Here is a 113,017-nt window from a genome sequence, read left to right as displayed (position 1 = left end):
CCCCGAGGGTGTGCAGGAAGCAGGCGGAGACCAGGTCGAACTCCCCGGCGGGGAAGGACTCGGCCAGGTCGTGCCGCTCCCACCGCACCCGGTCGGCGACCCCGGCCCCGGCGGCGTGTTCGGCCGCCCGCTCCAGGGCCACGCCGGAGATGTCGGTCCCGGTCACCCGCCAGCCGCGCCGGGCCAGCCAGATCGCGTCGCCGCCCTCGCCGCAGCCCAGGTCCAGGGCCCGGCCGGCGGCCAGGTCCGCGGCCTCCCGGACCAGGACGGCGTTGGCGGCGCCGCTCCAGACCCGCTCGCGTTCGCGGTAGCGGCCGTCCCAGTACGCCCGGCCGGAGCCGCTCTCGGGGGTGTGCTGACGGTCGTGCGGCTGGTGGTCGGCCACGGGGCCTCCTCGGTGGTGCCGGCAGGGACACCGGCGATGCTGCGCCCGGCGGGGCGCAACGGCAAACATCGTTGCCGTTCCGGCAAAACCCCGCCGCCCCGCCGCCCGGCCGCTCAGGCGTCCTGCGCCGCGGGCTCCGCGATCAGGGCCGTCCCCACGCGACGGAAGCCGACGCGGCCGTAGATCCGGGCCACGTCCTCGTCGCCGGCCGACAGGAACACGGTCTCGGCGCCCCGTTCCAGCGCGTGCGCGACCAGGGCCGCCGTCACCGCGAGGGCCAGCCCCTGGCGGCGGGCGGCGGGCAGCGTGCCGACCGCGACGACCTCGGCGACCTCGCCGACCGGGTTGTACTGGCCGGAGCAGAGCACCACCCCGTCGCGTACCGCCGCCGCCATGCCGGTGCGGCCGTCCGCGAGCATGCCCGAGACGCGGGCCCGGCGGGCCTCGGTCCCCGGGTCCTCCAGCGCCACCGCCAGCTCGGCGGTCCCGGCCTCGCCCGTGGCCGTCCCCGGTGCGGCGAAGGCCAGCGCCGGCACGGTCACCGCGGCCCTCAGCAGCGGGTCGTCGGCGTCCAGCAGCCGTACCTCCGGGTGTGGGGGCAGGGGCCGCGCACCCGCGTCCAGCACCATCAGCGGGTGCGCCTGGACGTGCAGCCCGGCCGCCTCCACGGCGGCCCGCAAAGAGGGACTGGTTTCGGCCACCCATTCGAATGCCTCGGGCACCCCCAGCTCCCGCTGCCTCTCCAGCACCTTCCGTACGTCCCCGGCGTGCACGTCGGCGGGGCCGCCGAGTGCGGGCCGCGCGTAGTAGGGCCAGCCCTCGCCCTCCTGGACGAAGAGGGTCAGCGGACCGAAGTCCTCACCGCGCGCGCCGCCCACGCGGGGGACGGTGTCGTAGTACCGCTCCAGGGCAGCCAAGATCATTTCGCTCATCCGGCCATCCAAGCAAAGCCGCCCCGCCCGGTCACCCGCTTTCCGGAGCCCCGCTCAGGCGCCCTCCTTCAGCAGCCGCGAGATCAGGCTCCGCTGGGCGTCCGAGAGGTGCGGGTCCTGACAGGACACCGTCCGTCCGTCCACCGTGATCCGGTACGAGAACCCGTCCCGCACCCCTCCCGCACCCCGGCCGGCCGCCGGGTCGGGCCGCAGCGCCAGCAGGGCCAGTGCCCGCAGCTCGTCCTCGTCGGGCCGGCCCGAGGTGTCCACCTCGGCCCGGCGCTCGATCCCCGCGAAACCGCCCGTCCGCACCACTTCGATCCGCATGCGGCCCTTCATACCCCAGGAGTGCCCGCTACCCCAGACCGACGGACGCCCACGCCTTCTGCAGGGCCTGGTGCTCGGCGCCGCCCTCCCCGTAGCGGGCGACGGCCGACGCCGTGGACAGCCGGGCGAAGGCCGCGAAGTCCGCCCGCGCCTCCAGCTGCCCGCCCGTGAGCGCGTCGTACCAGATCTGCCCGGCTCGCTCCCAGGCCTTGCCGCCGAGCTCGCTCGCCACGATGTAGAAGGCGTGGTTGGGGATGCCGGAGTTGATGTGGACCCCGCCGTTGTCGCGCGAGGTGGTGACGTAGCCGTCCATCGCAGCCGGCTGCGGGTCCTTGCCGAGCTCGTCGTCGTCGTACGCCGTGCCGGGCGCCTTCATCGAGCGCAGCGCGACCCCGGTCACGTTCGGGCCGAGCAGCCCGGCGCCGATCAGCCAGTCCGCCTCGTCGGCGTTCTGGCCGAGGGAGTACTGCTTGATCAGGGAGCCGAACACGTCGGACATCGACTCGTTGAGGGCCCCGGACTGGCCGTGGTAGTCGAGGTTGGCCGTGTACTGGGTGACCCCGTGGGTCAGCTCGTGCCCGATGACGTCCACGGACACGGTGAAGTCCAGGAACAGGTCGCCGTCACCGTCGCCGAAGACCATCTGCTGCCCGTCCCAGAAGGCGTTGTTGTAGTCCTGGCCGTAGTGCACGCTCGCGTCCAGGGGGAGCCCCGAGCCGTCGATCGAGCGCCGCCCGAAGCCCTTGAGGAACAGGTCGTACGTCGCCCCCAGGCCGGCGTACGCGCGGTTCACGGTGGCGTCCTTGCTCGGTTCGGCCCCCTCCCCGCGGACCTTCTTCCCGGGCAGCCGGGTGCGGTGCTGGGAGTCGTAGATCGTCCGCCGGGGCCCGTCCGCCGCGGGTGCTTCCGGCGCGGGCGGGGCGATCCCCCGGACGGCGCTGATCCGGCGCCGGGTCCGCAGGGAGGCGTCCAGCTCCAGGGTGCGCTGCGCGGCGTCGGCGCGCGCGGAGTCCGCGGACCGGGCGGCCCGGTCGAGCAGGTGCGGCGGCACGACGGTGCAGAAGACGGGGTGGAGGCGGGCGTGGTCAGGGGTGTGGGAGGCGTCCATGCCGGAAATGTGGCAGTGGGTCACCCCGATGTCACTAGCAGCGACCATGATTCATTCGACTGTCTGAAAGCCGTCATGCCGCGTTGACGGATCTGCCGGACCTCACCGGAGAGACCGAGACGTAACCCACAAAGGGTGCAAAACGGACGTGGGGGTCTTGCATACTGAAACAGGTCCTCGCGATACGGCGCGGCTCGGCTAGGCTCGGCCCATCATGCGTTTCGGGCTGCTTCTCCTTAGCTGCCGCGGCGAGGGTCTGTAGTCGTAGGCCGACCCCCTCCCCGCGGAGTTTGGTGTTGCGGTTTTCACTACCGCCGTCGGCCGTCCCAGCGAACTACACGCGGACACGCGAGGAGCCCAACGCCATGAGCCAGCAGCCTTTTGTCGGTCGCCCCACGCCCATCACCAACGCGACCCACTCCCAGAAGCCCTCCGGGATGCCGATCCACAAGTACGGCCGGTACGAGCAGGTGGACATCCCCGACCGCACCTGGCCGGACGCCCGCGTCACCAAGGCCCCCCGCTGGCTCTCCACCGACCTGCGCGACGGCAACCAGTCGCTGATCGACCCGATGACCCCCGCCCGCAAGCGCGAGATGTTCGACCTGCTGGTGCGCATGGGCTACAAGGAGATCGAGGTTGGCTTCCCCTCCTCCGGCGAGACCGACTTCGCCTTCGTCCGCTCCATCATCGAAGAGGGCGCGATCCCGGACGACGTCACCATCTCCGTACTGACCCAGGCCCGCGAGGACCTGATCGAGCGGACCGTGGAGTCCCTGGTCGGCGCCAGGCGCGCCACCGTCCACCTGTACAACGCCACCGCCCCCACCTTCCGCCGCGTGGTCTTCCGCGGCTCGAAGGAGCAGATCAGGCAGATCGCCGTCGACGGCACCCGCCTGGTCATGGAGTACGCCGGGAAGCTGCTGGGCCCGGAGACGACCTTCGGCTACCAGTACAGCCCGGAGATCTTCACCGACACCGAGCTGGACTTCGCCCTGGAGGTCTGCGAGGCCGTCTGTGACGTCTGGCAGCCGGCCGAGGGCCGCGAGATCATCCTGAACCTGCCCGCCACCGTGGAGCGCTCGACGCCCTCCACCCACGCGGACCGCTTCGAGTGGATGGCCCGCAACCTGACCCGCCGCGAGCACGTCTGCATCTCCGTGCACCCGCACAACGACCGCGGCACCGCCGTGGCCGCCGCCGAGCTGGCCCTGATGGCCGGCGCCGACCGCATCGAGGGCTGCCTGTTCGGGCAGGGCGAGCGCACCGGCAACGTCGACCTGATCACGCTGGGCATGAACCTGTTCTCCCAGGGCATCGACCCGCAGATCGACTTCTCGCAGATCGACGAGATCCGTCGCACCAGCGAGTACTGCAACCAGATGGAGGTCCACCCGCGCCACCCCTACGCGGGCGACCTGGTCTACACCGCCTTCTCCGGCTCCCACCAGGACGCCATCAAGAAGGGCTTCGACGCCATGGAGGCCGACGCGGCGGCCCAGGGCAAGACCGTCGACGACATCGAGTGGGCGGTCCCGTACCTGCCGATCGACCCGAAGGACGTCGGCCGCTCCTACGAGGCGGTCATCCGCGTCAACTCGCAGTCCGGCAAGGGCGGCATCGCCTACGTCCTGAAGAACGACCACAAGCTGGACCTGCCGCGCCGCATGCAGATCGAGTTCTCGCGGATCATCCAGGCCAAGACCGACGCCGAGGGCGGCGAGGTCACGCCGAAGGCGATCTGGGACGTCTTCTCCGACGAGTACCTGCCCAACCCCGAGAACCCGTGGGGGCGCATCCAGCTGCGCTCCGGTTCGACCGCCACCGACAAGGACGGCACGGACACGCTGACCGTCGAGGCGGTCGTGGACGGCGTGGAGACGGTCCTGAACGGCACCGGCAACGGTCCGATCTCGGCCTTCTTCGACGCGCTGGCCGGCATCGGCGTCGACGCCCGCCTGCTGGACTACACCGAGCACACGATGAGCGAGGGCGCCTCCGCCGTGGCCGCCTCGTACATCGAGTGCGCGATCGACGGCCGCGTCCTGTGGGGCATCGGCATCGACGCCAACACCACCCGCGCCTCCCTGAAGGCGGTCATCTCCGCCGTCAACCGCGCGGGCCGCTGACGCCCCGTACGAGCCCCGTACGAGAACCCCGCCCCCCGCCGCACGGCAGGGGCGGGGTTCCGCCGTTCCGGGGAGCGGTACGGGCCCCTCAGCGGGCCAGGTAGCCGCCGTCGACCGGGAGCACCGCGCCCGTCACGAAGGACGCCGCGTCCGAGGCGAGGAACGCGATGACCCGGGCCACCTCCTCCGGCTCGCCGAGCCGCCCCATCGGATGGGCGGCGGTCACCTCGGCCAGGTACTCCGGCCCGCCAGGCTCGTCCTCCAGCGCCAGCACCCGCTCCGTGCGGATGGTTCCGGGTGCCACCGCGTTGACGCGGATCCCGTGCGCGGCCCACTCCACCGCCAGGTGCTTGGTCAGCCCGGAGGCCACGAACTTCGCGGGCCCGTACGCCGCCTGGCGCGCCTGCCCGGCCACTCCCGAGATCGAGGACACGCACACCAGCGCTCCGCCGGGACGGGGCTGCGCGGTCATCGCCTCGATCGCGTACTTGCAGGTCAGGAACATTCCCCGGCCGTCGACGGCCATCACGTGGTCCCAGTCCTCCGGACTGGTCTCCCGTACGTCCGAAAGGGGGAGCACCCCGGCGTTCGCCACGGCGACGTCGAGGCGGCCGTAGGCGCCGACCGCCGCCGCGACCATCGCGCGGTTGGCCCCGGGATCGGACACGTCGCCGGTGACGACGGTGATGCTCCGGCCCTCACCGGCCAGTTCCGTGCGCAGTGCCTCCAGGCCCGGGGCGTTGACGTCGGCGGCGGTCAGCCGGGCCCCCGAGCGGGCCAGCAGCAGGGACGTGGCCCGGCCGATGCCGCTCGCGGCACCGGTGACCAGACAGGACTTCTCGTTCATGGCGCCGAGGGTAGGGACTGCGGGAAGGCCCCGGGGGGCGCACACGGCGGCGGGGGCGCAACTCGGCCAACTGCGCGCCCCCGCCCGATGTTGTCTTGTCACACGGCTGACGCATCCTCACCGATGTGGCTAACATCACGCCAACCCGGCGATGTTGCCGGAAGGTGACGGAGGTGCGACGTGCTGCCAGTTCGGGGTGGGGACGGCCGGAAGCTGACGGCCTGGGGCATCCGTACCACCTGGAGCACCGTGGGCGACGGGGAGTTCTTCTGCCCCGGCTGCGGCGGTGACCGCAACTACCGTCGGCGCACCGGGCGCCGCCGCTTCACCGTGCTCGGAGTGCCGCTGCTGCCGCGCGGGGACGCGGGCCCCGTCGTCGAGTGCCAGGCCTGCCGGGACCGCTTCGACACCGAGGTGCTCGACCACCTCACCACAACCCGCTTCTCCGCGTTGCTGCGCGACGCCGCGCACACGGTGGCCCTCGCCGTCCTGGCGGCCGGCGGCACCTCCTCGCGCAGCGCGCTGGAGGCCGCCGTGACGGCAGTACGGGCCGCCGGGTTCCAGGACTGCACGGAGGAGCAGCTGGAGTCCATGGTGGAGGCCCTGGCCACCGACGAGGGCCGGCTCGGGCTCTACGACGGGCCCGAGTGCTGCGGGGCCGCCCTGTCGATAGAGCTCCACGAGGCGCTGGAACCGCTGGCTCCGCACCTGGCCGGACCGGGCCGCGAATCGATCCTGCTCCAGGGTGCCCGGATCGCCCTCGCGGACGGGCCGTACATCCCCGCCGAGCGCGAGGTGCTGGCCACCGTCGGTGCCGCGCTGCGCATGGACGCGCAGGAGGTGGCCCGGCTGCTGTCGGCGGTGCGGGCGCCGTAGGGGACGCACGCGGGTGGATCGGGGCCCGGCGGGGCGGCCACCCGCCGGGCCCCGGCGCGTTCCGGGGCCCGGCCGGGACCCCGCGGCTGGGCCCCGGAGGCCCGGAACGAGGTAACGATCCGGCCTCACGGCGGTGAACCGGGGTCCCGCGGGATCCGTGCAACGGGGTGGAAGTGCCCCCTCCTCATCCGGCCATCCAGCATGCGGACGGCCGAAATCATGCGCTCCCTTTGCCGGGCCGAAGCCCCTCGTGGAACGTCCGGGCACGTCAGAGCCATGGCGCTTCGCTGCCGCGCAGCCGGAGCGGGCGTTTTCGGGGCCCGGAGCCATACCCCCCTCGCCGTGCTCGCGCCACTGGCGGAACCTCCAGATCGGAGGTTCCTGGACATCAACACTTTGTGGAAGTCGACGATTTCTGTGAGCGCGCCCACAGGCGTTCAATTCCGGTCACACGACGAGACACCGCCGGAAACACAGCGGGGCTTCGATCTCCGTGTTCCCCCCTGAAACCCCGGCGGACCAACGGGTTAGCGACCCACTCCGACCAGGGACAACCAGCTTCCTCTCAATTACCTACCTCATTGAAGGGCAAGGCAGAGATGGCACGTGTCGCCGCCCGGCTTTCCGCCAACGGAGAGCAGAGCTCGCACCCGGTCGACGAGGTGCTCCCCCTCCCCAAGCTCGCGCTGTACGGCTTCCAGCACGTACTCGCCTTCTACGCCGGTGCGGTGATCGTCCCGATCATCGTCGGCAGCGCACTCAAGCTGAGCCCGGAACAGCTCGTCTACCTGATCAACGCGGACCTCTTCACCTGCGGTATCGCCTCGATCATCCAGGCCTGGGGCATCGGCCGGGTCGGCGCACGGCTCCCGCTGATCCAGGGCGTGACCTTCACGGCGGTCTCGCCGATGATCGCCATCGGTCTCGGCGCCGGCGGCGGGACCGCGGCCCTGCTGGTCATCTACGGCGCGGTCATCACGGCCGGTCTGGCCACCTTCGCCTTCGCCTGGCTGCCCGCCAAGGCGTTCCGCACGGTCATGCGGCTCTTCCCGCCGGTGGTCACCGGCACGGTCATCACGGTCCTCGGCATCGTCCTGATCCCGGTCGGTCTCAAGGACGCGGCCGGCGGCGCCCCGACGATCGCCGACGGCGGCGTCCCGACGCAGCTGGCCTACGCCGGCGGCACCATGCTCTTCATCCTCGTCCTGATGAAGTTCGGCGGACCGTTCCTGCGCAGCATCAGCATCCTGCTCGGCCTGGTCGGCGGTACCGTGGCGGCCTTCCTGCTCGGCGACGCGAAGTTCGGCAACGTCGGCCAGTCCGACTGGATCGGCGTCACCACGCCCTTCCACTTCGGCGCCCCGAAGTTCGAATGGTTCCCGATCCTCCTCATGCTGATCGTCATGCTGATCACCATGGTCGAGACCACCGGTGACACGTACGCGGTCGGCGACATCGTCGGCAAGGAGGTCGACAGCGAGACCGTGGCCCGCGCCCTGCGCGCCGACGGCGCCGCCACCGCCCTCGGCGGCATCCTGAACTCCTTCCCGTACGTGGCCTTCGCCGAGAACGTCGGCCTGGTGCGGATGACCAAGGTCAAGAGCCGCTTCGTGGTCGTGGCCGCCGGCGCCTTCATGATCGTGCTCGGCCTGATCCCCAAGGCCGCCGCGATCGTCGCCTCCGTCCCGCCGGGCGTCCTCGGCGGCGCCGCCACCGTGATGTTCGGCATGGTCGCCCTGGCCGGTATCCAGACCCTCGCCAAGGTGGACCTGAAGGAGGAGAAGAACGCCCTGATCGTCGGCGTCTCGCTGGCCTTCGCGCTCTTCCCCGCCACGGTTCCGGCCTACTTCGACAAGCACGTCAGCCCGGACGTCTCCTCGCTCCTCAACAGCGGTGTCACCCTCGGCGCCACGGCCGCGATCCTCCTCAACCTGGTCTTCAACGGCCTGGCCAAGGAAGACGCCCGGTCCTCCCCGCGGACCGAGCCGGCCGCCGAACAGGCCGAGCCGGCCTCCCCGCCCGTCGAGCTGCCCGCCCAGCCGGTGGCGGCGCCGGCCGGGGCCGAGAAGGCCGTGAAGGCCGACGAGGCCGGGACCACCGCCCCCTGATCCTCCCAAGGGGTGCCGCCCCCGCCCGGACCACGGTCCCGGCGGGGGCGAGCGCTGTCCCCGTACGGGGTCCCGCACAGGTGACAATGGGCGCATGAGCCTGTTCCGCGACGACGGCATCGTGCTGCGCACCCAGAAGCTGGGTGAGGCGGACCGCATCATCACGCTGCTCACCCGCGGTCACGGCCGCGTACGGGCCGTCGCCCGCGGGGTGCGCCGTACGAAGTCCAAGTTCGGCGCCGGGCTGGAACCTTTCTCCCACGCCGACGTGCAGTTCTTCGCCCGCGGCAGCGAGCTGATCGGCCGCAGCCTGCCGCTGTGCACCCAGACCGAGATCATCGCCCCCTACGGCAACGGCATCGTCACCGACTACGCCCGCTACACCGCCGGCACCGCGATGCTGGAGACCGCCGAACGCTTCACCGAGAACGAGGGCGAACCCTCCGTCCAGCAGTACCTGCTGCTGGTCGGCGCCCTGCGCACACTCGCGCGCGGCGAACACGAACCCCACCTCATCCTCGACGCCTTCCTGCTGCGCTCCCTCGCCGTCAACGGCTACGCGCCCAGCTTCGAGGACTGCGCGAAGTGCGGGATCCACGGCCCCAACCGGCACTTCTCCGTCGCCGCGGGCGGGGTCGTATGCGCAGACTGCCGCGTCCCCGGCTCCGTCGTACCCTCGTCGGAGGCCATCGCACTGCTCAGCGCGCTGCTGACGGGCGACTGGAAACACGCGGACGCCTGCGAGGCGCGCCACGTGCGGGAGGGCAGCGGGCTGGTCTCGGCCTATTTGCACTGGCATCTGGAACGCGGGCTACGCTCCCTGCGTTACGTCGAGAAATAGGAGCTGGGCACATGGCACGACGCGGGATTCTGGGACGCTCTCGCCGCGAGTACAAGGTTCCCGAGCCGCACCCGTCCGGTGCGCGCCCGCCGAAGATCCCCGGTGAGCTGGTCCCGAACCACGTCGCCGTCGTCATGGACGGCAACGGCCGCTGGGCCAAGGAGCGCGGACTGCCGCGCACCGAGGGCCACAAGGTGGGCGAGGGCGTCGTGCTCGACGTGCTCAAGGGCTGCCTGGAGATGGGCGTCAAGAACCTGTCCCTGTACGCCTTCTCGACGGAGAACTGGAAGCGCTCGCCCGACGAGGTCCGCTTCCTGATGAACTTCAACCGCGACGTCATCCGCCGCCGCCGCGACGAGATGAACGAGCTCGGCATCCGGATCCGCTGGGTCGGCCGCATGCCGAAGATGTGGAAGTCCGTCGTCCAGGAGCTCCAGATCGCCCAGGAGCAGACCGTCGACAACGACGCGATGACCCTGTACTTCTGCGTGAACTACGGCGGCCGCGCGGAGATCGCCGACGCGGCGCAGGCGATCGCCCGTGACGTGGCCGCCGGCCGGCTGGATCCGTCGAAGGTCAACGAGAAGACCTTCGCGAAGTACATCTACTACCCGGACATGCCGGACGTGGACCTGTTCCTGCGTCCCAGCGGCGAGCAGCGCACCTCCAACTACCTGCTCTGGCAGAGCGCGTACGCCGAGATGGTCTTCCAGGACGTGCTGTGGCCGGACTTCGACCGCCGCAACCTCTGGGCGGCCTGCCTGGAGTACGCCCAGCGCGACCGCCGCTTCGGTGGCGCCGTCCCGAACCAGGGCGAGGGCCTCACGAGCTGATCGGTCCGCCGGGCTCCGCCGCCACGGACACGCCCCGACCGGGCGGTGGAGCCGCGTCACCGCGCCCGCCGTCCGGCGGGCGCGCAGGCGGGCGGCAGGGGCGGCCGACGGGGTTCGTCTTTCGGATCCGGCCGATGTCGACCGGATCGGATCGGTCTTCGGCCGGATCCTGACCAGGATCGGTCAGCCGGCCGCCGCGCAGTCGGCGCAGGTGCCGAAGATCTCGACGGTGTGGGCCACGTTCACGTAGCCGTGTTCGGCCGCGATGGCGTCCGCCCACTTCTCCACTGCGGGGCCCTCGACCTCCACCGCCTTGCCGCACTTGCGGCAGACCAGGTGGTGGTGGTGCTCCCCGGTGGAGCAGCGCCGGTACACGGACTCGCCGTCGCTGGTGCGCAGCACGTCGACCTCACCCGCGTCGGCCAGGGACTGCAGGGTGCGGTACACGGTGGTCAGGCCCACGGAGTCGCCGCGGTGCTTGAGCATGTCGTGCAGTTCCTGGGCGCTGCGGAACTCGTCCACCTCGTCCAGCGCCGCCGCCACTGCGGCCCGCTGCCGGGTGGACCGTCCTCGTACTGGCGCGGTATTCGTCTCGCCAGGCGCAGTCGCCACCGGTTCCTCCTCGTTTCGGCCTCGGCCCATTGTGCCAGGCGGCCGTCCCTCTCAGACTGTCACGTCATTCCGTGTACAGTCCTCCTCCGCTGCGCGGGCGGACGCCGCGCGGCGCCGGGCCAGGGGCGCCGAGACGGCCGTCAGGGCCATGAACACCGCGATGGCGAGCAGCACGATCGCGGCGCCGGACGGCGCGTTGAGGTAGTACGTGGCGGTCGTGCCGACCAGGGACACGGTGAGGCTGATGCCGATGGCCAGCCCCAGCGTGGCGGCGAAGCCCCGGGTGATCCGCTGTGCGGCCGCGACCGGGATCACCATCATGGCGCTGACCAGCAGCAGTCCCACGATGCGCATGGCGACGGTGACGGTGACGGCGGCGGTGACCGCGATCAGCAGGTTCAGCAGGCGCACCGGCAGGCCGGTGACCTTGGCGAACTCCTCGTCCTGGCAGACGGCGAAGAGCTGTCGGCGCAGGCCGAGGGCCACGGCGAGGACGAAGGCGGCGAGCAGCGCCATCGCGGTGACGTCCTCGGGTGCGACGGCGGTGATCGAGCCGAACATGGGACCCAGGAGCTTGGAGGTGGAGCTGCCGCCGAGGTTCACGATCATCACGCCGCCCGCGAGGCCGCCGTAGAACAGCAGCGACAGGGCGACGTCCCCGCTGGTCCTGCCGCGGGAGCGGATCATCTCCATCGTGACGGCGCCGACGACCGCCACGAGGGTGGCCATCCACACCGGGCTGGTGTTGGTGACCAGGCCGAGCGCGACACCGGTCATCGCGACGTGGCCGAGGCCGTCGCCCATGATCGCCTGGCGGCGCTGGACCAGGTACGTGCCGATCGCGGGCGCCGTCACGCCGACCAGCGCGGCGGCGATCAGCGCGCGCACCATGAAGGGGTCGTTGAGGAAGCCCATCAGCTCAGCAGTCCCGTCCGCAGGGGTTCGGCGTCGTGCGCCGAGTGGGGGTGTACGTGGTCGTGGCCCGGCAGGGCGTGCTGCCCCACGGCCTCGGGGGGCGGGCCGTCGTGCGTGACGCAGCCGTCGCGCAGGACGACCGCCCGGTCGATCAGGGGTTCCAGGGGGCCCAGCTCGTGCAGGACCAGCAGGACGGTGGTCCCGGCCTCGACCTGTCGGCGTACGGCGTTGGCCAGGACCTCCTGGTTGCCCAGGTCCACGCCGGCCATCGGCTCGTCCATGATCAGGAGTTCGGGTTCGGCGGCGAGCGCCCGGGCTATGAGCACGCGCTGGTGCTGGCCGCCGGAGAGGGCGTTGACCGAGGCGTCGGCGTGGCCCTCCATGTCCACCAGGGCCAGGGCGTGCTCGACGGCGGCCTTGTCGGCCTTGCGTAGGATCCCGAAGCGGGTGCGGTTCAGCCGGCCGGAGGTGACGACCTCGCGGACGGTGGCGGGCACGCCTCCGGCGGCGGTGGTGCGCTGGGGGACGTAGCCGATCCGCGACCACTGGCGGAAGCGCTTGAAATCGGTGCCGAAGAGGGACAGCTCGCCGGTGGCCAGGGGGACCTGGCCGACGACGGCGCGGACGGCCGTGGACTTGCCGGAGCCGTTGGCGCCGAGCAGGGCGACGACCTCACCGCGGCGAACGGTGAGGTCGACCCCGCGCAGCACGGGGCGCGAGCCGAGCGAGGCCGTGGCCCCGAGCAGGGATATGACGGTCCGGTCCTGGCCCTCTTGCGGGGTGGACTGCATGGTGCGCGCCTCCGTTACTGCCATTACTTGCTCCCGAGTGCCTTCTGGAGGTTCTTCAGGTTGGAGCGCATGACCTCGAAGTAGTCGGCGCCCTGGGACGAGTCGGTGATGCCTTCGAGGGGGTCCAGGACGTCGGTCTTGAGGCCGGTGTCCCGGGCGAGGGACTTGGCCGTCTTGTCGCTGGCCAGGGCCTCGAAGAACACGGTCGTCACATTGTCCTTCTTCGCGACGTCCTGGAGTTCCTTCATCCGGGCCGGGCTGGGCTCGGCCTCGGGGTCGACGCCGGCGATGCCCTCCTGGTCCAGGCCGTAGCGCTCGGCGAGGTAGCCGAAGGCGGAGTGCGTGGTGATGAAGGTCTTGGTGGCCGTGTTCTGCAGGCCGTCCTTGAACTCGGTGTCCAGGGCGCCCAACTTGGCGACGAGTTCGCCGGCGTTCTTGCGGTAGTCGGCCGCGTGGGAGGGGTCGGCCTTCTCCAGCGCCGCGCCGACGCCCTGGGCGATCTCCGCGTACTTGACGGGGTCGAGCCACACGTGGGGGTCGGTGCCGGCCTCGCCGTGGTCATGTCCGTCGCCCTCGGCCGCGTGGTCGTGGTCGTGGTCCTCGTGCCCGGCGGCGGAGTGGGTCTCCAGCTTGGTGAGGGTGGCGGCGTCGACGACGTTCTTCACGCCGGACAGCTCGATGGCCTTGTCCACGGCGGGCTGGAGGGTCTTGAGGTAGAGCACCACATCGGCGTCGCCCAGCTGCGAGGTCTGCCGGGGGGTGATCTCCAGGTCGTGCGGTTCGACGCCCGGCTTGGTGAGGCCGGTGACCTTCACGTGGTCCTTGCCGATCTGCTCGGCGAGGAACTGCAGCGGGTAGAACGACGCCGTCACACCCAGTCTGCCGCCCTTGTCGTCACCGGCCTCGGCCCCGGCTCCGGAGCAGGCGGTGAGGGTCGTCGCGGCCAGGGCGACGGCACCGGTGAGGGCGGCGGTGGGTATGAGGCGTCGTACGTTCATGACATCCATTTTCATCAAAGATGGAAACGATTGTCAAAATCCCAGGTGAGCGGACTGTCGTCGTCCGCAGAAGGGGTCCCCGATTTGATAGGCGGGGTGCGGGCGCCGGTAACCTAAAGACTTCGCCGTTCGTCCTCGTAATGAAGAGAGCACCGTGGCCGCCGACAAGATCGAAACCATCGTCAGCCTGAGCAAGCGCCGTGGCTTCGTTTTCCCGTGCAGTGACATCTACGGCGGCTCCAGGGCTGCCTGGGACTACGGCCCGCTCGGTGTCGAGCTCAAGGAGAACATCAAGCGCCAGTGGTGGAAGGCGATGGTCACCGGGCGTGAGGACGTTGTCGGCCTCGACTCTTCCGTGATCCTGGCTCCCGAGGTGTGGGTGGCCTCCGGCCACGTCGCCACCTTCTCCGACCCGCTCACCGAGTGCACCTCCTGCCACAAGCGCCAGCGTGCCGACCACCTGGAAGAGGCGTACGAGGCCAAGCACGGCCGCCTGCCCGCCAACGGCCTTGCCGACATCAACTGCCCCAACTGCGGTGTGAAGGGCCAGTTCACCGAGCCCAAGCAGTTCTCCGGCATGCTGGAGACCCACCTCGGTCCGACCCAGGACACCGGCTCCAAGGCGTACCTGCGCCCGGAGACCGCCCAGGGCATCTTCACCAACTTCGCCCACGTGCAGACGACTTCGCGCAAGAAGCCCCCGTTCGGCATCGCGCAGATGGGCAAGTCCTTCCGCAACGAGATCACGCCGGGCAACTTCATCTTCCGCACGCGCGAGTTCGAGCAGATGGAGATGGAGTTCTTCGTCAAGCCGGGCGAGGACGAGCAGTGGCAGGAATACTGGATGGCCGAGCGGTGGAACTGGTACCGCGGCCTCGGTATCCGCGAGGAGAACATCCGCTGGTACGACCACCCGAAGGAGAAGCTGTCCCACTACTCGAAGCGCACCGCCGACATCGAGTACCGCTTCAACTTCGGTGGCAACGAGTTCTCCGAGCTGGAGGGCGTGGCCAACCGCACCGACTTCGACCTCAAGGCGCACTCCGCCGCCTCCGGCCAGGACCTGACGTACTTCGACCAGGAGGCCGGCGAGCGTTACACGCCGTACGTCATCGAGCCGGCGGCCGGCGTGAACCGCGCCATGCTCGCCTTCATGCTCGACGCGTACAACGAGGACGAGGCCCCCAACGCCAAGGGCGTCATGGAGAAGCGCACCGTCATGCGCCTCGACCCGCGCCTGGCGCCCATCAAGGTCGCCGTCCTGCCGCTGTCCCGCAACCCGCAGCTGTCGCCGAAGGCCAAGGGCCTGGCCGCCGACCTGCGCAAGAACTGGAACATCGAGTTCGACGACGCCGGTGCCATCGGCCGCCGCTACCGTCGCCAGGACGAGATCGGTACGCCGTTCTGCGTCACCGTCGACTTCGACACCCTGGACGACAACGCGGTGACCGTGCGCGAGCGCGACACCATGAAGCAGGAGCGCGTCTCCCTGGACCAGATCCAGAGCTACCTGGGCAGCCGTCTGCTCGGCTGCTAGGTCCCGACGCGAGAAAGCCGGTGGCCCGGTGCGCGATCCGCGCACCGGGCCACCGGCTTTGGTGTGCTCCCGTGCGGCGGGTCAGGCCGCGGGGCTTCCTCCGGACGTCCGCGCGGCCACCTGCGCGACCGTCGCCTCGGCCTCGGCCTCGGCCGCCGCCTCGGCGGCGCGGCGCTCGCCCTCGGCCTGGGAGCGCTTGGCGTAGCGGGCCGTCCACAGCGCCAGGCCGCCCATCGTCCCGTAGATCATGAACGGGCTGATCGTCACCATGGTCGAGGTGCTCAGGACGAAGGCCAGGGCGATCCGGACCAGGGCCTCGATGACGTAGGCCACGCCCCAGACCAGGGTCATGCGGCGCATCGTGGTGCGGAAACCCTCGTACTGCCACAGGCCGTTCCACCAGGCGGTGCTCTCCGGAGTGCCGTCCGTGGCGAACTTGCGGCCGAAGTAGAACATCAGCGGGCGGGCCGTGGCCAGGGTCACCAGGCAGAGCAGCCCGAACAGGCCCGTCACGCCCGAGTCCTTGATCAGCAGCGCCCGCGCCGAGTGGGCGCCGGCGAGCGAGACGATGGCCGTGATCACCAGGAACACGAGGGTGACCAGGGCGAATTCGTCGAACTTGCGCCGCCAGGCCACGACGATGGCGGTGTCGAGAACCGGCCAGGCGCCACTGACGAGCAGAGCCGCGAATTCGCTCCAGCCGTGGTCCTCGGTGAGCGTGTTGTAGGTGAGGATCGGCGCGACCACGTTGAGACCGATCGTCAGGATCCAGCTGACGGCGGCGGCCGCGCCGGAGCGCGCGGGAGGTGCGGGGCGTGAGACGTCGGTGGACAAGGTTCCCCCTGGAACGTACCTGGTGAAGTGTGCGGTAAGGGGACCGTAAAGACATGGCAGGGGCATGTACAAGCGGGCTGACGCCAAATGATCGCCAAGCTGTCCGGAGGGTCTCATTCCGGATACTGGGTCTCATTCCGGATGGTGCAGTCCCAGGTCAGGCGCGCAGACCCCGGATGATGAGCGAGGTGACGGCCTCGAACTCGGGCACGATCGTCGGCGAGATCCAGTCGGCCGCGTACTGCGGATCGTGGAAGCGCCCGGTGGCGTCGAAGACGGCGCGGGCGGCCGCGGGGACATCGGGCGCGGCCAGGGTGCCGGCCGCGACGCCCTCGGCGATGATCCGTGCCAGCTGGTCGATGAGCTGGGTCAGGTGGGAGTCGACCACCCCGCTGTTCTCGGCGAGCAGCACGGAGTAGGTGGCGAACAGCTCGGGATCCGCCCCGGCCTTCTGCCGCTTGGCCTCGAAGAGCGCTTCGAGCCACGCCTCCAGCTTGGAGGGGGCCGCCTCGGCCGGAGCAGAGGCGATGCGCTCCAGTACGGCCACGCTCTTGGCGAGCCAGCGGTCCGTGACGGCTTCGCGCAGTGCCGCCTTCGAAGGGAAGTGCCGGTACACGCTGCCGTGGCTGACGCCCAGGGCGCGCGCCACGTCCACCACGGTCGCCTTGCCCGGGCCGAAGCGCCGCAGCACCTCCTCGGTCGTTTCGAGGATGCGCTCGGGGGTCAGGGGCTCGGCGGCAGCGGAGGGCATGGGTACGACCGTACCGCCCGCTCAGTGCTCGCTGTCCAGGTGGGCCATCTGGGCCGCCGGGTAGCGGTCGCCGGCCGCCGCTCCCGCCGGGACCGCGGCTTCGATGGCGGCCAGGTCCGCCGGGGTCAGCTCCACCCGCATGGCACCGAGTGCCTCGGCCAGCCGGTCCCGGCGCCGGGCCCCGATCAGCGGCACGATGTCGACGCCCCGGCGCGGGCCCTGGGCGAGCACCCAGGCGATGGCGGTCTGGGCGACGCTCACGCCCTTCTCCGCGGCCACCTTGCGCAGCGCCTCGACCAGGTCGAGGTTGCGCCGGAGGTTCTCGCCCTGGAAGCGGGGGCTCATCCCGCGGAAGTCGCCCGGGGCCAGCTCGCGGTCGCGGGAGAAGTGGCCGCTGATCAGGCCGCGGGAGAGCACCCCGTACGCCGTGACCCCGATGCCGAGCTCTCTGGCGGTCGGCAGGATCTCGTCCTCGATGCCGCGGGAGATCAGGGAGTACTCGATCTGCAGGTCGGAGATCGGGGCCACGGCGGCGGCCCGGCGCAGGGTGTCGGCGCCGACCTCGGAGAGGCCGATGTGCCGGACGTGCCCCGCCTGCACGGCCTCGGCGATGGCCCCGACGGTCTCCTCGATCGGGACGTCCGGGTCCACGCGGGCGATCCGGTAGATGTCGATGTGGTCCCGGCCGAGCCGCTGCAGGGAGTAGGCCAGGAAGTTCTTCACGGCCGCGGGACGGCCGTCGTACCCGGCGAAGCCGCCCTCGACGGTGCGCAGGGCTCCGAACTTGACGCTGGTCAGCGCCGCCTCGCGGGCGGCCGCGGGGGCGGTGCGCAGGGCTTCGTTGATCAGCAGCTCGTTGTGGCCCATGCCGTAGAAGTCGCCGGTGTCGAGCAGCGTGTTCATCCCGGCGGGGGCCGCCTCCAGGAAGGCGTGGACGGTCGCGAGGGACTCGGAGCGGTCGGCCTCGCCGTAGAGCGCGGACATGCCCATGCAGCCCAGTCCCAGGGGGAAGACGGTGGGGCCCGTGGCGCCGAGCGTGCGGGGCGTGGCGGTGGTGTTCTCGTGTGAGGTCATGGAACAACAATGGCATGACGGGTGACAGATTTCAATATCTGTCACCCGTGGGTGTGAAGCGGCCGCGGTCCCGCCGTGGACCGGTGGCCCGTCAGGCCACGGGGGGAGCGGCGGCCGCCTTGGGGCTGAGGGCCGGTTCGAGCTCGCGGGCCGTACGCCGGGCCGTGGCGTCGGCCCAGGCGCCGGTCGTCGCCGCGCCCACCAGCAGGACCAGCAGCCCGCAGGCCGTGATGATCCACCAGGCGGGCCGGGTGGCCGCCGCGAAGTCCCCGCCGCCCGCCGTTCCGGCGGCCAGCACCGCGCCGATCACCGCGACGCCCAGCGCCCCGCCGGTCTGCCGGCTGGTGGAGGCCACGGCGGCCGCGACCCCCGCCTGGGCGCGCGGCATCCCGGAGATCGCCGTATTGGTGATCGGGGCGTTGACCAGGCCGAAGCCGATGCCGAAGAGCACGTACCCGGCGAACATCAGGGGGGTGGAGCCCTCCGCCGAGAACATCGCGAACAGCAGCCCGCTCGCCCCCATCGCCACCCCCGCGATCAGCAGCGGGAGCCGCGGCCCCCGGGTGGCGACCAGCCGGCCGGCCAGCGGCGCGCACAGGAACGCCGGCACGGCCATCGGCAGCATGTAGAGCCCGGCGTCGAGGGCGCCCAGCCCCCGTACGTCCTGGAGGTAGAGGGTGTTCAGGAAGAGGAACCCGGACAGCGCGGCGAAGGCGCCCACCGCCATCACCGTCGCCCCGCTGAACGGAGCGCTCCGGAAGAACCGGGGGTCGATCAGCGGCTCCGCGCGCCGGGGCTCGTAGACGATCAGCGCGATCAGCGCGGCCACGGTGGCCAGGGCGCAGCCGACGATGACCGGGGAGGTCCAGCCCGCCGCCGGGCCCTCGATGATCCCGTACGTCATCGCGCCGAGCAGGACCATGACCAGCAGCTGGCCCACCGGATCGGACCGGCGGGGGTGCTCGGCCCGGGACTCGGGGAGGTAGCGCAGGGTCAGGGCGAGGGCGAAGAGGCCGACGGGCAGGTTCACCCAGAAGATCGACCGCCAGCCGACGGAGTCCACCAGCAGGCCGCCGATCAGGGGCCCGGCGGCCATGGAGATGCCCACCACCGCGCCCCAGACGCCGATGGCGCGGGCGCGTTCCTTCGGGTCCGTGAACGTGTTGGTGATGATCGACATGGCGACCGGATTGAGCATCGAGCCGCCGACGGCCTGGACCATCCGGAAGGCGATCAGCCATTCGAGGGTGGGGGCGAGCGAGCAGAGCGCCGAGCCCGCGGTGAAGAGGACCAGGCCCGCCGCGAAGACCTTGCGGCGCCCGATCCGGTCGGCCGTGGACCCGGCCAGTATCAGCAGCGAGGCCAGGACCAGGGTGTACGCGTCGATCGTCCACTGCATGCCCGAGACCGAGGCGTGCAGTTCGTGGCGCATCGAAGGGAGCGCGACGTTCAGGATGGTGTTGTCGAGACTGACGATGAGCAGGCTCATGCAGCAGATCGCCAGGACGAGCACGCGCCGCCGGTGACTCATGTGATGCATGCCGCCGATAGTACGTCTAACTAACAACAGGGGCATGCGCGACAATGGGGGGATGACCACGCTCCCCCCGCCGCTCGCGATCGGCCCGCACACCGTGCAGCCCCCGGTGGTGCTCGCGCCGATGGCCGGCATCACCAATGCCCCGTTCCGCACCCTCTGCCGCGAGTTCTCGGGCGGCAAGGGGCTGTTCGTGAGCGAGATGATCACGACCCGCGCCCTGGTCGAGCGCAACGACAAGACCATGCAGCTGATCCACTTCGACGCGACGGAAAAGCCCCGCTCGATTCAGCTGTACGGGGTGGACCCGGTGACGGTCGGCAAGGCCGTCCGGATGATCGTCGAAGAGGACCGCGCCGACCACATCGACCTCAACTTCGGCTGCCCGGTCCCCAAGGTCACCCGCAAGGGCGGCGGCTCGGCCCTGCCCTACAAGCGCAACCTGCTGCGGGCGATCCTGCGCGAGGCCGTCGCGGGCGCGGGCGACCTGCCGGTGACGATGAAGATGCGCAAGGGCATCAACGACGAACACCTCACCTACCTCGACGCCGGCCGGATCGCCGTCGAGGAGGGGGTCACCGCCATCGCCCTGCACGGCCGCACCACCGCCCAGCACTACGGCGGCACGGCCGACTGGGAGGCCATCGCGCGCCTCAAGGAGCACGTGCCGGAGATCCCGGTGCTCGGCAACGGCGACATCTGGTGTGCGGAGGACGCCCTGCGCATGGTCCGCGAGACCGGCTGCGACGGCGTCGTGGTCGGGCGCGGCTGCCTCGGGCGGCCGTGGCTGTTCAACGACCTGGTGGCGGCCTTCGAGGGCAGGCCCGAGGACTTCCACAAGCCCACGCTGCGCGAGGTCGCGGCCACGATGGTCCGGCACGCGCAGCTGCTGGGGGAGTGGATCGGCGACGAGGCGCGCGGGGTGATCGACTTCCGTAAGCACGTGGCCTGGTACCTCAAGGGCTTCGCGGTGGGGTCAGAGATGCGGGGGAAGCTGGCGGTCACGTCCTCCCTGGCCGAACTGGACGCTCATCTGAGCGAGCTCGATCTGGATCAGCCGTGGCCCGAGAGCGCGGACGGTCCGCGCGGCCGGACGTCCGGAAACAACCGGGTTGTCCTGCCCGAGGGCTGGTTGAACGATCCGTACGACTGCGCCGGCGTGAGCGAAGACGCCGAGCTGGACACCTCCGGAGGCTGACAAATCGCCCTCCGTGCGGCGTGATATACGCCACGCATGGGAGGGGTTTCGCTCAGATGAGCACATAAGTCACGGGTAAGACTTTCAAAGGGTGGCACTGGGTGCCACCCTTTGTGTGTTCAAGTCTTGAACGCAAATATATCGATGATCGCTCATCCGAGCGTGATCAGGCCTCAAAGCCCCCCTCCCCCTTCGGGTTCTGAACGCGGCGAGGGGGTTTTCCTTACCCGTGAGTTACTTTCGATCTGGTGGCGCACGGGTGGTTACAGCCGCATGACGGCCAAGTGGACGTACCCAGAAGCCTTCGATCTGGGTATGTTCCTGGCCGTCAGGGCAGCCACCCGAGTCCTCGAGGAGTCGAGACCCGTGTCGGAAAACAAAGATCAGAAGTTCGTCTACGACTTCACCGAGGGCAACCGGGACCTCAAGGACCTTCTCGGCGGCAAGGGAGCCAACCTCGCCGAGATGACCAACCTTGGTCTCCCCGTGCCCCCCGGCTTCACCATCACCACCGAGGCCTGCAAGGTCTACCTGGAGAGCGGCTCGGCCCCGGCCGAGCTGCGCGACGAGGTCGGCGCGCACCTCGCCGCCCTCGAAGCGAAGATGGGCAAGAAGCTCGGTCAGTCGGACGACCCGCTGCTGGTCTCCGTCCGCTCCGGAGCCAAGTTCTCCATGCCGGGCATGATGGACACGGTCCTCAACATCGGCCTCTCCGACGAGTCCGTGGTCGGCCTCGCCGCCCAGGCCGGCAACGAGCGCTTCGCGTGGGACTCGTACCGCCGTCTCATCCAGATGTTCGGCAAGACCGTCCTCGGCGTCGAGGGCGAGCTCTTCGAGGACGCCCTCGACGAGGCCAAGGCCGCCAAGAAGGTCACCGTCGACACCGACCTCGACGCCGCCGACCTCAAGAAGCTGGTCAAGGCCTTCAAGAAGATCGTCTCGAAGGAGGCCGGCCGAGAGTTCCCGCAGGACGCCCGCGAGCAGCTCGACCTCGCCGTCGAGGCCGTCTTCAACTCCTGGAACACCGACCGCGCCAAGCTCTACCGCCGCCAGGAGCGCATCCCGAGCGACCTGGGCACCGCGGTCAACATCTGCTCGATGGTCTTCGGCAACCTCGGCCCCGACTCCGGCACCGGCGTCGCCTTCACCCGTGACCCGGCCAGCGGCCACGCGGGCGTCTACGGCGACTACCTGCAGAACGCCCAGGGCGAGGACGTCGTCGCGGGCATCCGCAACACCGTCCCGCTCGCGGACCTGGAGGCCATCGACAAGGCCTCGTACGACCAGCTCATGGCGATCATGACGAAGCTGGAGACCCACTACAAGGACCTCTGCGACATCGAGTTCACCATCGAGCGCGGTCAGCTGTGGATGCTCCAGACCCGTGTCGGCAAGCGCACCGCCGGCGCCGCCTTCCGCATCGCCACCCAGCTCGTGGACCAGGGCCTCATCGACGAGGCCGAGGCGCTGCAGCGCGTCACCGGCCACCAGCTGGCCCAGCTGATGTTCCCGCGGTTCGACGAGGACGCGAAGACCACCCTGCTGGGCCGCGGCATCGCCGCCTCCCCGGGCGCGGCGGTCGGCAAGGCCGTCTTCGACTCGTACACGGCCGTCAAGTGGTCGCGTTCCGGCGAGAAGGTCATCCTGATCCGCCGCGAGACCAACCCCGACGACCTCGACGGCATGATCGCCTCCGAGGGCATCCTGACCTCGCGCGGCGGCAAGACCTCGCACGCCGCCGTCGTCGCCCGCGGCATGGGCAAGACCTGCGTCTGCGGCGCCGAGGAGCTCGACGTCGACACCAAGCGCCGCCGGATGACGGTCGGCGAGACGGTCATCGAAGAGGGCGACGTCGTCTCCATCGACGGCTCCACCGGCAAGGTCTACCTCGGTGAGGTACCCGTCGTACCGTCCCCGGTCGTCGAGTACTTCGAGGGCCGCATGCACGCCGGCGCCGACGACGCCGACGAGCTGGTCGCCGCCGTGCACCGGGTCATGGCCTACGCGGACCGCGTGCGCCGCCTGCGGGTGCGCGCCAACGCCGACAACGCCGAGGACGCGCTGCGCGCCCGCCGCTTCGGCGCCCAGGGCATCGGCCTGTGCCGCACCGAGCACATGTTCCTCGGCGAGCGCCGCGAGATGGTCGAGCGCCTGATCCTCGCGGACACCGACGAGGAGCGCGAGGGCGCCCTGTCGGCCCTGCTGCCGCTGCAGAAGAAGGACTTCATCGAGCTGTTCGAGGCGATGGACGGCCTGCCCGTCACCGTCCGGCTGCTCGACCCGCCGCTGCACGAGTTCCTGCCCGACATCACCGAGCTGTCGGTGCGCGTCGCCCTCGCCGAGTCCCGCAAGGACGCCAACGAGAACGACCTGCGCCTGCTCCAGGCCGTGCACAAGCTGCACGAGCAGAACCCGATGCTGGGTCTGCGCGGCGTCCGCCTCGGCCTGGTCATCCCCGGTCTGTTCGCCATGCAGGTCCGGGCGATCGCCGAGGCCGCGGCCGAGCGCAAGAACGCCAAGGGCGACCCGCGCGTCGAGATCATGATCCCGCTCGTGGGCACCGTCCAGGAGCTGGAGATCGTCCGCGACGAGGCCGACGGGGTCATCGCCGAGGTCGAGGCCGCCACCGGCACCAGCCTCAAGCTGTCGATCGGCACGATGATCGAGCTGCCGCGCGCCGCCCTGACCGCCGGCCAGATCGCCGAGGCCGCGCAGTTCTTCTCCTTCGGCACGAACGACCTGACCCAGACGGTGTGGGGCTTCTCCCGCGACGACGTCGAGGCCAGCTTCTTCACCGCGTACCTGGAGAAGGGCATCTTCGGGGTCTCGCCCTTCGAGACCATCGACAAGGACGGCGTCGGCTCGCTCGTCCGCTACGCGGTCCAGCAGGGCCGTGCCACCCGCCCCGACCTCAAGCTCGGTGTCTGCGGTGAGCACGGCGGCGACCCGGAGTCGGTGCACTTCTTCCACGAGGTGGGCCTCGACTACGTCTCCTGCTCGCCCTTCCGGATCCCGGTGGCGCGCCTGGAGGCCGGCCGCGCGGCCGCCGAGGCGAAGGGCTCCGACAGCCGCTGAGCCCCGCCGGGAGCGGCCGCTGCCGCTCCCCCCTGACCGCGCCTGTCCCCGGTTGCCTGACCTCCGGGGGCAGGCGCGCCTTCATTTCGAAGGCGGCGGCGGAGCCGGGTATCGCCGCATATTCAACGAAGTCTTTACGGCGCCAGGCGGTGGACGGATCCCCACCCGTCCACCGCCTGCCGCCTATCTGCCAGGCACGTCGGCGCTTCCCTGTGCGACCGACCGCCAGGCCCCGCAAAGCCCCCCACGGCCTTCACGGAGCGTTTCGGTCGCACCGGAGTGTGCCTGGCGGAGTACAGGATTTCGCTTGTCACGCCCCTGCCGAAAGGGGTTTCAACTGTGGCCGAAAGGGCGTGGTGACCACGTGTGACGGCATGCATACTCATAGGGCGGGGGGATTGCGGTTGCACAGCTGGGGGTTCGGTGCTTCGTATCCATTTCACTGGAGTGGACCTGGCACGCGTACGGATGGCAGGACGTCCCGATGCGTTGTGGGAAACGATTCTGAGTTTTCACCGCTTAAGAGACCGGCGTGATGTCCGGTTGTTCGGTGAATGGCGTACGGAAACCCGTAGCCGGTTGAATGGTGAAACAAGGCTGCTGGGTGCGCTCATACCCGCGCGCGGCTATTTCCCGGATTTCCTGACCCCCGCCGAGGGGCAGTACGGATGGGACGTGGGCCTCGACGCCCTGCGCGGGCTCCGGCCCGAACGGCTGCGGCGCGAGCTGTCCCTCGTGGGCGCGGGCGCCGGGACGGGCTTCGGGGCGGCCTTCGGGACCCCTACGCCGACCCGGCTGCGGGAGTTCATCGACGGCGGCACCAAACACCTGCCCCGGCTCCTGGGCGAGCTGCGGGGCTACCACCGCGCGGCCGTGGAGCCGTACTGGACCCACATCCAGGCCCAGATCGAGGCGGAGCGCGCGGCGCGCGGCCGGGCGCTGCTGGACGGCGGCGCGGACGAGCTGCTCGCCTCGCTGCCGCCGATGCTGCGCTGGCGGGCCCCGGTGCTGGAGTGCGAGTACCCGGTGGACCGGGACGTACGGCTGCGGGGGCGCGGGCTGCTGCTCCAGCCCTCCTTCTTCTGCCGGCGCACCGCGGTGACCCTGCACGACCCGGAGCTGCCGCCCGTGCTCGTCTACCCGGCCGCGGCCCAGCTGGCCTCCTCGACGGCCGGCGGCGAGGCCGCCCGGCCCGCGGAGGAACAGCGCCAGCGGACCCTGGGCAAGCTCGTGGGCCACACCCGCTCCGTGGTGCTGCGGGCCATCGGCGACGGGGCGACCACCAGCGAACTGGCCCGCCGGGCCGGGGTGTCCCTGGCCTCGGCGAGCCAGCACGCCTGCGTGATGCGCGAAGCCGGCCTGGTGACCACCCTCCGCCACGGCAACGCCGTCCTGCACACCGTCACTCCCCTGGGCGCGGCCCTCCTCAAGGGGGGCGCCGTGGTGTCCTGACCCGGTGCGCACGGCTCTGACCTGCGGGTTCATGGCGCTGCAGGGAAACTTCGAAAAAGTTTCCCGCAGAGCGATGAGTTCGCCGGAGGGTCGCGGTCTACCTCTCGAAAGCACCACACGAGAGAAGAGAGAGACCGAGATGGCCACCATGATCTTCGTCAACCTGCCCGTCAGCGACCTGGAGGCCACCAAGGCGTTCTGGGGCAAGCTCGGTTACTCCTTCAACGCGCAGTTCACCGACGAGAACTGCGCGTCCATGCCCATCACCGAGAGCATCGTCGCGATGTTCCTCACCGAGGCCCGCTACAAGGACTTCACCCACAAGGCCATCGCCGACGCCACCACCACCTCCGAGGTACTGCTCTGCCTGAGCGCCGAGAGCCGCACCGCGGTCGACGCGCTGGTGGACGGGGCCCTGGCGGCCGGGGCCACCGAGCCCCGGCCCGCCCAGGACCACGGCGTCATGTACGGCCGGGCCTTCGACGACCTCGACGGCCACACCTGGGAGATCATGTGGATGGACCCCTCGATGGTCCAGGGCTGACCTGCGCTACGAGGCCGCGGCGGTCCGTACCGGGTACGTCCGGACCGCCACCTCCTCGTCGTCCAGACAGCGCCCCGACTCCAGGTCGAAGCGCTGCTTGAGCAGCGGCGAGGCCACGAACGGCCGGCCCGCCGCCCACCCCAGGAGCCCGCGCGACAGGACGTGCGCGCCGGTGAAGGGGTCCTGGTTGCCGATCGCGTAAGGGCGCCCGGCGCGGTCGAGGAACACGGCGGCCTGGCTCCCGTCGGGCAGCAGGGCGGCGACCCCCCGCCCCGGGGTGAGCGAGGACAGCTCGCACACCGTCAGCCAGCCTTCCGCCACCCGCAGTTCCACGCTCATCGGACGGGACCTCCCACGGTCAGGACGGCCAGGTCGGGCTTGACCTGGCCGCGTTCGGGCACGAACTTCACGGTCGGGTCGGGGGCGCCGGGAGCGTTGACGAAGGACACGAACCGGCGCATCCGCTCCGGGTCCCGGAGGGTCTCGGCCCACTCGTCGCGGTAGTGCGCGACGTGGTCGGCCATCAGCGCCTCCAGTTCCGCGCACAGTCCGAGCGAGTCGTGCACGATCACGTCCCGCAGGTGGTCCAGGCCCCCCTCCAGCCGGTCCAGCCAGGTCGACGTGCGCTCCAGCCGGTCCGCGGTGCGGATGTAGAACATCAGGAACCGGTCGATGAGCCGGACCAGCTCGGCGTCCGACAGGTCCTGCGCCAGGAGGTCGGCGTGGCGCGGGACGGCCCCGCCGTTGCCGCCGACGTAGAGGTTCCAGCCGTTCGCCGTGGCGATGATCCCGAAGTCCTTGCTCTGGGCCTCGGCGCACTCGCGGGTGCAGCCCGAGACCGCCGACTTCAGCTTGTGCGGGGCGCGCAGGCCCCGGTAGCGCAGCTCCAGGTCGATGGCCATGCGGACGCTGTCCTGGACCCCGTAGCGGCACCAGGTCTGCCCCACGCAGGACTTCACCGTCCGCAGGGCCTTGCCGTAGGCGTGGCCGGATTCGAATCCGGCGTCGACCAGGCGCGCCCAGATGCGGGGGAGCTGGTCCACGCGCGCGCCGAAGAGGTCGATGCGCTGACCGCCGGTGATCTTCGTGTAGAGGCCGAAGTCGCGGGCCACCTCGCCGATCACGATCAGCCTGTCGGGGGTGATCTCCCCGCCGGGGATGCGCGGGACGACCGAGTAGGAGCCGTTGCGCTGCAGGTTCGCGAGGAAGTGGTCGTTGGTGTCCTGCAGGGCGGCCTGCTCACCGTCCAGGACGTAGCCGCTCGCTCCCAGGGTGGGGGCGAGGGAGGCGATGACCGAGCCGACGGCCGGCTTGCAGACCTCGCAGCCCTCGCCGCCCCGGGCCTCCTCGCGGCCGTGACCGTCGAGGATCTCCCGGTACGAGGTCAGGCGGCGGGTGCGGACGATCTCGTAGAGCTCGGCGCGGGTGTACGGGAAGCAGCCGCACAGCCCCTTGTCGGCGGCGGCCGGCAGCAGCTGGCCGATCACCTTCAGGCAGCCTCCGCAGCCCGTGCCGGCCTTGGTGCACTTCTTGACCTCGGGCAGGGTCGCGCAGGCGGTGATCGCCTTCTTGGTGACGTTGTGGCAGGAGCAGATCACCGCGGTGTCCGGGAGCGCGGCCGGGCCCAGCTGGGTGGCGGGGCCGAGCCCGGCGGGCAGGACCAGCTGCTCCGGGGCGACGGGCAGGACGCTGCCGGTGAGCGGGCGCAGCAGCCCGTACGCGTCGGCGTCGCCGACCAGCACCCCGCCGAGCAGGACCCCGTCCGGGGAGACGACGAGCTTCTTGTATACGCCGCTGCGCGCGTCGGACCAGACCACGTCCAGGCTGTCGGGGGAGGTGCCGTGCGCGTCGCCGAAGGAGGCCACGTCCACGCCGAGCAGCTTCAGCTTGGTGGACAGGTCGGCCCCGGTGAACTCCCGCTCGCGGCCCAGCAGGTCCTCGGCGGCCGTCTTGGCCATCTCGTAGCCCGGTGCGACCAGGCCGTAGACCCGGCCGTCGCAGGCCAGGGCGCACTCTCCGATGGCGTAGACCCGCGGGTCGGAGGTGCGGCAGCGGGAGTCGACGGCGATCCCGCCGCGTTCGCCGACGTCCAGGCCGCAGTCGCGGGCGAGTCCGTCGCGGGGGCGGACCCCGGCGGAGAAGACGACGAGCCCGGTGTCGACGGTGGAGCCGTCCGAGAGCCGCATCCCGGTGACCGCGCCGTCCTCGCCCGTCAGCACCTCCTGGGTGCCGACGCCGGTGTGCACGGCCAGTCCCATGGACTCGATGGTCCGCAGCAGGGCGGCGCCGCCGCCCTCGTCCACTTGGACGGGCATCAGCCGGGGCGCGAACTCCACGACGCGGGTGGCGAGTCCGAGGCCCTTGAGCGCCCCGGCCGCCTCCAGGCCGAGCAGGCCGCCGCCGACGACGGCGCCGGCGGTGCGCGTCCTGGCGTACTCCTCGATCGCGAGGAGGTCCTCGATCGTGCGGTACACGAAGCAGCCCGGGGCGTCCTTGCCGGGGACGGGCGGCACGAAGGGGAAGCTGCCGGTCGCCAGGACCAGGACGTCGTACGGGAACACGCGCCCGGAGCGGGAGGTGACGGTACGGGCGTCCCGGTCGATGCCCTCGGCGGGGTCGTCGAGGTGCAGCGCGATGCCGTGCCGCTCCATGAACCCGTCCGGGACGAGGGACAGGTCCTCGGGGGTGCTGCCGGAGAAGTACGAGGTCAGGTGTACGCGGTCGTAGGCGGGCCGGGGCTCCTCGCAGAGCACGGTGATCCGGTGCGTGGCGGTGGCGCCGCGTTCGGCGAGGGCCTCCAGGTAGCGCTGGCCGACCATGCCGTGGCCGATCAGCACGATCGCGGGCAGGGGCTCGGTCATGTCAGTGGCCTCCGTCGTCGGTGAGCAGGTGGAACGGGGCGTCCGGTGATGCGTCGCCCTCCCGGCCGCGGGCGAGGGTGCCCACGGTGGAGAGCCCGCCCAGCAGTGACCCGGCGGGCGGCGCAGACGCCCGGGAGCCCGCCGCCGATCACCACCGCGCGCCGTTTCGAGGTCATGGCACGAGCGTGCGGGCCCGCTGTTTCCCCGTCGCATCACCCCTGTTACCCGGGCGGAACGCCGACCTCAGCGCCGGGATTAAGGGCCGGTGAGGCCTTCCTCAAGGCGTCCTTAAGGGAGGCCGGGAGGGCTCCTGAGGCCCTTAGCGTGGGCGCCATGCGAGATGTGGCGGTGCGGGTCAAGGGCGGGATGCTGGGCGGCGCGGGGCTGGTGGTCCTGCTCTGGGCCGCCCAGGTGCGGCCCTCGGCCCGGCTCGACGCGCTCTTCGCCACCGCCGCGCACCTGACCGGGCTGCTCGCCGGGTACGGGATCCTGGTGCTGCTGTTCCTGATGGCCCGGGTGCCCGCCGTGGAGCACGGCGTCGGCGGCGACCGGCTCGCCCGCTGGCACGCGCTGGGCGGCCGCCACGTGCTCCTCCTCTGTTTCGGGCACGGGCTCCTGGCCCTGCTCGGCTACGCCGTGCACGAGGGGGCGGACGTGCTCTCCGCCGGACGGGGGCTGCTCGGCTACCCCGCGCTCGCGGCCGCCGCGGCCGGGACCGCTCTCCTGGCCGCGGTCGGCGTGACCTCCGCCCGCGCCGTACGCCACCGCCTCGCGCACGAAACCTGGCGCGGGGTGCACCTGGCCGTGTACCTCGCCGCCGCCCTGGCCTTCGGGCACCAGCTCGCCGGGCCCGATCTGGCGGTGGCCGCCTGGTTCTGGGCCCTGGCCCATGCCCTCGTCGGCGTGTTGCTGGTCTGGTACCGGGCCGTGGTGCCCGTACGGCAGGCCCTGCGGCACGCGCTGCGCGTCGCCGAGGTGCGCGCGGAGGGCCCCGGGGTGGTCTCCGTCGTCGTGCACGGGCGGGACCTCGCGGAGCTGCGGGCCGAGCCCGGACAGTTCCTGCGCTGGCGGTTCCTGCGGCGGGGGCTCTGGTACACGGCGCTGCCCTTCTCGTTGTCCGCGCCGGTCAGCGGCGCCACCCTGCGGATCACCGTCAAGGGGCTCGGCGGGCACTCGCGGCGGATCCGCCGGCTGCGTCCCGGTACGCGGGTCGTCGCCACGGGGCCGTTCGGGGCGCTCACCGCCGCCCGGCGGACGCGGCCCAAGGTGCTGCTGATCGCGGGCGGGGTCGGGATCACCCCGATGCGGGCCCTGTTCGAGACGCTGCCCGGCGGGCCGGGCGACATCACCCTGCTCTACCGGGCCGGGGCCGAGGAGCAGCTCGTGCTGCGGGGCGAGCTGGAGGCCATCGCGGCCGGGCGGCGGGCCGGGCTGCACTACCTGCTCGGACCGTCCGACGGCCCCTACGACCCCCTGGCCCCGCGGGCGCTGACCGCGCTCGTCCCGGACCTGGTGGAGCACGACGTGTACCTGTGCGGGCCGCCCGCAATGGCGGAGGCGACGCGCGCCGCGCTGCTGCGGGCGGGGGTGCCGACCGGGCGCGTCCACAGCGAGTGCTTCAGTTTCTGACCCGGCCACGGACGGCCCCGGCTGCCCCGCCACCGGCTTCCCCCGGCTGCCCGCTCCCCGGCTTCCCCCGGCTTCCCCCGGTTTCCCGCCCCCGGCTTCCCGTCCCCGCGTTCCCGTTCCGCTTCCGAGAGGTCCCCCGCGCCATGCGTCACCCCCTGCACGTCGCCGTGCCCGTGTCCCCGCCGGACGCCGCCGCGCCGCGCGCCGCCGCCCGGCACCGCAAGCCGCGCCGGGACTCCGTCCTGCGGGCCGGGATGGCCGGGCTGGACCGCGTACCGCCCGCGCGGCGGCTCGCGGCGGGGCTGGGGCTGGCCGGCGTACTGGTCGCGACGGCGCTGACGGCATGGGTGGAACCTGCTGCTCCGGTGGCCCCGGACCGGGTGCCGGCCGGTCGAAGCTCAACCTTTGCGCAAGTTTCCCGGGATTGATGGAACGTGCATCGAACCTGTCCCTAGGGTCGGTTCCGTGCCTGACATATCAATCACCATGATCATCGTGCTGTGCGTGGCCGCAGCCGCCGCCGGCTGGATCGACGCGGTGGTGGGCGGCGGCGGACTGCTGCTCCTGCCCGCCCTGCTGCTCGGCCTGCCGCACGCCCACCCCGCCACCGTGCTCGGCACCAACAAGGCGGTGGCCATCGTCGGCACCACCGGAGCGGCCGTCACCTACGCGCGCAAGGCCCCGGTCGACGTGAAGCTCGCCGTCCGGATCGGTCTGGCCGCCCTCGCCGGATCGATGGGGGGTGCGGCCCTCGCGGGCGGGATCAGCAAGGACGCAATGCGCCCGCTGATCATGGGGGTGCTCGTGGTGGTGGCCGCCGTGGTGATCTTCAAGCCCGGTTTCGGCGCCGCCCCCTCCGCCGCGCCCGTCTCCCGGCAGCGGGTGCTGCTGGCGATCGGCCTGGCCGGCCTGGGCATCGGCTTCTACGACGGCCTCATCGGGCCCGGCACCGGCACCTTCCTGGTGCTGGCCCTCACCGCCCTGCTCCACCTCGACCTGGTCACCGCCTCCGCCACCGCCAAGATCGTCAATGTGTGCACCAACGCCGGGGCGCTCGCGATGTTCGCGTACCAGGGGATGGTGCTGTGGCAGCTGGCCGCGCTGATGGCGGCCTTCAACCTGGCCGGGGGGATGATCGGCGCCGGGATGGCGCTCAAGAAGGGCAGCGGTTTCGTCCGCGGCGTCCTGCTGACGGTGGTGGGCGCGCTGGTGATCAAGCTGGGCTTCGAACAGTGGGGGTGACCGGCGGGGGTCAGTACGTCCCGGTGAGGTGCGCGAAGACCACCACGTTGCCCTGGTACCCCGTGCGCGGCGAGAAACCGCCGCCGCAGGTGATCACCCGCAGCTCCGCGCGCGGCGAGGGGCCGTAGACGCGCGCGTCCGGGAACGCCCTGGCGTCGTAGACCTCGACCGCGTGGACCGTGAAGACGGCCGTGCGTCCGTCCGCGCGGGCCACCTCGATCACGGCTCCCCGGCGCAGCGCGCCCAGGTGGTAGAAGACGGCCGGGCCGCTGGCGTCGTCGACGTGTCCCGCGATCAGGGCCGTGCCCGTCGCGCCGGGAGTGGTCCCGTCCCGGTACCAGCCAGCGAGGTCGCGGCGGGTCGGCGGGGGCACTTCGAGACCGCCGCCCTGGTCGAGGCCGAGCCCGGTCAGCGGGGCGTCGACGCGGATGGACGGGATCCGGATCCGGGTGGGAGGGGAGCCGGTGAGCGGGGCGATGGCCCCCGGGTAGCGGTCCTGCGTGCTCAGCGCCTCGGCGGGGGAGGGCAGCGGGGGCCCGACGGGCTCACGGGAGCCGCTGGTCACGAGCCAGATGCCGATGCAGGCGGCGATCGCGACCAGCCCGGCGGGACCGCGCCTTCCGGTCGGGCCCGGGCCGGCCGCGGGGCGCCCGCGCGGGCGCCGGAAGCCGCCGTGCATGCGTACCCCCTCGTCGTGCCGTTCCGTTCCGTGGGTTGCCGTTCGCAGGACTGGCCGTCGCCCGGCCCCGCGAACGGGGGGGACCTCGCGGGGCGGGCGACGGGGGGCGGTACCGGTCGGACCGCGGCCGGGGCCGCGGTGGGCGCCCGTCAGCTCCGCGTGCCGCTCGCCCGGCGACGCAGGAGCCAGGTACCGCCGACGGCGGCCGCGGCCAGGGCGACCGCTCCCGCCGTGATCTTGGCGGGGTCGGTGGTGGTGGTCGTGCCACCGCCCACCCCGGTCTGCACGTGGCCCTGCGGGCCGTGCTCGGTGACCACCAGGTCGCCGGTGGCGAACTTGCCGTTCGCGCAGGTCGCGCCGATGCCGTAGGTGCCCGGCCGGAGGCCGTGGTCGACCCGGAACTGCCCCTCAACCACTTCCTTGTGCGTGCCGGGGACCAGCTTGAAACGCCCTCCGCCGACGGTGCTGGCGTCTCCCTCGGCGAGGCTGCCGGAGCCGCAGGCCTTGGTGTTCACGGTGACCGTGGCGCCCGGGGTGGCGGACTTCGGCCAGACCTCCAGCACGGCGAAGTCCCCGGGCGCGAATCCGGCCATGCCGAGGTCCGCGGCGGCCACCGCTCCGGCGACCGGGCCGGCGAAGGCGACGGCGGTCAGCGCGGTGGCGGTGAGCACGTGGGCGGTGCTGCGGCGCATGGGTACTCCTGGGGACACGGGGTCGTGTTCCGAGGAAAACCGGCCGGTCCGGCGCGCGCCTGCTGAAGCACCGTCAGATTTCCCGCGAGGTGACCCGCTGGACGGCATCCGCGCAGGTCAGACCCTTTGGAAGGGCATCAGGGTGCCCCCACCCCGTCCGGGTGACGGGCCCCTTCCTCACGCCCGCGGAAGGGTCACCGTGGCTGCCGCGCCCGAGGGGTCCGGATTCGACAGGGTCACGACGGCGCCGATCACCTGGGCCTGGCCGAAGGCGATGGTCAGGCCGAGCCCCGTGCCCTGGCCGCGCTCCGCCGCGCCCGTCTTGAACCGCTGCGGGCCCTCCCGCAGCAGGCTCTCGGGGAAGCCCGGCCCGTGGTCCCGTACGGTCACCGAGGCCCCGGACACCGTCACCGTGATCGGCCCGGCCCCGTGCCGGCGCGCGTTGAGCAGCAGGTTCGTCAGGATCCGCTCCAGGCGCCGGGCGTCCGTCCGCACCAGCGCGCCGCCGTCCGCGCCGCCGTCCCGTCCGTCCTCCGTGCCCTCCGTGCCCAGCGTGTCTTCTGCGTCCTTCGCGTCCTCCGCGTCCTCCGCGTCCGACAGTTGTGCGCTCACGCCCGAGCGCCGCGTGATCGAGGCGACCAGCGGCCCCAGCCGGTGCTCCTCCAGCCGCGCCTCCTCCCGGTTCGCGTCGAGCCGGGCCACCTCCAGCAGGTCCTCCGTCAGCGTCCGCAGCGCCCCGACCCGGTCGCGCACCAGCTCCGTCGGCCGTCCGGGAGGCAGCAGCTCGGCCGCCGTGTGCAGCCCCGTCAGCGGGGTGCGCAGTTCGTGCGCCACGTCCGCCGTGAACCGCTGCTCCGCCTCCAGCCGCTGCTGCAGGCTCGCCGCCATCGTGTCGACCGCCGAGGACAGCTCGGCGACCTCGTCGCGGCTCCCCGGGACCCCCGAGGCCCTGATCCGCGCGTCCAGGTCGCCCGCGCTGATCCGCCGGGCGGTCTCCGCGGCCGACCGCAGGTCCTTGCTGAGCCGGCTGGCCAGCAGCGCCCCGCCCACCGCGGAGAGCGCCACCACGCCGGTCCCGGACGCGATCAGCTGCTCGTCCAGCTCCGCCAGTTCGGCCTGCTCGGCGGTGAGCGCCTGCCGCACCGTCAGCACCCGGCCGCCGCCCACCGGCCGCGCCGCCCACACCGCCGGGTGCGGTCCGGACAGGTCGAGATAGGTGGTCCTGTGCCCAGCCAGGGCGGCCTCGCGCAGCGGCGCCGGCATGCCGGGGCAGTCGATCCGGGCCTGGGCCTCCCCGACCTTGTCGAAGTCGAGCCGGCCGGTCAGTTCGTAGACCTGCCGTACGCGGATCAGCTGCTCGGTGGCGCTCTTGCGGGCCGCGTCGGCCACCTGGCCCACCCGCGCCTGGTGGATCAGGACGCCGGTGGTGACCGCGGCCAGCGAGCAGCCGACGGCCAGCAGCACGGCGATCTTCCAGCGCAGTCCCAGGGCCCGCAGGAGCCGCCGGCCGCGGGCCGGCAGGACCCTCACCGCGGGGCCCGCCCGTCCGTGCCGGCCCCCTTCGAGGGCCCGGGGGCCTCGGGGCCGCGGCTCGGGCAGGACTTGCCGTAGCGCCGCTCGTCGCTGACCACCGTCATCCGCTCGCCGTCCCAGCGGTAGCGGACGGCCTGCTCGGATCCGTCGTCGGCGGCGATCCGGATCAGCAGGTCCGGCCCCAGGGACTCGACGGCCATCCGCCGCCCGACGGTGAAGAGGATGGGGACGATCCGCTCGCCCCGGGCGGTGTAGACGCTGAGGGCGGTCCGCCCGGTCTCGGTGTCGGCGGCGATGAGGAGGTCCTGCTTCCCGTCGCCGGTGACGTCGAGGTGGACGGCCGGGCGGACCCCGGCCCGCCCCGGAGCGTCGATCCTCCCCTTGGCCAGGAAGGGCTTCATCCGCTTGTCCGCCCGTACGACGTCCAGCTCGTTCACCGCCACGAGGCCCTCCGGACCCACCTCGGGCGCGCCCGCCAGCGGTGCCGGGGGCGGCTGCCGGGTACCCGTCGCGACCCCCGCGGCCGTGGGCGAGTCGTCGGCCCAGGCCGGCCAGAGCGTCCGCGGCAGCGGCTGGAGGGAGACGGGAGCCACGGGCTCGCCGACGGCCAGTCCGCCGGGAGCGGCGCACCCGCCCAGGGCGAGCGCGGTGGCGGACAGCAGCAGGGCGGCGGCAGTGCGGCGGGGTGATCGCGTCATGGGGAGGGAACCGTCGGGGTGGGGAGGGGGGCCGGGTTCCGACCGTAGTCGGCGACCGTCACGGGGGCCGGGAGATCGTGTAACAGCGGTGCGTACGGTGGTGGTCCGCGTGCAGGTCGGGACCTTCGGCCCGCGGCGCGGACTGCCCAGTGTCAGTAGAGGGAGGGCCCTGTGACATCGGTCGATCGGCCGGAATCCGGCGTACTGCCGTTCTTCGTGTACGGGACGCTACGGCCGGGAGAGGTCAACCACGATCTGTTCCTGCGGGGCCGCACGGCGGCCGAGCAACCCGCCCGGCTGCCGGACGCGGCGCTCTACGAGGGGCCGGGCTACCCGTACGCCGTCGAGCGACCGGGCTCCGCCATAACCGGGGAGCTGATCACCCCGGTGCCGGGCGCGTACGGGGAGCTGCTGGCCGCGCTGGACCTGCTGGAGGAGTACGCGGGCCCGGGCCGCCCGGGGAACGTCTACGACCGGGTCGCCCGCGCGGCCGTCCGCCCCGACGGCACCCGCGTCCGCGCCTGGGTCTACCTGGCGGCGGCCCCGCTGGCCCGGCGCCTCGCCGCGTCGGGCACCGAGATCCCGGGCGGCGACTGGCTCCGCCGCGGCGACCGGGTGTAGCCGGCGGGACGGCCCGGCCGCCGACGCCGGCTCAGAGCCCTTCGGCCCCGCGGTTGCGCAGACGCTGCCCGTACTGCTGCAGGACCCACAGCTCCTGCTGGACCGCCGCGTGCTGCTCCGGCGGGGCCTGCGGGCTCAGGCGGGTCATGGTGCCCTGGATCTCCAGGACGCGCCGGTCCACGGCGCGCAGCCGGACCTGGACCAGCTGGACCCCCGCGTAGATCTCGTCCACCGTCTTGGCGTGGATGGCCTCCACCGCCAGCTCCGTGACCATCGCGCGGACGGTGTCGTTCGGCGCGGCCTCGCGGACCCGGACCAGATAGTCCTCCGTGCCCTGGGCCGCGCCCCCGGCGTCCTGGATGGCCTGGCGGACCTCGGCGTAGGGCGGGGCCGTGAACTCGTCGATCCCGTACGCGTCGAAGGCGGGGGAGACCAGCGCGGGGCGCTGGAGCGCCAGCTTGAGCAGTTCGCGCTCCGTGCGGTGGGCGGGGCTGCGCAGGTTCAGTGCGGGACCGCCCCGGTCCGCGGCGGGCGGCTGCGCGGGCGGAGCCTCCTGGGGAGGACGCCCGCCCCCCCGGCCCTGCTGCGGCTGGTTGCCGCGCTCGCGGGCCCAGCGTGCCAGCTGCGCGACCCGCTTGACGACGAACTGCTCGTCGAGGATGCCCAGCATGCCCGCCAGCTGGACGGCCGACTCGTGCTGGATCGAGAGGTCCTTGATGCTCGCGACGACCGGCGCGGCCTCGGCCAGCGCGGCCGCGCGGCCCGCCGGGTTCTCCAGGTTGTGCCGGCCCACGATGTGCCGCAGTGCGAACTCGAACAGCGGGGTGCGGGAGTCCACCAGCCCGGACACGGCGGCGTCGCCCTGCGCGAGCCGAAGGTCACAGGGGTCCATCCCGCCCGGGGCGATGGTGATGGAGGTCTCCGCGGCGAACTTCTGGTCGTCCTCGAACGCCCGCAGGGCCGCCTTCTGCCCGGCCGCGTCACCGTCGAAGGTGAAGATCACCTCGGCGGTCGCGTTGTCCATCAGCAGCCGGCGCAGGATCTTGATGTGGTCCCCGCCGAAGGCAGTGCCACAGGTGGCGATGGCGGTGGTGACCCCGGCCAGGTGACAGGCCATCACGTCGGTGTAGCCCTCGACGACCACGGCCCGGGAGGTCTTGGCGATCTCCTTCTTGGCCAGGTCGATGCCGTACAGCACCTGGGACTTCTTGTAGATCGCCGTCTCGGGGGTGTTCAGGTACTTCGGGCCGTTGTCGTCGTCGCGCAGCTTGCGCGCGCCGAAGCCGACGACCTCGCCGCTGATGTCGCGGATCGGCCACATGAGCCGGCCGCGGAACCGGTCGATGGGCTTGCCGCTGCGGCTGTCCTGGGCCAGCCCGGAGAGGATCAGCTCCTTGTCGCTGAAGCCCTTGCCGCGCAGGAACCGGGTCAGGTGGTCCCAGCCGGCCGGGCTGTAGCCCACCCCGAAGTGCTCGGCCGCCGCCTGGTCGAAGCCGCGCTCCGCCAGGAACCGGCGGCCGATCTCCGCCTCGGCCCCGCCCAGCTGCTCCGCGTAGAAGAGGGCGGCGGCCTTGTGGGCCTCGACCAGGCGGATGCGCTCGCCGCGGCCGCTGGTGCCGGCGGTGTAGCCGCCCTCCTCGTACCGCAGGGTGATGCCGGCCTGGCCGGCCAGCCGCTCGACCGCCTCCGAGAAGGAGAGGTGGTCGATCTTCATGATGAAGTCGAGGGTGTCCCCGCCGGCCTGGCAGCCGAAGCAGTGGTAGAAGCCCTTGCTGGGGCTGACCTGGAAGGACGGGGACTTCTCGTCGTGGAAGGGGCACAGGCCCTTGAGGTTGCCGCCGCCGGCGTTGCGCAGCTGGAGGTACTCGGAGACCACGGCGTCGATCGGGACCGCGTCCCGTACCGCCTTCACGTCGTCGTCGTTGATCCGTCCTGCCACGCGTGAAGTCTACGGCCGGGCGCGGACAAACCCGTCAGGCCCCCTGCTCCGGCAGCAGCGAGGGAAGCGGAATCTCCGGGTCCGTGAGCCGGTCGGCCTGCACCGGACGTCCCGACCTGATCAGGGCCTGGATCTGCTCGGCGACGTCCCACACGTTCACGTTCATGCCGGCCAGCACCCGGCCCTCGGAGAGCCAGAAGGCGATGAACTCCCGCTTGCCGACGTCCCCGCGGATCAGCACCTGGTCGTAGCTCCCGGCCGGGGCGTACCCCGAGTACTCCAGGCCCACGTCGTACTGGTCGGAGAAGAAGTACGGCACCCGGTCGTAGCTGACCTGCTGGCCCAGCATGGCCCGCGCGGCGGCGGGGCCGCCGTTGAGGGCGTTGGCCCAGTGCTCCACGCGCAGTCGGGACCCGATCCACGGGTGGTGCGCGGCGGCCACGTCCCCGGCCGCGTAGATGTCCGGATCGGAGGTGCGCAGCGACTCGTCGACCGCGATCCCGCCGCCGTGCTCCCGGTCGACCAGGGCCAGGCCGGAGGTCTCGGCGAGCGCGGTCCGCGGCGCGGCGCCGATCGCCGCGAGCACCGCGTGCGCCGGGTGTTCCTCGCCGTCCTCCGTCCGTGCGGCCAGCACCATGCCGTCCTGGCCGACGATCTCGGTGAGACGCGCCCCGAAGTGGAAGCGGACCCCGTGCTCGGCGTGCAGGTCGGTGAAGAGCCGGCCCACCTCCGGGCCCAGCACCGCGTGCAGCGGGGTGGCCAGCGGCTCGACCACGGTGACCTCGGCCCCGTACTCGCGGGCCGCCGCCGCGACCTCCAGGCCGATCCACCCGGCGCCCGCGATCAGCAGGTGGCCGTTGTCCCGGCCCAGGGAGGCCAGGACGCCCCGCAGCCGCTCGGCGTGCGCGAGGCGCCGCAGGTGGTGCACGCCGGCCAGGCCCGTTCCCGGGACGTCCAGGCGGCGCGGTTCGGCGCCGGTGGCCAGCAGCAGCTTGTCGTAGTGCAGCAGGGTGCCGTCGCCCAGGCGCACCGTCTTGGCGGCCCGGTCCAGGTGGACGGCGGGCTGGCCCAGGTGCAGTTCGATCTCGGCGCTCGCGTACCAGGACGGCTCGTGGACGAAGACGCTGTCGCGGTCCTCCTTGCCCACCAGGTAGCCCTTGGACAGCGGTGGCCGCTCGTACGGATGCTCGCGCTCGTCCCCGATCAGGATCACCCGCCCCGTGAACCCCTCCGCCCTCAGCGTCTCGGCGGCTTTCGCCCCGGCGAGCCCTCCGCCGACGATGATGAACGTCTGGTGTGCGTCGACCACCTGATGCCTCCTCATAACCTCTTCGCCACATGCGACCACATGCGAGCGTCCCGCACCGAGCCTGCCGCGTGAAGGGGGAATGGCCCGATCGGCTCACCCCCCGGTGCGCCGCCCGCGTCTGGTGAGGCGAGCGTGCAGGGAGCGGGCGGAGGCGTCGGTCAGGCACGCGATCTGGTCGATCACCGCGCGCTTGCGGGCCCTGTCGTCCGGGGCGGCGTCGAAGATCGCCCGGAACTGGGGGTCGAGCCCCTCGGGTGCGCGGGCGCTGAGCGCCTCGGCGAGTTCGGCCAGGACGATGCGCTGGTCCGCGCGCAGCCGCTCCTGCTCGTCGCGCTGCATCACGTACAGGTCGGCGACGGCCTTGAGGACGGCGCATTCGTTGCGCGCCTCGCGCGGCACCACCAGCTCGGCGCCGTAGCGGGTGAGGCGGCCGGAGCCGTACGCCTCACGGGTGGCGCCCTCGGCGGCCAGGCAGAAGCGGCCGACCAGCTGGCTGGTGGCGTCCTTCAGCCGGGCCTGGGCCACGGCCGAGCCGTCGTAACCGTGCGGCCACCAGTCCTCCTCCATCAAACGGTCGAGCGCCTCGCGCAGTTCCTCGGGCTCGGTGTCGGCCGGGACGTAGCGGCCGATGGCGACCCGCCAGATGACGGCCCGCTCGGGCTCGGCGAACAGGAGGTTGGGGTCGAGGTGCCCGGCGTGCAGGCCGTCCTCGAAGTCGTGCACCGAGTACGCGACGTCGTCCGCCCAGTCCATGACCTGGGCCTCGAAGCACTTGCGGTCGGCGGGCGCGCCGCGGCGCAGCCACTCGAAGACCGGCAGGTCGTCCTCGTAGGCGCCGAACTTCACCGAGCCGGGGTCGGTGGGGTGGTTCCCGCGGGCCCAGGGGTACTTGGTGGCGGCGTCCAGGCAGGCACGGGTGAGGTTGAGGCCGACGCTGACGGGTTGCCCGCCCGCCGGGTCCGGCACGAACCGCTTGGGCTCCAGCCGGGTCAGCAGGCGCAGCGACTGGGCGTTGCCCTCGAAGCCGCCGCAGTCCTTGGCGAACTCGTTGAGCGCCTCCTCGCCGTTGTGCCCGAAGGGCGGGTGGCCCATGTCGTGGGAGAGGCAGGCCGCCTCGACGAGGTCGGGGTCGCAGCCCAGGGCGGCGCCGAGCTCCCGGCCGATCTGCGCGCACTCCAGGGAGTGGGTCAGCCGGGTACGGGGGCTCGCGTCCCACTCGTAGGAACGGGTTCCCGGGGTGACCACCTGGGTCTTCCCGGCGAGCCGGCGCAGGGCGGCCGAGTGCAGCACGCGCGCGCGGTCGCGCTGGAAGGCGGTGCGGCCGGGGCGCTTGTCGGGCTCGGGGGCCCAGCGCTCGGTGGCGGCCGTGTCGTAGGACTCGTAGGCGGGGGCGTGCGGGGTGCCTTCCATGCTCAGACGTTAACCGGAGTCACCGACAATCCGAGCAATCCGAACGAACACCGCCTTTATGCGGTGGCCAGTTCGCGCCGGCCTGCCTTGCGGTCGAGGGCCTCGTCGTAGCGCTGGAGGACCAGTCTGGCCAGCGCCGGATGGGCGCCGAGCGGGGCGGACGCCGGACAGGGCGCTGCGGCGGCGCTCTCGGAGGCGAACCGGCCCGGGGCGGCGAAGTACGAGGCCACCGCGATCCGGTGGTGGCCGCGGGCGGTCAGCGCGCGTACGGCCTCGCGGACGTCGGGTGTGGCGGAGGTGTTGGCGGAGGCGTAGGCCGGCACCACGGGTATCCCGCCGAGCCGCTCGGACAGCTGGGCGGCGGTGCGCCGGGTGTCGGCGGCGGATTCGGGGTCGCGGGATCCGGCGGCGGCCAGCACGACGGCCGCTCCGTCGGGCCGGCCCGGGTTCCAGCCGGCCTCCAGGAGACGCTCGCACAGGGCCTCGACGAGCAGCGGGTGCGGCCCCAGCGGCGCGGCGACGCGGACCCGCAGGTGGGCGGCCCGGGCGGCGGAGGCGGGGAGGTCCCGTTTGACGTGGGTGCCGCGCCCGAGCAGCAGCGGCACGAGCACCGCTTCCCCGGACAGCGCGCGCAGGGTGTCGCCGAGCAGGGGCCGGCTCAGCTCGATGTGGCCGAGGCGGACGTCGAGGCGGGGGCGGAGCTCGCGGACCCCTTCGAGGAGGGCGAGGACGGTGCGCGCGGCGCGCGGGTCGCGGCTGCCGTGGGCCACGGCGACGAGGGTGGGCTGCATGGGTGGGCTCCGTGGTGCCGGGCGCGTGGCGGGCGCAGTCCGCTGAGCTGGGTGCCGAGCTGGTCGGTGATCCGGGACAGCAGCTCGGCCGCGCTGCCGAAGGGGAGGGGAAGGGTTTCGGGAGGGTGCACCGGCTCCGTCATGAACAGATACTGCGCGCCGGAGGTTGCGTGGGCGTTGCGCCGGGGTGACGGGTCGTTTCGGCCCGCTCACTCGCTCATTCGTACGGGTGAAAGCGGGGGCGGGCGGAACTGGCGGGCCGGGGCGGTTCGTCAATCCGTGCGAACGAGGCGTGGAGCGAGGGGGGATCGGTCATGGGGAAGCCGGAGCAGGTCACGGGCGTGGACGCGGGCGTGGATGTGGGTACGGACGCGGCCGTGGACGTGGGTACGGACGCGATTACGGACGCGGGCGCCGACATGGGCGCGGGCGGGAACGCGAGCACGGCGACGGCGACGGGGGTAGGGGCAGGGACGGGCGCGGGGTCGGGGCCGGGTGTAGTGAAGGACGAGGTGCCGGTCGCCGGGCCGGAGCGTGGTGCGGGGTCCGGGCGGTCGCGGACGGGATGGCTGCGGACGGTGCGGGCGAGGCGGCGGGCGGTGCGGGTCGTGATGGGGCTGTGCGTGCTGGCGCTGCTGCCCTCGACGTGGACCCACGTGAGCGCGGCCGACCGGCTGCGGACCACCGCCCGGGCGCCCGCGGCGGAGGTGGCCGTGGTGTTCGGGGCCGGGCTGTGGAACGGCCGCCCGACCCCGTACCTGGCCAACCGGCTCGACGCGGCCGTGGAGCTGTACCGCGCCGGCAAGGTGAAGGTGGTCCTGGTCACCGGGGACAACAGCCGCCGGGAGTACGACGAGCCCGATGCGATGAGGACCTACCTCACTGCCCACGGGGTCCCGGACGGGCGGGTGGTCAGCGACTACGCCGGCTTCGACACCTGGGACTCCTGCGTGCGTGCCCGGGAGATCTTCGGGGTGCACCGGGCGGTCCTGGTCAGCCAGGGGTTCCACATACACCGGGCCGTGGCCCTGTGCCAGGCCGCGGGCGTGGACGCGTACGGGGTCGGGGTCGACGACGCGCACGACGCCACCTGGTACTACGGCGGGGCCCGCGAGGTGTTCGCCGCCGGCAAGGCGGCGCTGGACGCGGTCCTCCGACCGGATCCGACGTTCCTCGGGCCCAAGGAGGAGGGGGTGTCGCGGGCCCTGGGCGCTCTGGCAGACTGACGCCGCGATCGGCGTATGCCGATTAGTCATATGTCTATCTGTCCGGCAGGGGTGTGAAACCGTGGCTGTTGTGGATCTGAGCGGCAAGGTCGTCGTCATCACCGGTGGGGCCCGGGGGCTCGGCGCGGCGGCCGCGCAGGCCGTCGTGGACGGCGGCGGCCGGGTGCTGATCACCGACGTGCTGGAGGCGGAGGGCGCCGAGACCGCGGCGAAGCTCGGCGACGCGGCCCGCTTCCTGCGGCACGACGTGGCCAGCGAGGACGACTGGCAGGCGGCCCTGGAGCATGCGGTCGCCGAGTTCGGCCGGATCGACGGACTCGTCAACAACGCCGGCATATCCACGGGCCAGTTCCTGGAGCACGAGAGCGTCGAGCACTTCCGCCGGGTCGTCGAGATCAACCTGGTCGGCGTGTTCATCGGCATCAAGGCGGCGATCCCGCTGCTCCGGGCGAACGGCGGCGGCTCCATCGTCAACATCTCCTCCGCGGCCGGACTCACGGGCCTCGCGCTCACCGCCGGGTACGGGGCCTCCAAATGGGGTGTGCGCGGCCTGTCGAAGATCGGCGCGGTTGAGCTCGCCGAGGCGGGGATCCGGGTGAACTCGGTGCACCCGGGCATGACGCTGACCCCGATGACGGCCCCCGTCGGCATCCAGGCGGGCGAGGGCAACTACCCCGGCGCCCCCCTGGGCCGGGTCGGTGTCCCCGAGGAGATCGCCGCCGCCGTCGCCTTCCTGCTCTCGGACGCCGCCGGATACGTGACCGGCGCCGAGCTGGCCGTGGACGGCGGCTGGACGGCCGGCCTGACGGTGAAGTACCTGACGGGCCAGTGACCCCGCGGCCCGGCGCCGCCCGGCGGAAAAGCGCGTGCCCCCGCCGGGGCGCCGGGGTACCGTCCGGCCCGTGGAACAGGAAGCACCCCTCGTACGAGAGATCCTCCCCGCCCTGACGGCCGATCCCGGATGCCGGAGTTCAAGGTGTGCGCGGTCCGCGTCGAGCCGGCGCAGCCCGCGCGACGGGTCAGTGCGACCGGTCCGCCCGACCGTACCGAGACCATCTCTTGCCGCAGTCTTGGCCGACGCTTTGGCGCGGGGTCATGAGCCCCGAACTACCGTTCCCGCCATGGCATTCCGACCCCAGCAGCCTCCGGCCTCCCGCGCCCTCCCGGTGCTTCCGTACCGCAAGCCGACCCGCGGCCGCGACTACTGGGTCCTGGACGACGTGCTGCCCGACGTGGACACCGTCCGGGCCCGCTGCCTGGCCAAGGACGACTGGGTCCAGGGCGCCCCGCACAAGCCCGAGCCCTGGCCGGGACTGCGGGCCATGCCCGGCCTGGAGCCGCCCGAACTGGCCCGCGTGGAAAGGCTGGTGCGGCAGGCGACCGGCGCGCGGCGGATCTGGCCCGAGAACCCGGAGGGCGCCGGAACCTTCAACCACAACTGCGTCCAGGTCGTCGGCGAGGGCGAGTGCGAGCCCCGTCCGCACACCGACTCCCGCACCCTGTGCCGCTACGCCGCCGTGCTCTACCTCAGCCCCGGCACCCCGAAGGACTGCGGCACCAGCTTCTACCGCCAGAGCCTCCCCGGCGGCGTCCTCGGCGGCAACCAGGTCCTCGCCCCGCACAACAACCTGGTCGACGCCCTGGGCACCCGCTTCGTCCCCGAGGACTCCTTTACCGAGGACGTCCGCGTCCCGCACCGCTACAACCGGCTCCTGCTCTACTCCGCCAACCTGATCCACAGCGCGACCGGTTACTGGGGCACGACCCTGGAGGACAAGCGGATGACGGCCGTCTTCTTCTGGATGGCCTAAAGCTCCTCCCCGGCCCGCCCTTGCCCGGCCCGTCCCTCCCCGGCCCGTCCCTCCCCGGCCCGCCCCTCCCCGTTCAGCCCCTCGTCGCCCGGTTCCTGCACGTCCGCCGGGCCGGTCGGTGACAGGTCGCTGTCGTACAGCACCAGTTCGCGCAGCTCGCACTCGATCTCGTACCCGGCCGCCACCAGTTCCGCGATCAGCGTGTCGCAGGCCGCCGCCGCCCGCGAGGCGCTGCCGCGCACCCGCTGGGTCACGTACCGCTCCTGTTCCGCGCCCGCGCCGCCGGACCCCGGCCGGCCGCCGCAGGCCGTCCACGACAGACGGGCCCCGTGCGGGAGGACCAGCGCCTCCAGCGCCCCGTGGTCGTACCCGGGCGGCAGCCGCAGCCGCAGGTGGTGCTCGTGGTAGCCCCCGCCCGGGCCCGCCGGCTCCGTGCTCCAGGGCACCGTCTCCACCTTGACCCGGACCGGGTCGAAGCCCGCCGCCCGCAGCTGCGGCACCAGCCTCTCGTGACCCGTGCGGTCCGGCAGCGTCAGCATCGACCGGGAGCGCGCCCGGCCCCGGACCGGCGTGATGTGCGTGACCTTCAACTCCCGTGCCCCGGCCCATGATTCGAGCCGGGCCAGCTCCGCCGCGTCCGGACACAGGACCGTCACGTGGGTTTCGTAGGTTCCGTACGAAGACATGATGTCGATCATCTCGGACATGCGTCCGATCCGCATCGGGGTTCCCGGCAGGGGGTAACCATCCGGTCACGCACCGGACTCAGAAAGTGCTCGCACGCCCCTCGTGGCAGCGATGTGTCGTACCCCACACTGAGGTGCGGTGCTTGAGTCCTCGCCAGCCCTGGAGGTCGCCCCCGTGCAGACCCAGACCCTGACCGTGAACGCGAGCCGGCCCGCCGACGACACCGCCGATGCGACCGGCACGGCCCGGACCGCCGCCGCTCCCGAGGCCCGAAGGGCGGACGAGGCCGTGGACGAGGCCGTGGACGAAGCGGCGGATCCGGCGGCCGAGGCGGCCGAGGACGGAGCGGTCGACGACGGAGCGGCCGACGAGGGGCCCGAGGCCCTGGAACCGATCGAGCACGCGCCCCCGCCGCGGGCCCGCGGCGCGGAGGGCGGCGGGGCCGGACCCTCCGCGGACCTCTTCCGGCAGTACCTGCGCGAGATCGGCAGGATCCCGCTGCTCACCGCCGTGGAGGAGGTCGACCTCGCTCGGCGGGTGGAAGCCGGCCTCTTCGCCGAGGAGAAGCTCGGCGGCGCCGCCGACCTCGACTCCCAGCTCGCCGTGGACCTCGACAGGCTCGTCGTGATGGGCCGGATGGCCAAGCGCCGGCTGATCGAATCGAACCTGCGCCTGGTCGTCTCCGTCGCCAAGCGCTACGTCGGACGCGGCCTCACCATGCTCGACCTGGTCCAGGAGGGCAACCTCGGACTGATCCGGGCCGTCGAGAAGTTCGACTACGCCCGCGGCTACAAGTTCTCCACCTACGCCACTTGGTGGATCCGGCAGGCGATGTCACGGGCCCTCGCCGACCAGGCCCGCACCATCCGCGTGCCCGTCCACGTCGTGGAGCTGATCAACCGCGTCGTGCGCGTCCAGCGCCGCATGCTCCAGGAGCGCGGCTACGAGCCCACCGCCGAAGAGGTCGCCGTTCACCTGGAGCTGACCCCCGAGCGGGTGCTGGAGGTGCTCCGCCTCGCGCAGGAGCCGGTCTCCCTGCACGCGCCGGTCGGCGAGGAGGACGACGTGGCCCTCGGCGACCTCATCGAGGACGGCGACGCCGCCTCCCCCGTGGAGTCCGCCGCGTTCTTCCTGCTGCGCGAGCACCTGGAAGCGGTGCTGTCGACCCTCGGTGAGCGCGAGCGCAAGGTGGTCCAGCTCCGCTACGGGCTCGCCGACGGGCGGCCGCGCACCCTGGAGGAGATCGGCCGGATCTTCGGCGTGACCCGCGAGCGGATCCGCCAGATCGAGTCCAAGACCCTCAACAAACTGCGCGACCACGCCTTCGCCGACCAGCTGCGCGGCTACCTGGACTGACGGGCCCGCCCGGACGCGCGGAAGGGGGCGCCCCGCGGGACGCCCCCTTCGTGCCGCTCCTGCCGCGGGCCCGGCCGAACCCGGCCGAACCCGGCCGGTCCCGGACGGCTTCGGCTAGTCGACCTCGGCGACCGCCTGCGCGAACTGCGCCGCGTACAGGCGCGCGTACGCGCCGTCCGAGGCGAGCAGCTCCTCGTGCGTGCCCTGCTCCACGATCGAGCCGTTCTCCATCACCAGGATCACGTCCGCGTCGCGGATCGTGGACAGCCGGTGCGCGATCACGAAGGACGTACGGCCGTGCGCCAGGCGCGCCATCGCCTTCTGGATCAGCACCTCGGTACGGGTGTCCACCGAGCTCGTCGCCTCGTCGAGCACCAGGATCACCGGGTCCGACAGGAACGCCCGCGCGATCGTGATGAGCTGCTTCTCGCCCGCGCTGACGCCCGCGCCCTCGTCGTCCAGCACCGTGTCGTAGCCGTCCGGCAGGGTGCGGACGAAGCGGTCGGCGTGCGCAGCACGGGCGGCCTCCTCGATCTCCGCGCGGGTGACCTCGCGCGAGGCGCCGTAGGCGATGTTCTCCGCGATCGTGCCGCCGAACAGCCAGGTGTCCTGGAGCACCATGCCGATCCCGGACCGCAGCTCCTCGCGGGTCATCTTCGCGATGTCCACCCCGTCGAGGGCGATCTCCCCACCCGTGACCTCGTAGAACCGCATCAGCAGATTGACCAGCGTGGTCTTGCCGGCGCCCGTCGGTCCGACGATCGCGACCGTCTGGCCCGGCTCCACGCTCAGCGAGAGGTTCTCGATGAGCGGCTTGTCGGGCTCGTAGCGGAAGGCCACCTTGTCGAGGGTGACCTGGCCGCGCAGCTGCTCCGGACGCTCCGGAACCTCCGTGTCGGGCTCCTGCTCCTCCGCGTCCAGCAGCTCGTACACCCGCTCCGCCGAGGCGACGCCCGACTGCACCAGGTTCGCCATCGAGGCCACCTGCGTCAGCGGCATCGAGAACTGGCGCGAGTACTGGATGAAGGCCTGCACGTCACCGATCGACAGGGTGCCCGAAGCCACCCGCAGACCGCCGACGACCGCGATCAGCACGTAGTTGATGTTCGAGATGAAGAACATCACCGGCTGCATGATGCCGCTGACCAGCTGCGCCTTGAAGGAGGCCCGGTAGAGCTCCTCGTTCTGCTCGGCGAAGACCGCCGCCGACTCCTTCTGCCGCCCGAAGACCTTCACCAGGGTGTGGCCGGAGTACATCTCCTCGATGTGGGCGTTCAGCGCGCCGGTGCTCTTCCACTGCGCCACGAAATGCGGCTGTGACTTCTTGCCGATCTTCGCCGCGATGAAGATCGAGACCGGCACGGTCAGCACCGCGACCAGCGCCAGCAGCGGCGAGATCCAGAGCATCATCGCCAGCACGCCGACGATCGTCAGCAGCGAGTTCAGCAGCTGACCCATCGTCTGCTGCAGGGTCTGCCCGACGTTGTCGATGTCGTTCGTCGCCCGGCTGAGCACCTCGCCGCGCTGCTGCTTGTCGAAGTACGACAGCGGCAGCCGCGACAGCTTCGCCTGGAGCTCCTCGCGCATCCGGTACACGGTGCCGTTCATGACGTGGTTCGACAGACGCGTCGCGACCAGCATGAGCAGCCCCGCCAGCGTGAACACCACCAGCGCCCAGATCGCCACGATCCCGACGGCACCGAAGTCGATGCCCTCGCCCGGGGTGAAGTCGGTGCCGGACAGCATGTCCGCCATCCCGCCCTGACCCTTGGCGCGCAGACCCTCCAGGGCCTGCTCCTTGGATATGCCGGCCGGCATCTGCCGGCCGACGATCCCGGCGAACACCAGGTCGGTGGCCTCGCCGAGGATCTTCGGTCCGACCACCGCGCAGGCCACGCTCGCGAACACGGCCGCGACCATGCCCCAGAGCTTGGCCCGGTCCTGCGCCAGCTGCCGCAGCAGCCGCTTGCCCGACCCCTTGAAGTCCATGGACCTCTGGGCCGGGCCCGCCATCATCCGTCCTCCGGGCCCACTCATGCTGCCTCCGCCTCCGTCAGCTGGGAGAGCACGATCTCCCGGTAGGTCTCATTGCCGGCCATCAGCTCGTGGTGGCGGCCCTCGCCGACCACCTGGCCCTCGTCGAGGACGATGATCCGGTCGGCGTCGCGGATCGTGGAGACCCGCTGCGCCACGATCACCACCGTCGCCTCCTCGGTCTCGCGGGCGAGCGCCGAGCGCAGCGCAGCGTCCGTCGCGTAGTCCAGGGCGGAGAAGGAGTCGTCGAAGAGGTAGATCTCGGGCTGCTGCACCAGGGTGCGGGCGATCGCCAGGCGCTGGCGCTGGCCGCCGGAGACGTTCGTTCCGCCCTGGGAGATGGGCGCGTCGAGCCCGCCCTGCAGCGCGGAGACGAACTCCTTGGCCTGGGCCACCTCCAGGGCGTGCCACAGCTCTTCGTCGCTGGCGTCCGGGCGCCCGTAGCGGAGGTTGGAGGCGACCGTTCCGGAGAAGAGGTACGGCTTCTGCGGGACCATGCCGACCGTCCTGGCCAGCAGCTCCGGGTCGAGTCGGCGCACGTCCTCCCCGTCGACCAGCACGTCGCCGCCGGTCGCGTCGAAGAGCCGGGGGACCAGGCCGAGCAGCGTGGACTTGCCGCTGCCGGTGGAGCCGATCACCGCGGTGGTCTCGCCGGGGCGGGCCACCAGGTCCACCCCGCGCAGCACCGGCGCCTCGGCGCCCGGGTAGTGGAAGTCGGCGCCGCGCAGCTCCAGCTGCCCGCGCCGCAGGAGCTTGCGGACCGGCTCGGCCGGCGGGACCACGCTGGACTCGGTGTCCAGGACCTCCTGGATGCGCTCGGCGCAGACCTCGGCGCGCGGCACCATCATGAACATGAAGGTGGCCATCATCACGGACATGACGATCTGCATCAGATAGGCCAGGAAGGCCGTCAGCTGGCCGATCTCCATGCCGTTGCTGTCCACGCGCATCGCGCCGAACCAGATGACGGCCACGCTGGAGATGTTCACGACGACGAGGACGGTCGGGAACATCAGCGCCAGCAGCTTGCCCGAGGCGAGCGAGACGCCGGTCAGATCGGAGTTCGCGGTGCGGAACCGCTCCTCCTCGTAGCCGTCGCGGACGAACGCGCGGATCACGCGGTTGCCGGTGATCTGCTCGCGCAGCACCCGGTTCACGGTGTCGAGGCGGTCCTGCATCTGGCGGAACAGCGGCCGCGTCCTGAAGACGATCGCACCGACCGCGAGACCGAGCACGGGCACCACCGCGAGGAGCACGCCCGACAGCTTCACGTCGAGGGAGAGCGCCATGGCGATGCCGCCGACGCACATGATCGGCGCCGCGACCATCAGCGTGAAGGTCATCAGCGCCAGCATCTGGACCTGCTGGACGTCGTTCGTCGTCCGGGTGATCAGCGAGGGTGCGCCGAACTGGCCCAGTTCACGGGCGGAGAAGCTCTGCACCCGGTCGAAGACGGCGGCGCGGACGTCCCGCCCGAGGGCGGCCGCGGTGCGGGCGCCGTAGTAGACGGCGCCGATGTTGCACACGAGCTGGACGAGGGAGACGCCGAGCATCAGCGCGCCGGAGCGCAGGATGTAACCGGTGTCGCCGTTGACGACACCGTTGTCGATGATGTCCGCGTTGAGGGTGGGCAGGTAGAGGCTCGCGCTGGTCTGCAGCAGCTGCAGCAGCACCAGTATGGTGATCGGTTTCCGGTACGGGCCGAGGTAGGTCCGCAAAAGTCGTATGAGCACGCGCAGGCTCCGGTCGGCATGATCGAGGGGGTTTGGTCCATCTTGTGTCAACCGAAGGGGTGATCCCCACCCGTTTTCGCAAAGCCCGGTCAAAAGGAGTAGGCCACCGCGCACCCCGCGACCTACGCCGCGCCGGGTCCGGGGGAGGGCCCCGGCGCGGGGCCGGCGGCGCGGACCGGACGGCGCGGCCTAGCCCTGGAAGGCGCCCGGGTGGAGCTGTTCGCGCGTCGTCGCGTACTGCTGGCGCACCGCCTGCCAGGCCGGGAACTCCTCGCCCGGCTCGAAGACCTGCGCCGCCGCGGCCGGCCAGACCGGCGGGGTGTGCGGGGCCAGCGTGCCCTGCCGCACCCCGAGCGCCCAGGCCGCCTGACGTGCGGCGCCGAGCGCCGCGTAGTCCGCGGGCGCGGGGACGACGACCTGCGTGCCGAACAGCCCCGGGGCCGCGGCCTGTACGGCGGGCAGCTCGGCCGCCGCGCCCAGCAGGAACACCCGCCGGATCGGCACCCCCCGGTGGCGCAGCACGTCGAGGGCGTCCACCAGCCCGCAGAGCATGCCCTCGAAGGCCGCCCGCGCGAGGTGTTCGGGCTTCATCGAGTCGCGGCGCAGCCCCGACAGGGTGCCCGCGCTGTGCGGGAGGTTGGGGGTGCGCTCCCCCTCCAGGTACGGCAGGAGCACGAGTCCGTGTGCACCGGGGGTCGACTTGAGCGCGAGCGCGCTGAGGCCCTCCAGGTCGGTGCCCAGCATTTCGGCGGTGCCGCGCAGGGCCCGTACCGCGTTCGAGGTGTTCACCACCGGCAGGTGCATGCCACCCGCGTCGGCCAGGGAGGTGATCAGGCCGCTCGGCTCCATCAGCGCCTCGTGGTGGACCGCCATCACCGAGCCCGAAGCGCCCAGCGAGACCACCGCGTCGCCGGGCCCCAGGCCCAGGCCGAGCGCGGCGGCCGTGGTCTCCCCGGTCCCGGCCGATATCAGCAGCCCCTCGGGGGTCGTCCCGGCGGCGTCGGCGGGCCCGAGCACCTCGGGCAGCAGCGCCTGGTGCCCGAGCGCGAGCTCGACCAGGTCGGGACGGTAGGAACCGGTGGCCGCCGACCAGTAGCCGGTCCCGGACGCCCCGGCCCGGTCGGTGGTGCGGCGGGCGGGGCGGCCGAGCAGCTGCCAGACGAGCCAGTCGTGCGGGGACATCACCACCGCCACCCGCCGTGCGGCCTCCGGCTCGGTACGGGCCAGCCAGGCGAGCTTCGTGATCGGCTGGGCGGAGTGCGGGACGGAGCCGACGGCCGAGACCCAGGCCTGCCGGCCGCCCAGCGCCTCGACGAGGTCGGCGGCGGCGACCTGGCCGCGCTTGTCGTTGCCGACCAGGGCGGGCCGGACGAGCGCGCCCTGCCCGTCCAGCGGCAGGACGCCGTGCTGCTGCGCGGAGACTCCTATGGCCTGGACGCCCTCCAGCAGCCCGCCGCCGGCGGCTTCGCCGAGGGAGAGCAGCCAGGCCTGCGGATCGGTTTCGTGGGGGACCGTCTCACCGGCGGGCTGCGGATGGGGCGCGTAGCCCTGGCGCAGCACGGCGCCCGTGTCGGTGTCACAGACCACGATGCGAGTGAAGGTGGAAGAGCTGTCCAGCCCGGCGACTATCCCCATGCGGAGAATTCTGCCGCACGCCGGGCCGGACTCGACGCGTCCGCAGCGGCCCTCAGGTGTTGCTGGTGCCCCACTCGTCCTCGGAACCGGTGCCGCCCCGGCCACGCAGGACGCGGACCCGCACGGAGAGGGACTCCGGCACGGCGCCGCCCACCTTGTCGCCCACGACGGTGAACGCCTTGCCCGCGAAGGCGCGCCCGCTCTGGCCGGCCGTCTCGGCGGCGTTGCGGACCGCCGGGTTCTGCACGAAGCCCCGGACCGACTTCTTCAGCTGCTCGTACCGCTCCCGTCCGGCCCGGGTCCCGAGCACGTACCCGAGGGCCAGTCCGACCACGAACGTGACCTTGTACCGCATGCCTGTCACCCTTCGTCGTGTGGTGCCCGGCCGGCCGTCGATACCGATTGGCGGAGCACCCCCCTGCTTGCGCTAATCTATGACTCGCAACGGGCACTCGCCCCCCGGCAAGGCCGGAGGTGGGCTGTTCGGTGCACCGCAGCAATCCCCTGTAGCTCAATTGGCAGAGCAGCCGGCTGTTAACCGGCAGGTTACTGGTTCGAGTCCAGTCGGGGGAGCGCGGTCCCCTGTAGCTCAATTGGCAGAGCAGCCGGCTGTTAACCGGCAGGTTACTGGTTCGAGTCCAGTCGGGGGAGCAGGAAAGAAGAGGACCCCGGGTGGGTCCTCTTTCTTTTTGCCCTGAACGAGGAACCGGGCAGCACTCGGCGCGGTCTCTCTGCACAGGCGAAGCCGATCATGCGAGGCATCCGAAGCAGGAGATCGTATGAGCGGCTATGCTGCGGCAGACGGCGCGCACACATGTACGCGCCACGCCGTAAAGGGGCGGTAGCTCAGCCGGTTAGAGCAGCGGACTCATAATCCGTCGGCCGTGGGTTCGAGTCCCACCCGCCCCACCGAGTGTCCCCAGGCAGAATCGTTCTGACCTGGGGATACGTGTTTTCCGGGGTCGTTTTGCGTGTGGCGGACGCCTCACGGAGGTGTGGCGAACGCGGGTCTTTGCACATCGAAGAGGGGCCTTGAGTGGCTGTGACCTGGGCTTTTGCAGTCCAGGGTTGGCGGGAGGGTCAATGACGGTCCCACGGCCGCTGCGGGGCCTGTGGCTCGCACCTTGCGGCCGCCCGCTCGGCGGTCGGGCCGCGTCTGATTCGTGCGCGATGGGCCGTCTCGGGGGATGTTGGTGATGTAGATTGGTTATGTACATCATGGACTCGGTGAGAGGTGGCCGGTATGTCTGTTACCCAGATCGATCTCGATGATGAGGCGCTGGCCGAGGCGATGCGGCTGATGGGTGTCTCGACGAAGAAGGAGACCGTCAACGGGGCGCTGCGGGACTACGTGGCGCGCATCAAGCGGCTGGAGGCTGCCGAGAAGCTGGCCGCGCGGGGCGAGCGGGGCGAGTTCGAGACTGCGGCTGCGGCGCATGCCGCTGCGAAGCACGCCCGGCGGGCTGCCTTCCAGTGATCACGTACCTCCTCGACACGTCCGCCCTGTGGCACCTCTTCCGTACGCCGGGGGCGTTGCGGTCCTGGGAAGGGCACATCGCCGCCGGCGTGTTCCATATCTGCGAGCCCACGAGGGTGGAGTTCCTCTACTCGGCCACAAGCCCTGCCCACCGCGATGAGTTGGCCGAAGAGCTGGATGATCTCTGCCAGTTCTCGCCGGTCCCCAAGAACGCGTGGCGCTGGGTCGACACCGCGCAGTACAAGCTCACCCAGCGAGGGCAACACCGCTCCGCCGGAGCCATCGATCTCCTGGTGTGTGCGACAGCGGTCCATCACGGCCATACGGTGCTCCATGTGGACAACGACTTCGCCACGGTGGCGGCGGTCCTCAAGGAAGTGCAGCAGCGAGACCTACGCGCCTGACTCCTTAATGAGTTCGAACAACGCGCGATCAGCTCAGGTAGCCGACGTGGCCAAGTAGGGCGTGGATATCCACATAACGGGGCGAATTCCACGCCGGGCTCACCCTGATGCGGCATCCGCACGTAGGGTCGGCCAGCCGTTGTGGGTGGCCTGTCCGTCGGCTTCAGTACGCCGCCAGGTAGCCCCGCAGGCGATCCCCGGGGGCCTCGCCGCCGCCGGGCCAGGGCAACCCGGCTCCGTTCCCGTGGCGGGCCGCCTTGGACGCCATCGTCGACGTCCTCGGCCCGACCTCGATCGCGTAGGTTCCTTCCCGGCCCGCGCCGGAATGGAGTGCTCGTGCTAGGTCTTGGTCCCCGAGAACCGCGGGGCGCAGTACGGCTGGGGCCGCCTTCGTCGGGCGCTGTGGAAAGAGGAGTGCCGCACGCACGCCCTGATGTCACACTCTGTTATGTGACAGCTACTGCAGAGGGATGGGGAGTCCTGGGCGAGGCGATCACGGTCGGCCTCTCCGATCGCGATCGGAGAGGCAGAACCTAGCTGCGCCGTCCGTTGTCGAGGTGCGGACCGGAGGTCTTACCGATGACGGTCCCGTGGAACGTGCTGTCTCGGAAGTCGATGTGGTCGCCGCCGTAGGTGGCTGTGGTTGTGTGGCTGTGAGGGCGGCGCTCCTCAGAGCGGGGGGAGTCGTCGCGTGGCTGCTGTTTGTGGAGGATGGCCATCGCCACCGAGGCCGCCTGTTTGGCGGCCCACTCCTGTGATCCCGAAGCATCCGCCTCGTGTTTGTCGGTATTGGCGCGGTCGCTGATGCCCCGGATCACAAGGGCGTCCTGGCCGTTGAGATGGGCGGCGTGGGCGGCGCCGGAGCCTTCCATTTCGATGGCGCAGGCGTCGTTATAGGTCTGTCGGATGTACTCGGCGAACGCGGACTTGTCGTCGGCCAGGACGACGTCACCGCACGCGATCGGTTTGCAGTGGCCGCGTACGTCGTCCTTCATGTCCCGCAGCACCGCACGGGCCGTCTGCAGCAGCCGATGCGCGCCGTTCCACGCGTCGGGCCGGGGGTGGAATCCTTGCGGGGTGTGCTTGCCGCCGTGGACGGCGTATACCTTCGTCCCGACCACGACGTCACCAATTGCGATGTCGTTCTTGAGGCCGCCCGCGACCCCTACGAACAGCAGCACTTGCGGGCGGAGCCAGTTGACGATCTGCGTGGTGAGCGCGGCGCAGTTGACGGCTCCCACGCCCAGCTCTGCGATCGCCACGTTCCAGGGCGTGTTCCCGAGCCGGCCTTGTTCCACCCGGGTCCCGTCGTCGTGGACGAGTTCTTCGGCATCCGCCAGGTGGTCCCGTACGGCGTCGTACTCCACCGCAAGCGCGGTGAGGATCACTGCGATGGGTTGGGTCTTGGGCACGGACCTATGATATCGCCACATCATCGCCATACGCGGGGCGTTGGGCAGGGAGGATGGGGCTGTGGCGGAGCCGGAAGAGGGCGTCAGTGTCGGGAAGTTGTTGCTTGCCGAGTACCAGAGCGTCAAGGACGAGCAGAAGGCACGTATCGGGTTCCGCGACAACCTTCTCTACGTGACGCTCGCGGTCACCGCCGCGATCATCGCGGCTGCGGCGCAGGCCAAACAGCCATCGATGCTGCTCGCCGTGCCGCCGGTGTGCATCGTTCTGGGGTGGACGTACCTGGTGAACGACGAGAAGATCTCCGCGATCGGACGGTACGTCCGAGACGAACTGGGTCCCCGTCTGACACAGCTGGCAGGCTCCCAAGGTGATTTTGCGGCCTTCGGATGGGAGCAAGCCCATCGCGGCGACGCGCGCCGCCGCTCCCGCAAGACTTTCCAGTGCCTGGTGGACTTGACGGCGTTCTGCGCGCTGCCGCTGGCAGGGCTGCTGGTGTTCTGGGCCGGCGGACCGGGCGGCGGGTTGCTTGTCGCCCTGTCGGTGTTGGAGGCGCTGGCGGTGGCCGGCCTCGGTATGCAGATCGTGTTGTACGCCAGGCCGACGCACGGTGCGGCCTGAACCTCTACCGTTGGCTGACGGCTCCGAGCGGCCCGCCTGTGTGGAGCGGGGGAGGGAAGAAGCAGATGAACGACGCGCTGCCGGTGCCGTTTCTGGAGGCGTTCTTGACGGCCTTGGCCGAAGGCGCCGGCGGGGAGGCTGGGCGTCGGCGGGTGGAGGAACTGGCGCGGACGCTGAAACATGACCCCTGCGCCTCCGCGCAAGTGCTTACCGAAGCAGCTGCCCAGCCCGCCCAGCAGGAGGCGGTGCGGTCCTGGATCGTCCAGGTGGCGGCGGACCTGCTCGCCCCCGATCCGCACATCGCGCAAGCCGTCGCGGAAGCCATGGAGCGGCATATGCAGGACAGCGCGGAGACCTCGTATCGAGGGGACCACATCGACTTCCGGGGCGCATTCATCCAAGGCGATGCGGTCGGCCTGCGGTTCGAGTTCCCGCAGAAGGGGCCGGCGGAGCCGGATCCCTGGATGAAACCAGACGACTACCTTCGCCAGGTGAACAAGGGCCGGGTCTACACGCACCGCTGGCGGCTCGTCGGACGGGAACAGCCGATGGTATGCCTCGTCTCCTTTGCCAGGAAGGAGCAAGGAGGCGTCGCGCTCCTCGTCGGCAGGGGCGGAGCCGGGAAGACGAAGATCGTGACGGCCCTATGTGAAGCGCTGCGCGAGGCAGAGCCCGCTGTCGAAGTACGAGTGCTCGGCCCCGACTCCGCCATAGGCCCCGGCGCGTTCAAGGAGCTGCCGAGCACAGGCAGCCTGCTGGTGATCATCGACGACGCACACGACGACACCCTCCCCCTGGAAAAGATCATCTCTGGGGTCCGGAGCGCCAACGGCTCAGCCAACGTACTGCTCTCACTCCGACCCTACGGCAAGGCCCATGCCCGCCACGCGCTGACCCGGGCTGGCACGCACGCGACCGAGGCCACTGTGGTCGACATCGAAGACCTGGAGTTCGACGACGCCCTCTCCCTGGCTGGCGAGATTCTGGACGAAGCGGTACAGCTCCACGCACCGAGGCTCGCCACAGCGGCACGGGATTGCCCGCTGTTGATCGTTACCGGCGCGGCGCTGATCAACCGCGGAAAGCTAGATCCCCGGAGATTCGAAGGCGACGAGAAGCTACACCTGGAACTTACGGACCGGCTCGCCGAGGCGCTGACCGCCGATCCGGCATCCGGCCAGGTGCCCCGGGAACTGCTGCCCGCCCTCGCCGCGTTCCAGCCTGTACGGCTTGCGGAACCAGACGTCCGTGCATCACTGGAGGCCCTGACCGGGTTGCCGTTTGACGTCTCCGCCCGGCACTTGGAGACCCTGGAGGACGCCGGGGTGGTGCTGCGCCACGGCACCACCGTGCGTCTGGTGCCGGACCTGCTGGGTGACGCCCTGCTCGCCAAGGAGGCGCGTCACAGCAGCACAGGGCTGCCCACGGGCTACCTCGCCAGAGCCATGGAAGCCGGCCAAGGCAGCGCGCTGGTCAACCTGGTGGTGAACACCGGCCGTGTGGACTGGCAACAGCAGCAACAGGGCACCGGCACCGGCGGGCTGATCGAGCCCCTGTGGGAGCAGATCACGGCGGCGTTCTGCGCCGCGGACGCACGGGAGCGGGCAAGCCTGCTGGAGGTCGTGGCGAAGATCGCCTTCTTCCAACCAAGACGTGCCCTCGACCTAGCCACGTGGGCAGTGGACAACCCCTGCGACCCCGTCACGGCAGAAGTCGGGCTCGGATTTACCCGCACGTGGACTGACACAGAAGTGCGCTATGCCCTGGCCCCTGCCCTCCAAGCCGCCGCCCATCATCTGGAGTTCCTGCCGCAGGCGGCCACCCTTCTCTGGAACCTTGGCCGCGACGACCCGCGCCCCATGCCCCAGCATCCCTCGCACCCCATGCGGATTCTGGAGGAACTGGCCGGCTACACCCGCTGGGGCCCCACCGAGTACCAGCAGATCCTCGTCAGCCAGGTCGAGCGCTGGCTGGCCCGCGCACCCGCCACTCCGTCCGTCCACCAGCCGCTGAGTGTGCTCGCCCCTGTGCTGGCCGCAGAAGGCCACGACGAGCTGTGGACGCCCACCACCTGGACCTTGACCTTCCGCCACTACGTGCTGGCCCCTACCAGGGGGGTCCTGGACATGCGCGGAGTGGCGCTGGACCTGGCGTTCGAGGAGCTGGGACACCCGCAGCTCGAACGTGCCTCGGCGGCCCGCTCCCTGATCGGCAACGCCCTCAGCCTGCCACTTGGCGGTTTCGGGCTGACGGTGACGGACGACGTACGACAGCCGTGGATCCCGCACCTCGCGAGCACCGTCGACCGGCTGCACCGGTACATCGTCCAGCATGCCCTGCCACCGGCGATCCTGGTGGCCGTGCGCACCGAGTTGCGCTGGCTCGCGCAGTACGGCCCCGACGGCCTTCGCCGCCCCGCCGAGGATCTGTTGAGTGCGATCCCCACCTCACCGGACAACGAGCTCGCCCGAGCGCTGCACGGCGGACCGGCCGACCCGGCCGTCTACTCCGACGTCTCGGATCGGCGTGCGGCGCAAGACGCTCTGTTCAGCGACGTGATGGCCGCTCTCGCTGACTGGGCAGACGATGAGATTGCCGCGCGCGTCGATGCCTTGCTCAGCGAGAACGGCAGGGTATTCGGCACGGACAGCGGACGGGCCCGGTCATTCATCTGGACGCTGGTCACCCACCGCTCGGCCGTCGGCGAAGCCATCTGCGAGCAGGCCATGGTCACGCCCGAGAGTTCGCTGGCGTCCCTGGTGTCGGTCGCTCTCGCTGCGATGGGGCACGCCGCCGGTGACCGCGCGGTCCACTGGGGCCGGACGCTCATGGGCTCGGAGAACACCGAACTCGCCCGGGAAGTGGCGCACGCCTTTGGTGACCAGCGCGGTCGCGGCGATCTGCTGGACGGCGAGGGGGACCTGCTGCGGGAACTCGCCGCCCACGGGGACAGCATCGTGCGCAGGGCCGCTCTCGGCGCCGTGCACGTCATCGCCGCGCAGCGCAAGGACCTGGCCGTCGAACTGCTCACCGCATCGCCCGCCGTGGAGACAGCGGACCTCGACGCGTTCGTCATGGCCATAGCAGGTCCCCCGTACAGCGAACTGTCCTGGTCGGATCTCTCCAAGGACCAGCAGAGGGCATTCCTCGCCGCCCTGGCCGCGGCACCGTCCATCGACGGCTACGAGATCGGCCGGTTCCTCGCAGAACTCGCCCGCACTGCGCCCTTCGCCGTCATCGAACTGCTCGAAGCCAGGGTGGAGTCCGCACCACGCCAAGTGACAGGCATGCACTCCCCCCTGCCCTTCCGCTGGCACGTGACACCGCCGTTCCGCGATCACGACGACTTCCCGCACCTGCTGCGACAGATTCGCGACTGGATCGCCGCCGACCCGGAATCCACCCGCAGGCGCTACCTGGGAGCCCACATCTTCGGGCTTGTAGCCGGGCCCTACGACGCTCGGGTGACTGACGTGATTGACGAGTATCTCGACAACAGCGACCCCGCGAAGATCAGGGTCGCCGCAGCGATGCTGTCCAAGGCCCCCCGGACGCTCGTCTGGGACGTCGGGTTCGTACGCCGCTGCCTGCGTGCCGCGGACCGCCACGGAGACGCCAGCCTGAAGAGAATGGGGGGCGCTCTGTACAACGCCAGCAACAGCGGAATGCGCGCTGGGACACCCGGCCAGCCCTACCCTGAGGATGTCGAGGAACACTCGAAGGCCAGTGAGCTGGCCGACGGATGCGCCAAGGGAAGCGTCGAGGAACAGTTCTACCGCGACCTCGCGGACTCCGCCCAGCACCGTATACAGCAGGAGACGGACGAGCTCCCTCCGGACGGCCGCGCTTGGTGAGGGCCGGATGCGCGGCCGCCGTTAGCTGTGTGTACTCGTGCCCGAGGGCCCGAGCCCACAGGCGCGGCACTACGCAGCGTAACTGCGAGCAGTGGGCGAACAAGGGCCAGGACGCGGGGGCCCGTAGCAACCTGTGCAGTGATTCGGCGGTGCTGGCGGACAGAGTCTTCCTGAGCTCCGCCGGTACGGGTAGGAGCGGGGGGACACAGAGGAAGCGGTGTGGCGAACGCCTAACAGTCCCCGATTGAGCAGGATCGAGGAGGACTCAGCCGGATGGAAACAGGAGGGTATGTCCGTTCCTTCGGCATCTTCGCAGGTGAGACGCGTCACTGAAATGGGTTCGAGTCCCACCCGCCCCACCTCTGCACACACGGCATGCAGAAACGATAAGGCGACCCCTTGGGGCCGCCTTTCGTGTGTGTGGGGGGGCGGCTCGGGGCCGCGGGGGGTCAGTCCCAGCCGATGACGGCCTTGTTCGTGGGCGCCGAGTCCCAGTCGATCACCTGGGGCGTGGCGGTGGCCGTCGCGGAGTTCGCGACCCTGCGGCCGAACACCGAGACCGACGGCGCCGAGCGGCTCGTCGGGCTCGACGCCATCCAGTCTCCCCGCGCACCGTGCGCCGCCAGATGTCGGGGCTGATGGAACGCCTCGACGCGACGAGCCGCTTCGAGGCCGGTCTCCGGGCCGCCCAGCGGGGCCGGCTCTGAGAGAGGTCCCGTCCGGGGCCGCGCCGGATCGCTGCCGAACCGGTTCCAGCTGCCCGTGGTGAGGTCGTGGCCCCGGCCCGGTCCCGTACGCGAGGCGGCCGCGGGTGCCCGTCCTGCACACCCGCGGCCGCGTCACCCCGGGCCCGGGGTCTAGAAGTTCTCCGTCTCCTCCACCAGGTGACGCAGTACGTCCGTCAGGTCGTGCCGGCGCGCGAACGCCGCGCGCTGGCGGGCCGCGCCCGAGCCGTCGCGCAGCAGACCGCCGAGGGTCTTCGCCGCGTGGTCGAGGTCACCGGCCGCGGCCAGTTCCGGGGCCACCAGGTCGAGCAGGGCCTCCGCGAGATCGGCCGCCGGGAGCTCGGCACCCGTGTACGGGTCCAGGCCGAAGCCCTCCAGCCCGTCGTGCGCCGCCCGCCAGCGCGCGAGACGCAGTACGTCGTCCCGTACGGGCGGATCGGGCCGCTGCTCCGCGAGCTCGCGCAGGGCCGTCGCCACCAGGGCGCGGCCCAGCTCGGCCTGGAGGACGGCCGTGTCGATGTCCGGGGACATGTCGGGCGCCCGGATTTCGAGCGTGGGCCAGTTCCCGGACGGGCGGAGGTCCCAATAGACCATCTTCGTGTCCAGGGCCGCCCCCGAGCCGAGCAGGGTCTGCACCGAGCGCCGGAAGTGGGCCGTGGACGTGAAGTGCGGGGGCGGGCCCGCGGAGGGCCAGCCCGACCAGGCCATCGCCCGCCAGCTGGAGTGGCCGGTGTCGCGGCCGCCCCAGAAGGGGGAGTTGGCGGCCAGCGCGATCAGCGTGGGCAGCCATGGTCTGACCCGGTTGGACACGGCCACCGCCGTGTCCACGTCGAGGGTGCCGATGTGGATGTGGCGGCCGCAGCTGACCAGGGTGTCGGTCAGGGCGCCGAACCGGCGGTGTTGCTCGCGCTGGCGCGGCTCGTCGTCGGTCAGGTGCAGCGGCCCCTCCACGGCCATGACGGGCGAAGGGGCGGCCAGCAGCCGGCAGCCGTGCGCGCGGGCCGCCGCGGCGAGGGTGCGCCGCAGGCCGACGAGGTCCGCGCGCAGGGTGGCCGCCGATTCGGCGACCGGGGTGGCGAGCTCCACCTGGTACCGGGTCCCCTCGGCGTGCACCTGCTGGGGGAGTCCGGCGGCGGTGGTGAGGACGAGCGGGGCCGCGGGGACCACCCGCAGGGTGTGGGCGTCGACGAGCAGGAACTCCTCCTCGACCCCCACGGTGAGGGGGGTGGTGACACCGCTCGCGACGCGCAGGCTTCTGCCGGCGGAGCCCGGGGCGCCGGGGGCGCCGGTACGGCCGGTGTGGCCGGTGTCACTGGTGCTTGTGGTGCTGTTGCCAGGTTCGATCACTACGCCTCCCTGGACATACGAACTTTCATCATGAGCCGAACGGGAGGCCGGACGGCTACGTCGATTCGGTCAAATGTCGGGTGATAGTGGCGGGTTAGCGGCAAGCCCGATCCCGCTCTGGGGCCGCGGATCCGGGTGGGGAGGACGTTGCGGGTGTGTGAAGGACCACCCGCGCTCCAGGGCCACCCGACAGGGCGGTGGTTATCATCCGCTGTGACCGGTACCGCCTCCCCGCCCCGCGCCCGGCGGCGCATATTCGCCGACCTGACCCCGCTGCGCAGCTCCGCCCACTACCGGCGGCTGTGGGTGGGCAGCACCATCTCCTGGATGGGTCAGGCGATGACCGCCCTGGCCATCTCGCTCCAGGTCTACGAGATCACCGGGTCCAGCTTCTCGGTCGGACTGGTCGGCCTCTTCTCGCTCGTCCCGCTCGTCGCCTTCGGTCTGTACGGCGGGGCCATCGCCGACACCGTGGACCGGCGCAAGCTCGGCCTCTACAGCGCCTCGGGGCTCACCGTCCTGTCGATCGGGCTGGCCGCCGCCGCGCTGCTCGACTACCACCGGGTCTGGCTGCTGTACACCGTCGTCGCGCTCCAGGCGGTCTGCGGAGCGCTGAACGGGCCCGCGCGGTCCGCCATGATCCCGAAGCTGCTGCCCCCGGAGCAACTGCCCGCCGCCAACGCGCTGAACTCCGTCACCATGACCACCGGGACCATGGCGGGCCCGGTGCTGGGCGGACTGATCGTCGGCTGGTGGGGGTACCAGGCGGCGTACCTGATCGACGCGGTGACCTTCGTCGCCGCCCTCTACGCCATGTGGCGGCTGCCGTCGATGCTGCCGGAGGGGCGCCGGGGGCGGGCCTCGGTCCTGGACGGGCTGCGCTTCCTCGGGACCCGGCCGAACATCCGGATGACCTTCTTCTCCGACCTGGCCGCCATGGTGCTGGCCCAGCCGAAGGCGCTGTTCCCGGCCATCGCCGTGCTCTGGTACGGCGGTGACGCCAAGACGGTCGGCCTGCTGGTCGCCGCGCCCGCCGTGGGTGCGCTGCTGGGCGGGCTGTTCTCCGGCTGGCAGGGGCGGATCCGGCGGCACGGGCTGGCGATCCTGCTCTCCGTCGCCGGGTGGGGGCTGGCCATCGCCGTCTTCGGGCTGACCCGGAACCTGTGGCTCGGGCTGCTGTTCCTGGCGCTGGCCGGATGCGCCGACACCATCTCGATGGTGTTCCGCTCCACGATGATGCAGACCGCGACCCCGGACGGGATGCGGGGCCGGCTCCAGGGCGTGTTCATCGTGGTCGTCGCGGGCGGGCCCCGGCTCGGGGACTTCCTCGCCGGAACCGTCGCCGATCTGACCTCTCCGGCCGTCGCCATCACCGGCGGGGGCCTGGGCTGCGTGCTGGTGCTGGGCCTGCTCGCCGCGCGCTGGCGCGCCTTCGCCCGCTACGACGCCCGCTCCCCGCAGGCCTGAGCCCGCGGCCGCGGCCGGTTCGGGGTCGGGCCGGCTCCGGGAGTGTGAAGGGGAGTTGGCGGGTTCGTTGCCGCGTCGTTGCCAGGCCTTCCGATTCCTTTCGATCAGACATATGACAGTTCGGTACTCCCTCGCCCGTGCTGACGCGGGTGATCCGGCCGAACCAGGAGGAAGGCCTCCATGCGCCTTCGCGCGCTCGTCACCGCCGCGGTGGCCACCGCCGCCCTCACCGCGGCGCTCACGCCCCACGCCCTCGCGGCCCCCCGCGCCGACGACGGGCCTGCTCGCCCCGCATGACGGTCCGAGGGTTCTCCGACTCCCTCGACAAAACCCTCCTCGACGGCAAGCCCGTCGGGGGCATCTCCGGTCTCTCCCTCGACCGGGACGGCAAGGTCGCCGCCGTGTCCGACCGGTCGGCCCTCTACACGCTGGACGTGGCCCGCGGGGGACACCCCCACCGCCCGCGCCACGCGCCGGCTGCCCCTCACCGACGGCGCGGGAGCGGTCACCGACTCCGAGGGCGTGGTCGTCGACCGCGACGGCACCTACCTGGTCACCGACGAGACCGCCCCCGCGATCCGCCGCTACGACCGCACCGGCCGGGTGCTCTCCGTCCTCCCGGTCCCGCCCGCCTTCCGGGTCGCGCCGCAGGGACGCGCCACGGTCAACCAGACCTTCGAGTCCCTCACCCTGCTCCCCGGCGGACACACCCTGGTCGCGGCCTCGGAGGGGCCGCTCGCCGGGGACGGCAAGGACGCCCGGGGGCGCGCCCTCCAGCGGATCCAGACCTGGGAGCGGCGCGGGAACGGGGAGTTCGTCCTGGGCCGCCAGTACGCGTATCCCGTCGACGCGGGCCACGGCCTCGTCGAGCTCGCGCCGACCGGGGACGGACGGCTGATCGTGCTGGAGCGGGGCTTCACGCAGCAGTTCGCCATCACCGCGCGGCTCTACGTGGCCGATCCGCTGGGTGCCGACGACACCTCGCGGACGCAGACGTTGACCGAGGGCCACGGCCTGCGGCTCGCCCGCAAGTCGCCGATCGGCGACTTCAACGACTGCCCGACGCTCGGCGCCCCGTCGAAGCTGCCGCAGAACCATCCGCTGGTGGACAACATCGAGGGCATGGCCGCCACCGGAATCGACGGATCGGGGCGGGTGCGGCTGCTGCTGGCCAGCGACGACAACGAGTTCCCGCAGCAGATCACCCGGCTGTACAGGGTGGACGTGAAGCTGCCGCGCCGCGTCTAGACGTCGGCCGCCGGGGCCACCACGCCCCGCGCCACCCCCAGGGCGACCAGGTCCTGGGGGCGGATGCGGAGCTGGTCCGCCGTCGCGGGGGCCTCCGCGGACGGGCGCTTGAGGATGGCCGCCGCCAGCTCCGGGGCGATGACGGAGAAGTAGCTGTCAGGGGTGACCCAGGTGTTCCCCGGGGCGGCCAGGGCCAGCGCCCCGCCCGAGCCGCCCTCGCCGATGAGCAGGGTGGTCACCGGGACCGTTGCCGCCGCGAGCGCCGCGAAGGTGTCGGCGATGGCCGGGCCGGCGCCCGCGTGCTCGGCGGCGGCGTCGTTGGCCGCTCCCGGGGTGTCCACCAGGGTGAGCACCGGGATCCCCAGCCGGTCCGCGAGGCGGATCACGCGGGCCGCCGTACGGTAGCCCGCCGGGCGGGTGGCGGTGCCGCACTGGGCCGCGTACGCCACCGCCCGGCCCCCGCGCAGCCCGATGCCGCACAGCATGCCGGGGTCGGCGCCGCCGGAGCGGTCCCCGCGCAGGGGCAGGCGCAGCTCGAAGTACGCCTCCAGGTACGCCTGCGCGTGTGGGCGGTCCGGGTGCCGGGCCTGCCGGACGGCGTCCCAGCCGGTCTCCGGGGGCGCTACGCCGGCCAGCGCGGCCGGGGGCTCGACGGGCGCGGTGGCGCGGGGCGCGGCCAGTACGCGCAGCCAGTCCGCGAGGACGGCCGGGAGCTCCCCGGGCGGCACGACGGCGTCGACGTGCCCGGCGGCGTACTGCCCCTCGGCGGTGTAGGCCGCCGGATCGGCGTCCGCCGGCCGCACCCGGGACCCGGCGAAGCCGACCTGGGCCCCGGGCAGCGCGAGCACCACGTCGGCCCCCGCACCGAGGGTGGCCCAGCCGCCGCCGGTGGTGGGGTCGCGCAGCACCGCGATCTGCGGGAGGCCGGCGGCGCGGGTCAGCACGCACTGCCGGGCCACGCGCTGGAGCTGCGTCAGCGCGAGCATGCCCTCCTGCATGCGGGAGCCGCCGGTCGCGATCAGGGACACCAGGGGCAGACGGTGGGCGCGGGCGTGGGCGTAGGCGGCTTCGAGGCGGTCCCCGGTGCCTTCGCCGAGCGACCCGCCGAGGAAGCCGAACTCGAAGGCGATCAGGGCGGCTTCGCGGCCCCCGACGCGGGCGGTGCCGGTGACGACGGACTCCTGCTCGCCGGTACGGGCCGTGGCGCGGGCGCGCGAGGCGTCGTAGCCGGTCCAGCCGAGGGGGCCGTCGTCGGCGGACTCCCTCGGGGGCGCCGGGAGTTCGGTGAAGCTGCCGGGGTCGGCGAGGGCGGCGATGGCGGCGCGGGCGGAGAGGCGGGTCGTCGTCACGGATTCACCCTATGGGGTCATGTCAGGTCAGGCAGGGGGAAGGCGATCTTCAGGGCGTAGGCCGCGACGAGGCCGTATCCGAGGCGGAAGGTCCAGGCGCGGGCGGCGGGGGAGACCCTGCGGCCGGCGAAGGCGCCGAGGGCGACGAGGGTCTGCTGCCACAGGAGGGAGGCGGCGGCGACGCCGACGAGGAAGGCGCCGGCGGTGGCGGGGGTGGTGAGGGCGGAGGCCTGGGCGGTGGTGAGGGCGGCGAAGTAGAGGGCGGTGGTGGGGTTCACGGCGGTGAGGCCGACGTACCGGCCGAACGCCCTGACGGCGCCGGCCCCGGCGCCGCCTCCCGGGTCCCGGGCCTCGTGCGGTGGGGGCGGGGCCGAAGGGGCGGCGGGGGCTGGACGGGCGGAACGGTGGAGGGCGTGGACGGCGATGGACAGGAGGACCGCGGCCGCGACGAGGCGGATCCAGGCCTCGACGGGCGAGACCCGGGAGGCCACCCACGGTCCCACCGCGGTGGCCAGGGCCGCGTAGCCCAGGTCGACCGCCGCGATGCCCGCCGCCGCGGCCACCGCCGTGCGGCGGTGGCGCATCGCCTCCTGGAGCAGCAGCACGCTCATCGCGCCCATCGGCATCGCCACGCCCAGGCCCGCGACCGCGCCCGACAGGGCGGGGGAGAAGAGTTCGCTCATGGAGGGGAGGGTGGGGTGCGGGGGCACCCGGTGGGCGGCCCATATCGGCTCCGGCTGCGAGAATCGCGGTATGGACCGCCTCGACAGGGAAATCCTCGGCATCCTGCAGCAGGATGCGCGGATCTCGTACCGCGACCTCGGCGTCCGCGTCGGGCTCAGTGCCAACGCCACCGCCGACCGGGTGCGCCGGATGCGGCGGGACGGGGTGATCCGCGGGTTCACCGTCATCGTGGATCCGGCCGCCGACACCCGGGGCGGGCTCGTGGTCTTCATCGACCTCGTCCTGCGGCAGGACACGACCAACGAGGAGTTCGAGCAGCGGGTCGCCACCCTCGCGGGGATCACCGAGGTGGTGCACGTGACGGGGGAGTACGACTACCTCGTGCGGGCGCGGGCCGCGGACCCCGCCGCGCTCGACGCGCTGCTGCGCCGGCTCAAGCGGGAGGCCGGGGTGGCGCAGTCCAGTACCCGGATCGCGTTGAGGGCCGCCACGAGGCATCCGGCCGGGTGATGACCCGGCCGGGTGATGTCGCCGGGATGTCCGCGACCCGGAGGTCAGGACCGTCGCCCCGCCCGGTTCGGGCGGTAGCGTGCCGGTGGACGCCGGACGTCCGGGGCGGGGAGTCCCGCGCCCGCGTCCGGGGAGCGGGGGGACGGCAAGCGGGGAGCCGGGGCGTACCCGCCTGCCCGGCGGCGCACTGTCATCCTCGGTGAGGGGCGATGATCGTATCGGTGGTGTCGATGCCGGAGGGCGTCGTCACGCGCACGGACCTGTCCGCAGCCCGGGAGCGGCTCGCGGTTTCCGACTTCGTGATCGTGGACATCGACCTGGGCGAGGAGCCCGAGCCCGAGGAGGAGCCCGGGCCCGAGGAGGAGCCCGGGCCCGAGGAGGAGCCCGGGCCCGAGGAGGGGCCCGCGCCCGAGGAGGAGCCGCTCTTCCGCGGGCTCGGACTGGACGACGAGGCCTGGGAGTGGCTCGGCAGACCGCAGGAACCCGTGCGGGTCGAGTACCGCGAGGGCACCGTCGGGTGTGTCGTGCCGGTGGTCGACGGCAGCCGGATCGTCCACGTCCACCTGCTCGCCAGCGAGAACCATCTCGTCACGGTGCACCACGGGCCCGTCGAGGTGATCGAGACCTTCGTCGAACGGTTGCCGCACGACAGGCCCGCAGACTCGGCGGCCACGGTGTTCCTCTTCCTGCACGGCGTACTGGAGGGGTTCCGCCGGGCCGCCTCCCAGGCCCTGCTGGAGGTCGAGGACGTCGAGGAGGCGATGTTCGAGCAGTGGGAGCCGCAGGACGTCCACCGCCTGGCCCAGGTGCGTCGGCGCGCGGCCCAGCTGTACCGTGCGTTCCGTCCCTACGCCGCGGTCGCGCAGGAGTTCCTCGCGCGTCGCGGGTTGGCGCACCGCGAGATCCCGGAGGAGCGGCGGGTGTTGCACCGCCTGCACGAGAGCACCGTGCGGCTGGTGGTGCTGGAGATCGAGTCCCTGCGGGACGAGACCCGGCGGGCCGCCGACAGTTACGCCTCCCTCGTCGCCGACCGGCAGAACCTCGTGATCAACCGACTCGCCATCGTCTCAGTGATCTTCCTGCCGCTCTCGTTCCTGACCGGCTTCTTCGGCATGAACTTCGGCTTCATGAGCAGCCTCATGGCGAGCGAGAAGGCCTTCCTCGCGCTCGGCATCGGCATGCAGGTGTGCGCCCTGGTGGTGGCCCTCTACTTCGTGCTGTACCGCACGCACTGGCGCCAGCTCCGGGGAGGCGAGCCGGACGACGGCGGCGACCGCCGTAGGCGTCGCCGGCTGCTGCGGGCCGGGCGCCGCCCCGACGGCGGAGGGTCCTAGAGCGCCGACTCCCACCGCCGCGTCGTCCCCCGTGCCCCCGCCTCCGTACGGCCGTCGTCCGTGACCGTCAGGCGGACCCGGGTCCGGGTCGCGTCCACCCGGACCTGGATGGAGGTGACCCCCGAGCGCCGGTGGGCCGCGGCCAGGGCGCCGCGCAGGGCGGAGAGCAGGTCGTCCGCCACCGGATCCGGGACCAGCGCGTCCACCGCCCCCGTGAAGTGCACCGACGGCTGGAAGCCCAGGGGCACCGCCGCCCCGCCGGTCTCGCGCAGGACCCGGCCCCGGAAGGTCGCGGGGGCGTCGCTCGGGGGCTGCTGGAGGGCGAAGATGGCCGTGCGGACCTCCTGGATGGTGGAGTCCAGTTCGTCCACGGCCCGGCTCAGTTCCTCCCCGACCGTGTCCCCCGACGGGGCGTTGGAGGAGCGCCGCCGGGTGCTCTCCAGCATCATCTCCGTGGCGAACAGCCGCTGAACCACCAGGTCGTGGAGGTCGCGTGCGATCCGGTCCCGGTCCTCGTACACCGCGAGCTGTTCGCGGTCGTGCTGGGCGTCGGCCAGGACCAGGGCCAGCGCCGCCTGCGAGGCGAACTGCGAGGCCAGCAGCCGGTCCACCGCGTCGTACGCCGGCCCGCCCCGGGCCCGCGGCAGGGCGAGGGTGCCGATCAGCTGGCCGCCGCTCTGGAGCGGCAGCATCATGCTGGGGCCGAAGCGTTCCCGTACGTGGGTGGTCATCCGGGGATCGGTCGCGGAGTCCTCGATGAAGACCGGCTCCCCGCCCAGGAGCTGCTCCAGCACCGCCGATCCGGGGGCGATGGCCGTGCCGACCAGGTCGCCGGGGTCCCCGTGCGTGGAGGCGGCGACGATCTCCATGCCGCCCTCCGGGGTCGGCTGGAGCACCACCCCGGCCGCGGCGTCCGCGAGCAGCCGGGCGCGTTCGGCCACGCACATCAGGGCGTCGGCCGCCGGACGCCCCGCCAGCAGGGTGGTGGTCACGGCCGCGGCGCCCTCGATCCAGCGCTCCCGGCGGCGGGCGGTCTCGTAGAGGCGGGCGTTGCCGATCGCTATGCCCGCCTGTGAGGCCAGGACCCGGACCAGCGCGAGGTCCTCCTCGGTGAAGGAGCCGCCGCCGGCCTTCTCGGTGACGCAGAGGTTGCCGAACACCTCGGTGTGCACCCGGATGGGCACGCCGAGGAAGCTGCGCATGGGCGGGTGGCCGGCCGGGAAGCCGGCCGAGCGGGGGTCCTTCGTCAGGTCGTCCAGCATCAGCGGCCGCGGGTCGTCGACGAGCGCGCCGAGCACGCCGGCGCGCCCGTCGGGCAGGCGGGCGACGGCGTCCCGTTCGGCCTCGCTCATCCCGGTGGTGAACAGCCGGGTCAGCCGGAGGCGCTCGGGGTCGACGACCCCGAGCGCGCCGTACCGTGCCGCGCACAGTTCGGCGGCGGACTCCACGATGTGCTGGAGGGTGGTCCGCAGCTCCAGCTCGGAACCGACGTTGAGGACCGCCTCCAGGAGCACGGGCAGGCTGGACGGCTCGTCCGGTGCCGGTGCCGGTGTTGGCGTTGCCGCCGGTGTCGCGGCCGGCCGGGGTTCCGGATTCTGTGGGTCCGGCGTCATTCGGACAGCGGGTTGAGGACCATGGGAGCGATCTTTCCTTCGAGCATCGCGCCGAGACCCATCACGGCGCACACGTCGGGCCGTTCCGCGATGGCCACGGGCATTCCGGTCGCGTCCCGCAGCATCTGGTCCAGGCCCGGCAGCAGGGCGCTGCCTCCCACCATCATGATCCCCCGGTCCGTCAGGTCCGCGACCAGGTCGGGCGGGCACTCCCGGAGGATCTTGCCGATGCCGTCCAGGACGGCGGTCAGGGGGGTGTGGATGGCGTCCCGGACGGCGGCGGTGTCCACGTGGACGGAGCGGGCGAGTCCGGTGGCCACGTCGCGGCCGTGGATGAGGGTGGAGGCCGGGCCCTCGGCGGTGATGCCGTTGCCGTGCAGGGCCAGTTGCAGGGGGCGCACCGCCTGGCTCGGCAGCATCAGCGCGTGCGCGTGCCGCAGGTGCTGGACCACGGCGTGGTCGATGGCCTCGCCGCCGACGGGGATCCGCTCGGCGGTGACGATCGAGCCGAGGGAGAGGACCGCCACCTGGGTGGCCGCCGCCCCGCACACCATGATCATCGTCGCGGTCGGCTGCTCCACGGGCAGGCCGCAGCCGACGGCCGCCGCGATCAGGGTGTCGACCAGTTCGACGCGGCGGGCGCCGAGTCCGACGAGGGTCTCGACGGTCGCCCGCTGGGCGAGCGGATCGGCGTCGTGCGGGGTGCAGGCGGCGGCCCGCAGCCGGGGCTTGCGGCGCAGGGCGCGCCGCAGCTTCTCGCCGAGGAGGTGACGCAGCATCCGCTGGGCCATCTCGATGTCGACGACGGTGCCGCCTGAGACGGGCCGTACGACCCGGATGTAGTCGGGCGTGCGGCCCGTCATCCGCTCGGCGAAGGAGCCGACGGCGATGAGCGCGCCGGTCCGCGTGTTCACCGCGGCGACGCTGGGCTCGTCGACGACCAGTCCGGCTCCCTTGACGTAGACGCGGGTCCTGGCTGCCCCCAGGTCGACGGCGACGTGGCAGCGGCGCAACTGCTCAAGACTGACGGTCACGGCAGATCCTCCCGAGTGCGCTGACGCAAGAAGACCGGCGGTTGCCGGTCGCAATTCATATCTTCTCGGGTAAATGGGTCAACCCGCCCGTTGAAATGCTCCGGGTGGGGTGGGGCGCATGCGTCCCGGGGTGCTGCACGAGGGTGGATTTCTGTACCGACAGGCACCACCATGCGCGCACCGCCCGCGCTACCGACGCGTAACAAGGTAAAGGGGACCCGATGCTGACGACCCGCCAGGCGATCTCGGCCCTTCCGGCCCTGTGTCTCGCCCTCCTCGCCCCCGTTCCGGCCCACGCGCAGGACGCCCCGGCCGTCCGGGCCGCGCCGCGCGTTCCGGTGGTCTTCGTCCACGGCTACAACGCCGACCCCGGCGTCTGGGGCGCCCTGCGCGAGGACCTGCGCGCCGACGGGTACGCGGACTCGGAGCTCTTCTCCTGGGGTTACGACACCCACCGGTCGGTCAACGAGGTGCTCTCCGGACGGCTCGCCGCCTACGTCGACCAGGTCCGCCGGCAGACCGGCGCCGCCCGGGTGGACCTCGTCGGCCACTCCTTCGGGTCGCTCGTCAGCCGCTGGTACGTCAAGTTCGGGGGCGGAACCGCGGCCGTGGACCACTGGGTCTCCCTCGCCGGCCCCAACCACGGCACCTCCACCGCCTGGGCGTGCGCCCTGTGGGACCAGGCGTGCCGGGACATGACCCCCGGGTCGTACGTGGTGAAGAACCTGGCCTTGGGGGACGAGACCCCGGGCGCGGTGAAGTACGCGACGTTCTGGTCGGCGTGCGACGAGGTGGTCAACCCGGACGACAGCGTCCCGCTCACCGGGGCGCTCAACACGCCGGTCGGCTGCCTGAAGCACAACGACCTGCTCGGCGACGGGGCCACCTCGGCCGGCGTCCGGGCCTTCCTCGCTTCCTAGGTCCTGCGGTCCGTGGTCCTGTGGCCCTGCGGCAGGCCGGGTCCGGTCAGGCCGCCGGCCCTTCGGGCCGTGCCGCGTCCCCGGGCTGTACCCGCTGGAGCAGGCCGTACGTGAACTCCGCGACCAGCGCCCGCCCGGACGCGGTGAACGCCAGGCGCCAGCGGGTCGGCGCGGTGCCCTCCATCGGCCGGGCCGGGGGGAAGGCCCGCGCCACCTCGTCCACCGTCGCCGACCAGGGCCGCAGGTCCTCGGCCGCCGTGAGGAGGGGCCCCGGTGCGCCCGGGGCCCGGACCAGCCACTCGTTCCACACCGCCCCGTCCGGCGCGGCCAGCACCTCGAAGCGCAGCCGCGGCCAGAGCGGCACCGGCCACAGCAGCGCCTCGCACTCCAGGTCCCCGATCCGGCGCCGCTCGGCGGACTCCGGCGGTCCCAGCACCGACCGGTAGCGGGCCAGGGCCCCGCGGGAGCGCGGCGACCGGACCATCGCCTGCCAGCGCCGGTTGGCCTCCCGCTGTTCGGCGAGCGTGGCGCCGAGGCGCAGCCGGGCCTCCTCGGCCAGGTCCGGCTGGAAGTCCGCCATTCGCCGCAGCAGCACCAGCTGGAAGGCGGCGGGACCGAAGGAACCCGGGGTCGCGGTCATGGAGGCAACGATTCCACACAGGATCCTTACGTTCCCGGAATGCAGTTGTTGCCGAGAGCGGCATAGCCTGCGGGCGCCATGAACTACTGCCCCGCCTGTCACAGACACCTCAATGGCGCGCTCGCCTGCGCCGGGTGCGGAACTCCGGCCGAGTACCTGACGGTCGCCCCGTCGCCCGGCCCCGCGGTGCCGCCGGCCCCGCAGCCCGCCCTGGCGGAGGTGTTCGCCGACTCCCTCGTGGTGCTCTCGACGCCGCACGAGGGGCGCGCGGGCACCCGCCGCAAGGCCGTCACCCAGCGCAGACGCCGCCGGACCGTGCTGACGGTCGGCCTCGGGCTGCTGCTGGCGACCGGGGGCTCCATGGCGGTGGCCCGGATCGTGACGGGCGACGAGGGCGTCGACCGGGCCGCCGAGGTGGTGCTGACGGACGTCGGCCCGAAGGATCCGGATCCGCTGCCCAGCCTGGGGGGCGGGCCCGCCGCGCCGTCGGCCCTGCCTTCGGCGAAGGCCGCCGCGGGGGCGGCGAAGCCGGCCGGGGCCGGGGGTGGGCCGAGCGGGTCCGCGCAGCCGTCGGCGGGAGCGAGCGCCTCCGCCTCCGGGACGGCGGGGCCGTCGCAGGGTGCTCCCGGCGACGGGGTGTCCGTACGGCCGTCGACGTCGGGCCGGCCCGGACCCGGTCCCACCGGCACGGCGAAGCCCGGGAAGACCCGGAAGCCGTCCGCGCCGCCCCCCGCGCCGACGCCCACGCCGAAGCCGACCAAGAGCTGCGTGTTCTGGTTCTTCGGCTGCTCCTGACGCGGGCCGCGGGCCCGGCGCCGCTTTGACGGCAGGGCCTCCTACGCCAGCATCCGCCTGAGCAGGTCCCGCAGGGCCGTGCGCTCCTCGGCGGAGAGCCCGGCGAGCGGTTCGCGCGCGAAGTCCAGGGACTCGCGCAGCCGCTCCGCGGTCTGGAGCCCCTCATCGGTGGGAGCGGCCAGCTTCACCCGGCGGTCGGCCGGGTCCGGGCGGCGTTCGACCAGTCCGCGGGTCTCCAGCCGGTCGACGATGCCGGTCACGTTCGAGGGCTCGCAGCGCAGCTTCTGTGCGATGCGGCGCATGGGGAGCGGCTCCAGGGACAGCAGCGTGAGCACCCTGGCCTGGGCGCCGGTGAGCTGGTGGCTGGCGGCCGCGTCCTCGTATTCCGTGTGGTAGCGGGCCACGACGTCGCCGATGAGCTCGACGACCTCGACGGTCACTGGGTCTGCGCGACGACTGGGCATGGATCCAGCGTACCCATTTACTTGACAACATGAAATATCCAGGAGCATGGTTGTTTCACGTTCTGAAGTATTCCTTCGTCCAGCACGGCTTCCCCCCAGGAGTTCCGCATGTCTCAGATCCCCGCCGTCAGCCGCGAGTGGCACCTCGTCCGCCGTCCGCAGGGGTGGCCGGTCGCCGAGGACTTCGCCCTGCGCGAGGCGCCCGTCTCCGCCGAGCCCGCCCCCGGCCGGATCCTGGTCCGCAACCTCCACATGTCCGTGGACCCGTACATGCGCGGCCGGATGAACGACACCAAGTCCTACATCCCGCCCTTCCGGCTCGACGAGCCGATGGAGGGCGGCGCGGTCGGCGAGGTCGTCGCCTCCGCCGCCGAGGGCTTCGCGGTGGGCGACCACGTCCTGCACGGCCTGGGCTGGCGCGAGTACGCCGACCTCGACGCGAAGCACGCCGTCAAGGTCGACGCCTCCCTCGCCCCGCTCTCCGCCTACCTCGGCGTCCTCGGCATGCCGGGCCTGACCGCCTACGCCGGCCTCTTCGAGGTGGACTCCTTCAAGGAGGGCGACGCCGTCTTCGTCTCGGGCGCGGCGGGTGCCGTCGGCAGCCTCGTCGGCCAGTTCGCGAAGATCAAGGGCGCCTCCCGGGTGATCGGCTCCGCCGGCTCGGACGAGAAGGTGACGCTGCTCACGCAGAAGTACGGCTTCGACGCCGCCTTCAACTACAAGAGCGGCCCCGTCGCCGAGCAGCTGCGGGCCGCCGCGCCCGAGGGCATCGACGTCTACTTCGACAACGTCGGCGGGGACCACCTGGAAGCCGCCATCTCCGCCCTGAACGTGCACGGCCGCGCCACCCTGTGCGGGGCCATCGCGGGCTACAACGACACCGAGCCCGCCCCCGGCCCGCGCAACCTCATGATGGTGATCGGCAAGCGCCTGCGCCTCCAGGGCATCCTGGTCGGCGACCACTACGGGCTCCAGGAGCAGTTCGTCAAGGACGTGGCCGGATGGCTGGCCTCCGGCGAGCTGCGCTACGACGAGACGGTCGTCGAGGGCGTCGAGAACGCGGCCGACGCCTTCCTCGGAATGCTGCGCGGAGAGAACACCGGAAAGATGATCGTTTCTTTCACCGGTTAGGCTCACTCCACACCGTCGCGATCGTGGGCGCGCATCGCGGCGATTCATCTGGAGGATCCACTTCATGTCCATCACGCAGTCCGACGTCGCGTACACCGCTGTCGCCACCGCCGAGAACGGCCGTGACGGCCGCGTCGCCACCAACGACGGGCAGCTCGACGTCGTCGTGAACCCGCCGAAGGAGCTCGGCGGCAGCGGCGCCGGCACCAACCCGGAGCAGCTGTTCGCCGCCGGCTACAGCGCCTGCTTCCAGGGCGCCCTCAGCGTCGCGGCCCGCAACGAGAACGTCGACGTCGCCGGCTCCACCGTGACCGCCGAGGTCGGCATCGGCAAGAACGACGAGGGCTTCGGCATCATCGTCAAGATCACGGCCTCGATCCCGACCGTCGACGCCGCCACCGCCAAGGACCTGGTCGAGAAGGCCCACCAGATCTGCCCGTACTCCAAGGCGACCCGCGGCAACATCTCGGTCGAGCTGAACGTCGCCTGACCGCACGCCGCGTCCGCGTCCTGACGGACCGGGAGGGGTGGCCCCCCCCCGGGGGGGGTGCGGCCTCCGCCGTTTAAACTGCCCCCATGCGTGATCTTGCGGGGGGATTCCGGTACTTGCTGGCCGGACAGAGATGGGTGTTCCGGAACGGCCGATGGCTGGGCTTCGGCCTGTTGCCGGGCCTGGTCTCGCTGCTGCTCTACGCCGCGGCCCTGACCGGGCTCTTCTACGGCGCCGACGACTTCACCACCTGGGCCACGCCCTTCGCCTCGGACTGGTCCTCGCCCTGGCTCGGGCTCTTCCGCGGCTTCCTGACCGCGCTGGTCGTCTCCCTCGGGCTGTTCCTCACGGTGATCACCTTCACCGCCGTGACCCTGCTCGTCGGCCAGCCCTTCTACGAGTCCCTCTCGGAGCAGGTCGACCGCACCGAGGGCGGCGAGGTCCCCGAGTCGGGGCGCTCGTTCTGGGAAGACCTGTGGATCTCCGCCCGGGACAGCCTGCGGCTGCTGGCGCGGGTGCTGCTCTACGGGATCCTGCTGTTCGCCCTCGGCCTCGTCCCGGTCGTCGGCCAGACCGTCGTCCCGGTGATCGGCTTCCTCGTCTCCGGGTTCTTCCTCACCCAGGAGCTCACCTCCGTCGCCCTCCAGCGGCGCCGCGTCGACCTCGACGAGCAGCTGGCCCTGCTGCGCGGACGGCGTGCGCTGGCGCTCGGCTTCGGGGTGCCGCTGGTGCTGGTGTTCCTGATCCCGCTGGTCGCGGTCTTCCTGATGCCGGGTGCCGTGGCGGGCGCGACCCTGATGGCGCGCGAGCTGACCGGCGAGGACGCGGACCGGGACGGTGAGCGGGACGGCGAGCCGCCCCACTCCGCGCAGGCTCCCGCCCCCGCCTGGAACCCGGCTCCGGGACAGGCACAGGGCTACCCGCAGGCGCAGGCATACCCGCAGCCTCAGGGTTACCCGCAGGCGCAGGCATACCCGCAGCCTCAGGGTTACCCGCAGGCGCAGGCATACCCGCAGCCTCAGGGTTACCCGCAGGCGCAGGCATACCCGCAGCCCCAGGCGTACCCCCAGGCCCCGCCCCCCGGTTTCGGGCCGCCTCCGCACTCGTACCCGTAGGACCGCCCCGGCCGGGGCTACGCGGCGCCGCGCCGCAGCAGGGTGATCGCCCCGACGGTGTCCTCCGCGCCGTGCCGGGTCGGGTCGGCCTCCAGCCGCTCCCGCATCAGGTCCAGGTACGGGGAGATCAGCTCGGTGCTGACCCCCTGGTCCGCGGCGGTGCGCAGGAGGGTGCCGCTCGCCGCGACCTGCATGGCCAGGTTGGACACCACCCCGGTGGTGAAGTCCCGCGAGGTCAGCCGCTCGGCGGCGTTCCCGACGAAGAAGCCCATCGAGCCCAGCCACTCGGACAGCAGCGGGGACAGGTCCCCCGGCGCGATGTCCTCGCCCTCGATCAGGGCGTAGGCGTGCGAGATCCCCGCGAAGAGTCCCGTCATCGCGCTGAGCAGCGCCACGTCGTGCAGGGCCGCGTGGCCGGGATCCTCACCGACGAAACGGGCGGCGGCCGGGGCCTCCAGGACCTCCCGGTGGGCTTCGAAGAGGGCGCGGGAGCCGCTGTAGAAGACGTAGGCGCCGGATCCGGGGGTGTCGATCATCGTCGGGGTGCCCATGATCCCGGCGTCCACGAAGCGGGCGCCGCGCTCCTCGGCCCAGCGGGCCCTGGCCCGGCCCTCGGCGGGGGTGCCGGTGGTGAGGTTGACCAGGTCCTTGCCGGTCAGGTCGACCCCGCCCAGCACCGCCGCGATGCTCGCGTCGTCCAGCAGGCAGAGCACGACGAGACCGTTCGCCGCGACGGCCGCGGCGGGGTCCGCGGCGACCCGGGCGCCGTGCGGGGCCAGGGCCCCGGCCTTGGCGGCAGTGCGGTTCCAGACGGTCACGGGGTGCCCGGCGGTGAGCCAGGCGCGGGCCAGGGCGGTGCCCATGTCGCCGAGTCCGAGGAGGGTGAGCGGACGCTTCGTCACATGTGTGTCGGTCATGCCGTTTAGCCTGGTGGCGGGCGCCGTAGCGCTCAAGTACGCACTTCGGGGTGGGTGGTTACCCCGAGGTGAGCGAGCAGGCGGGAGGGGTGTGGGGTGGCGGTGGCGCGAAGGCCCGGGGCGGACCACTGCGGGATCGCGGCGGCGATGTCCGTGATCGACGGGAAGTGGAAGGTCTCCGTCCTGTGGGAGTTGGAGCGTTCCCCGCGCCGCCGCTTCGGGGAGCTGCGCCGGCTGGTCCCGGGTGTGTCGGAGAAGGTGCTCACCGCGCAGCTGCGCGAACTGGAGGAGGACGGCATCGTCCACCGCGAGGTCTACGACGAGGTCCCGCCGCGCGTGGAGTACTCCCTGACCCCCCTCGGCCAGGAGCTGGGCACCGCCCTGGAGTCGCTGGGGGAGTGGGGCACCAAGCACCTCCTCCCGAACTCCGCCCGATCCGGGATCAGCCGGGCGTGACCTCGACCGTCACCACGCCCCGGGCGTCGGCGCCGGCCTCGGCGAGCAGTTCCCCGCCGGGGGCCCACACCGCCGAGCGGCCGCAGCCCGTCCAGGGGCCCGCCCGGCCGACGTGGTTGGCGAGGACCGTGTACAGGCCGGTCTCCCGCGCGATCCCCGGATAGACGGTGGCCCGCTCGGCGATCCCGTCGCCCGTGCCGTACAGGGAGCTCGCCAGGTGCACCCGGCAGCCGTCGGCGGCCGCGCGGCCGGTCAGTTCGGGGAAGTGGTTGTCGAAGCAGATCCCGAGGGAGAAGCGGATCCCGCCGAGCTCGAAGCGCCCGTCTGCCGTGCCCGCGACGAAGACGGCCTGCTCGTGACGGTAAAGGTGCTGTTTGGCGTACGTTGTCACGTGCGCGCCGTCCGCGTCGTACACCAGGGTCGCGATGGCGGGCCGCGGCCCCCCGGTGCTCAGGGAGACGTTGACGGCGGTCGCGATCCGCGCCGACCGCAGCGCGTCCAGGCGGGGGTCGTCGGGGCCGTCCAGCCACAGGCCCGGGTCCCCGGCCAGCGCCTCCAGCTCGTACCCGGTGAGCGTGAACTCCGGGAAGACCACCAGCCCGGCACCCTCGTCGCGGGCCGCCACGGCCAGCTCGGCGGCCACGGCGGCGTTGGCGGGGACATCGGCGGGGACGCAGCAGAACTGCGCGGCGGCGATCTTCACGTGCTTCAGGATGCCGGCCGGTCGGGCCTGCTCCGGGAGGGGGCCGGGCCGCCGGGGAGGTTGCCGTTCGCGCGTACGAGGGCCAGTTCCGTCAGGTTGAGGGCCGTCACCAGGAGGGACAGCAGCGCCAGTGCCCCCAGCGAGGGCAGCAGGGCCGCCACCGGGAGCACGGCCAGGACGGCCGCGGCGGCCCCCAGCCGGGTCACCGACCAGGAGCGGAACAGGTGCCAGCGGGTGTACCCGAAGGTGGCCAGGAAGAGCGCGCAGCCCCCGTACAGCAGGGTGGCGACGCCGGGCGGGAGCCGTTCGCCGGGACGGGCCACCGCCTCGGCCATGCCGACGGCCACCGCGATGACCGAGGCGATCAGCGAGAGGTGCCCGTACGAGAGGACCTGCCGGGCCACGTCCGCCCGTACGGCGGCGGTCTCCAGGCCGTGGCGGACGGCGCTCGCGGCCAGGTGGAAGTACACCCACCACAGTCCGCAGACCAGGGTGAAGGCCACCGCGACGGCGGTCAGGGAACCCGCGCCCAGCTCGGGGGAGGTGGCCACCGGCGCCCCGACGGCCACGATCGACTCGCCCAGGGCGATCATCACGAACAGCCCGAACCGTTCGGCGAGGTGCCCCGACTCGAAGGCCAGCCGGACCATGGCCCGGCGGGTCAGCCGGGGCGCGGCCAGGTCCACCGCTGCGGCCAGCGCCCACAGCCAGGTCCGGGTCCCGCCGTCGAGGAAGGCCCCGGCCAGCAGCAGCGGCCCGCTGATCAGCACCGACAGGGTCGCCGGGGTCGGTGTCAGCCGTCGGGAGCGGCCGTGCGCCATGGCGGCGAGGACCACGCGGGCGCAGAAGTAGGCGCCGGCGAAGAGCGCCCCGCGGTCCCCGAAGGCGCCGGGCAGGGCCAGGGCCATCATCAGGCCGCACAGGCCGGCGGCGAACAGGCCGAGCCGGTTCAGCGGCCGGTCCGCGTCGTGGGTGTTGGCGTGGACGGTGTTGCCGACCCACACCCAGTAGACGGGCACGAAGACGATCAGGGCCCGGCCGGTGCCGGCCCAGCCGTGGTCGTGGTGGAGCAGCGCGGAGACCTGGGTCACCGCGAACACCAGCACCAGGTCGAAGAACAGCTCCGACCAGGCCACCTTCTTCTCCGGCGGCTCGTCCTCGGCGCCCTCCCGCCGCTGCTCCCGCTCGGGTTCCGGCTGCGCCTGCTCCCGCTGCTCCTGCTCCCGCTCCCGCTTCTCCAACCCCACGGCATGTCCCCCAGTTCCCCCGGCCGGTGTCGGGGGACAGGATGCCCGGCGGGCCGTGCGGCCTAGACGGCGGGGCCGCGCAGGAGGGTGAGGAAGGAGCGGAACGCGCCGGGCATGTCGACCGATTCCGGGGCGAGCAGCCACTGGTACTGGAGGCCGTCCATCACCGCCGTCAGCAGCGGAGCGGCCTGTTCCGGCGTGAGGCCCGAGGGGAGGCGCTCGCCGAACTCGGCGCGCAGCACGGCGGTCATCTCCCCGCGCACCTGCGCGTAGCGCTCGGTGAAGAACTCCCGGGCTGGGTGGCCGTCGGTGACGCTCTCGCCGAGCAGCGCCGAGAAGGTCTGCACGATGCCGGGCCGCATGGCGTTGTACTCCACCAGCGAGGCCAGCAGGTCCAGGCGCCAGGTGTCCGCGGCGGCGCGCGAGCCGCCGCCCGTGTCCCAGCGGTCGCGCTCCTCCAGGACGGCCACGAGCAGGGCCTCCTTGGTGGGGAAGTAGTGCAGCAGCCCCTGCTGGGTGAGGCCCACGCGTTCGGCGACGGAGCCGAGGGAGGCCCCCCGGTAGCCGCGCTCCGCGATCACCTCGACCGCCGCGCGGACGATCTCGCCGCGCCGCTCCTCGCTCTTCGCCCTGGCCATCGCCCGGCACCCCTTCCGTTCGTACCCGCAAGAAGGACCGTACGACATAGAGATATCACGAAAAGATTACAACCCCTACCAGTCTACAGGGAGGAGGTCCACGATGGGGGGCACCACACCGCACTCACGAGGAGGCACGGCCGTGACCGATGCCGATCAGGCCCGCGACCGCATCCGCGAAGACGCCGTGGAAACGGCGCTGGGCAAGCTGGATCTCGACATCAAGACCCGCCTCCTGGCCGGCCAGGACATGTGGTCCCTGCCGGCCGTCCCCGAGATCGGGCTCCGCTCCCTGGTCATGTCCGACGGGCCCGTCGGCGTGCGGGGCGTGCGCTGGACCGCGGACGACCCGTCCGTCGCCCTGCCCTCCCCGACCGCGCTGGCCGCCGCCTGGGACCCCGCCCTCGCCCGCCGGGCCGGCCGGCTCCTCGCCCAGGAGGCCCGCCGCAAGGGCGTCCACGTCCTCCTGGCCCCCACCGTCAACCTGCACCGCTCCCCGCTCGGCGGACGCCACTTCGAGTGCTACTCCGAGGACCCCTGTCTGACCGGCGCCATCGGCAGCGGCTACGTCAATGGCGTCCAGGACGGCGGCGTCGGCACCACCGTCAAGCACTTCGTCGGAAACGACGCAGAGACGGAACGCTTCACCGTCGACTGCGTCATCGCCCCGCGCGTGTTGCACGAGCTGTACCTGGCGCCCTTCGAGGCGATCGTCACCAACGCCCACCCCTGGGGCATCATGACCGCCTACAACCGGGTCAACGGCACCACCATGACCGAGCACCGGTACCTGGTGAACGAGGTCCTGCGCGCCCAGTGGGGCTTCGACGGCTGCAACGTCTCGGACTGGATGGCCGCCCGGTCCACCACCGGGGACATCCTCGGCGGCATGGACGTGGCCATGCCCGGCCCGCAGACCGTCTACGGCCCCGCCCTCGCCGCCGCCGTCCGGGCCGGGGAGGTCCCCGAGTCCGAAGTCGACGCGGCCGTGCGCAACGTGCTGCGCCTCGCCGCCCGCGTCGGCCTCCTGGAGGGCGCCCCCGCCGTGGTCGCCGAGCCGCCGGCCCCCCTCGACGGGCAGGCCCTGGCCCGTGAGCTGGCCGTGCGCGGGTTCGTCCTCGTGCGCAACGAAGCCGGCGCCCTGCCGCTCGACGCGGGCACGGGCCGCACCGTCGCCCTCAGCGGCGCCGCCGCCCGCGACGCCCGCGTCCTCGGCGGCGGGTCCGCCACCGTCTTCCCGGAGCGGGTGCTCTCCCCGCTCGACGGGCTCACGGACGCGCTCCCCGACGGAGCCCTGACCTGCACCGTCGGCGCCGACCCGAGCGAGGAACTCGTCCCCGCCGACCAGGGCTTCACGCTGCGCGCCGTCTGCCGCGACGCCTCCGGGACGATCCTCGGCGAGGGCGGCCTGCCCAGCGGCCAGGTCCAGTGGATCGGCGACGACCTGCCCGGCGGCGCCTCGTACGAGACGATGGCGAGCATCGAGGTCACCGGCACCTTCGTGCCGCGCGAGAGCGGCGAACACGCCTTCGGCACCCGGGGGCTGGGCGCCTTCGGCCTCGCCGTCGGCGGACGGGTCCTGTGGGAGGGGGTCCAGGAGCTCGGCGACGAGGCCGACCCCTTCGAGGCGTTCTTCGGAGCCCCCAGCGAACGCGCCCGCCTGACCCTCGCCGAAGGGGAGCCCGTCGAGGTCTCGCTCACCTACCGGGTCCCCGGCATGAGCGCGATGCCGCTCAAGGCGGTCATGTTCTCCCTGCTCCACCTCGGCCCCCGGCGCGACGCCGACGAGCTGATCGCCGAGGCCGTCTCGGCCGCCCGGGCCGCCGACACCGCCGTCGTGGTCGTCGCCACCACCGAGCGCGTGGAGTCCGAGGGGTTCGACCGCCGGGACCTCGTCCTGCCGGGCCGTCAGGACGACCTCGTGCGGGCCGTGGCCGCCGCCAATCCGAACACCGTGGTCGTCGTCAACGCCGGTTCCCCGGTGGAACTCCCGTGGCGCGAGGACGTCGCCGCCGTCCTGCTGACCTGGTTCCCCGGGCAGGAGGGCGGGGCCGCGGTGGCCGACGTCCTCCTCGGGCACGCCGAGCCGGGCGGGCGCCTGCCCACCACCTGGCCCGCCACCCTCGCCGACGCACCCGTCACCGACGTGCTCCCCGCCGGAGGGCGCCTGGAGTACCGCGAGGGACTCGACATCGGCTACCGGGCGTACGAGAAGCACGGCGTGAGGCCCGCCTACCCCTTCGGGCACGGCCTCGGCTACACCGACTGGGCCTACGACTCCCTGGAGGCCACCGCCGACCGGGTCCGGGTCCGCCTGACCAACACCGGCGGCCGGCCGGGCCGCGAGGTGGTCCAGATCTACCTGGCGCCCGTCACCGACGCCGTGGAACGCCCCGCCTGCTGGCTGGCCGCCTTCGCGGGGGTCGGGGCGGCCCCGGGCGAGAGCGTCGAGGTGGAGATCCCGCTGCCCGCCCGCGCCTTCGAGATCTGGGACGAGGCCGCGCGCGGCTGGCGGCGTATCGGCGGGACGTACGAGGTGCGCGCGAGCCACTCGTACGCCGACACGCGGCTGACCGTCACGCTCGACCTGTGAACGGCCGCCCGGCGCACCCGCCCGGCCGGTGCGCGTCGGGCGCCGACCGGCGCGACACGCCGTAGGGTCGAAATGGCCGGAAAACAACCATGAATCCGGCCGGTGAACCGGACCGGGGGCGGGCCCTGACACCCGCCCCCGGTCCCTCCGCGTCAACGCGGGGGCTGCGCCGCCGTCACCTGGCGGTGGGCCAGTTCCGCGAGCCGGGCCTGTCCGTCCCGGCCCGGGTGGAACCAGTCCCAGCGGCTGAGCTGTTCCGCGGAGAAGGGGTACTGGAACACCGCGCCGCCGTCGTAGCGGCACAGCCGGTCCTTCGCGCAGACCTCGCGCAGCACCTCGTTGTACTCGACCACCCGCGCCCGCACCTTCTCCCGGCGGGCCGTCGCGCTCTCCGCCCCCGACAGCGGTTCGGCGAGCATGGACTGACAGATCCCCAGTTTCCAGATCTGCCGCACCATCGGGCTGTCCTTGCCCTGCTCCCACAGCCGCTGGAGGTCCGGCACGGAGGAGACGTAGACCTGGGAGGCCGGCGAGGCGGCCCGCAGCCCGCTCAGGGCCTGCTCGAAACCGGCCCGGAAGTCCGCCACCGAGGTCATCGACGAAGCCGTGGGCCGGCAGGCGTCGTTCGAGCCCACCATCACCGTGACCAGGTCGGGCTTGTGCTCCGCGGCCGCGGTGAGCTGCCCCGGCAGGTCCGCCATCCGCGCTCCGGTCACCGCGAGGTTCCAGCTGCGCGCGGGCACCCCGTCCGCACCGAGCAGCCGGGTCGCGAGCGACTGCACCGCGGGGTCGCCGCCCGTGGCCCAGGAGACCTCCGGGCAGTCGGCCAGTACCGAACAGGCGTCGAACCCGCGGGTGATGGAGTCCCCGACGGCCGCGATCGACGCGGGCGCGGTGTTCCAGCGCGGCCCCGCCGCCCCCGCGCCGCGCTCGCCCTCCGGCTTCGCGCCCCCGGAGTCGCAGCCGGTGACCGTCGCGGCCAGGACGGCCACCGCCACGCCCGCCGCCGCGACGGTCCGGCGCACGCTGCGGCGCGGAGCGGTGGTGCGCATCGCCTGGTCCCTCCCTCGTCGCCCCACGTCCCTCCGGGGGCGTCCTGCTGAGTGAATGCTCCGCGTTTACGGGCCTCGGAGCGACCGTACGTCACACCATGACCCCCGGCGCACGGTAGCTTTTTCCCGTGGCGTTTCGGCCGCAGGTGCCGCAGCGCAATGTCAAATAATTTCCGTTACATTACATCACGTCACATACTGTCCGTTTTCTGGAGTTTATTCCCGACCTCGTCCCACACTGGAGGTCCCGGTGACGACACGTGGAGTTCTGTACGTGCATTCCGCACCGCGCGCGCTCTGCCCGCACGTGGAATGGGCTGTTGCGGGCGTGCTCGGGGTGCGGGTGAACCTCGACTGGATCAGGCAGCCCGCCTCCCCCGGTACCTGGAGAGCCGAGTTCTCCTGGCAGGCCGAGGCGGGTACCGCCTCGAAACTCGCCTCCGCCCTGCGCGGCTGGCACCTGCTCCGCTTCGAAGTGACCGCCGAACCCTGTCCGACCGCCGAGGGCGAGCGCTACAGCTCCACCCCGGAGCTCGGCATCTTCCACGCCGTCACCGGTATGCACGGCGACATCCTGATCCCCGAGGACCGGCTGCGGGCCGCGCTCGCCCGGTCGGCGCGCGGCGAGACCGACCTGGAGGCGGAGATCGCCAAACTGCTCGGCAAACCCTGGGACGACGAACTGGAGCCCTTCCGCTACGCGGGCGAGGGCGCCCCGGTCCGCTGGCTCCACCAGGTCGTCTGAGCCCCGGCCACGAGAAAGGCCCACCCGGTGTCCGGGTGGGCCTTTCTCGTGGTGCCGGTCGCTACTGGACGCTGCGGAACGCCAGCGTCACGTTGTGGCCGCCGAAGCCGAAGGAGTTGTTGATCGCGGAGATCGGGCCGTCGGCGGGCAGCTTGCGGGGCTCGCCGCGCACGATGTCCGCGTCGATGTCGTCGTCGAGGTCCTCGACGTTGATCGTCGGCGGGGCGATGCGGTGGTACAGCGCGAGCACGGTCGCGACGGTCTCGATACCGCCCGCGCCGCCCAGCAGGTGACCGGTCATCGACTTGGTCGCGGAGATCGCGATGTGGTCGAGGTCGTCGCCCAGGACCTTGCGCAGGGCCTTCAGCTCGGCCGTGTCACCCTGCGGGGTCGACGTGGCGTGCGCGTTCAGGTGGACCAGCTCGGCCGGGTCCAGGCCGGTGTTGTCGAGCAGGTTCTGCACGGCGGCCGCGACACCGCGGCCCGTCGGCTCCGGCTGCGCGATGTGGTGGCTGTCCGCGGACAGGCCCTGGCCCAGCACCTCGCAGTAGACCCGGGCGCCGCGCGCGGCGGCGTGCTCGGCGGACTCCAGCACCACGACGCCCGCGCCCTCGCCGAGGACGAAGCCGTCACGGCCCTTGTCGTACGGGCGGGAGGCCTGCGTCGGGTTCTCGTTGTTCTTGGACATCGCCATCATGTTGGCGAACGCCGCGATCGGCAGCGGGTGGATGGCCGCCTCGGTACCGCCGGCGACGACCACGTCGGCACGGCCGGTGCGGATCATCTCGACGGCGTAGCCGATGGCCTCGGCGCCCGACGCGCACGCGCTGACCGGCGTGTGCACACCGGCGCGGGCGTTGACCTCAAGGCCGACGTTGGCCGAGGGGCCGTTCGGCATGAGCATGGGGACGGTGTGCGGGGAGACCCGGCGCACACCCTTTTCCTTCAGCACGTCGTACTGGTCGAGCAGGGTCGTGACGCCACCGATGCCGGAGGCGATCACGGTGCCCAGACGCTCGGGGACGATGGACTCGTCCTCGCCGGCCGGGGCGGTGTAACCCGCGTCGGCCCAGGCCTCGCGGGCCGCGATGATGGCGAACTGTGCCGAGCGGTCGAGCTTGCGGGCCAGCGGGCGGGGGAGTACCTCGCTCGGGTCCACGGCGGCCCGGGCGGCGATCTTAACCGGCAGTTCGGCGAAGCGCTCGCCCTCCAGGGGCGAAACGCCGGACCGGCCGGCGAGCAGACCTTCCCAGGTCGAAGCGCTGTCGCCACCCAGCGGAGTGGTTGCGCCGATACCGGTGACGACCACGGTGCGATTGGTCGGGCTCACAGGAATTCTTTCTCCACGTCTAAGGGGGTGCTGAATTGTCACGGCGCCACCGCCAGGTGGCGACAAACGCTCGTCAGGCTCAGGCCTGGTGCTTCAGGATGTAGTCCGCGGCGTCGCCGACCGTCTTGAGGTTCTTGACGTCCTCGTCCGGGATCTTCACCTCGAAGCGCTCTTCGGCGGCGACGACGACCTCGACCATGGACAGCGAGTCGACGTCCAGGTCGTCGGTGAAGGACTTGTCCAGCTGGACGTCCTCCTGCGGGATGCCGGCGATCTCGTTGACGATCTCCGCGAGACCTTCGAGGATCTCTTCCTGCGTGGCGGCCATGTGGCGCTCCTTCTGTAGCTGAGTGGGTTGATCAGGGCGGGAAGTGAATCCCGGGCCCTAGGGGAGGGTAACGACCGTCGCGGCGTAGACGAGCCCCGCCCCGAAGCCGATGACGAGTGCGGTGTCGCCGCTCTTCGCCGCTCCGGTCGCCAGGAGCCGCTCCATGGCGAGCGGGATCGAGGCGGCCGACGTGTTGCCGGTGGTTTCCACGTCACGGGCGACCGTGACGTGTTCCGGCAGCTTCAGAGTCTTCACCATCGAGTCGATGATCCGCATGTTCGCCTGGTGCGGGATGAAGACGTCCAGGTCCTCCGCGGTGATCCCGGCCGCGTCGAGCGCCTGCTGGGCCACCTTGGCCATCTCGAAGACGGCCCAGCGGAAGACCGCCTGACCTTCCTGTGTGATGGCCGGAAACTTCTCTCCGCCGTCCTTGCCGAGGTACTCGTCCCACGGCACGGTCTGCTTGATCGTCTCGGACTTGTCGCCCTCCGAACCCCAGACCGTGGGGCCGATGGCGGGCTCGTCCGAAGGGCCGACGATCACGGCGCCGGCACCGTCGCCGAACAGGAAGGCCGTCGCGCGGTCCTCCAGGTCGGTCAGGTCCGAGAGCCGCTCGACACCGATGACGAGGACGTACTGCGCCGACCCCTCGACCACCAGGCCCTTGGCGAGCGTCAGGCCGTAGCCGAAACCGGCACAGCCCGCCGAGATGTCGAACGCCGCGGGCTTGCCCGCGCCGATCCGGTGCGCGATCTCCGTCGCGACGGCGGGGGTCTGCTTGAAGTGCGAGACCGTGGAGACGATCACCGCACCGATCTGCTCCGGGGAGATCCCGGCGTCGGCGAGCGCCTTGCCGGAAGCCTCCACGGACATCGCGGCGACCGTCTCCTGGTCCGAGGCCCAGTGCCGGGTCGCGATGCCGGAGCGGGAGCGGATCCACTCGTCGGACGAGTCGATCGTCTCCAGGATGACCTCGTTGGGCACCACCCGGGTCGGGCGGTAGCCGCCCACACCGAGGATGCGGGCGTACGGGGAGCCCTTGGCCGGCTTGATCTTCGACATGCTTGTGGGCTCCTTCTCTCAGGCCGCCTGCGCTGCGATGAGCGCGGCGGCCTTGTCGAGATCGTCCGGGGTCTTCAGGGCCACGCTCGGTACGCCCTTCAGCGCGCGCTTGGCCAGACCCGTCAGAGTGCCGCCGGGAGAGAGCTCGACGATCCCGGTGACGCCCAGCTCGGCGAACGTCTCCATGCACAGGTCCCAGCGGACCGGGTTCGCGACCTGGCCGACCAGGCGGGCGACGACATCGGCGCCCTTGTCGACGACGAGGCCGTCCCGGTTCGAGACGTACTTCAGCGTCGGGTCGGCCGGCGTGAGGGCCTCGGTGGCCTTCTGCAGTGCGGCCACCGCGGGCGTCATGTGGTGCGTGTGGAAGGCGCCCGCGACCTTGAGGGCGACGACCTTCATGGAGCCCTCGGGCTTCTCGGCCTCCAGGGCGGCGATCTGCTCCATGGTGCCGGCGGCCACGATCTGGCCCGCCCCGTTGATGTTGGCCGGGGTCAGCCCCAGCTTCTCCAGGTGCGCGACGACCACGTCCTGGTCGCCGCCCAGGACCGCGGCCATGCCGGTCTCGGTGACGGCGGCGGCATCGGCCATGCCCAGACCGCGGGTGCGGACGAAGGAGAGCGCCTCGGCCTCGGTCAGCACGCCGGCGTAGGCGGCGGCGGTGATCTCACCGACGCTGTGCCCGGCGACGGCGCCGAAGGCCGAGGGGGAACCGAGGGCGGAAGCGGACAGCAGGCCCGCCGCGACCAGCAGCGGCTGGGCCACGGCCGTGTCGCGGATCTCGTCCGCGTCGGCGTTCGTGCCGTAGTGGGCAAGGTCGAGCCCGATGGCGTCCGACCACCCGGCGACGCGCTCGGCGGCGCCGGGGAGTTCGAGCCAGGGAGTCAGGAAGCCGGGCGTCTGAGCGCCTTGGCCGGGAGCGACGAGTACGAGCACCCTCACACTCTCTCTTGTGGACGGCCCCCGCCGCCCGTGGGGACAGGGACGAAGAACCGTCGGGCTAATTGTTGATGTCCGACAAAAGTCTAGGACTGCGGATCTCCGTCGGCCAGACGTCCGAGGATCAGGGCGATCCGCAGCGTGAACGCCGAACGAACGTCGGAGGGTGACCATCCGGTGACGTCGGTCACACGTCGGAGCCGGTACCGCACCGTGTTGGGGTGCACGAACAGCATCCGCGCCGCCCCCTCCAGGCTGCTCGCCTGCTCCAGGTAGACGCTCAGCGTCTCCAGCAGCGCCGAGCCCGCCTCCTCCAGCGGTCTGTAGATCTCCTCCACCAGCTGCTCCCTGGCCGAGGGATCGGAGGCGATCGCGCGCTCCGGCAGCAGATCGTCCGCCAGCACCGGGCGCGGCGCGTCCTGCCAGGCCGTGCAGGCCTTGAGGCCGGCCGCCGCCGCCTGCGCGGACTTCGTCGCGTTCAGCAGGTCGGGCACCACCGGACCGGCCACCACCGGACCGGCTGCGAACGGGCCGATCAGGGACTTCGCCACCTGCATCGGGTTGTCGCTGCCGCCCGCGATCACCACGAGCCGGTCGCCGAGCACACCGGTGAGCACCTGGAGCTTGTGGTGGCGGGCCGCACGCCGGATCGCCTCGACCGTCAGCTCGCTGTCCCCGTCCGGCGCGGTGCCCAGCACCACGCACACGTGCTCCGGCGAATTCCAGCCAAGGGCCGCCGCCCGCGACAGGGCGCCCTCGTCGGCCTCGCCCGACAGCACGGCGTTGACGACCAGGGACTCCAGCCGGGCGTCCCACGCCCCCCGCGCCTCGGCCGCCTGGGCGTACACCTGGGCGGTCGCGAAGGCGATCTCCCGGGCGTACACCAGCAGTGCCTCGCGCAGGATCGACTCGTCGCCCGGGGCCGCGACCTCGTCGATCGCGGCCTCCATGACCTCGATCGTCGTACGGACCATCTCGACGGTCTGGCGCAGGGTGATCGCCCGGGTCAGCTCGCGCGGAGCCGTCCCGAAGACGTCGGTGGAGATGGCCTGCGGGGTCTCCGGGTGCCGGAACCACTCCGTGAAAGCGGCGATGCCGGCCTGCGCCACCAGGCCGATCCACGACCGGTTCTCCGGCGGCATCGCCCGGTACCACGGCAGGGTCTCGTCCATCCGCGCGATGGCGTTGGCGGCGAGCCGGCCGGAGGACTTCTCCAGCCGGCGCAGCGTCGCGCTGTGGGGGTGGGACGGATGCGCGGGACGGGTCTCGGGGGACTGCTCACGTTCGGGTTGGGGCACGGGACAAGACTGCCTTATCAGCGCCCCGGCGCGGACGCGGGTCCGCGGCGGGCCCCCGGACGGGGGGCTACGGTGGCCCACATGATTGATGTACGCCGTGCTGCGGACCGGTACGAGGGAGGGGACGCGGGCGCCGGGATCAGCACCCGCCACGCCTTCTCCTTCGGTTCCTTCTACGACCCGGACAACATCCGCTTCGGCCCGGTGCTGGCCTGCAACGAGGAGCGCCTCGCACCCGGTTCGGGCTTCGACGAGCACCCGCACAGCCACACCGAGATCGTCACCTGGGTGGTGGAGGGCGAACTCACCCACCGCGACAGCACCACCGGCGACACCGGCGTGGTCCGCCCCGGCGACGTCCAGCGGCTGGGCGCCGGCGCGGGTGCCCGGCACGTCGAGCGCAACGACGGCGCGGCCCCGCTGCGGTTCGTGCAGATGTGGCTCGCGCCGCTCACGGCGGGCGGGGAGCCCGCGTACGAGGTCGTACGCGGCCTCGCGGACGGCACCCCGTACGAGGTCCCGGCGGCCGGAGCGGTGCTGCACGTGCGGCGGCCGGGCGCGGGCGAGCGGGTCCCCGTACCGGAGGCTGAACGGGTCTACCTGCACGTGGTGCGCGGGGACCTGCGCCTCGACGGGGCGGAGCTGGGTCCCGGGGACTCGGCGCGGATCAGCGGCGAGAAGGGCCTGGAGATCACCGCCGGGTCCCCGGGGGAGCTGCTGATCTGGGAGCTCCCGGCCTAGCGGACCCGGCGGGCCGGGCGCAGCTCCGCGAGGACCGCGTCGGTGAAGGGGGTCCACGCCTGGACGGCCCAGGGGCCGAAGGCCCGGTCGGTCAGGGCCACGCAGGCCGCGCGGGCATCCGGGTCCACCCACAGGAAGGTGCCGGACTGGCCGAAGTGGCCGAAGGTGCGCGGGGAGGAGGTGGTGCCCGTCCAGTGCGGGGACTTGCCGTCGCGGATCTCCAGGCCGAGGCCCCAGTCGTTGGGGGACTGGTGCCCGAAGCCCGGCAGGACGCCCTTGAGGCCCGGGTGCACCACGGAGGTGGCCTCGGCGACCGTGCGGACGTCCAGCAGGCGGGGCGCCTGGAGCTCGGCGGCGAAGCGCGCCAGGTCGGACACGGTGGAGACGCCGTCCTTGGCGGGCGAGCCCTCCAGGGTGGTCGAGGTCATGCCCAGCGGCTCGAAGACGGCCTGGTGCAGGTACTCCGCGAAGGGGATCCCGGTGGCCTTGGCCAGATGGTCGCCGAGCACCTCGAAACCGGCGTTCGAGTACAGCCGCCGCTCCCCGGGCGGGGCCATCGCGCGGTGCTCGTCGAAGGCCAGTCCGCTGGTGTGCGCGAGCAGGTGACGGACCGTCGAGCCCTCGGGGCCCGCCGGTTCGTCCAGTTCGACGGCCCCTTCCTCGTACGCGACGAGGGCGGCGTACGCGGCGAGCGGCTTGGTGACCGAGGCCAGCGGGAAACGGTGGTCCAGCGGCCCGTGGGAGCCGGCCAGGCTCCCGTCGGCGCGGACCACGGCGGCCGCGGCGGTCGGCACCGGCCAGGTCTCGATGGCCCGCAGGCTGTCCAGGGTGTTGACGGGATCCAGGCTCTCCATGCCGCCGAGCCTACTTGCTTGGAGTGCACTCCAGGGTTTTAGCGTTGACGCCATGAGCCAGAGCCTGACGCAGACGCGGTACACGATCAGCGAGGTCGAGGCCCGGACCGGGCTGACCCAGCACACGCTGCGCTGGTACGAGCGCATCGGGCTGATGCCGCACGTGGACCGCTCCCACTCGGGACAGCGGCGGTTCACCGACAAGGACCTCGGCTGGCTGGCCTTCGTGGGCAAGCTGCGCGCGACCGGCATGTCGGTGGCGGACATGGTCCGCTACGCCGAGCTCGTCCGGGAGGGCGAGCACACGGTCGACGAGCGCCGCGCCCTGCTGGAGCACACGCGCCGCGAGGTGCGGGCACGCCTCGCGGAGCTGACCGACGCGCTGGGCGTACTGGACTGCAAGATCGAGATGTATGCGATGAACAAGACGAACACGATGTACACGGCCACGGGGAAGGCACAGTCATGACGGAGCGCACCACCATCGAGCGGGCCGAACTGGGCAAGGGCGGACCGGTCGTCGGCGTCCAGGGCCTGGGCTGCATGGGCATGAGCGAGTTCTACGGGGACACCGACGAGGCGGCGGCCCGCGCGACCCTGGACGCGGCGCTGGCCGCCGGGGTCACCCTCTTCGACACGGCGGACGCCTACGGGTACGGGGCGAACGAGGAGTTCCTGGCGCCCTTCGTGGCCGCCCACCGGGACGAGATCACCCTCGCCACCAAGTTCGCCCTGGAGCGCCGCACCGACGACCCGGCGTACCGGGGCATCCGCAACGACCGCGCGTACGTCCGCCGGGCCGTCGAGGACAGCCTGCGGCGGCTCGGGGTGGATGTCATCGACCTCTACTACATGCACCGCCGTGACCCGGCCGTGCCGTTCGCCGAGTCGGTGGGCGCCATGGCCGAGCTGGTGCGGGAGGGGAAGGTGCGCCACCTCGGGCTCAGCGAGGTCACGGGGGCCGAGCTGCGGGAGGCGTACGCGGTGCACCCGATCGTGGCGCTGCAGTCGGAGTGGTCCCTGTTCAGCCGGGACGTGGAGCGCAGCGCGGTGGGCGCGGCGGCGGAACTGGGCGTGGCCTTCGTGCCGTACTCCCCGCTCGGACGGGGCTTCCTGACAGGTGCCTTCACGGACGCCGCGGCGGACCTTTCGGCCGCGGACTTCCGTCGGTACCAGCCCCGCTTCACCGGGGACAACGCGAAGGCCAACGCGGCGCTGCTGGACCCGGTCCGCGAGATCGCGGCCGCGCACGGGGCCTCCCCGGCGCAGATCGCGCTGGCCTGGGTGCAGCAGCGGGCGGCGGTGCACGGCCTGACGGTGGTCCCGATCCCGGGCACCCGCAAGCCGGAGCGGGTCGCGGAGAACACCGCGGCGACCCGGATCACGCTGACCGCGCAGGAGCTCGCCCTGCTGGAGCCGATCGCCGGCCGGGTCGCGGGGGACCGCTACCCGGACATGACCTTCAGCTCGGCGGCGCGCGAGGAGTAGGACCGGGGCGCGGCCCGTCGCCGGCCGCCGCTCGCGGGCTACGCGTCCGCGGCGAGGCGGTCGCGCAGGGCGGCGTACTCGGAGTCCGTCAGCAGGCCCGCCCCGTAGAGCTCGCCCAGGTGCTGGAGGCGGCCGTCCTCGCCGGAGCGGGCGCGCGGCAGGGAGGCCACGGGGGTGCGGGCGCGCAGGGCCGCGAGGACGGCCGCGGCGAAGGGCAGCGATTCGTGCACGGCCCCGTACCCGACCCCGAACACGGCGGCGGCCAGGTCGTGGTCGGCGCGGGGGTCCCCGACCCCGGGGGCGCCTTCGCGGGGCAGCAGGCGCAGGTACCCGGCGCCGGGGCGTTCCGGGGAGACCCACTCGACGCCGGACAGGGAGGTCAGGGCGAAGCGCTGGTCGCCCGAGCGCCACTTGGTGCTGGAGGCGCCGGTGCGCGACCAGTGGAAGGTGACCGCCGAGCCGTCGAAGCCCACCCGGGCGTCGTACGCCTTCAGCTGGAGGGGCGGCTGCGGGACCTCGACCAGGAAACGGTCGGCGGGCTCGTCGGCCCCCGGCCCGAGCCGGCCGCGCAGGGCCTCGGCGAAGGCCTCGGCATCGGCCGCCCGGTCCGCGGGGAGCGTGAGCCGGTACGGGTCGCAGACCTCCTTGAGCTGCCCGGCGGCAGCCTCCATCAGCGGATCGGCTCCCGGACGCGGTAGGGCGCGCAGCACCACCGCGTCGCGCCGGCCCCCTGCGGACACCTCGACGCTCACCCCGGACAACGCTTCCAGGGGGATCCTGCGCTCACCCAGCGCGTTCCAGAGCCGTGGAGTTCGCATCCCCCGTGCGAAGCGGATGAGCACCGAGTCCGAGTCGAACTCCCAGACGGCATGATTTCCGGCCAGTACGTCACCCATGCGGCACATCGTAAAGGGAGGCGCCCCCGTGCGTCCCCCCGGTCGGCAGGGACGTTTTTTCCGTTCGCTACGCCTGCCGGGCGAGGAGGGGGTCCTCAGGACCCTTCCGGGCCGGAAATTCCTCGTCGGCAGTCGTCGGAGCCGCTCGCACATGCGACGGAAGCGAAGGTGCCGGTTCCGATCTTGGCAAAATTGTCCAGAGAGGACGTACCTGGCTCGAAATAGCCCGTGTGGCTCCTGGCCCCGGCCGAGGACAGCAGCCGGGCGCCGAAGTCCGGGGAGACCGGGTCCGCCCCGTGGCCCAGACCGCCGACCTCCAGGTGCGGTACGTCGGCGATCCAGTCGCCCTCGTCGCGCATCGCCCAGACCCGCGCGGAGGTGTGCAGATCGGCGGCGTTCTCGGCGCGCATGCCGGGGCTTCCCGCCACCACGAGGTCGGTCACCCGGTCCGGCAGCCGGTGCGCGGCCACCCCGCACACCACCGATCCGTAGCTGTGGCAGAACAGGGCCACGCTGGCGCTCCCGGGCAGGGCAGCCGTCAGCGCCTCCAGCCGCGTGGCGCCCTGGACGGCGAGCCGGCCGGTCGCGGCGTCCACGCCGAGCCCGGTGGGCGCGGTGTAGCCCGCCCAGGCGATGACGGCGTTCTGCTCGTCGGGCCGGGCCGCGCGCTCGGCCTCGTAGAGGGACTGGGCCATGCCGACGGGGGCGGTGAGACGGCGCGTGGAGCGCTCGAAGGTGACCGCGTCGGTGTCGACGCCGGGGACGATCACCGAGACCCGGCGCGCGGCCCGCAGGTCACCGAAGACCTCGGCGGCGAGGCCGGCCCCGGTGGGGTCGAAGACGAAGATCTGCCGGCCGGGTTCGGCCAGCGATTCGAACCGGTGGGCCCGGCGCACGGCGGTCGAACGGTCGGCCGGGGTCAGGGCCACGTCCCGGCCGCGGGCCTCCTCGACCCGTGCGGCCTGCACCAGGGAGTTGTGGTTGGCCCGGTAGCGGGTCTCGGCCGGGACCCCGTTGAGGTTCCCGACCACGAGCGGGAAGCCGTCGGCGAGGCGGGCGCGCTGGGCGGCGTCGAGGTCGGCGAAGAATCGGGCCACCGTCCGCACGGGGGCGTCGGCGGCCGGTACGGACCGGCCGTCGATCCGCGCCGCGGACCATGCGGCCAGCGCGGCCGCCCGCGGCGCGGTGCCCGCCTCGGGCGGGTGCACCGCGGTCCAGCCGGTGGTCGCCAGCATGAGGAAGACGACGCCGAGCGCGAGCATCATGCGCAGAGCGGCCGGACGCGCGAGGGCGTCGGCGGTGTCGTCGGCTTCGACGGCGGGAGGGGCATGGCGGCCGGGCAGGTTCACTGGAGCCAGCGTAGGAGACGGCTGGAGCCGACGGTGCCCCGGGTGACAGGTCTCACGGCCGACCGTGGGACGCACCGCCCGTCCGGTTACGGTGAGTTGCCGTCCGGACCCCCGGCGCGGCGGTGCCTCAGACCCCGGTGGCGGAGCCGGCGGGGGCGGTCCCGGACGCCGCCGGAGGCCGCTGCCAGTGGGCCGCCAGGGCCGGACGAATCTGATCCAGATAGGCCTCGGTCATCCGCCGGATCGCCGCCACGCTGGTGTCCTCGCCCTGCCCCCACAGCCGCCCGGTGACGCGCATCACGCCGCAGAAGGCGGCCACCGCCACCCGGGGTCGCGGGTCGGCGTCGAGGTCCAGCCCCTCGCGGTCGGCGATCAGCCGGGCGATCTCCTCCTCCAGCTCGGTGGAGCGCCGCAGGTGCACGGCGAGCAGGGCCGGAGTGGACTCGATCAGCTGGTATCCCCGCATGTAGAGGTCCACGGGCACCACCTCGGAGATGGCCTCCTCGACCGTGTCCCAGGCGGCGAGCACCGCGCCGCGCATGGCCTCCACGGGGCCCTCGGAGGCCGGCCGGGCCCGCAGGGCGGCGACGAAGTGCGACTCGACCAGGTCCTGGACGGCGAAGGCGACCTCCTCCTTGTTCGCGAAGTAGCGGAAGAACGTGCGCTGGGAGACCTCCACGGCGTCGGTGATCTCGTCCACCGTGGTCCGGTCGTAGCCCTGGGAGACGAACAGGAGCAGGGCGGCGCGCAGCAGTGCGTCCCGGGTGCGCCGCTTCTTGCGTTCGCGCAGACCGGTCGCCGGGGCGTCCGGTGCCGGCCGCAGGTCGGTCATCACCGAGGGGTCCTTTCTGACGCTGAGTGAGCGGTCAGGGTACCTGTGACCGACCTGACAGCGACTGTCTCGTTGAGCCGTCTGTGAAGTGTCAGTCGCTGTCACTAGCCTGTCCGCATGACGAGTCAGATCACCCTCGCCAAGGAATCCGACCCCGCGCCCGGCCGCACCGGATGGCGCGGCCACCCGTGGCTCACCCTGTTCGCCGTGGCGATCGGGGTCATGATGGTCACGCTCGACGGCACGATCGTCGCCGTCGCCAACCCGGCCATCCAGAAGGACCTCGGCGCCACCCTCGCCGAGGTGCAGTGGATCACCAACGGCTACCTGCTGGCCCTCGCGGTCTCGCTGATCACCGCCGGCAAGCTCGGCGACCGCTTCGGACACCGCCAGACCTTCCTCATCGGCATCGCCGGCTTCGCGCTCTCCTCGGCCGCGATCGGCCTCTCCACCGGCGTCGGCCTGGTCATCGGCTTCCGCGTCGCCCAGGGGGTCTTCGGCGCCCTGCTGATGCCCGCGGCCCTCGGCCTGCTGCGCGCCACCTTCCCCGCCGAGAAGCTCAACATGGCCATCGGCATCTGGGGCATGGTCATCGGCGCCTCGACGGCCGCCGGGCCCATCGTCGGGGGCCTGCTCGTCGAGCACGTCAGCTGGCAGTCCGTCTTCTTCATCAACGTGCCCGTCGGCGTCGTGGCCCTGCTCTTCGGCCTGGTCATCCTGCTCGACCACCGGGCCGAGAACGCCCCGCGCTCCTTCGACCTCGTCGGCATCGTGCTGCTGTCGGTGGCGATGTTCTCCCTGATCTGGGCCCTGATCAAGGCCGCCGAGTGGGGCTGGGGCGACACCCGGACCCTGCTGTTCCTCGGCGGGTCGGCCCTGTGCTTCGTGCTCTTCGCCGTCTGGGAGTCCAAGGTCCCCGAGCCGCTGATCCCGCTCGGGATGTTCCGCTCGCTGCCGCTGTCCGCGGGCACCGTGCTGATGGTCCTGATGGCCTTCGCCTTCATGGGAGGGCTCTTCTTCGTCACCTTCTACCTGCAGAACGTGCACGGCATGCGCCCCGTCGACAGCGGTCTGCACCTGCTGCCGCTCACCGGCATGATGATCATCGGCTCGCCGCTGGCAGGCGCCGCCATCACCAAGGTCGGCCCGCGCGTCCCGCTCGTCGCGGGCATGGTCGCCACCGCCGTCGCCTGCTTCGGGATGGCCCGGCTCACCCCGGACACCGCCACCCTCACCATGTCGCTCTGGTTCGCCCTCCTCGGCCTCGGCCTCGCGCCCGTCATGGTCGGCGCCACCGAGGTCATCGTCGGCAACGCCCCGCTGGAGCTCTCGGGCGTGGCCGGCGGGCTCCAGCAGGCCGCCATGCAGGTCGGCGGAAGCCTGGGCACCGCGGTCCTGGGAGCGGTCATGGCGGCCAAGGTCAGTGACACGTTCGGGGACAACTGGACGCGGGCGCAGCTGCCCCCGCTCACCCCGGAGCAGCTCGACCTCGCGGGGAAGGGGGTCCAGGTCGGCATCGCCCCGGTGCCGCCCGGCGCCCCCGAGCCGGTCGCCCGGGCCATCGCCTCGGTCGCCCACGACACCTTCGTGTCCGGCATGAGCACCGCCTTCACCGTGGCGGGCGTCGTCGCGGTCCTCGCCGCGATCGTGGCCTGCTTCACCAAGCGCGGGGCGAACGCCGGCGCCGGAGCGGGCGCGGCCCACATCTGAGCCACCCGCCCGGCCGATACCGCCGGGTCAACCCCGCTTCCCCCACAGCCCCGCCGGACGGTTCCGGCGGGGCTGTCGCCTATCAGGGTGGACCCGGCCCGAGCCCCTTCCGCTCGACCGTCGTCGCAGGTCAGCGTGGTGCCACGGAGCCTTCGGAAACCGTCCGGGGCCCGGCCGTCAACAAGGAGACGATTCCGTCATGCGTACGTGGACCACCGCTCGCGCCACCACCCTCGCGGCCGCCCTCCTGGCCGCCACCGCCTTCGTCCCCGGCACCGCCACGGGCGCCCACGCGGCGGCCGCGCCGTCCTGCGCCACGGGGGAGCTGTGCCTGTGGGCCAAGCCGGACTTCAAGGGCGCCAAGCAGATCTACGACCTCAGCACCCTCTCCATCAACAGCTGCACCGCGCTGCCCGCCGGGAACTACCAGTCGCTCATCAACCGGACCGGGCGCCCGGTGACCACGTACCAGTCGGACGTGTGCGCGGAGACCGGCGAGTTCCAGACCTACCCGGGCGACGGGGTCCTGCTGCCCCAGTCGCCGTACCAGGTCAGGGCGTTCAAGGTGTGGGAGACGTAACCCCCGCCGGATCGGCGCAGGAGGGGCAAGGGGAAGCGCCGGCGGCGGCCTGGGCGGGCATCGGGCCCGGGGCGCCGCCCAGCCGGGAGACCTCGTCCCGCAGCGCCCGCACCTCGTCCTGCAGCTCGCGCAGGACCGCCAGCTGCAGCCGCTCCACCTGGTCGTCCCGCTCGAAACGGGCGATGAACCAGGCGGCGATGTTCGCCGTCACCACACCGAGCAGGGCGATCCCGGACAGCATCAGCCCCACCGCCACCAGCCGGCCGAGGCCCGTGGTGGGGGAGTGGTCCCCGTACCCGACCGTCGTCATGGTGGTGAAGGACCACCACACCGCGTCGCCCAGGTTCTTGATGTTCCCCTGGGGGGCGTCCCGCTCCACGCTCAGCACCGCCAGCGAGCCGAACATCAGCAGTCCCACCACGGCCCCGGCCACGTACGTCGTCAGCCGCACCTGCGGGGCCATCCGGGCCCGCCGGCCCACCAGCATCAGCGTCGCGACCAGCCGCAGCAGCCGCAGCGGCTGCACCAGCGGCAGCACCACCGCGGCCAGGTCCAGCCAGTGCGTCCGTACGAACACCCGCCGGTCCGCCGCCAGTCCCAGCCGCACCATGTAGTCCACCGCGAACGCCGCCCACACCACCCACTCCGCGTGGGTACAGGCCCGGTGCACCCCCTCGCCCGCGTCGGGGGCCACGATCGGCACGGCGTAGGCGACGGCGAAGGCCACGGCGAGCACCAGCAGCGGGACCTGCGTACGGCGCTCCCACCGCGCCTGGCGGGAGGGTTGTTTCATGCCCAGCATCGTAAAGAACGGGTAAGGGGCGCCGGGACAGGTGTCCCGGCGCCCCCTCGCCCGAGTGACCGCTACGCCCCGGTCAGGGCTACGCGTCGCCGCCCGCCGCGCCGGGATCGGCCGCCGTGACGTCCAGCAGCTGGTACCGGTCGATCGCCTGCTTCAGCACCGAGCGGTCGATCTTCCCCTCACGGGCCAGCTCGGTGAGCGTCGCCAGGACCACCGACTGGGCGTCGATGTGGAAGAAGCGCCGCGCCGCGCCGCGCGTGTCGGCGAAACCGAAGCCGTCCGCGCCCAGAGAGGTGTACGCCCCCGGGATCCAGCGCGCGATCTGGTCCGGCACCGAGCGCATCCAGTCCGAGACCGCCACGAACGGCCCCTCCGCGCCCGACAGCTTCCGCGTCACGTACGGGACGCGCTGCTCCTCCTCCGGGTGGAGCAGGTTGTGCTCGTCGACCTCGACGGCCTCGCGGCGCAGCTCGTTCCAGGAGGTCGCCGACCAGACGTCCGCCCGCACGTTCCAGTCGGCCGCCAGGATCCGCTGCGCCTCCAGCGCCCACGGCACCGCGACGCCCGAGGCCAGGATCTGCGCCCCGATCGTGCCGGCCGTGCCCGTCGAGACCCGGTGGATGCCCTTGAGGATGCCGTCCACGTCCACGTCGGCCGGCTCGGCCGGGTGCTGGATCGGCTCGTTGTAGACCGTCAGGTAGTAGAAGACGTCCTCGGCGTCGGGGCCGTACATCCGCCGCAGACCGTCCTTGACGATGTGTGCGATCTCGTAGCCGTAGGCCGGGTCGTACGCCACGCAGCCCGGGTTGGTCGACGCCAGCAGCTGGGAGTGACCGTCGGCGTGCTGGAGGCCCTCACCCGTGAGGGTGGTCCGGCCGGCGGTCGCGCCGAGGACGAAACCGCGCGCCAGCTGGTCGGCCATCTGCCAGAACTGATCACCCGTGCGCTGGAAACCGAACATCGAGTAGAAGACGTAGACCGGGATCAGCGGCTCGCCGTGCGTCGCGTACGCCGAACCCGCGGCGATCAGCGAGGCCGTGCAGCCCGCCTCCGAGATGCCGTCGTGCAGCATCTGGCCGGTCGGGGACTCCTTGTACGCGAGCAGCAGGTCGCGGTCGACCGCCTCGTACTGCTGGCCCAGCGGGTTGTAGATCTTGGCGCTCGGGAAGAACGCGTCCATGCCGAAGGTGCGGTACTCGTCGGGGGCGATCAGCACGAAGCGCCTGCCGATCTCCTTGTCCCGCATCAGGTCCTTCAGGATGCGGACGAACGCCATGGTGGTGGCGATCGACTGGTGGCCCGAGCCCTTCCTGGCGGCCGCGTACGTCGTGTCGTCCGGCAGCTGCAGCGGCTTGGCGCGCACCACGCGGGTGGGCACGTAGCCGCCCAGCGCGCTGCGGCGGTCGTGCATGTACTGGATCTCGGGCGAGTTGCGGCCCGGGTGGTAGTACGGCGGGGCGCCGCCCTCCAGCTGCGCGTCGGTGACCGGGATGTGCAGGCGGTCGCGGAAGCGCTTGAGGTCGTCGACCGTCAGCTTCTTCATCTGGTGCGTGGCGTTGCGGCCCTCGAAGTTCGGGCCCAGCGTCCAGCCCTTGACCGTCTGCGCCAGGATCACCGTCGGCTGGCCCTTGTGGGCCTTGGCCGCCGCGTAGGCCGCGTAGACCTTCTTGTGGTCGTGACCGCCGCGGCCCAGGTGCTGGATCTGCTGGTCCGTCATGTTCTCGACCATCGCGCGCAGCCGCTGGTCGCCGCCGAAGAAGTGCTCGCGGACGTAGGAGCCGGACTCGGTGGCGTACGTCTGGAACTGCCCGTCCGGGGTGGCGTTCATCTTGTTGACCAGGATGCCGTCGCGGTCCTGGGCCAGCAGCGGGTCCCAGGAGCGGTCCCAGATCAGCTTGATGACGTTCCAGCCGGCCCCGCGGAACTGCGACTCCAGCTCCTGGATGATCTTTCCGTTGCCGCGCACCGGGCCGTCGAGGCGCTGGAGGTTGCAGTTCACCACGAAGGTCAGGTTGTCCAGGCCCTCGCGCGCGGCGATGGACAGCTGGCCCAGCGACTCCGGCTCGTCCATCTCGCCGTCGCCGAGGTACGCCCAGACGTGTGACTTGGAGGTGTCGGCGATCCCGCGCGCCTCCATGTACCGGTTCATCCGCGCCTGGTAGATCGCGCCGAGGGGGCCGAGGCCCATCGAGACGGTCGGGAACTCCCAGAAGTCCGGCATCAGCCGCGGGTGCGGGTAGCTGGACAGCCCGTACGGGGCCTTCGACTTCTCCTGCCGGAACGCGTCGAGCTGCTGCTCGGAGAGCCGGTCCAGGAGGTAGGCGCGGGCGTAGATGCCGGGCGAGGCGTGGCCCTGGAAGAAGATCTGGTCGCCGCCGTCGCCCTCGTCCTTGCCCCGGAAGAAGTGGTTGAAGCCCACGTCGTAGAGGGAGGCGGAGGAGGCGAAGGTCGCGATGTGGCCGCCGACACCGATGCCGGGACGCTGGGCGCGCGAGACCATGACGGCGGCGTTCCAGCGGGTGGCGTTGAGGACCTTGCGCTCGATCTCCTCGTTGCCGGGGAAGAACGGCTCGTCCTTGGTGGCGATCGTGTTGACGTAGTCCGAGCTGCGCATCTCGGGCACGGCCACGCGCTTCTCGCGGGCCCGCTCGATCAGCCTCAGCATCAGGTAGCGGGCACGTTCACGGCCCCGCTCGTCGATGGCGGCGTCCAGGGAGTCGAGCCACTCCTGCGTCTCCTCCGGATCGAAGTCCGGGACCTGGCTCGGCAGGCCGCCAATGATGATCGGGTTGCGATCGGATGCGGAAGCCACGCTGTTCCTTCGCTGTCGGGGGAGTCGTGCCTTGGGTCGCCGCCTCCCATGGTCTTACGCCCGGCCGAAATCTTCACCTCTACCACTGGGTAACACCTGGAGCGGGGGAGGAGCGTCCACCCGGCAGGGCCGGGGGTCGGGCCAAATCGCAACCTTACGCCCAAGACGATCAGCGGGTTCGCAAGGCCGTTCGTCCCTCAAACAGGTAGGAAAGTCCTCATGCGATGCCGAATGAGCTGGAATGGTGTGGGATGAATCACCAGTGGTGCACCGGGGAAGCCTGAAAGTTGCGGCGAGACGGCCGCAATCGTCACCGTTTCGACGGTCTCGGCGGCCGGGTACTTGCGCGATCCGCCGCTCCCGTGTGGACTACGCCCAATGCTGCGCGTACGCGCGCCGCCGAAAGACATTCACCGAACATGAGCAGGAGGCACCCCGTGAGCGCGACCGCGGACCACGCGGAGAGCCTGGCCGCCCGGCTGGGTTTCCAGTCCGAACAGGTGGTCCAGGAGATCGGCTACGACGACGACGTCGATCAGGAATTCCGTGACGCCGTCGAGAAGCTCGTCAGCGAGCTCGCCGACGAGGACTACGACGACGTCGCCGACGCGGTGCTGTTGTGGTTCCGCGACGAGGACGGCGATCTGACGGACGCCCTGGTCGATGCGACCGAGCTGGTCGAGGACGGCGCACTGATCCTGCTGCTGACCCCCAAGACAGGCCGTGACGGCTACGTCGAGGCCAGCGACATCAGCGAGGCCGCCGAGACGGCCGGTCTCTCGCTTGCCAAGGGCCTGCCCGTCGGCAAGGAATGGACCTCCACCAAGCTGGTGACGCCGAAGGCCGCCAAGGCCAAGCGCTGAGCCGTACTCCGCACCCCAGCGGACGCACACCCCGCCGACCCGGATCACCCGCGGTCGGCGGGGTGTGCGCGTTCCGCGCGCCGATGCCCGCCTAGGCTGGGCCTCACCCGAACAGCCCCCTGAGGGAACGCAGGAACGAAGGGATGCGAAAGATGGCGATCGAGGTCGGAAACAAGGCCCCGGACTTCGAGCTCAAGGACAACCACGGCGCCACCGTGCGGCTCTCCGACTTCCGGGGGGAGAAGGCCGTGGTGCTGCTCTTCTACCCGTTCGCCTTCACCGGCGTGTGCACCGGTGAGCTGTGCGAGCTGCGCGACCAGCTGCCCCGCTTCCAGAACGACGACGTGCAGCTCCTGGCCGTGTCCAACGACTCCGTGCCGACCCTGCGGGTCTTCGCGGAGCAGGAGGGCCTGGACTACCCCCTGCTGTCCGACTTCTGGCCGCACGGCGAGACCTCCCGCGCCTACGGCGTCTTCGACGAGGACAAGGGCTGCGCGGTCCGCGGCACCTTCGTCATCGACAAGGAGGGCGTCGTGCGCTGGAGCGTCGTCAACGGGCTGCCCGACGCGCGTGACCTGAACGAGTACATCAAGGCCCTCGACAGTCTCTGAGGTCCCGGGGCGGGCCCGCCGCGGGAAAACAGCCTGCGGGCGGGAACCCGTCACTAGGATCGAAGCGTTGATCCGGGTAGCAATCGCACGACGGGGCTCCCGCCCCACACACATACCAATGGAGGACCCGTGGGAGTCAGCCTCAGCAAGGGCGGCAACGTCTCGCTGACCAAGGCCGCGCCTAACCTGACGGCGGTCATCGTCGGTCTGGGCTGGGACGCTCGCACCACCACCGGTGTCGACTTCGACCTCGACGCCAGCGCGATCCTGACCAACGACCAGGGCAAGGTCGCCAACGACTCGAACTTCGTGTTCTTCAACAACCTGAAGAGCCCGGACGGCTCGGTGGAGCACACCGGTGACAACACCACCGGTGAGGGCGAGGGCGACGACGAGGCGATCAAGGTCAACCTCGCCGGCGTCCCGGCCGATGTCGCCAAGATCGTCTTCCCCGTGTCGATCTACGAGGCCGAGAGCCGCCAGCAGAGCTTCGGCCAGGTGCGCAACGCCTACATCCGCGTCGTGAACCAGGCCGACAACAGCGAGCTGGCCCGCTACGACCTCTCCGAGGACGCCTCGACCGAGACGGCCATGGTCTTCGGCGAGCTGTACCGCAACGGCGCGGAGTGGAAGTTCCGTGCCATCGGCCAGGGCTACGCCTCGGGCCTGCGCGGCATCGCGCAGGACTTCGGCGTCAACGTCTGATCCCGATCCCGGGCCGAGCCCGAAGAAGTTGTTCCGTCCGGCGCCGTGCACCTGTGTGTACGGCGCCGGTCCGGCTTTGCCACCATGTGCAGGTGGCCGTGCCACACCACCACGTCGTCCGGGGAGGACCACATCATGGGCGTCACACTCGCCAAGGGGGGCAACGTCTCCCTGTCCAAGGCCGCACCCAACCTCACCCGGGTCCTGGTCGGTCTCGGATGGGACGCGCGCTCGACCACGGGGGCGGACTTCGACCTCGACGCCAGCGCGCTGCTGTGCAACAGCGGCCGGGTGCTCGGGGACGAGTACTTCGTCTTCTACAACAACCTCAAGAGCCCCGAGGGCTCCGTCGAACACACCGGGGACAACCTCACCGGCGAGGGTGAAGGCGACGACGAGTCGATCATCATCGACCTCACCAAGGTCCCCGCCCAGGTCGACAAGATCGTCTTTCCGGTCTCGATCCACGAGGCGGACACCCGCCGGCAGAGCTTCGGCCAGGTGAGCAACGCCTTCATCCGTGTGGTGAACATGGCGGACGACCAGGAACTGGCCCGCTACGACCTGACCGAGGACGCCTCCAGCGAAACGGCGATGATCTTCGGCGAGGTCTATCGGTACGGCGGGGAATGGAAGTTCCGTGCGGTAGGTCAGGGGTACGCGTCGGGCCTGCGGGGCATCGCTCTAGACTTCGGGGTCAACGTTTCGTAAAGCCGTACAAGACGATGAGGTGCCAGTGGTTCTCAAAACCTTCGGCTGGTCGTTCGCAGTCACTGCGCTCGGTCTGGCCGCTGCGGTGTTCTACGGGGGATGGCCCGCTTTTGGGATCGTGGCGATCCTGTCGATCCTGGAGATCTCGCTCTCCTTCGACAATGCGGTGGTCAACGCCGGAATCCTGAAGAAGATGAATGCCTTCTGGCAGAAGATCTTCCTCACTGTCGGTGTCCTCATCGCCGTGTTCGGCATGCGCCTGGTCTTCCCCGTGGTCATCGTGGCGATCAGTGCGAAGATCGGGCCCATCGAGGCCGTCGATCTCGCGATGAACGACAAGGACATGTACCAGCAGCTGGTCACGGACGCTCACCCGTCCATCGCGGCCTTCGGCGGCATGTTCCTTCTGATGATCTTCCTCGACTTCATCTTCGAGGACCGCGACATCAAGTGGCTCGCCTGGCTGGAGCGTCCGCTCGCCAAGCTCGGCAAGATCGACATGCTGTCCGCGTGCATTGCGCTGATCGTCCTGGTCATCACCTCGATGACCTTCGCCGCCAACGCCCACCAGCACGGCGGCGTCCACGTGGACAAGGCGCAGACCGTCCTGGTCTCCGGCGTCCTCGGCCTGATCACCTACATGATCGTCGGCGGCCTCTCCGGCTACTTCGAGAACAAGCTGGAGGAAGAGGAGGAAGCCGAACACGAGGCCGAGGAAGAGGCCAAGAAGAGCGGCAAGCCCGTCTCGGCCGTGGTCATGGCCGGCAAGGCCGCGTTCTTCATGTTCCTCTACCTCGAAGTGCTCGACGCCTCCTTCTCCTTCGACGGGGTCATCGGCGCCTTCGCCATCACCAACGACATCGTGCTCATGGCCCTCGGCCTCGGCATCGGTGCCATGTACGTCCGCTCGCTGACGGTCTACCTGGTCCGCCAGGGCACCCTCGACGACTACGTCTACCTGGAGCACGGCGCGCACTACGCGATCGGCGCCCTCGCCGTGATCCTCCTCGTCACGATCCAGTACGAGATCAACGAGATCATCACCGGTCTCGTCGGCGTCGTGCTCATCGCCTGGTCCTTCTGGTCCTCGGTGCGCCGCAACAACCGCCTGGCCGCCGAGGGCGGCGACGGCGAGCCCGCGGAGGTCGGGGCCGGGGTGTGACCCGGCCCTGATTGCGGAACGCTTTCCACAGAACCGTTTCGGTTTCGACGGGGCGGCCGCGCGGATCCATCGGACCGCGTGGCCGCCCCGCCGCACATCCACGGCATCCGGCGCACGCACGGACCGACCTGGGGGGTTGGGACATGGGGTTCTTCGACGGGATCAGGGGCGCGCGCGCCATGGGGTTCGACTCGGGCCAGGCGTCGTCAAACGCGATCGAGCTGACCAGGCGGCATCCGACGGTGTCGCTCACCAAACAGCAGGCGGTCCACGGCAACCTCCGCGTGAACCTCTCCTGGCGGATGCGCACCTCCGACATCGGAGGCCGCTCCGGGCAGAGCGGGCAGCTGCTGCGGCACCCGTTCAAACTGTTCAAGCCCGACATGGTGCAGGCGCACACCCAGGGCATGGTCAACGTCGACCTGGACATGGGCTGCCTCTACGAGCTGACCGACGGCACCCGGGGCGCGGTGCAGCCCCTGGGCAACCTGCTGGGCGACCTCAACGACCCGCCGTTCGTCAAGCTCAGCGGCGACGACCGCTTCGGCTCGGGCTCGGGGGAGACGCTGTACGTCAACCTCGACCACGCCGAGGAGATCAAACGGCTGCTCGTCTTCGTGTACATCTACGACCAGACACCGGCCTTCGACCGGACCCACGCCCTGGTCACCCTCTACCCGACCGCCGGGCCGAGGATAGAGATCCCGCTGGACGAGCGGCACCCGCAGGCCCGCTCCTGCGCGGTGGTCTCCCTGGCGAACGTCAAGGGCGAGCTGATCGTCCGCCGCGAGGTCAAGTTCGTCTACGGGTTCCAGGCCGAGCTGGACCGGCTGTACGGGTGGGGCCTGCAGTGGGGGCGGGGCTACAAGAGCGCCAAGGCCTGACCGGCCCCGCCCGTCCGCGGTGTGCCGCTCAGCGGCGGATGAACTGCGGGCCCTGCACCGGCAGCCGGAAGGACGGGTCCCCGCCCTGGGCCGGCACCGGAGCGGGCACGGGGGCCGGGGACACCGGCTGCGGGTACCCGTAGGCGGGCTGGACGGCCGGCGGGGCCTGCGTGGGCGGGGCGGGCGCCACGGGGACCGGCGGCCGCATGGCGGCGGTCCTGTCGTCGCCGGAGCCGCCTCCCGGTGCTCCGGTGGCCCCGGCGGGCTCCGCCGCCCGGTCGGCGCCGGGCTCGGGGGCGTTCTCGTCGACGGAGATCCCGTGGTCGGTGGCCAGCCCCACGAGCCCGTCCGAGTAGCCCTCGCCCAGGGCGCGGAACTTCCACCCCTCGCCCCGGCGGTACAGCTCCCCGCAGATCAGCGCCGTCTCGGCGCCGGTCTCGGGCTGGACGTCGAAGTAGGCCAGCGGCTCGGGGCCGCCGCCGGGGGTGGCGTCGTAGAGGAGGATCCGCAGGTCCCGGACCCGCCGGAAGGGGACGTCCTCGGCGGAGGCCACCACCAGGATCCGGTCCACCACGGGGGTGACCGCGCGCAGGTCCGCCTGGACGGCGTCCGTCACCCCGTCGCCCAGCTGCTTCTTGCCCAGCCGCCAGACCGCGCCCGAGGGGTGCCGGGGCTGGTTGTAGAACACGAAGTCCTCGTCCGAGCGCACGCGCCCGTCCGCTCCCACGAGCAGCGCGGAGGCGTCCACGTCCGGCACCTCGGTCCCGGTGGTCCAGCGCAGCACCGCCCGGACCGCCACGGCGGTCACCGGGACGTTCGAGCCCTTCTGCATCGCGTGCGTCATGCCCGTCATCCTGCCCTCCCGGACGCGACCGGGACAATGCGGCCCCCCGTAGGGCCTTGTCCGGATCGCGAGAGCTGGGCATGGTGCAAGAGGGTTACCGGAACTTCATGCGCTTGAGGAACTCTTGACTCCTGTTCGTACGTACTATTACCGGCCACGCCAGTTGGGCCGCCGAGGCAGTACGGGGGAAGTACATGCGTCACTTCGGGCACATATCGCCCACCGTCCGCAAGGACCTCTTCCACCAGGAGCCGGCCGAGTTCTCGATCTCCTCTCCCGCCCGCACCCTGGCAGCCGCTCTCGGGGCGACCCTCTACAGCCCCGCGACCCGGCCGCACCTGGCCGCCGACATCCGCAAGCAGACGGGCCGCGGAGTCGTCTCCATGGTCCTCTGCCTGGAGGATTCCATCAGCGACTCCGACGTCCTGGGCGGCGAGGAGAACCTCGTCCGGCAGTTCGCGGACCTCGACACCGACCCGGCCGGCACTGCGAGGCTCCCGCTCCTCTTCATCCGGGTCCGCACCCCCGAGCAGATACCCGACCTCGTGCGCCGCCTCGGTGGCCCGGTGCGCCACCTGGCCGGATTCGTACTGCCCAAATTCACCGAAAGCCGCGGAACGGCCTTCCTCGACGCCGTCGCCGACGCCGAATCCGCCTCCGGCCTGCCCCGGCTGTACGCCATGCCCGTCCTGGAGACCCCCGACCTCCTCCACCTGGAGACCCGTGTCGAGGCCCTCGCCGGCATCTCGCGCACGGTCAACCGCTACCGCGAGCGCGTCCTGGCCCTGCGGCTCGGGGTCACCGACTTCTGCTCCGTGTACGGGCTGCGCCGCACCCCCGACATGACCGCCTACGACGTCCAGATCGTGGCGGGCGTGATCGCCGACGTGGTCAACGTCCTCAGCCGCGCCGACGGCACCGGCTTCACCGTGACCGGCCCCGTCTGGGAGTACTTCCGCAGCCAGCAGCGCCTCTTCAAGCCCCAGCTGCGCCGCAGCCCCTTCCTGGAGGAGGGGGTGGAGGAACTGCGCACCGCCCTGATCGAACACGACCTCGACGGGCTGCTCCGCGAGATCGAACTCGACCGGGCCAACGGGCTGCTCGGCAAGACCTGCATCCACCCCGCGCACGTCACGCCCGTCCACGCGCTGTCGGTGGTCTCCCACGAGGAGTTCAGCGACGCCCAGGACATCCTGCGCCCCGAGCGCGGCGGCGGCGGGGTCATGCGCTCCGTCTACACGAACAAGATGAACGAGGTGAAGCCCCACCGGGCCTGGGCGGAGCGCACCATGCTGCGCGCCGAGGTCTTCGGTGTGGCGAAGGAAGAAGTCGGCTTCGTCGACCTGCTCACGGCCGGGCTCCAGGTGTGAGCGGGCCGGTGGAGGGATCCGTGGAGCAGCCTGTGGAGCGGTCCGCGGAAGAGCGGCCCTTGGAACGGCGCGTGGAGCGGTCCGCGCAAGAACAGCCCGTGGAACGGCTCGTGGAGAAGGGGAAGACGATCGACGAGGTCTGGTCGGGAAGCTGGGTCGCGGACCGGCTGGGCGTGCGCCTGCGGGACGGCGGCGACCCGGCCGCGCCACCGCTGGACTCCCTGCTCGGGCTCGCCCTGCGGCGCAACCCCAAGCGGGCCCACCTGCTGGTCTCCCAGGTGCTCGGCAAGCACGTCCCCCAGTCCCCGGCGGTCGTGCACGCCGCCGGATTCGGCCTCGGGCTGCGGGTGAGGGCCCTGCTCGGCGAGGAGGCGGCCGCCTCCTCGGTGGTCCTCGGGTACGCCGAGACCGCGACCGGACTCGGCCACTGCGTCGCCGACGGCCTGGGCACGGCCCCCTACCTGCACTCCACCCGCCGGCCCGTACCGGGCGTGGAGCCCGCGGGCGGCTTCGAGGAGGCGCACTCGCACGCCACCTCCCACCTGCTCCTGCCCGAGGACCCGCGGCTGCTGGCGGGCAGCGGGCCGCTGGTCCTCGTCGACGACGAGTTCTCCACCGGCAACACGGTCCTGAACACCCTCCAGGACCTGCACGCCCGCCATCCGCGCGGCCACTACGTGGTCGTCGCCCTCGTCGACATGCGCTCGGCGGCCGACCGCGACCGGCTGACCGCCTTCGCCGACGGGCTGGGCGCCCGGGTGGACCTGATCGCCCTCGCCTCCGGCACGGTCGACCTACCCGACGGGGTCCTGGCCGAGGGGCAGGCCCTCGTGGAGCAGCAGGAGGCGGCGTCCTACCGGATGTGCGGGGGGATCCGGCGCCGGCAGGGCACGGGACGCACCGGCCGGGGCACCGCAGGCCCGGCGCTCCCCCCGCGGCCGGTCACCCGCCTCGCGCTCGACTGGCCGGCCGGCGTCCCCGACGGCGGCCGCCACGGCTTCACCCCCGCCCACCGCGGCGCGCTGGAGGCGGCGGTTCCGCACCTCGCCCGGCAGCTCGCGGACGCGCTGGGCGAGGACCCCGGGCGGGTCCTCGTACTCGGCAACGAGGAGCTGATGTACGCGCCGCTGCGGCTCGCGCTGGCCCTGGAGGAGTCCGGGGCCGCGGCCGAGGTGCGGTTCTCGACCACGACCCGCTCACCCGTGCTCGCCGTCGACGACCCCGGCTACGCCATCCGCACCCGGCTCGTCTTTCCCGCACACGACGCCCCGGCCGACGGCCCCGGCGACCGGTACGCCTACAACGTCAAGGGAGCCGGCTTCGACGCCGTCGTCGCCGTCGTGGACTCCGCCGGGGACACCCCCGAGCTGGACAGCGGACTCCTCGCGGCCCTCGCCCCGCACACCGGGCGGGTCCTGCTGGCCGTCGTACCCGCGTACACGCCCCCCGCCCACGCCCCCGACCGGCAGGAGCCGATCATGTCCGAGCCCGCCCTGGCCGATCCGCTGCGCGGGCCGGCCTTCTCCTCGTACGCCCCCGAGGACGTCGGCTGGCTGCTCCAGGACCTCTCCGGCTGCGAGCTGGAGGCCCCGACCGAGGAGCGCGAGGAGGCCATCCAGGCCGGCGGCGCCCACTACGCCGAGTCCCTGCCGGTGGAGTACCAGCCCTCCGAGGCCTACCAGGAGCTGTACCGCAGCGCCCTCGGTGCCTCCGCCGCCCGGATCGCGCGCGCGGTCGGGACCGTCACCGAGACGGTGCTCGCCGAGCGCTCCCCGTCCCCCGTACTGGTCTCCCTGGCCCGCGCCGGCACGCCCGTCGGGGTGCTGATGCGCCGCTGGGCCCGCGCCCGGCACGGCCTCGACCTGCCGCACTACGCCGTCTCGATCGTGCGCGGCCGGGGCATCGACGCCAACGCCCTGCGCTGGCTGGCCGCCCACCACGACCCGGCCGACGTGGTCTTCGTCGACGGCTGGACGGGCAAGGGCGCCATCACGCGCGAGCTGCGCGAGGCCCTCGCCTCCTTCGAGGGCTTCAACCCCGAGATCGTCGTCCTCGCCGACCCCGGCTCCTGCGTGGAGACGTACGGCACCCGCGAGGACTTCCTGATCCCCTCCGCCTGCCTGAACTCCACCGTCTCCGGACTGGTCTCGCGTACCGTGCTCAGGGCCGACCTGGTCGGCCCCGACGACTTCCACGGCGCGAAGTTCTACCGCGAGCTCGCCGGAGCCGACGTCTCCACCGGCTTCGTCGACACCGTCTCCGCGCACTTCGACGCCGTGGCCGAGGCCGTGGACGAGGAGGTCAAGGAGCTCCTCGCCGCCGACCGGACCCCCACCTGGGTGGGCTGGGCGGCGGTGGAACGGATCAGCGAGGAGTACGGCATCCACGACGTGAACCTGGTCAAGCCCGGCGTCGGCGAGACGACCCGGGTGCTGCTGCGCCGCGTGCCGTGGAAGATCCTGGCCCGGCGCGGGGCCGGCACCGACCTGGAACACGTACGCCTGCTCGCCGCGCAGCGGGGGGTGCCGGTCGAGGAGGTCGACGGGCTGCCCTACACGTGCGTGGGACTCATCCACCCCCGATACACGCGCGGCGCCACCGGCGCCGACGGAAAGGCCGTGGCCGCCCCGTGACCGTCCTCGTAGCCAGTGACCTCGACCGCACGCTCATCTACTCGTCGGCCGCCCTCGGCCTGACCATGCCCGACCCGCAGGCCCCGCGGCTGCTGTGCGTCGAGGTGCACGAGAGCAAGCCGCTGTCCTACATGACGGAGACGGCGGCCGGGCTGCTGGCGGAGCTCACCGCCGACCCGGCGGTGGTCTTCGTGCCCACCACCACCCGGACCCGCAAGCAGTACCAGCGCATCCGCTTCCCCGGCCGTCCGGCCCCGTACGCGATCTGCGCCAACGGCGGCCAGCTGCTGGTGGACGGGGTGGCGGACCGGGACTGGAGGCGCGCGGTCGCGACGCGGCTCGCGCGGGAGTGCGCCCCCGTGGAGGAGGTGCACGCCCACCTGCTGGCCGTGTCCGACCCGGCCTGGCTGCGCAAGGCGCGGGTGGCGGAGGACCTCTTCGCGTACCTGGTCGTCGAGCGCGCGCTGGTCCCCGACGAATGGCTCAAGGCGCTGGAGGAATGGGCGGGCGCGCGCGGCTGGACGGTCTCCCTCCAGGGCCGCAAGATCTACGCCGTCCCGCGTCCGCTGACCAAGAGCGCGGCCATGGCGGAGGTGGCGCGGCGCACCGGCGCGGACACCACGCTCGCCGCCGGCGACTCCCTGCTCGACGCCGACCTGCTGCTCGCCGCGGACCGGGCCTGGCGGCCCGGGCACGGGGAACTCGCCGACGCCGGGTGGACGGCGGCCTCGGTGACGGCCCTGAGCACGGCGGGGGTACTCGCCGGTGAGGAGATCGTCCGCGAATTCGGCCGGGCGGTTGCGACACTGACCGCATGACCAAGGGCAACAGCACCAAGATCACCGACGAGCTCTACGCGTACGTCCTCGCGCACAACCCCCCGCTGGACGCGGTCCAGCGGGGGCTGGTCGCGACCACCTGGGAGAAGTTCCCGGACTCGGCCGGCATGCAGTCCGCGGAGGAACAGGGGCCGCTGCTGGCTTTCCTGGTCAGGCTCACCGGCGCCCGCCACATCGTGGAGGTCGGCACCTTCACCGGCTTCTCCGCCCTGTCCATGGCCCAGGCCCTGCCCGCCGACGGCCGTCTGATCGCCTGCGACGTGTCGCAGGAGTGGACGGCGTACGGCCGCGAGGCGTGGGAGGCGGCGGGCGTCGCCGACCGCATCGACCTGCGCATCGCCCCGGCCCTGGACACGCTCCGCGCGATGCCCGAGGAACCGCACATCGACATGGCGTACGTGGACGCGGACAAGCAGAACCAGATCCTCTACTGGGAGGAGCTCGTGCCGCGGCTGCGTCCGGGCGGGCTGATCGTCACGGACAACACGCTCTTCCACGGAACGGTCCTGGACACGTCGCCGGGCGGCAGGGGCGCGAGCGTCCACGCGTTCAACGAGCACGTCGCGGCGGACACCCGCATGGAGTCCGTCCTGCTGGCGATCTCGGACGGCCTCACCCTGTCGCGCAAGCGTTAGCGACGCCGCCGGCGACGACGCCCCGGATCAGCCGCAACCCCCGCCACCGCAGCAGCCGCCGCCACCGCCCATCGCCGGCGGGGGGGGGGGGGGGGCCGCCCCCCGGCGGGCGCCCCCCGCCGCCCCGGGCGGGGCCGCGTGGGTGTGGGGGGGGGGGGCGGGGGGG

Annotated in this window: 101 protein-coding genes, 3 tRNA genes and 2 pseudogenes (1 of these 106 cut by a window edge); 52 read left to right on the top strand and 54 right to left on the bottom strand. The window is 72.1% G+C overall.

Annotated features, from left to right (window positions below):
• From ACEPPI_RS02240 to ACEPPI_RS02225, 4 genes are all read right to left on the bottom strand, one after another.
• Positions 1-385, bottom strand: the 5' portion of a protein-coding gene (locus tag ACEPPI_RS02240) for a cyclopropane-fatty-acyl-phospholipid synthase family protein (protein ID WP_373913544.1). It extends 293 nt beyond the left edge of the window; only the first 385 of its 678 coding nucleotides appear in the window; its start codon is at positions 383-385; its stop codon lies off the left edge, out of view.
• A 113-nt stretch (positions 386-498) separates the two neighbouring features.
• Positions 499-1,317 carry a GNAT family N-acetyltransferase gene (locus tag ACEPPI_RS02235; protein ID WP_373913543.1) on the bottom strand — a complete coding sequence of 273 codons (819 nt, stop codon included), beginning with the start codon at positions 1,315-1,317 and terminating at the stop codon, positions 499-501.
• A 54-nt stretch (positions 1,318-1,371) separates the two neighbouring features.
• Entirely contained in the window at positions 1,372-1,644 is a 273-nt protein-coding gene (locus ACEPPI_RS02230) for a protealysin inhibitor emfourin (RefSeq protein WP_266838926.1), read from the bottom strand.
• A gap of 28 nt (positions 1,645-1,672) precedes the next feature.
• The gene (locus ACEPPI_RS02225) at positions 1,673-2,752 is read right to left on the bottom strand and encodes a M4 family metallopeptidase (RefSeq protein WP_373913590.1); all 1,080 of its coding nucleotides are present in this window, start codon (positions 2,750-2,752) and stop codon (positions 1,673-1,675) included.
• 365 nt (positions 2,753-3,117) lie between these two features.
• Here ACEPPI_RS02225 and leuA point away from each other — a divergent pair, with 365 nt between their 5' ends.
• Positions 3,118-4,881: a 2-isopropylmalate synthase gene (leuA, locus tag ACEPPI_RS02220; RefSeq protein ID WP_373913542.1), complete on the top strand. Its 1,764-nt coding sequence runs from the start codon at positions 3,118-3,120 to the stop codon at positions 4,879-4,881.
• 88 nt (positions 4,882-4,969) lie between these two features.
• Here leuA and ACEPPI_RS02215 read toward each other — a convergent pair whose 3' ends face one another.
• On the bottom strand, positions 4,970-5,728 hold the full coding sequence (locus ACEPPI_RS02215) for an SDR family NAD(P)-dependent oxidoreductase (RefSeq protein WP_373913541.1): 759 nt from the start codon (positions 5,726-5,728) through the stop codon (positions 4,970-4,972).
• Between the two features lie 180 nt (positions 5,729-5,908).
• Here ACEPPI_RS02215 and ACEPPI_RS02210 point away from each other — a divergent pair, with 180 nt between their 5' ends.
• The 4 genes from ACEPPI_RS02210 to ACEPPI_RS02195 all read left to right on the top strand — a co-directional run bounded on the left by ACEPPI_RS02210 (position 5,909) and on the right by ACEPPI_RS02195 (position 10,386).
• Positions 5,909-6,604, top strand: coding sequence for a TerB family tellurite resistance protein (locus ACEPPI_RS02210; RefSeq protein WP_373913540.1), 696 nt, complete (start codon positions 5,909-5,911; stop codon positions 6,602-6,604).
• 599 nt (positions 6,605-7,203) lie between these two features.
• On the top strand, positions 7,204-8,712 hold the full coding sequence (locus tag ACEPPI_RS02205; protein WP_373913539.1) for a nucleobase:cation symporter-2 family protein: 1,509 nt from the start codon (positions 7,204-7,206) through the stop codon (positions 8,710-8,712).
• Positions 8,713-8,806: 94 nt separating this feature from the next.
• A complete protein-coding gene (gene recO / locus ACEPPI_RS02200; RefSeq protein ID WP_373913538.1) occupies positions 8,807-9,553 on the top strand; it encodes a DNA repair protein RecO in 747 nt (248 codons plus the stop codon).
• Positions 9,554-9,564: 11 nt separating this feature from the next.
• Positions 9,565-10,386 carry an isoprenyl transferase gene (locus ACEPPI_RS02195; RefSeq protein WP_373913537.1) on the top strand — a complete coding sequence of 274 codons (822 nt, stop codon included), beginning with the start codon at positions 9,565-9,567 and terminating at the stop codon, positions 10,384-10,386.
• Positions 10,387-10,569: 183 nt separating this feature from the next.
• On the opposite strand, the gene ACEPPI_RS02190 is transcribed toward ACEPPI_RS02195, so the two are convergent.
• From ACEPPI_RS02190 to ACEPPI_RS02175, 4 genes are read right to left on the bottom strand one after another with little or no spacing between them, the layout of a single operon-like run.
• Complete coding sequence (locus tag ACEPPI_RS02190; protein WP_266838918.1) at positions 10,570-10,998, bottom strand: transcriptional repressor; 429 nt, start codon at positions 10,996-10,998, stop codon at positions 10,570-10,572.
• Between the two features lie 51 nt (positions 10,999-11,049).
• Positions 11,050-11,913, bottom strand: coding sequence for a metal ABC transporter permease (locus ACEPPI_RS02185; RefSeq protein ID WP_373913536.1), 864 nt, complete (start codon positions 11,911-11,913; stop codon positions 11,050-11,052).
• Positions 11,913-12,728, bottom strand: a complete 816-nt coding sequence (locus ACEPPI_RS02180) for a metal ABC transporter ATP-binding protein (protein WP_373913535.1) — start codon at positions 12,726-12,728, stop codon at positions 11,913-11,915. The genes ACEPPI_RS02185 and ACEPPI_RS02180 overlap by 1 nt, the downstream gene beginning before the upstream one ends.
• Positions 12,728-13,702 (bottom strand): metal ABC transporter substrate-binding protein, encoded by a 975-nt coding sequence (locus tag ACEPPI_RS02175; protein ID WP_373913534.1) that lies wholly within the window; start codon positions 13,700-13,702, stop codon positions 12,728-12,730. Before ACEPPI_RS02175 ends, ACEPPI_RS02180 begins: the two co-directional genes overlap by 1 nt.
• 154 nt (positions 13,703-13,856) lie before the next feature.
• Between ACEPPI_RS02175 and ACEPPI_RS02170 the strand changes: the two genes are divergently transcribed.
• Positions 13,857-15,239 carry a glycine--tRNA ligase gene (locus ACEPPI_RS02170; protein WP_373913533.1) on the top strand — a complete coding sequence of 461 codons (1,383 nt, stop codon included), beginning with the start codon at positions 13,857-13,859 and terminating at the stop codon, positions 15,237-15,239.
• An 81-nt stretch (positions 15,240-15,320) separates the two neighbouring features.
• On the opposite strand, the gene ACEPPI_RS02165 is transcribed toward ACEPPI_RS02170, so the two are convergent.
• From ACEPPI_RS02165 to ACEPPI_RS02150, 4 genes are all read right to left on the bottom strand, one after another.
• Positions 15,321-16,073: a VC0807 family protein gene (locus ACEPPI_RS02165; RefSeq protein ID WP_373913532.1), complete on the bottom strand. Its 753-nt coding sequence runs from the start codon at positions 16,071-16,073 to the stop codon at positions 15,321-15,323.
• 157 nt (positions 16,074-16,230) lie between these two features.
• Positions 16,231-16,824 (bottom strand): TetR/AcrR family transcriptional regulator, encoded by a 594-nt coding sequence (locus tag ACEPPI_RS02160; RefSeq protein WP_373913531.1) that lies wholly within the window; start codon positions 16,822-16,824, stop codon positions 16,231-16,233.
• A gap of 21 nt (positions 16,825-16,845) precedes the next feature.
• Positions 16,846-17,898 (bottom strand): aldo/keto reductase, encoded by a 1,053-nt coding sequence (locus tag ACEPPI_RS02155; protein ID WP_373913530.1) that lies wholly within the window; start codon positions 17,896-17,898, stop codon positions 16,846-16,848.
• A gap of 91 nt (positions 17,899-17,989) precedes the next feature.
• Positions 17,990-19,438 carry an MFS transporter gene (locus ACEPPI_RS02150; protein WP_373913529.1) on the bottom strand — a complete coding sequence of 483 codons (1,449 nt, stop codon included), beginning with the start codon at positions 19,436-19,438 and terminating at the stop codon, positions 17,990-17,992.
• Between the two features lie 34 nt (positions 19,439-19,472).
• On the opposite strand from ACEPPI_RS02150, the gene dusB reads away from it, so the two are divergent.
• The 4 genes from dusB (at position 19,473) to ACEPPI_RS02130 (ending at position 25,704) form a co-directional block, all read left to right on the top strand.
• On the top strand, positions 19,473-20,633 hold the full coding sequence (gene dusB / locus ACEPPI_RS02145) for a tRNA dihydrouridine synthase DusB (protein WP_373913528.1): 1,161 nt from the start codon (positions 19,473-19,475) through the stop codon (positions 20,631-20,633).
• Positions 20,634-20,999: 366 nt separating this feature from the next.
• On the top strand, positions 21,000-23,708 hold the full coding sequence (ppdK, locus tag ACEPPI_RS02140) for a pyruvate, phosphate dikinase (protein WP_373913527.1): 2,709 nt from the start codon (positions 21,000-21,002) through the stop codon (positions 23,706-23,708).
• Between the two features lie 423 nt (positions 23,709-24,131).
• Entirely contained in the window at positions 24,132-25,160 is a 1,029-nt protein-coding gene (locus ACEPPI_RS02135) for an ArsR/SmtB family transcription factor (protein ID WP_373913526.1), read from the top strand.
• A gap of 139 nt (positions 25,161-25,299) precedes the next feature.
• Complete coding sequence (locus tag ACEPPI_RS02130; RefSeq protein ID WP_373913525.1) at positions 25,300-25,704, top strand: VOC family protein; 405 nt, start codon at positions 25,300-25,302, stop codon at positions 25,702-25,704.
• 6 nt (positions 25,705-25,710) lie between these two features.
• On the opposite strand, the gene nirD is transcribed toward ACEPPI_RS02130, so the two are convergent.
• The gene (gene nirD / locus ACEPPI_RS02125) at positions 25,711-26,043 is read right to left on the bottom strand and encodes a nitrite reductase small subunit NirD (protein WP_266838905.1); all 333 of its coding nucleotides are present in this window, start codon (positions 26,041-26,043) and stop codon (positions 25,711-25,713) included.
• Positions 26,040-28,565, bottom strand: coding sequence for a nitrite reductase large subunit NirB (gene nirB, locus ACEPPI_RS02120; protein WP_373913524.1), 2,526 nt, complete (start codon positions 28,563-28,565; stop codon positions 26,040-26,042). The genes nirD and nirB overlap by 4 nt, the downstream gene beginning before the upstream one ends.
• A gap of 333 nt (positions 28,566-28,898) precedes the next feature.
• Here nirB and ACEPPI_RS02115 point away from each other — a divergent pair, with 333 nt between their 5' ends.
• From ACEPPI_RS02115 to ACEPPI_RS02105, 3 genes are all read left to right on the top strand, one after another.
• The gene (locus ACEPPI_RS02115) at positions 28,899-30,194 is read left to right on the top strand and encodes a ferric reductase-like transmembrane domain-containing protein (RefSeq protein ID WP_373913523.1); all 1,296 of its coding nucleotides are present in this window, start codon (positions 28,899-28,901) and stop codon (positions 30,192-30,194) included.
• A 143-nt stretch (positions 30,195-30,337) separates the two neighbouring features.
• Positions 30,338-30,622: a hypothetical protein gene (locus ACEPPI_RS02110; RefSeq protein WP_373913522.1), complete on the top strand. Its 285-nt coding sequence runs from the start codon at positions 30,338-30,340 to the stop codon at positions 30,620-30,622.
• A gap of 37 nt (positions 30,623-30,659) precedes the next feature.
• A complete protein-coding gene (locus ACEPPI_RS02105; RefSeq protein WP_373913521.1) occupies positions 30,660-31,436 on the top strand; it encodes a sulfite exporter TauE/SafE family protein in 777 nt (258 codons plus the stop codon).
• Between the two features lie 10 nt (positions 31,437-31,446).
• Here ACEPPI_RS02105 and ACEPPI_RS02100 read toward each other — a convergent pair whose 3' ends face one another.
• The 4 genes from ACEPPI_RS02100 to ACEPPI_RS02085 form a co-directional block, all read right to left on the bottom strand.
• Entirely contained in the window at positions 31,447-32,115 is a 669-nt protein-coding gene (locus ACEPPI_RS02100) for a class F sortase (RefSeq protein ID WP_373913520.1), read from the bottom strand.
• Positions 32,116-32,264: 149 nt separating this feature from the next.
• On the bottom strand, positions 32,265-32,807 hold the full coding sequence (locus ACEPPI_RS02095; protein WP_373913519.1) for a hypothetical protein: 543 nt from the start codon (positions 32,805-32,807) through the stop codon (positions 32,265-32,267).
• A 177-nt stretch (positions 32,808-32,984) separates the two neighbouring features.
• Positions 32,985-34,337 carry an ATP-binding protein gene (locus ACEPPI_RS02090; RefSeq protein ID WP_373913518.1) on the bottom strand — a complete coding sequence of 451 codons (1,353 nt, stop codon included), beginning with the start codon at positions 34,335-34,337 and terminating at the stop codon, positions 32,985-32,987.
• Positions 34,334-35,038, bottom strand: coding sequence for a hypothetical protein (locus ACEPPI_RS02085; protein WP_373913517.1), 705 nt, complete (start codon positions 35,036-35,038; stop codon positions 34,334-34,336). The genes ACEPPI_RS02090 and ACEPPI_RS02085 overlap by 4 nt, the downstream gene beginning before the upstream one ends.
• Before the next feature lie 171 nt (positions 35,039-35,209).
• On the opposite strand from ACEPPI_RS02085, the gene ACEPPI_RS02080 reads away from it, so the two are divergent.
• The gene (locus tag ACEPPI_RS02080) at positions 35,210-35,659 is read left to right on the top strand and encodes a gamma-glutamylcyclotransferase family protein (RefSeq protein WP_373913516.1); all 450 of its coding nucleotides are present in this window, start codon (positions 35,210-35,212) and stop codon (positions 35,657-35,659) included.
• 31 nt (positions 35,660-35,690) lie between these two features.
• Here the strand turns inward: ACEPPI_RS02080 and dnaG are convergent, their stop codons facing one another.
• The 4 genes and pseudogenes from dnaG to ACEPPI_RS02060 all read right to left on the bottom strand — a co-directional run bounded on the left by dnaG (position 35,691) and on the right by ACEPPI_RS02060 (position 41,251).
• Positions 35,691-37,598, bottom strand: a complete 1,908-nt coding sequence (dnaG, locus tag ACEPPI_RS02075; protein ID WP_373913515.1) for a DNA primase — start codon at positions 37,596-37,598, stop codon at positions 35,691-35,693.
• Positions 37,599-37,632: 34 nt separating this feature from the next.
• On the bottom strand, positions 37,633-38,907 hold the full coding sequence (locus ACEPPI_RS02070; RefSeq protein ID WP_373913514.1) for an NAD(P)/FAD-dependent oxidoreductase: 1,275 nt from the start codon (positions 38,905-38,907) through the stop codon (positions 37,633-37,635).
• A 93-nt stretch (positions 38,908-39,000) separates the two neighbouring features.
• Complete coding sequence (locus ACEPPI_RS02065) at positions 39,001-40,317, bottom strand: deoxyguanosinetriphosphate triphosphohydrolase (RefSeq protein WP_371678635.1); 1,317 nt, start codon at positions 40,315-40,317, stop codon at positions 39,001-39,003.
• Between the two features lie 56 nt (positions 40,318-40,373).
• Positions 40,374-41,251: pseudogene (locus tag ACEPPI_RS02060) on the bottom strand (sirohydrochlorin chelatase).
• Positions 41,252-41,620: 369 nt separating this feature from the next.
• Here ACEPPI_RS02060 and ACEPPI_RS02055 point away from each other — a divergent pair.
• From ACEPPI_RS02055 to ACEPPI_RS02045, 3 genes are all read left to right on the top strand, one after another.
• A complete protein-coding gene (locus ACEPPI_RS02055; protein ID WP_373913589.1) occupies positions 41,621-42,334 on the top strand; it encodes a vancomycin high temperature exclusion protein in 714 nt (237 codons plus the stop codon).
• 61 nt (positions 42,335-42,395) lie between these two features.
• Positions 42,396-43,166 carry a glucose 1-dehydrogenase gene (locus tag ACEPPI_RS02050; protein ID WP_373913513.1) on the top strand — a complete coding sequence of 257 codons (771 nt, stop codon included), beginning with the start codon at positions 42,396-42,398 and terminating at the stop codon, positions 43,164-43,166.
• A gap of 289 nt (positions 43,167-43,455) precedes the next feature.
• Positions 43,456-44,145 (top strand): DUF6445 family protein, encoded by a 690-nt coding sequence (locus ACEPPI_RS02045; protein ID WP_373913512.1) that lies wholly within the window; start codon positions 43,456-43,458, stop codon positions 44,143-44,145.
• Here the strand turns inward: ACEPPI_RS02045 and ACEPPI_RS02040 are convergent.
• Positions 44,142-44,852 carry a hypothetical protein gene (locus ACEPPI_RS02040; protein ID WP_373913511.1) on the bottom strand — a complete coding sequence of 237 codons (711 nt, stop codon included), beginning with the start codon at positions 44,850-44,852 and terminating at the stop codon, positions 44,142-44,144. The genes ACEPPI_RS02045 and ACEPPI_RS02040 overlap by 4 nt on opposite strands.
• A gap of 154 nt (positions 44,853-45,006) precedes the next feature.
• Here ACEPPI_RS02040 and ACEPPI_RS02035 point away from each other — a divergent pair, with 154 nt between their 5' ends.
• A complete protein-coding gene (locus ACEPPI_RS02035) occupies positions 45,007-46,188 on the top strand; it encodes an RNA polymerase sigma factor (protein WP_373913588.1) in 1,182 nt (393 codons plus the stop codon).
• Positions 46,189-46,302: 114 nt separating this feature from the next.
• Here the strand turns inward: ACEPPI_RS02035 and ACEPPI_RS02030 are convergent, their stop codons facing one another.
• The 4 genes from ACEPPI_RS02030 to ACEPPI_RS02015 all read right to left on the bottom strand — a co-directional run bounded on the left by ACEPPI_RS02030 (position 46,303) and on the right by ACEPPI_RS02015 (position 51,945).
• Positions 46,303-48,225: an ABC transporter ATP-binding protein gene (locus ACEPPI_RS02030; protein ID WP_373913510.1), complete on the bottom strand. Its 1,923-nt coding sequence runs from the start codon at positions 48,223-48,225 to the stop codon at positions 46,303-46,305.
• Positions 48,222-49,955: an ABC transporter ATP-binding protein gene (locus tag ACEPPI_RS02025; protein ID WP_373913509.1), complete on the bottom strand. Its 1,734-nt coding sequence runs from the start codon at positions 49,953-49,955 to the stop codon at positions 48,222-48,224. The genes ACEPPI_RS02030 and ACEPPI_RS02025 overlap by 4 nt, the downstream gene beginning before the upstream one ends.
• Positions 49,956-50,144: 189 nt before the next feature.
• Positions 50,145-51,590: an FGGY family carbohydrate kinase gene (locus tag ACEPPI_RS02020; RefSeq protein ID WP_373913508.1), complete on the bottom strand. Its 1,446-nt coding sequence runs from the start codon at positions 51,588-51,590 to the stop codon at positions 50,145-50,147.
• Positions 51,591-51,642: 52 nt separating this feature from the next.
• Positions 51,643-51,945: a YtxH domain-containing protein gene (locus ACEPPI_RS02015; protein ID WP_373913507.1), complete on the bottom strand. Its 303-nt coding sequence runs from the start codon at positions 51,943-51,945 to the stop codon at positions 51,643-51,645.
• A 145-nt stretch (positions 51,946-52,090) separates the two neighbouring features.
• On the opposite strand from ACEPPI_RS02015, the gene ACEPPI_RS02010 reads away from it, so the two are divergent.
• From ACEPPI_RS02010 to ACEPPI_RS01990, 5 genes are all read left to right on the top strand, one after another.
• Positions 52,091-52,163 (top strand) — tRNA-Asn (locus ACEPPI_RS02010).
• Positions 52,164-52,168: 5 nt separating this feature from the next.
• A tRNA-Asn gene (locus ACEPPI_RS02005) sits at positions 52,169-52,241 on the top strand.
• A 184-nt stretch (positions 52,242-52,425) separates the two neighbouring features.
• A tRNA-Ile gene (locus ACEPPI_RS02000) sits at positions 52,426-52,499 on the top strand.
• A 334-nt stretch (positions 52,500-52,833) separates the two neighbouring features.
• Positions 52,834-53,067 (top strand): type II toxin-antitoxin system VapB family antitoxin, encoded by a 234-nt coding sequence (locus ACEPPI_RS01995; protein WP_373913506.1) that lies wholly within the window; start codon positions 52,834-52,836, stop codon positions 53,065-53,067.
• Positions 53,064-53,471: a PIN domain nuclease gene (locus tag ACEPPI_RS01990; protein WP_373913505.1), complete on the top strand. Its 408-nt coding sequence runs from the start codon at positions 53,064-53,066 to the stop codon at positions 53,469-53,471. Before ACEPPI_RS01995 ends, ACEPPI_RS01990 begins: the two co-directional genes overlap by 4 nt.
• 533 nt (positions 53,472-54,004) lie before the next feature.
• Here the strand turns inward: ACEPPI_RS01990 and ACEPPI_RS01985 are convergent.
• A complete protein-coding gene (locus tag ACEPPI_RS01985; RefSeq protein ID WP_373913504.1) occupies positions 54,005-54,883 on the bottom strand; it encodes a 5'-methylthioadenosine/S-adenosylhomocysteine nucleosidase in 879 nt (292 codons plus the stop codon).
• Positions 54,884-54,944: 61 nt separating this feature from the next.
• Between ACEPPI_RS01985 and ACEPPI_RS01980 the strand changes: the two genes are divergently transcribed.
• Positions 54,945-55,502 carry a hypothetical protein gene (locus tag ACEPPI_RS01980; RefSeq protein WP_373913503.1) on the top strand — a complete coding sequence of 186 codons (558 nt, stop codon included), beginning with the start codon at positions 54,945-54,947 and terminating at the stop codon, positions 55,500-55,502.
• A 65-nt stretch (positions 55,503-55,567) separates the two neighbouring features.
• Entirely contained in the window at positions 55,568-59,356 is a 3,789-nt protein-coding gene (locus tag ACEPPI_RS01975; RefSeq protein ID WP_373913502.1) for a hypothetical protein, read from the top strand.
• Positions 59,357-59,805: 449 nt separating this feature from the next.
• On the opposite strand, the gene ACEPPI_RS01970 is transcribed toward ACEPPI_RS01975, so the two are convergent.
• On the bottom strand, positions 59,806-59,952 hold the full coding sequence (locus ACEPPI_RS01970; RefSeq protein ID WP_373913501.1) for a hypothetical protein: 147 nt from the start codon (positions 59,950-59,952) through the stop codon (positions 59,806-59,808).
• A 261-nt stretch (positions 59,953-60,213) separates the two neighbouring features.
• The gene (locus ACEPPI_RS01965) at positions 60,214-61,428 is read right to left on the bottom strand and encodes a glutamate--cysteine ligase (RefSeq protein WP_373913500.1); all 1,215 of its coding nucleotides are present in this window, start codon (positions 61,426-61,428) and stop codon (positions 60,214-60,216) included.
• 213 nt (positions 61,429-61,641) lie between these two features.
• Between ACEPPI_RS01965 and ACEPPI_RS01960 the strand changes: the two genes are divergently transcribed.
• Both ACEPPI_RS01960 and ACEPPI_RS01955 read left to right on the top strand, forming a co-directional pair.
• A complete protein-coding gene (locus ACEPPI_RS01960) occupies positions 61,642-62,895 on the top strand; it encodes an MFS transporter (protein WP_373913499.1) in 1,254 nt (417 codons plus the stop codon).
• Between the two features lie 477 nt (positions 62,896-63,372).
• The gene (locus tag ACEPPI_RS01955; RefSeq protein WP_373913587.1) at positions 63,373-64,143 is read left to right on the top strand and encodes an esterase-like activity of phytase family protein; all 771 of its coding nucleotides are present in this window, start codon (positions 63,373-63,375) and stop codon (positions 64,141-64,143) included.
• Here ACEPPI_RS01955 and ACEPPI_RS01950 read toward each other — a convergent pair.
• Positions 64,140-65,492: a carboxyl transferase domain-containing protein gene (locus ACEPPI_RS01950; protein WP_373913498.1), complete on the bottom strand. Its 1,353-nt coding sequence runs from the start codon at positions 65,490-65,492 to the stop codon at positions 64,140-64,142. The genes ACEPPI_RS01955 and ACEPPI_RS01950 overlap by 4 nt on opposite strands.
• 17 nt (positions 65,493-65,509) lie before the next feature.
• A complete protein-coding gene (locus ACEPPI_RS01945; protein WP_373913497.1) occupies positions 65,510-66,175 on the bottom strand; it encodes a LysE family transporter in 666 nt (221 codons plus the stop codon).
• A 70-nt stretch (positions 66,176-66,245) separates the two neighbouring features.
• On the opposite strand from ACEPPI_RS01945, the gene ACEPPI_RS01940 reads away from it, so the two are divergent.
• Positions 66,246-66,686: an Lrp/AsnC family transcriptional regulator gene (locus tag ACEPPI_RS01940; RefSeq protein ID WP_371678652.1), complete on the top strand. Its 441-nt coding sequence runs from the start codon at positions 66,246-66,248 to the stop codon at positions 66,684-66,686.
• Positions 66,687-66,895: 209 nt separating this feature from the next.
• Positions 66,896-68,020, top strand: a complete 1,125-nt coding sequence (locus tag ACEPPI_RS01935; protein ID WP_373913496.1) for a CorA family divalent cation transporter — start codon at positions 66,896-66,898, stop codon at positions 68,018-68,020.
• Here ACEPPI_RS01935 and ACEPPI_RS01930 read toward each other — a convergent pair.
• Positions 68,017-69,633: a GAF domain-containing protein gene (locus tag ACEPPI_RS01930; protein WP_373913495.1), complete on the bottom strand. Its 1,617-nt coding sequence runs from the start codon at positions 69,631-69,633 to the stop codon at positions 68,017-68,019. The two genes, ACEPPI_RS01935 and ACEPPI_RS01930, sit on opposite strands and share 4 nt — an antisense overlap.
• Complete coding sequence (locus ACEPPI_RS01925; protein WP_356210634.1) at positions 69,630-70,667, bottom strand: rod shape-determining protein; 1,038 nt, start codon at positions 70,665-70,667, stop codon at positions 69,630-69,632. Before ACEPPI_RS01925 ends, ACEPPI_RS01930 begins: the two co-directional genes overlap by 4 nt.
• Before the next feature lie 221 nt (positions 70,668-70,888).
• On the opposite strand from ACEPPI_RS01925, the gene ACEPPI_RS01920 reads away from it, so the two are divergent.
• A complete protein-coding gene (locus ACEPPI_RS01920) occupies positions 70,889-71,587 on the top strand; it encodes an esterase/lipase family protein (protein WP_373913494.1) in 699 nt (232 codons plus the stop codon).
• 46 nt (positions 71,588-71,633) lie between these two features.
• Here ACEPPI_RS01920 and ACEPPI_RS01915 read toward each other — a convergent pair whose 3' ends face one another.
• Complete coding sequence (locus tag ACEPPI_RS01915; RefSeq protein ID WP_373913493.1) at positions 71,634-72,227, bottom strand: hypothetical protein; 594 nt, start codon at positions 72,225-72,227, stop codon at positions 71,634-71,636.
• Positions 72,228-72,305: 78 nt separating this feature from the next.
• Between ACEPPI_RS01915 and ACEPPI_RS01910 the strand changes: the two genes are divergently transcribed.
• Entirely contained in the window at positions 72,306-73,022 is a 717-nt protein-coding gene (locus tag ACEPPI_RS01910; RefSeq protein ID WP_373913492.1) for a hypothetical protein, read from the top strand.
• Positions 73,023-73,063: 41 nt separating this feature from the next.
• Here ACEPPI_RS01910 and ACEPPI_RS01905 read toward each other — a convergent pair whose 3' ends face one another.
• Positions 73,064-73,486, bottom strand: coding sequence for a MarR family transcriptional regulator (locus ACEPPI_RS01905; protein ID WP_356210624.1), 423 nt, complete (start codon positions 73,484-73,486; stop codon positions 73,064-73,066).
• A gap of 108 nt (positions 73,487-73,594) precedes the next feature.
• Here ACEPPI_RS01905 and ACEPPI_RS01900 point away from each other — a divergent pair, with 108 nt between their 5' ends.
• From ACEPPI_RS01900 to ACEPPI_RS01890, 3 genes and pseudogenes are all read left to right on the top strand, one after another.
• Positions 73,595-74,617: an NADP-dependent oxidoreductase gene (locus tag ACEPPI_RS01900; RefSeq protein WP_373913491.1), complete on the top strand. Its 1,023-nt coding sequence runs from the start codon at positions 73,595-73,597 to the stop codon at positions 74,615-74,617.
• 64 nt (positions 74,618-74,681) lie between these two features.
• Positions 74,682-75,107 (top strand): organic hydroperoxide resistance protein, encoded by a 426-nt coding sequence (locus ACEPPI_RS01895; RefSeq protein ID WP_356210619.1) that lies wholly within the window; start codon positions 74,682-74,684, stop codon positions 75,105-75,107.
• A gap of 86 nt (positions 75,108-75,193) precedes the next feature.
• Positions 75,194-76,000, top strand: a pseudogene (locus tag ACEPPI_RS01890) (EI24 domain-containing protein); the annotation flags it as partial.
• A 239-nt stretch (positions 76,001-76,239) separates the two neighbouring features.
• Here ACEPPI_RS01890 and ACEPPI_RS01885 read toward each other — a convergent pair.
• Positions 76,240-77,139: an NAD(P)-dependent oxidoreductase gene (locus ACEPPI_RS01885; protein WP_373913490.1), complete on the bottom strand. Its 900-nt coding sequence runs from the start codon at positions 77,137-77,139 to the stop codon at positions 76,240-76,242.
• Between the two features lie 96 nt (positions 77,140-77,235).
• Here ACEPPI_RS01885 and ACEPPI_RS01880 point away from each other — a divergent pair, with 96 nt between their 5' ends.
• Positions 77,236-77,595 (top strand): winged helix-turn-helix transcriptional regulator, encoded by a 360-nt coding sequence (locus tag ACEPPI_RS01880; protein WP_373913489.1) that lies wholly within the window; start codon positions 77,236-77,238, stop codon positions 77,593-77,595.
• On the opposite strand, the gene ACEPPI_RS01875 is transcribed toward ACEPPI_RS01880, so the two are convergent.
• The 3 genes from ACEPPI_RS01875 to ACEPPI_RS01865 form a co-directional block, all read right to left on the bottom strand.
• The gene (locus ACEPPI_RS01875; RefSeq protein WP_373913488.1) at positions 77,582-78,298 is read right to left on the bottom strand and encodes a carbon-nitrogen hydrolase family protein; all 717 of its coding nucleotides are present in this window, start codon (positions 78,296-78,298) and stop codon (positions 77,582-77,584) included. The two genes, ACEPPI_RS01880 and ACEPPI_RS01875, sit on opposite strands and share 14 nt — an antisense overlap.
• A gap of 5 nt (positions 78,299-78,303) precedes the next feature.
• On the bottom strand, positions 78,304-79,545 hold the full coding sequence (locus tag ACEPPI_RS01870; protein WP_373913487.1) for a low temperature requirement protein A: 1,242 nt from the start codon (positions 79,543-79,545) through the stop codon (positions 78,304-78,306).
• Positions 79,546-79,607: 62 nt separating this feature from the next.
• Positions 79,608-80,183, bottom strand: a complete 576-nt coding sequence (locus ACEPPI_RS01865; protein WP_356210603.1) for a TetR/AcrR family transcriptional regulator — start codon at positions 80,181-80,183, stop codon at positions 79,608-79,610.
• Positions 80,184-80,286: 103 nt separating this feature from the next.
• Between ACEPPI_RS01865 and ACEPPI_RS01860 the strand changes: the two genes are divergently transcribed.
• Positions 80,287-82,776 (top strand): beta-glucosidase, encoded by a 2,490-nt coding sequence (locus ACEPPI_RS01860; RefSeq protein ID WP_373913486.1) that lies wholly within the window; start codon positions 80,287-80,289, stop codon positions 82,774-82,776.
• A 152-nt stretch (positions 82,777-82,928) separates the two neighbouring features.
• Here the strand turns inward: ACEPPI_RS01860 and ACEPPI_RS01855 are convergent, their stop codons facing one another.
• A complete protein-coding gene (locus ACEPPI_RS01855; RefSeq protein WP_373913485.1) occupies positions 82,929-83,828 on the bottom strand; it encodes an SGNH/GDSL hydrolase family protein in 900 nt (299 codons plus the stop codon).
• Between the two features lie 250 nt (positions 83,829-84,078).
• Here ACEPPI_RS01855 and ACEPPI_RS01850 point away from each other — a divergent pair, with 250 nt between their 5' ends.
• Positions 84,079-84,573, top strand: coding sequence for a DUF3145 domain-containing protein (locus tag ACEPPI_RS01850; protein ID WP_030160508.1), 495 nt, complete (start codon positions 84,079-84,081; stop codon positions 84,571-84,573).
• A gap of 61 nt (positions 84,574-84,634) precedes the next feature.
• On the opposite strand, the gene fabF is transcribed toward ACEPPI_RS01850, so the two are convergent.
• The 5 genes from fabF to ACEPPI_RS01825 form a co-directional block, all read right to left on the bottom strand.
• Entirely contained in the window at positions 84,635-85,903 is a 1,269-nt protein-coding gene (fabF, locus tag ACEPPI_RS01845) for a beta-ketoacyl-ACP synthase II (RefSeq protein WP_373913484.1), read from the bottom strand.
• Positions 85,904-85,982: 79 nt separating this feature from the next.
• Positions 85,983-86,231 carry an acyl carrier protein gene (locus ACEPPI_RS01840; protein WP_150519766.1) on the bottom strand — a complete coding sequence of 83 codons (249 nt, stop codon included), beginning with the start codon at positions 86,229-86,231 and terminating at the stop codon, positions 85,983-85,985.
• A 57-nt stretch (positions 86,232-86,288) separates the two neighbouring features.
• Entirely contained in the window at positions 86,289-87,293 is a 1,005-nt protein-coding gene (locus ACEPPI_RS01835) for a ketoacyl-ACP synthase III (protein ID WP_356210592.1), read from the bottom strand.
• 18 nt (positions 87,294-87,311) lie between these two features.
• Positions 87,312-88,229, bottom strand: a complete 918-nt coding sequence (locus ACEPPI_RS01830) for an ACP S-malonyltransferase (protein ID WP_373913483.1) — start codon at positions 88,227-88,229, stop codon at positions 87,312-87,314.
• 89 nt (positions 88,230-88,318) lie between these two features.
• Positions 88,319-89,530: a PucR family transcriptional regulator gene (locus ACEPPI_RS01825; RefSeq protein WP_373913482.1), complete on the bottom strand. Its 1,212-nt coding sequence runs from the start codon at positions 89,528-89,530 to the stop codon at positions 88,319-88,321.
• Between the two features lie 81 nt (positions 89,531-89,611).
• Here ACEPPI_RS01825 and ACEPPI_RS01820 point away from each other — a divergent pair, with 81 nt between their 5' ends.
• Positions 89,612-90,271 (top strand): pirin family protein, encoded by a 660-nt coding sequence (locus ACEPPI_RS01820; RefSeq protein ID WP_373913481.1) that lies wholly within the window; start codon positions 89,612-89,614, stop codon positions 90,269-90,271.
• On the opposite strand, the gene ACEPPI_RS01815 is transcribed toward ACEPPI_RS01820, so the two are convergent.
• Positions 90,268-91,098 (bottom strand): serine hydrolase domain-containing protein, encoded by an 831-nt coding sequence (locus tag ACEPPI_RS01815; protein ID WP_373913586.1) that lies wholly within the window; start codon positions 91,096-91,098, stop codon positions 90,268-90,270. The two genes, ACEPPI_RS01820 and ACEPPI_RS01815, sit on opposite strands and share 4 nt — an antisense overlap.
• Positions 91,099-91,177: 79 nt before the next feature.
• On the opposite strand from ACEPPI_RS01815, the gene ACEPPI_RS01810 reads away from it, so the two are divergent.
• Together ACEPPI_RS01810 and ACEPPI_RS01805 are read left to right on the top strand one after the other, a co-directional pair.
• Positions 91,178-91,594: a MerR family transcriptional regulator gene (locus tag ACEPPI_RS01810; RefSeq protein WP_373913480.1), complete on the top strand. Its 417-nt coding sequence runs from the start codon at positions 91,178-91,180 to the stop codon at positions 91,592-91,594.
• The gene (locus ACEPPI_RS01805) at positions 91,591-92,613 is read left to right on the top strand and encodes an aldo/keto reductase (protein ID WP_373913479.1); all 1,023 of its coding nucleotides are present in this window, start codon (positions 91,591-91,593) and stop codon (positions 92,611-92,613) included. Before ACEPPI_RS01810 ends, ACEPPI_RS01805 begins: the two co-directional genes overlap by 4 nt.
• A 38-nt stretch (positions 92,614-92,651) precedes the next feature.
• On the opposite strand, the gene ACEPPI_RS01800 is transcribed toward ACEPPI_RS01805, so the two are convergent.
• The 3 genes from ACEPPI_RS01800 to ACEPPI_RS01790 all read right to left on the bottom strand — a co-directional run bounded on the left by ACEPPI_RS01800 (position 92,652) and on the right by ACEPPI_RS01790 (position 95,690).
• A complete protein-coding gene (locus tag ACEPPI_RS01800; RefSeq protein WP_373913478.1) occupies positions 92,652-93,509 on the bottom strand; it encodes a DUF4429 domain-containing protein in 858 nt (285 codons plus the stop codon).
• Between the two features lie 95 nt (positions 93,510-93,604).
• A complete protein-coding gene (locus ACEPPI_RS01795; protein ID WP_373913585.1) occupies positions 93,605-94,774 on the bottom strand; it encodes an alpha/beta hydrolase in 1,170 nt (389 codons plus the stop codon).
• 211 nt (positions 94,775-94,985) lie between these two features.
• On the bottom strand, positions 94,986-95,690 hold the full coding sequence (locus ACEPPI_RS01790) for a TetR/AcrR family transcriptional regulator (protein ID WP_373913477.1): 705 nt from the start codon (positions 95,688-95,690) through the stop codon (positions 94,986-94,988).
• Between the two features lie 117 nt (positions 95,691-95,807).
• Here ACEPPI_RS01790 and ACEPPI_RS01785 point away from each other — a divergent pair, with 117 nt between their 5' ends.
• Positions 95,808-97,400, top strand: a complete 1,593-nt coding sequence (locus tag ACEPPI_RS01785) for an MFS transporter (RefSeq protein WP_373913476.1) — start codon at positions 95,808-95,810, stop codon at positions 97,398-97,400.
• A 199-nt stretch (positions 97,401-97,599) separates the two neighbouring features.
• Complete coding sequence (locus ACEPPI_RS01780; protein ID WP_373913475.1) at positions 97,600-97,980, top strand: peptidase inhibitor family I36 protein; 381 nt, start codon at positions 97,600-97,602, stop codon at positions 97,978-97,980.
• On the opposite strand, the gene ACEPPI_RS01775 is transcribed toward ACEPPI_RS01780, so the two are convergent.
• Positions 97,961-98,773: a potassium channel family protein gene (locus ACEPPI_RS01775; protein ID WP_373913474.1), complete on the bottom strand. Its 813-nt coding sequence runs from the start codon at positions 98,771-98,773 to the stop codon at positions 97,961-97,963. The genes ACEPPI_RS01780 and ACEPPI_RS01775 overlap by 20 nt on opposite strands.
• Before the next feature lie 88 nt (positions 98,774-98,861).
• Positions 98,862-101,594: a pyruvate dehydrogenase (acetyl-transferring), homodimeric type gene (aceE, locus tag ACEPPI_RS01770; RefSeq protein WP_373913473.1), complete on the bottom strand. Its 2,733-nt coding sequence runs from the start codon at positions 101,592-101,594 to the stop codon at positions 98,862-98,864.
• Positions 101,595-102,031: 437 nt separating this feature from the next.
• Here aceE and ACEPPI_RS01765 point away from each other — a divergent pair, with 437 nt between their 5' ends.
• The 6 genes from ACEPPI_RS01765 (at position 102,032) to ACEPPI_RS01740 (ending at position 106,530) form a co-directional block, all read left to right on the top strand.
• Entirely contained in the window at positions 102,032-102,457 is a 426-nt protein-coding gene (locus ACEPPI_RS01765) for a DUF3052 domain-containing protein (protein WP_030009300.1), read from the top strand.
• Between the two features lie 152 nt (positions 102,458-102,609).
• Positions 102,610-103,068: a peroxiredoxin gene (locus ACEPPI_RS01760; RefSeq protein ID WP_266838846.1), complete on the top strand. Its 459-nt coding sequence runs from the start codon at positions 102,610-102,612 to the stop codon at positions 103,066-103,068.
• A gap of 129 nt (positions 103,069-103,197) precedes the next feature.
• Positions 103,198-103,773, top strand: coding sequence for a TerD family protein (locus tag ACEPPI_RS01755; RefSeq protein ID WP_030160471.1), 576 nt, complete (start codon positions 103,198-103,200; stop codon positions 103,771-103,773).
• Positions 103,774-103,908: 135 nt separating this feature from the next.
• Entirely contained in the window at positions 103,909-104,484 is a 576-nt protein-coding gene (locus tag ACEPPI_RS01750) for a TerD family protein (protein ID WP_030227215.1), read from the top strand.
• 25 nt (positions 104,485-104,509) lie between these two features.
• Positions 104,510-105,646 (top strand): DUF475 domain-containing protein, encoded by a 1,137-nt coding sequence (locus tag ACEPPI_RS01745; RefSeq protein WP_373913472.1) that lies wholly within the window; start codon positions 104,510-104,512, stop codon positions 105,644-105,646.
• 143 nt (positions 105,647-105,789) lie between these two features.
• Complete coding sequence (locus ACEPPI_RS01740) at positions 105,790-106,530, top strand: Tellurium resistance (protein ID WP_285536182.1); 741 nt, start codon at positions 105,790-105,792, stop codon at positions 106,528-106,530.
• Between the two features lie 28 nt (positions 106,531-106,558).
• On the opposite strand, the gene ACEPPI_RS01735 is transcribed toward ACEPPI_RS01740, so the two are convergent.
• Entirely contained in the window at positions 106,559-107,374 is an 816-nt protein-coding gene (locus ACEPPI_RS01735; protein WP_373913471.1) for a TerD family protein, read from the bottom strand.
• Between the two features lie 194 nt (positions 107,375-107,568).
• Between ACEPPI_RS01735 and ACEPPI_RS01730 the strand changes: the two genes are divergently transcribed.
• From ACEPPI_RS01730 to ACEPPI_RS01715, 4 genes are all read left to right on the top strand, one after another.
• A complete protein-coding gene (locus tag ACEPPI_RS01730) occupies positions 107,569-108,744 on the top strand; it encodes an HpcH/HpaI aldolase/citrate lyase family protein (RefSeq protein WP_373913470.1) in 1,176 nt (391 codons plus the stop codon).
• Between the two features lie 128 nt (positions 108,745-108,872).
• Entirely contained in the window at positions 108,873-111,377 is a 2,505-nt protein-coding gene (locus tag ACEPPI_RS01725) for a phosphoribosyltransferase (RefSeq protein ID WP_373913584.1), read from the top strand.
• Positions 111,374-112,195, top strand: a complete 822-nt coding sequence (locus ACEPPI_RS01720) for an HAD family hydrolase (RefSeq protein WP_373913469.1) — start codon at positions 111,374-111,376, stop codon at positions 112,193-112,195. Before ACEPPI_RS01725 ends, ACEPPI_RS01720 begins: the two co-directional genes overlap by 4 nt.
• Positions 112,192-112,851, top strand: coding sequence for an O-methyltransferase (locus ACEPPI_RS01715; protein WP_373913468.1), 660 nt, complete (start codon positions 112,192-112,194; stop codon positions 112,849-112,851). Before ACEPPI_RS01720 ends, ACEPPI_RS01715 begins: the two co-directional genes overlap by 4 nt.
• The last annotated feature ends 166 nt before the right edge of the window (positions 112,852-113,017 follow it).

The sequence above is a fragment of the Streptomyces sp. AB3(2024) genome (assembly GCF_041862025.1).
Classification (GTDB): Bacteria; Actinomycetota; Actinomycetes; order Streptomycetales; family Streptomycetaceae; genus Streptomyces.
The sequence above is the reverse complement of the archived record's forward strand: the minus strand, read 5'-3'. Positions and strand labels throughout refer to the sequence as shown.

Excerpts from the sequence above, each read along its gene's own strand:
- ACEPPI_RS01760 (WP_266838846.1), top strand. The coding sequence starts at position 102,610 with ATGGCGATCGAGGTCGGAAACAAGGCCCCGGACTTCGAGCTCAAGGAC.
- nirB (WP_373913524.1), bottom strand. The coding sequence starts at position 28,565 with ATGACCGAGCCCCTGCCCGCGATCGTGCTGATCGGCCACGGCATGGTC.
- ACEPPI_RS02155 (WP_373913530.1), bottom strand. The coding sequence starts at position 17,898 with ATGACCTCACACGAGAACACCACCGCCACGCCCCGCACGCTCGGCGCC.
- ACEPPI_RS01920 (WP_373913494.1), top strand. The coding sequence starts at position 70,889 with ATGCTGACGACCCGCCAGGCGATCTCGGCCCTTCCGGCCCTGTGTCTC.
- ACEPPI_RS02225 (WP_373913590.1), bottom strand. The coding sequence starts at position 2,752 with ATGGACGCCTCCCACACCCCTGACCACGCCCGCCTCCACCCCGTCTTC.
- ACEPPI_RS01715 (WP_373913468.1), top strand. The coding sequence starts at position 112,192 with ATGACCAAGGGCAACAGCACCAAGATCACCGACGAGCTCTACGCGTAC.
- ACEPPI_RS02045 (WP_373913512.1), top strand. The coding sequence starts at position 43,456 with ATGGCATTCCGACCCCAGCAGCCTCCGGCCTCCCGCGCCCTCCCGGTG.
- ACEPPI_RS02115 (WP_373913523.1), top strand. The coding sequence starts at position 28,899 with ATGCGAGATGTGGCGGTGCGGGTCAAGGGCGGGATGCTGGGCGGCGCG.
- ACEPPI_RS01740 (WP_285536182.1), top strand. The coding sequence starts at position 105,790 with ATGGGGTTCTTCGACGGGATCAGGGGCGCGCGCGCCATGGGGTTCGAC.
- ACEPPI_RS02110 (WP_373913522.1), top strand. The coding sequence starts at position 30,338 with ATGCGTCACCCCCTGCACGTCGCCGTGCCCGTGTCCCCGCCGGACGCC.
- ACEPPI_RS01860 (WP_373913486.1), top strand. The coding sequence starts at position 80,287 with ATGGGGGGCACCACACCGCACTCACGAGGAGGCACGGCCGTGACCGAT.
- ACEPPI_RS02235 (WP_373913543.1), bottom strand. The coding sequence starts at position 1,317 with ATGAGCGAAATGATCTTGGCTGCCCTGGAGCGGTACTACGACACCGTC.
- ACEPPI_RS01995 (WP_373913506.1), top strand. The coding sequence starts at position 52,834 with ATGTCTGTTACCCAGATCGATCTCGATGATGAGGCGCTGGCCGAGGCG.
- ACEPPI_RS02030 (WP_373913510.1), bottom strand. The coding sequence starts at position 48,225 with ATGAGTGGGCCCGGAGGACGGATGATGGCGGGCCCGGCCCAGAGGTCC.
- ACEPPI_RS02175 (WP_373913534.1), bottom strand. The coding sequence starts at position 13,702 with ATGAACGTACGACGCCTCATACCCACCGCCGCCCTCACCGGTGCCGTC.
- nirD (WP_266838905.1), bottom strand. The coding sequence starts at position 26,043 with ATGAGCGTGGAACTGCGGGTGGCGGAAGGCTGGCTGACGGTGTGCGAG.
- ACEPPI_RS01795 (WP_373913585.1), bottom strand. The coding sequence starts at position 94,774 with ATGATGCTCGCGCTCGGCGTCGTCTTCCTCATGCTGGCGACCACCGGC.
- ACEPPI_RS01730 (WP_373913470.1), top strand. The coding sequence starts at position 107,569 with ATGCGTCACTTCGGGCACATATCGCCCACCGTCCGCAAGGACCTCTTC.
- ACEPPI_RS01785 (WP_373913476.1), top strand. The coding sequence starts at position 95,808 with ATGACGAGTCAGATCACCCTCGCCAAGGAATCCGACCCCGCGCCCGGC.
- ACEPPI_RS01835 (WP_356210592.1), bottom strand. The coding sequence starts at position 87,293 with ATGTCGAAGATCAAGCCGGCCAAGGGCTCCCCGTACGCCCGCATCCTC.
- ACEPPI_RS02185 (WP_373913536.1), bottom strand. The coding sequence starts at position 11,913 with ATGGGCTTCCTCAACGACCCCTTCATGGTGCGCGCGCTGATCGCCGCC.
- ACEPPI_RS01810 (WP_373913480.1), top strand. The coding sequence starts at position 91,178 with ATGAGCCAGAGCCTGACGCAGACGCGGTACACGATCAGCGAGGTCGAG.
- ACEPPI_RS01820 (WP_373913481.1), top strand. The coding sequence starts at position 89,612 with ATGATTGATGTACGCCGTGCTGCGGACCGGTACGAGGGAGGGGACGCG.
- ACEPPI_RS01945 (WP_373913497.1), bottom strand. The coding sequence starts at position 66,175 with ATGAGCGAACTCTTCTCCCCCGCCCTGTCGGGCGCGGTCGCGGGCCTG.
- ACEPPI_RS02195 (WP_373913537.1), top strand. The coding sequence starts at position 9,565 with ATGGCACGACGCGGGATTCTGGGACGCTCTCGCCGCGAGTACAAGGTT.
- ACEPPI_RS01895 (WP_356210619.1), top strand. The coding sequence starts at position 74,682 with ATGTCCATCACGCAGTCCGACGTCGCGTACACCGCTGTCGCCACCGCC.
- ACEPPI_RS02150 (WP_373913529.1), bottom strand. The coding sequence starts at position 19,438 with ATGCATCACATGAGTCACCGGCGGCGCGTGCTCGTCCTGGCGATCTGC.
- ACEPPI_RS01775 (WP_373913474.1), bottom strand. The coding sequence starts at position 98,773 with ATGAAACAACCCTCCCGCCAGGCGCGGTGGGAGCGCCGTACGCAGGTC.
- dusB (WP_373913528.1), top strand. The coding sequence starts at position 19,473 with ATGCGCGACAATGGGGGGATGACCACGCTCCCCCCGCCGCTCGCGATC.
- ACEPPI_RS01790 (WP_373913477.1), bottom strand. The coding sequence starts at position 95,690 with ATGACCGACCTGCGGCCGGCACCGGACGCCCCGGCGACCGGTCTGCGC.
- ACEPPI_RS02085 (WP_373913517.1), bottom strand. The coding sequence starts at position 35,038 with ATGACGCGATCACCCCGCCGCACTGCCGCCGCCCTGCTGCTGTCCGCC.
- ACEPPI_RS02020 (WP_373913508.1), bottom strand. The coding sequence starts at position 51,590 with ATGGGGATAGTCGCCGGGCTGGACAGCTCTTCCACCTTCACTCGCATC.
- ACEPPI_RS01970 (WP_373913501.1), bottom strand. The coding sequence starts at position 59,952 with ATGGCGTCGAGCCCGACGAGCCGCTCGGCGCCGTCGGTCTCGGTGTTC.
- ACEPPI_RS01750 (WP_030227215.1), top strand. The coding sequence starts at position 103,909 with ATGGGCGTCACACTCGCCAAGGGGGGCAACGTCTCCCTGTCCAAGGCC.
- ACEPPI_RS02180 (WP_373913535.1), bottom strand. The coding sequence starts at position 12,728 with ATGGCAGTAACGGAGGCGCGCACCATGCAGTCCACCCCGCAAGAGGGC.
- ACEPPI_RS02065 (WP_371678635.1), bottom strand. The coding sequence starts at position 40,317 with ATGGAAGGCACCCCGCACGCCCCCGCCTACGAGTCCTACGACACGGCC.
- ACEPPI_RS01905 (WP_356210624.1), bottom strand. The coding sequence starts at position 73,486 with ATGCCCAGTCGTCGCGCAGACCCAGTGACCGTCGAGGTCGTCGAGCTC.
- ACEPPI_RS01975 (WP_373913502.1), top strand. The coding sequence starts at position 55,568 with ATGAACGACGCGCTGCCGGTGCCGTTTCTGGAGGCGTTCTTGACGGCC.
- ACEPPI_RS01865 (WP_356210603.1), bottom strand. The coding sequence starts at position 80,183 with ATGGCCAGGGCGAAGAGCGAGGAGCGGCGCGGCGAGATCGTCCGCGCG.
- leuA (WP_373913542.1), top strand. The coding sequence starts at position 3,118 with ATGAGCCAGCAGCCTTTTGTCGGTCGCCCCACGCCCATCACCAACGCG.
- recO (WP_373913538.1), top strand. The coding sequence starts at position 8,807 with ATGAGCCTGTTCCGCGACGACGGCATCGTGCTGCGCACCCAGAAGCTG.
- ACEPPI_RS02130 (WP_373913525.1), top strand. The coding sequence starts at position 25,300 with ATGGCCACCATGATCTTCGTCAACCTGCCCGTCAGCGACCTGGAGGCC.
- ACEPPI_RS01935 (WP_373913496.1), top strand. The coding sequence starts at position 66,896 with ATGATCGTATCGGTGGTGTCGATGCCGGAGGGCGTCGTCACGCGCACG.
- ACEPPI_RS02015 (WP_373913507.1), bottom strand. The coding sequence starts at position 51,945 with ATGCGGTACAAGGTCACGTTCGTGGTCGGACTGGCCCTCGGGTACGTG.
- ACEPPI_RS02040 (WP_373913511.1), bottom strand. The coding sequence starts at position 44,852 with ATGTCCGAGATGATCGACATCATGTCTTCGTACGGAACCTACGAAACC.
- ACEPPI_RS02100 (WP_373913520.1), bottom strand. The coding sequence starts at position 32,115 with ATGCACGGCGGCTTCCGGCGCCCGCGCGGGCGCCCCGCGGCCGGCCCG.
- ACEPPI_RS01900 (WP_373913491.1), top strand. The coding sequence starts at position 73,595 with ATGTCTCAGATCCCCGCCGTCAGCCGCGAGTGGCACCTCGTCCGCCGT.
- ACEPPI_RS02160 (WP_373913531.1), bottom strand. The coding sequence starts at position 16,824 with ATGCCCTCCGCTGCCGCCGAGCCCCTGACCCCCGAGCGCATCCTCGAA.
- ACEPPI_RS01915 (WP_373913493.1), bottom strand. The coding sequence starts at position 72,227 with ATGACCGCGACCCCGGGTTCCTTCGGTCCCGCCGCCTTCCAGCTGGTG.
- ACEPPI_RS01840 (WP_150519766.1), bottom strand. The coding sequence starts at position 86,231 with ATGGCCGCCACGCAGGAAGAGATCCTCGAAGGTCTCGCGGAGATCGTC.
- ACEPPI_RS01885 (WP_373913490.1), bottom strand. The coding sequence starts at position 77,139 with ATGACCGACACACATGTGACGAAGCGTCCGCTCACCCTCCTCGGACTC.
- ACEPPI_RS01805 (WP_373913479.1), top strand. The coding sequence starts at position 91,591 with ATGACGGAGCGCACCACCATCGAGCGGGCCGAACTGGGCAAGGGCGGA.
- ACEPPI_RS01910 (WP_373913492.1), top strand. The coding sequence starts at position 72,306 with ATGAACTACTGCCCCGCCTGTCACAGACACCTCAATGGCGCGCTCGCC.
- ACEPPI_RS01780 (WP_373913475.1), top strand. The coding sequence starts at position 97,600 with ATGCGTACGTGGACCACCGCTCGCGCCACCACCCTCGCGGCCGCCCTC.
- ACEPPI_RS02230 (WP_266838926.1), bottom strand. The coding sequence starts at position 1,644 with ATGCGGATCGAAGTGGTGCGGACGGGCGGTTTCGCGGGGATCGAGCGC.
- ACEPPI_RS01855 (WP_373913485.1), bottom strand. The coding sequence starts at position 83,828 with ATGCGCACCACCGCTCCGCGCCGCAGCGTGCGCCGGACCGTCGCGGCG.
- ACEPPI_RS02205 (WP_373913539.1), top strand. The coding sequence starts at position 7,204 with ATGGCACGTGTCGCCGCCCGGCTTTCCGCCAACGGAGAGCAGAGCTCG.
- ACEPPI_RS02215 (WP_373913541.1), bottom strand. The coding sequence starts at position 5,728 with ATGAACGAGAAGTCCTGTCTGGTCACCGGTGCCGCGAGCGGCATCGGC.
- ACEPPI_RS01735 (WP_373913471.1), bottom strand. The coding sequence starts at position 107,374 with ATGACGCACGCGATGCAGAAGGGCTCGAACGTCCCGGTGACCGCCGTG.
- ACEPPI_RS01940 (WP_371678652.1), top strand. The coding sequence starts at position 66,246 with ATGGACCGCCTCGACAGGGAAATCCTCGGCATCCTGCAGCAGGATGCG.
- ACEPPI_RS02095 (WP_373913519.1), bottom strand. The coding sequence starts at position 32,807 with ATGCGCCGCAGCACCGCCCACGTGCTCACCGCCACCGCGCTGACCGCC.
- ACEPPI_RS01800 (WP_373913478.1), bottom strand. The coding sequence starts at position 93,509 with ATGGGTGACGTACTGGCCGGAAATCATGCCGTCTGGGAGTTCGACTCG.
- ACEPPI_RS01930 (WP_373913495.1), bottom strand. The coding sequence starts at position 69,633 with ATGACGCCGGACCCACAGAATCCGGAACCCCGGCCGGCCGCGACACCG.